Annotated in this window: 71 protein-coding genes; 24 read left to right on the forward strand and 47 right to left on the reverse strand. The window is 55.3% G+C overall.

Annotated features, from left to right (window positions below):
* Both DTF_RS0115930 and DTF_RS0115935 read right to left on the reverse strand, forming a co-directional pair.
* A partial coding sequence (locus DTF_RS0115930; RefSeq protein WP_027716126.1) for a TRAP transporter small permease occupies window positions 1–480 on the reverse strand: 480 nt, incomplete at its 3' end.
* 45 nt (window positions 481–525) lie between these two features.
* The gene (locus DTF_RS0115935; protein ID WP_051361395.1) at window positions 526–1,356 is read right to left on the reverse strand and encodes an IclR family transcriptional regulator; all 831 of its coding nucleotides are present in this window, start codon (window positions 1,354–1,356) and stop codon (window positions 526–528) included.
* A 608-nt stretch (window positions 1,357–1,964) separates the two neighbouring features.
* On the opposite strand from DTF_RS0115935, the gene pcaF reads away from it, so the two are divergent.
* From pcaF to DTF_RS23965, 17 genes are all read left to right on the forward strand, one after another.
* The gene (gene pcaF, locus DTF_RS0115940) at window positions 1,965–3,170 is read left to right on the forward strand and encodes a 3-oxoadipyl-CoA thiolase (protein ID WP_027716128.1); all 1,206 of its coding nucleotides are present in this window, start codon (window positions 1,965–1,967) and stop codon (window positions 3,168–3,170) included.
* Between the two features lie 388 nt (window positions 3,171–3,558).
* Complete coding sequence (locus DTF_RS0115945) at window positions 3,559–4,401, forward strand: radical SAM protein (RefSeq protein ID WP_369798624.1); 843 nt, start codon at window positions 3,559–3,561, stop codon at window positions 4,399–4,401.
* A gap of 210 nt (window positions 4,402–4,611) precedes the next feature.
* On the forward strand, window positions 4,612–5,094 hold the full coding sequence (locus DTF_RS0115950; protein ID WP_027716130.1) for a pyridoxamine 5'-phosphate oxidase family protein: 483 nt from the start codon (window positions 4,612–4,614) through the stop codon (window positions 5,092–5,094).
* 964 nt (window positions 5,095–6,058) lie between these two features.
* The gene (locus DTF_RS0115955; protein ID WP_027716131.1) at window positions 6,059–7,294 is read left to right on the forward strand and encodes a CaiB/BaiF CoA-transferase family protein; all 1,236 of its coding nucleotides are present in this window, start codon (window positions 6,059–6,061) and stop codon (window positions 7,292–7,294) included.
* A complete protein-coding gene (locus DTF_RS0115960; protein WP_027716132.1) occupies window positions 7,278–8,507 on the forward strand; it encodes a CaiB/BaiF CoA-transferase family protein in 1,230 nt (409 codons plus the stop codon). The genes DTF_RS0115955 and DTF_RS0115960 overlap by 17 nt, the downstream gene beginning before the upstream one ends.
* A 52-nt stretch (window positions 8,508–8,559) precedes the next feature.
* Window positions 8,560–9,792, forward strand: a complete 1,233-nt coding sequence (locus DTF_RS0115965; RefSeq protein ID WP_027716133.1) for an acyl-CoA dehydrogenase family protein — start codon at window positions 8,560–8,562, stop codon at window positions 9,790–9,792.
* A gap of 53 nt (window positions 9,793–9,845) precedes the next feature.
* Window positions 9,846–10,616 (forward strand): enoyl-CoA hydratase-related protein, encoded by a 771-nt coding sequence (locus DTF_RS0115970; RefSeq protein ID WP_027716134.1) that lies wholly within the window; start codon window positions 9,846–9,848, stop codon window positions 10,614–10,616.
* A 100-nt stretch (window positions 10,617–10,716) separates the two neighbouring features.
* A complete protein-coding gene (locus DTF_RS0115975; protein ID WP_027716135.1) occupies window positions 10,717–11,472 on the forward strand; it encodes an electron transfer flavoprotein subunit beta/FixA family protein in 756 nt (251 codons plus the stop codon).
* Window positions 11,469–12,356: an electron transfer flavoprotein subunit alpha/FixB family protein gene (locus DTF_RS0115980; protein ID WP_027716136.1), complete on the forward strand. Its 888-nt coding sequence runs from the start codon at window positions 11,469–11,471 to the stop codon at window positions 12,354–12,356. Before DTF_RS0115975 ends, DTF_RS0115980 begins: the two co-directional genes overlap by 4 nt.
* 1 nt (window position 12,357) lies before the next feature.
* Window positions 12,358–14,319, forward strand: coding sequence for a (Fe-S)-binding protein (locus DTF_RS0115985; RefSeq protein ID WP_027716137.1), 1,962 nt, complete (start codon window positions 12,358–12,360; stop codon window positions 14,317–14,319).
* A gap of 53 nt (window positions 14,320–14,372) precedes the next feature.
* On the forward strand, window positions 14,373–14,816 hold the full coding sequence (locus DTF_RS0115990) for a Zn-ribbon domain-containing OB-fold protein (protein ID WP_027716138.1): 444 nt from the start codon (window positions 14,373–14,375) through the stop codon (window positions 14,814–14,816).
* A 57-nt stretch (window positions 14,817–14,873) separates the two neighbouring features.
* Window positions 14,874–16,046, forward strand: coding sequence for a thiolase family protein (locus tag DTF_RS0115995; protein ID WP_027716139.1), 1,173 nt, complete (start codon window positions 14,874–14,876; stop codon window positions 16,044–16,046).
* Window positions 16,047–16,114: 68 nt separating this feature from the next.
* Window positions 16,115–16,861: an SDR family NAD(P)-dependent oxidoreductase gene (locus DTF_RS0116000; RefSeq protein WP_027716140.1), complete on the forward strand. Its 747-nt coding sequence runs from the start codon at window positions 16,115–16,117 to the stop codon at window positions 16,859–16,861.
* 48 nt (window positions 16,862–16,909) lie between these two features.
* The gene (locus tag DTF_RS0116005) at window positions 16,910–17,659 is read left to right on the forward strand and encodes an SDR family NAD(P)-dependent oxidoreductase (RefSeq protein ID WP_027716141.1); all 750 of its coding nucleotides are present in this window, start codon (window positions 16,910–16,912) and stop codon (window positions 17,657–17,659) included.
* Window positions 17,660–17,735: 76 nt separating this feature from the next.
* Complete coding sequence (elbB, locus tag DTF_RS0116010; protein WP_027716142.1) at window positions 17,736–18,401, forward strand: isoprenoid biosynthesis glyoxalase ElbB; 666 nt, start codon at window positions 17,736–17,738, stop codon at window positions 18,399–18,401.
* Window positions 18,402–18,511: 110 nt separating this feature from the next.
* On the forward strand, window positions 18,512–19,258 hold the full coding sequence (locus tag DTF_RS0116015) for an IclR family transcriptional regulator (protein ID WP_027716143.1): 747 nt from the start codon (window positions 18,512–18,514) through the stop codon (window positions 19,256–19,258).
* Window positions 19,259–19,696: 438 nt separating this feature from the next.
* Complete coding sequence (locus tag DTF_RS23965; RefSeq protein WP_081703026.1) at window positions 19,697–22,021, forward strand: PAS domain S-box protein; 2,325 nt, start codon at window positions 19,697–19,699, stop codon at window positions 22,019–22,021.
* A 47-nt stretch (window positions 22,022–22,068) separates the two neighbouring features.
* Here DTF_RS23965 and DTF_RS23970 read toward each other — a convergent pair whose 3' ends face one another.
* The 14 genes from DTF_RS23970 to DTF_RS27855 form a co-directional block, all read right to left on the reverse strand.
* Complete coding sequence (locus DTF_RS23970; protein ID WP_035057687.1) at window positions 22,069–23,553, reverse strand: FAD-dependent oxidoreductase; 1,485 nt, start codon at window positions 23,551–23,553, stop codon at window positions 22,069–22,071.
* A 36-nt stretch (window positions 23,554–23,589) separates the two neighbouring features.
* A complete protein-coding gene (locus DTF_RS23975) occupies window positions 23,590–24,189 on the reverse strand; it encodes a DUF4125 family protein (protein ID WP_081703027.1) in 600 nt (199 codons plus the stop codon).
* 294 nt (window positions 24,190–24,483) lie between these two features.
* Window positions 24,484–25,797 carry a DUF1329 domain-containing protein gene (locus tag DTF_RS0116035; protein WP_027716144.1) on the reverse strand — a complete coding sequence of 438 codons (1,314 nt, stop codon included), beginning with the start codon at window positions 25,795–25,797 and terminating at the stop codon, window positions 24,484–24,486.
* Window positions 25,798–25,822: 25 nt separating this feature from the next.
* Window positions 25,823–27,532 (reverse strand): DUF1302 family protein, encoded by a 1,710-nt coding sequence (locus DTF_RS0116040; RefSeq protein ID WP_226989383.1) that lies wholly within the window; start codon window positions 27,530–27,532, stop codon window positions 25,823–25,825.
* Window positions 27,508–29,976: an RND family transporter gene (locus DTF_RS23980; RefSeq protein ID WP_081703028.1), complete on the reverse strand. Its 2,469-nt coding sequence runs from the start codon at window positions 29,974–29,976 to the stop codon at window positions 27,508–27,510. Before DTF_RS23980 ends, DTF_RS0116040 begins: the two co-directional genes overlap by 25 nt.
* A 15-nt stretch (window positions 29,977–29,991) precedes the next feature.
* A complete protein-coding gene (locus tag DTF_RS23985) occupies window positions 29,992–30,993 on the reverse strand; it encodes a YCF48-related protein (RefSeq protein WP_051361381.1) in 1,002 nt (333 codons plus the stop codon).
* A gap of 69 nt (window positions 30,994–31,062) precedes the next feature.
* A complete protein-coding gene (locus DTF_RS0116055) occupies window positions 31,063–32,760 on the reverse strand; it encodes a vWA domain-containing protein (RefSeq protein ID WP_051361382.1) in 1,698 nt (565 codons plus the stop codon).
* A gap of 9 nt (window positions 32,761–32,769) precedes the next feature.
* On the reverse strand, window positions 32,770–33,645 hold the full coding sequence (locus DTF_RS0116060) for an AAA family ATPase (RefSeq protein ID WP_027716147.1): 876 nt from the start codon (window positions 33,643–33,645) through the stop codon (window positions 32,770–32,772).
* Window positions 33,646–33,758: 113 nt separating this feature from the next.
* Window positions 33,759–34,820 (reverse strand): NAD(P)/FAD-dependent oxidoreductase, encoded by a 1,062-nt coding sequence (locus tag DTF_RS0116065; protein WP_027716148.1) that lies wholly within the window; start codon window positions 34,818–34,820, stop codon window positions 33,759–33,761.
* A 90-nt stretch (window positions 34,821–34,910) separates the two neighbouring features.
* Window positions 34,911–35,171, reverse strand: coding sequence for a benzylsuccinate synthase beta subunit family protein (locus DTF_RS27845; RefSeq protein WP_162148658.1), 261 nt, complete (start codon window positions 35,169–35,171; stop codon window positions 34,911–34,913).
* 31 nt (window positions 35,172–35,202) lie between these two features.
* Window positions 35,203–37,794 carry a pyruvate formate lyase family protein gene (locus tag DTF_RS0116070; RefSeq protein WP_027716149.1) on the reverse strand — a complete coding sequence of 864 codons (2,592 nt, stop codon included), beginning with the start codon at window positions 37,792–37,794 and terminating at the stop codon, window positions 35,203–35,205.
* A gap of 3 nt (window positions 37,795–37,797) precedes the next feature.
* Window positions 37,798–37,977 (reverse strand): benzylsuccinate synthase gamma subunit family protein, encoded by a 180-nt coding sequence (locus DTF_RS27850; protein WP_369798625.1) that lies wholly within the window; start codon window positions 37,975–37,977, stop codon window positions 37,798–37,800.
* Window positions 37,978–38,031: 54 nt separating this feature from the next.
* Window positions 38,032–38,730, reverse strand: coding sequence for a glycyl-radical enzyme activating protein (locus DTF_RS23990; protein WP_051361383.1), 699 nt, complete (start codon window positions 38,728–38,730; stop codon window positions 38,032–38,034).
* Window positions 38,703–39,023 carry a 4Fe-4S binding protein gene (locus tag DTF_RS27855; RefSeq protein ID WP_226989384.1) on the reverse strand — a complete coding sequence of 107 codons (321 nt, stop codon included), beginning with the start codon at window positions 39,021–39,023 and terminating at the stop codon, window positions 38,703–38,705. Before DTF_RS27855 ends, DTF_RS23990 begins: the two co-directional genes overlap by 28 nt.
* A 1,030-nt stretch (window positions 39,024–40,053) precedes the next feature.
* Here DTF_RS27855 and DTF_RS0116080 point away from each other — a divergent pair.
* Window positions 40,054–41,754, forward strand: a complete 1,701-nt coding sequence (locus DTF_RS0116080) for a sigma-54-dependent Fis family transcriptional regulator (RefSeq protein WP_051361384.1) — start codon at window positions 40,054–40,056, stop codon at window positions 41,752–41,754.
* Window positions 41,755–41,884: 130 nt separating this feature from the next.
* Here the strand turns inward: DTF_RS0116080 and DTF_RS23995 are convergent, their stop codons facing one another.
* The 7 genes from DTF_RS23995 to DTF_RS0116115 form a co-directional block, all read right to left on the reverse strand.
* The gene (locus DTF_RS23995; protein ID WP_081703031.1) at window positions 41,885–44,017 is read right to left on the reverse strand and encodes an acetate--CoA ligase family protein; all 2,133 of its coding nucleotides are present in this window, start codon (window positions 44,015–44,017) and stop codon (window positions 41,885–41,887) included.
* The gene (locus tag DTF_RS0116090) at window positions 44,007–46,532 is read right to left on the reverse strand and encodes a 2-oxoacid:acceptor oxidoreductase family protein (RefSeq protein ID WP_027716151.1); all 2,526 of its coding nucleotides are present in this window, start codon (window positions 46,530–46,532) and stop codon (window positions 44,007–44,009) included. Before DTF_RS0116090 ends, DTF_RS23995 begins: the two co-directional genes overlap by 11 nt.
* A gap of 96 nt (window positions 46,533–46,628) precedes the next feature.
* Window positions 46,629–47,813, reverse strand: coding sequence for a pyridoxal phosphate-dependent aminotransferase (locus tag DTF_RS0116095; protein ID WP_027716152.1), 1,185 nt, complete (start codon window positions 47,811–47,813; stop codon window positions 46,629–46,631).
* A gap of 60 nt (window positions 47,814–47,873) precedes the next feature.
* A complete protein-coding gene (locus DTF_RS0116100) occupies window positions 47,874–49,178 on the reverse strand; it encodes a TRAP transporter large permease (RefSeq protein ID WP_027716153.1) in 1,305 nt (434 codons plus the stop codon).
* Window positions 49,166–49,654 (reverse strand): TRAP transporter small permease, encoded by a 489-nt coding sequence (locus DTF_RS0116105; RefSeq protein ID WP_027716154.1) that lies wholly within the window; start codon window positions 49,652–49,654, stop codon window positions 49,166–49,168. Before DTF_RS0116105 ends, DTF_RS0116100 begins: the two co-directional genes overlap by 13 nt.
* 73 nt (window positions 49,655–49,727) lie before the next feature.
* A complete protein-coding gene (locus DTF_RS0116110; protein ID WP_027716155.1) occupies window positions 49,728–50,753 on the reverse strand; it encodes a TRAP transporter substrate-binding protein in 1,026 nt (341 codons plus the stop codon).
* A gap of 95 nt (window positions 50,754–50,848) precedes the next feature.
* Window positions 50,849–52,261: a tryptophanase gene (locus DTF_RS0116115; RefSeq protein ID WP_027716156.1), complete on the reverse strand. Its 1,413-nt coding sequence runs from the start codon at window positions 52,259–52,261 to the stop codon at window positions 50,849–50,851.
* 304 nt (window positions 52,262–52,565) lie between these two features.
* Here DTF_RS0116115 and DTF_RS0116120 point away from each other — a divergent pair, with 304 nt between their 5' ends.
* On the forward strand, window positions 52,566–53,492 hold the full coding sequence (locus DTF_RS0116120; RefSeq protein ID WP_027716157.1) for a hypothetical protein: 927 nt from the start codon (window positions 52,566–52,568) through the stop codon (window positions 53,490–53,492).
* Window positions 53,493–53,675: 183 nt separating this feature from the next.
* Here the strand turns inward: DTF_RS0116120 and DTF_RS0116125 are convergent, their stop codons facing one another.
* The 10 genes from DTF_RS0116125 to DTF_RS0116170 all read right to left on the reverse strand — a co-directional run bounded on the left by DTF_RS0116125 (window position 53,676) and on the right by DTF_RS0116170 (window position 67,359).
* Entirely contained in the window at window positions 53,676–54,554 is an 879-nt protein-coding gene (locus DTF_RS0116125) for a thiamine pyrophosphate-dependent enzyme (RefSeq protein WP_027716158.1), read from the reverse strand.
* A 7-nt stretch (window positions 54,555–54,561) separates the two neighbouring features.
* Window positions 54,562–55,719 carry a hypothetical protein gene (porA, locus tag DTF_RS0116130; protein WP_027716159.1) on the reverse strand — a complete coding sequence of 386 codons (1,158 nt, stop codon included), beginning with the start codon at window positions 55,717–55,719 and terminating at the stop codon, window positions 54,562–54,564.
* Window positions 55,716–57,395: an NAD(P)-binding protein gene (locus DTF_RS0116135; RefSeq protein WP_051361385.1), complete on the reverse strand. Its 1,680-nt coding sequence runs from the start codon at window positions 57,393–57,395 to the stop codon at window positions 55,716–55,718. Before DTF_RS0116135 ends, porA begins: the two co-directional genes overlap by 4 nt.
* The gene (locus DTF_RS24000; protein ID WP_051361386.1) at window positions 57,396–57,941 is read right to left on the reverse strand and encodes a 2-oxoacid:acceptor oxidoreductase family protein; all 546 of its coding nucleotides are present in this window, start codon (window positions 57,939–57,941) and stop codon (window positions 57,396–57,398) included.
* Window positions 57,942–58,041: 100 nt separating this feature from the next.
* Window positions 58,042–58,923, reverse strand: a complete 882-nt coding sequence (gene nrfD, locus DTF_RS0116145) for an NrfD/PsrC family molybdoenzyme membrane anchor subunit (protein WP_027716161.1) — start codon at window positions 58,921–58,923, stop codon at window positions 58,042–58,044.
* 10 nt (window positions 58,924–58,933) lie between these two features.
* Window positions 58,934–59,542, reverse strand: a complete 609-nt coding sequence (locus tag DTF_RS0116150) for a 4Fe-4S dicluster domain-containing protein (protein WP_027716162.1) — start codon at window positions 59,540–59,542, stop codon at window positions 58,934–58,936.
* Window positions 59,543–59,720: 178 nt separating this feature from the next.
* Window positions 59,721–62,237, reverse strand: a complete 2,517-nt coding sequence (locus tag DTF_RS24005; protein WP_051361387.1) for a molybdopterin-dependent oxidoreductase — start codon at window positions 62,235–62,237, stop codon at window positions 59,721–59,723.
* A gap of 84 nt (window positions 62,238–62,321) precedes the next feature.
* Window positions 62,322–63,188, reverse strand: coding sequence for a formate dehydrogenase accessory sulfurtransferase FdhD (gene fdhD, locus DTF_RS24010; protein ID WP_081703034.1), 867 nt, complete (start codon window positions 63,186–63,188; stop codon window positions 62,322–62,324).
* 401 nt (window positions 63,189–63,589) lie between these two features.
* Window positions 63,590–65,095, reverse strand: a complete 1,506-nt coding sequence (locus DTF_RS24015) for a sigma-54 dependent transcriptional regulator (protein WP_051361388.1) — start codon at window positions 65,093–65,095, stop codon at window positions 63,590–63,592.
* A complete protein-coding gene (locus DTF_RS0116170; protein WP_051361389.1) occupies window positions 65,092–67,359 on the reverse strand; it encodes a response regulator in 2,268 nt (755 codons plus the stop codon). The genes DTF_RS24015 and DTF_RS0116170 overlap by 4 nt, the downstream gene beginning before the upstream one ends.
* Window positions 67,360–67,733: 374 nt before the next feature.
* Here DTF_RS0116170 and DTF_RS0116175 point away from each other — a divergent pair, with 374 nt between their 5' ends.
* Window positions 67,734–68,057, forward strand: a complete 324-nt coding sequence (locus DTF_RS0116175; protein WP_027716164.1) for a hypothetical protein — start codon at window positions 67,734–67,736, stop codon at window positions 68,055–68,057.
* Window positions 68,058–68,101: 44 nt separating this feature from the next.
* Here the strand turns inward: DTF_RS0116175 and DTF_RS0116180 are convergent, their stop codons facing one another.
* From DTF_RS0116180 to DTF_RS24030, 14 genes are all read right to left on the reverse strand, one after another.
* Window positions 68,102–68,425 (reverse strand): AzlD domain-containing protein, encoded by a 324-nt coding sequence (locus tag DTF_RS0116180; protein ID WP_027716165.1) that lies wholly within the window; start codon window positions 68,423–68,425, stop codon window positions 68,102–68,104.
* The gene (locus DTF_RS0116185; protein WP_027716166.1) at window positions 68,422–69,123 is read right to left on the reverse strand and encodes an AzlC family ABC transporter permease; all 702 of its coding nucleotides are present in this window, start codon (window positions 69,121–69,123) and stop codon (window positions 68,422–68,424) included. The genes DTF_RS0116180 and DTF_RS0116185 overlap by 4 nt, the downstream gene beginning before the upstream one ends.
* Before the next feature lie 201 nt (window positions 69,124–69,324).
* Window positions 69,325–69,774 carry a VOC family protein gene (locus DTF_RS0116190; protein ID WP_027716167.1) on the reverse strand — a complete coding sequence of 150 codons (450 nt, stop codon included), beginning with the start codon at window positions 69,772–69,774 and terminating at the stop codon, window positions 69,325–69,327.
* A gap of 60 nt (window positions 69,775–69,834) precedes the next feature.
* Window positions 69,835–70,404, reverse strand: a complete 570-nt coding sequence (locus DTF_RS0116195) for a 4Fe-4S binding protein (RefSeq protein WP_226989385.1) — start codon at window positions 70,402–70,404, stop codon at window positions 69,835–69,837.
* A 9-nt stretch (window positions 70,405–70,413) separates the two neighbouring features.
* Window positions 70,414–72,354: an aldehyde ferredoxin oxidoreductase N-terminal domain-containing protein gene (locus DTF_RS0116200; RefSeq protein WP_027716169.1), complete on the reverse strand. Its 1,941-nt coding sequence runs from the start codon at window positions 72,352–72,354 to the stop codon at window positions 70,414–70,416.
* 215 nt (window positions 72,355–72,569) lie between these two features.
* Window positions 72,570–73,355, reverse strand: coding sequence for a cyclase family protein (locus DTF_RS0116205; RefSeq protein ID WP_027716170.1), 786 nt, complete (start codon window positions 73,353–73,355; stop codon window positions 72,570–72,572).
* 363 nt (window positions 73,356–73,718) lie between these two features.
* Window positions 73,719–74,150 carry a thioesterase family protein gene (locus DTF_RS24020; RefSeq protein WP_051361390.1) on the reverse strand — a complete coding sequence of 144 codons (432 nt, stop codon included), beginning with the start codon at window positions 74,148–74,150 and terminating at the stop codon, window positions 73,719–73,721.
* 90 nt (window positions 74,151–74,240) lie between these two features.
* Window positions 74,241–76,592 carry a xanthine dehydrogenase family protein molybdopterin-binding subunit gene (locus DTF_RS0116215; RefSeq protein ID WP_051361391.1) on the reverse strand — a complete coding sequence of 784 codons (2,352 nt, stop codon included), beginning with the start codon at window positions 76,590–76,592 and terminating at the stop codon, window positions 74,241–74,243.
* Complete coding sequence (locus DTF_RS0116220; protein WP_027716172.1) at window positions 76,592–77,098, reverse strand: (2Fe-2S)-binding protein; 507 nt, start codon at window positions 77,096–77,098, stop codon at window positions 76,592–76,594. Before DTF_RS0116220 ends, DTF_RS0116215 begins: the two co-directional genes overlap by 1 nt.
* Window positions 77,099–77,129: 31 nt before the next feature.
* The gene (locus tag DTF_RS0116225; protein ID WP_035057697.1) at window positions 77,130–78,005 is read right to left on the reverse strand and encodes a xanthine dehydrogenase family protein subunit M; all 876 of its coding nucleotides are present in this window, start codon (window positions 78,003–78,005) and stop codon (window positions 77,130–77,132) included.
* Window positions 78,006–78,292: 287 nt separating this feature from the next.
* Window positions 78,293–79,600, reverse strand: coding sequence for a DUF1329 domain-containing protein (locus tag DTF_RS0116230; RefSeq protein ID WP_027716174.1), 1,308 nt, complete (start codon window positions 79,598–79,600; stop codon window positions 78,293–78,295).
* Between the two features lie 66 nt (window positions 79,601–79,666).
* Window positions 79,667–81,562, reverse strand: a complete 1,896-nt coding sequence (locus DTF_RS0116235; protein WP_051361392.1) for a DUF1302 family protein — start codon at window positions 81,560–81,562, stop codon at window positions 79,667–79,669.
* Window positions 81,563–81,655: 93 nt separating this feature from the next.
* Entirely contained in the window at window positions 81,656–84,127 is a 2,472-nt protein-coding gene (locus DTF_RS24025) for an RND family transporter (RefSeq protein WP_051361393.1), read from the reverse strand.
* Between the two features lie 30 nt (window positions 84,128–84,157).
* Window positions 84,158–85,069 carry a YCF48-related protein gene (locus DTF_RS24030; RefSeq protein WP_226989388.1) on the reverse strand — a complete coding sequence of 304 codons (912 nt, stop codon included), beginning with the start codon at window positions 85,067–85,069 and terminating at the stop codon, window positions 84,158–84,160.
* Window positions 85,070–85,714: 645 nt separating this feature from the next.
* Here DTF_RS24030 and DTF_RS0116255 point away from each other — a divergent pair.
* From DTF_RS0116255 to DTF_RS24035, 4 genes are all read left to right on the forward strand, one after another.
* Entirely contained in the window at window positions 85,715–86,500 is a 786-nt protein-coding gene (locus DTF_RS0116255; protein ID WP_155890848.1) for an IclR family transcriptional regulator, read from the forward strand.
* A gap of 57 nt (window positions 86,501–86,557) precedes the next feature.
* Entirely contained in the window at window positions 86,558–87,085 is a 528-nt protein-coding gene (locus tag DTF_RS0116260) for a (2Fe-2S)-binding protein (protein ID WP_027716177.1), read from the forward strand.
* A complete protein-coding gene (locus DTF_RS0116265) occupies window positions 87,082–89,373 on the forward strand; it encodes a xanthine dehydrogenase family protein molybdopterin-binding subunit (RefSeq protein WP_027716178.1) in 2,292 nt (763 codons plus the stop codon). The genes DTF_RS0116260 and DTF_RS0116265 overlap by 4 nt, the downstream gene beginning before the upstream one ends.
* The coding region (locus DTF_RS24035; protein WP_193352711.1) for a xanthine dehydrogenase family protein subunit M at window positions 89,370–89,979 on the forward strand (610 nt) is incomplete at its 3' end. The genes DTF_RS0116265 and DTF_RS24035, both read left to right, overlap by 4 nt.

Consider the following 89,979-nt stretch of genomic DNA (forward strand, 5'->3'; position numbering starts at 1 on the left):
CTCCCGCCATTCCGCAACCATGACGAGAATCGTTCGAAAGATGCTCATGCCCCCCAGAAGCGGCAGGACGGCATAGAGGTACCACTCCGGAATCTCGAGTATCGTCGTTGTGGCATACGGATCCCGGAATTTCCATAAGGTCATCTCCCCTCCCAGCCACATCAGCAGGCCGCCAAAGAATATCATCGCCAGATGACCGAAAACCGACAGGGGTTTCCTGGAGAACCGCAAGAGCTGGGGGACCGCGTCGATGCGGATCATCGAGCGCTGGCGGATAGCGGCGCTGGCGCCGATATAGGTAGTGAAGTAGATGACGGCTCTGACCACCTCATCCGACCAGGGAAGACTCTGGGAGGTCATCTTGCGCATGATGATATTGACGAAGGCGACGACCAGGGCGACGGTGACGGCGAGGAAAAGGGACCAATCCTCGACGAATTCGATGCCTTTGTCGATTGTCTTGACGGTTTTCTTCAGCATGAAACCTCCTGGGAACTCAGCCGTTCCTTAAATGAAAAGAGATCCTCAAAGACGGGCCGCTTCAGTTTCAAGGGTGCGAACCATGTTGACGAGGCGTGGCCCGATATCGTCTTCAAGCATGTGCCGGCGAAGGAAAAAAGAGGGGGCCGCACAGTTGAAGGACAGGAGTCGGGAGCCGGCGATGGGCAACATCGGCACTCCGACGGCATTGACATCTTTGCGCCAATCACCGATTGAGAAGCAGAATCCCCGATCGTGATAGTCCTTGAGCGCCTGCTCGATTCCCGCCTTGTATCTGGGCCATTCCGACGGATCCTGCTTGCGGAGACGGTCCATCAGGCATTCCCGGTCTTTTTCGGGAAGTCCGCATAACAAAGCCCTCCCCATGGAAGTCGTGGCAATGGCAATATGCGTTCCCACTTCCATATGCAGGGAGATAGTGGCTTCGGTGCTGTGGCATCCTTTCAGGTAGACGATGCCCAGGCGGTCGCGAGCGCCAACGCCCACAGCCGTATGTGAATAGTCGGCCAGGTCCTGCATCAGGGGACGGGCTATTTTCAGGATGTCCATGTTGGAAAGGAGCGAATATCCCAGCGACAGCACAGCTGTGCCCAATTGATATTTCCCGAGTTTTTCCGAGTAGTGAAGATATCCCAGGCGGGTCAGTGTATGGGTCAGGCGGGATACCGTCGGTTTGGGAAGGCTTGTCCGCCTGGCGATCTCCTGGTTGCCCAGGAGCCGGTCCCCGGGTTCAAAGCAGCGCAATACTTCCAGCCCCCGGGCCAGGGCGGTAATAAATTGACGATCCTTTGCACTTTCTTCGGGTTCAACGCCGAGATACAGATCACTTGCGGGCTGTCCGGTTTTGGAAGGCATCTGGTTATAAACCCTTTTGGGATTCATCGAGCTTTGCGGGCACGCTTGTTACCTGACGAAGATGGTGCCAGGGGCCAAATGAATTGTGGGAAAGCGTCAAAAAAGTACTAAAATGCGATAGCTGGATTTGGAAGGAGTCGGCAGCTTCCATGATTTGATTAACATCTAACCAGAAGGAGATAAGAGTGTCAAGGAAATATAACGCCGTTATTAAAAAATTATTCCGCAGTGCGAAAACGAAAACGCTTCCGTTGGGAGATTCGTGGGCGCCTTAAGTTAAAATAAATCAGGTATAAATGCGTCCATCTACGTAAGTGTCCGAAATGGATAGAATAAAATAGATGAGACTGGTTTCGAGGTTTAATGCGATGATAATTAGAACAAGGTTTTTTTTGACCGGCTTCGGTGGGTTATGCGAAACCATATTTCGCACAGCAAAATATCTCCTGGTTGGTGCAGTTGGTATTAACATTGTTTGAAGGCATCCTGTTCCGGCCCGCCAGGGCAATATCTGCTTGACAGATTACGGGTAAAATGGTACCAGATTACTAAAACTATAAACACAATCTGGGAATCCACATTTTAAATAACCATTGGGAGAACTGACCATGCGCGAAGTTTTTATCTGTGATGCCGTTCGCACTCCGATCGGAAGCTATGGCGGGATTTTATCCGGTGTTCGGACCGATGATCTGGCCGCCCATCCCATAAAGGCTCTGATGAGGCGCAACCCTTCCGTGGACTGGGGACGGGTTGATGAAGTGATGTACGGTTGCGCCAATCAGGCCGGAGAGGACAACCGCAATGTCGCAAGAATGGCAGGTTTGCTGGCAGGGCTGCCTGTAGAGGTGCCCGCGGGGACCTTCAATCGTCTGTGTGGCTCGGGCATGGATGCGGTTGGCTGCGCCGCCCGAACCATCAAGGTCGGAGAGGCGGAGCTGATCATCGCCGGTGGCGTGGAAAGCATGTCCCGCGCCCCTTACGTGATGAGCAAGAGTGCCACGCCTTTCGCCCGCAATGTCGAGTTTTTCGATACCACGATCGGATGGCGTTTTGTTAACCGACTCCTCAAGGACCAGTACGGGATCGATTCGATGCCCGAGACAGCTGAGAACGTGGCGGAGCAGTTCGGTGTCGCGCGGGAAGATCAGGATGCGTTTGCTCTGCGCAGCCAGCAACGGACAGCCCGGGCAGTTGCCGCCGGCGTTTTCAAGGAGGAAATCACGCCGGTGGTGATTCCTCAGCGCAAGCAGGACGACCTCGTGCTGGACGCCGACGAACATCCACGGCCGGATACCACCCTTGAAAAGCTGGCCAACCTGAAGGCGCTGTTTCGGGCCAACGGTACAGTGACGGCAGGCAATGCCTCGGGAGTCAACGACGGTGCATGCGCCTTGTTGCTTGCATCGGAGCAGGCGGCCGGTCAGTACGGTTTAGAGCCAAAGGCTCGAATCGTCGCCATGTCCACCGCCGGAGTGGAGCCCCGCATCATGGGGATGGGCCCGGTGCCGGCCACCCGCAAGGTCCTGGATATAGCCGGATTGAGCCTGAAGCAGATGGACGTCATCGAGTTGAATGAAGCCTTTGCCGCCCAGGGTCTCGCCGTGATGCGGGAGCTGGGCCTGGCCGACGATGCGCCGCAGGTGAATCCCAACGGCGGGGCCATCGCCCTGGGGCATCCGCTGGGGATGAGCGGGGCGCGCCTGGTGGCCACTGCGACGTACCAGCTGCGGCGGACCGGGGGCCGCTACGCCCTCTGCACGATGTGCATCGGGGTGGGGCAGGGGATTGCCCTGATCATCGAGCGCGTCTGACCCGGCTCGCGGAAGCAGGCCGGAATCTCGGCCCGAGTGAGCGCCGAGGAAGGGAAACCGGATGGCAGAGGCAGAAACGATGAGACCGTATCAGGGATTCGAACAGGGACCGATCAGGCCGCCGAGTGAGGCCTACAGCCTGCTTCTTCGCATCACGCGGAATTGCCCGTGGAACCGGTGTACGTTCTGCTCTGTTTACAAAAAGAGAACGTTCTCTCTTCGCCCGGTAGAGGAGATCATTCGGGATATCGACGCCGTTCACCGGTTTGTAAACGAATTGCAGGCGCCGGGCAGATCCACCGGATCATGGGGAAAACATTTCGTTGCGGATCTTCACTCCAAAGACCAGCAGGCCTTTTTTGCGGCGAAGAGCTGGCTTGAAAGCGGGATGGAATCTATTTTTCTCCAGGATGCCGACAGCCTGGCGATGAAGCCGGAAGATCTGATCACCGTACTCAGGCATGTGAAGGCGCGCTTTCCCATGGCCGCGCGAATCACCTCGTATGCCCGCTCGGCAACCATCGCCCGCATCAGCGACGAAAATCTGAAGGAAATGGCCGACGCCGGACTCAACAGGATTCATATCGGCCTGGAGACCGCTTCCGACAAAATCCTGAAAATGATCCGGAAGGGGGTCACCAAAGAGATCCAGATCAAGGCGGGCGTAAAAGCCAGGAATGCCGGCATGGAAGTCTCCGAATACGTCCTGACCGGCATCGGAGGGAGCGAGTTCTGGCACGACCATGCGGTCGAAACGGCGGACGCCTTGAACCGGATCAATCCCGACTTCATCCGGTTCCGGACCTTGCGCATCTCGGACAGCCTCAAGCTTTTTGAAAACGCGGACGACACGAGTTGGAAAAGGGCTCCCGGTCTGGTTCAGGCCAAAGAAATCCGTTTGTTGATCGAAAAGCTCTCCGGTATCTCCAGCCGGATCAAAAGCGACCATATGTTCAACCTTTTTCAGGAAATCGACGGGACCTTGCCGCAGGACAAGGAAAGGCTGCTGTCCGTTCCGCAGAAGTTTATCGATATGGACCCGGAACACCGGATGCTCTTCCAGATCGGAAAGATGTACCGATATTTCTGGCAGTTGAGTGATATGCAGATCCCCGGGCGTCTTGCGCAGGTCGAAGAGATCTGCCGTCGTCTCGAAGTCACCCCTGAAAACGTCGATGAGAAAATCAACGGGATGATTCAGGAAGGGATGAGGACGGGGGTGTCTTTGTAAAGCCCTGACCGGGAGAATCCATCCTGTGGTGCGCGGAGGGTTTCGAGCGCAGTCCACCCCGGATTGTTAACCTGTTGAAAAAAGAGCGTCGCGACTTCCATCAGATGGGAGCGCGGCGCTTTTGCTTTCGTAGCGCAGTTGATCATGTACCTTGCCAAAAGTTGATCATGTACCTTGCCAAAAGCTTTTTGGAGAAGTACTCTGCGATTCATGACAGCAAATCGGCACGCCACGGTTTTGAACTATCTTCGGGACCATCAGGTTGCGACCCTGGGCACCTGTACCGATCAGGCTCCCCGGGCAGCTGCGGTCTTCTATGTCAACGATGGTTTTACCCTATTTTTTCTCTCATCGCCAACTACACAACACTGTCTGAATCTGGCGAAAAACTCTCGGGTGGCCGTGACCATCCAGGAGGACTACGCCGACTGGCTGGAGATCAAGGGCGTCCAGATCGAAGGGGTCGCCCACGAGATCTCGGGGGAAGAGGAGGAGAAGGCCCGCCGCTTGTATGGAAAGAAGTTCCCCGTGGTCGGGAAACTGGCCCAGGCGCCTGCGGCCATCGTCAAGGCTCTGGCCAGGGTGCGCTGGTACAAGATCGTTCCTCACAGTCTCTTTTTCATTGATAACTCGGTCGGCTTGGGTCATCGCGATGAGATCGACTTGTCGCCTGCGGAAAAAAGCTCACCCTAATCGCTTGACGAAACTTCCAGAGTCCGGCAGAGCAGAGGGGCAGTGGGCTCGCTTTTTGTCAAAGTACGCGGCGGCCTTTTTGGGGATGGCGCGCTCCTGTTTGAGCTGAGCCAGATCTCGCTTGACCCGAAACTCCTCCGACTAGCCGACATCGGAACCTCTCACATTTTTTATTATCTGATAAAAGATCAAGGTCCTTTGCCTCATTTTTAGAAAATAATGAAATCGGCTGGAAAATCGACCTTAACCCTTTCTTGCATGTACTTTCTCTTCGCGAATAATCCCAAAAGATCAACATGTTCTGCTCCCTAGCCATCTGTTTTATCTGCTTCCTGCCATAATCACGCCTACTGTATCCCTCATACAGAAAATAACATTATTTGAAAATTATGTATGCTGGCCTGTCCCTTGTAAGAACCTTGATTTACATCTTTTTTTGTGCTGATCAAGGTCTTGGCATTGGGGATATAATTCCAATGATTAAAAAGTAATAACACCGTTTGGCATATGGCGTGCTTTTGTGTGAGCTCAAATGCATTTGCCTCGGTAGCAATACATATTTACGTTCTAAGTCCGCAAGGAGAAACGACAGCCGTTTTATTTAAAGCAAATCGATGGGCGAAAGGTTGGCCATTTCCGGCACCCTGGATCGCCCATGCACTAAAGGTAAAAACAAGGTGCTTTCCCCGGGAGTGCGTAATGACAATGACATCTGCTTGTGCCTGGTGCAGAACCAATTTCGATGGAACTGGAGTTGCGGAAACCCATGGCGTCTGCGTTGGTTGTGCAAAGAAGCTGCTTCTGAATGCGGCGAAGGATTCGCCCGACATATTGTCATCCATCCTTCAGATTTGGCCTGAGATTCTTGCACCGGCGACTCCGACCACAACTTGAGTGAAGTGCATAACCAGATAATCTTTTATTGCTAGATTCAGATATGGATTAAATATAGAGGAGAAACGTAATGGAACAAGATAAGTCTTTATCTAACTTAAAAATATTGGATTTTACTGGAGAAGTAGGGCCTTATGCATCAAAGCTTTACGCCAATCTAGGCGCTGAAGTTATACATATTGAACCAATTAACGGAGATACGTTGAGACATGTTGGTCCATTTTATAAAAATAAGCCTGGAAGCAATAGTAGTCTGCAATATATTTATTACAATTCAGGCAAAAGAGGAATGGTTTTAGATCTCAAAAAAGAAAAAGGGAAAGAAGTTTTTATCGAAATGTGCAAAAGCGCAAATATATTATTTGAAAGCTTCATTCCTGGTTATTTAGAAGATTTAGGCCTCTCTTTTGACTATTTAAGCTCAGTAAATCCCGGATTGGTACAAACCTCCATTACACCTTTTGGTCACTTAGGGCCATATCGCAATTATCCTGGATCCGATTTGACCTGTTCAGCACTTGGAGGTTTTTTGTACCTGGCAGGAATTGAGAACGACAAGCCGGTAAGGGCCTGTGACAATCAGGCCTATAGGATGGCCGAAGTCTATGCAGCCGTTGGGAGCGCAGTTGCAACTCTTTTCGCCCAACGAACGGGCATAGGTCAGTTTGTTGATGTGTCCTGTATGGAGGCTGTCGGCATGGCCCTCGAGACCGCGGCTCAATGCTGGGACCTTGAGGGGACGTTAAGAAGGGGCAGGGGCAAGGAAGCGGGTACGGCGACGATTCATCCCTGCAAAGACGGGTATGTCGCTCTCGTAGCAATCATGGGCAGGAACAAGGTCATGTGGGATCCGTTCGTCCAATGGATGAAGGACGAGGGCGTGGAAGAATGGGAGCTTTTTGGCAACGACAACTGGATTCAGCCGGGCTATCGGGAATCGAAAGAAGCGTATGAGCTGTTTTGCCGCATCTTCGAACGCTTCAGCATGAAGCACACCAAGCAGTATCTCTACGATGCAGGGCAGGCTCACCGGGTCGCCATCAGTCCCGTCAGCGACGGCAAAGATCTTCTTGAGAACCCACAGCTCAATTATCACGAATTCTGGAAGCGTCTGTATCACGATCCTATCCAGGCGGAAGTGGTCTGTCCCGGACCTCCATATGTCTTTGGCAACCTGGAATGGCGGTTGGGCGCGGCCCCCTCATTTGGTCAGCACACCGCCGAGGTGTTGGGCGAATGCGGATTCAGTAAAGCCGAGATCGATGCGCTTGATAAAGAGGGAGTGGTTTATGTTGCAAAATCTTAGGAAGGCCCTCGAGGGAATAGTCGTTTGTGACTTCTCCTGGGTGGGAGCGGGGCCGATCGCGACGAATGTTCTCGGTCAGTGCGGCGCGGAGGTTATCAAGATCGAGAGTAAAAGCCGGCCGGATCTTCTGCGGACGGGCGGTCCCTTCAAGGATGGGATCGGCGAGGGGCTGGAGCGCAGCGGCTATTTCGCAAACCGCAATCCCAACAAAAAAGGGATTGCTCTCGACATGAGCCATCCCAAGGCCCGTGCTGTCGCGGTGCGTCTGATACGCAAGAGTGACATCGTCATCAACAATTTCCGTGTGGGCCAGATGGAGAAATGGAAACTGGGGTGGGAAGACGTCAGGGAAATTAATCCACGGATCATTTACGTCACCATGAGCCTGCAGGGAGAGACCGGACCACAGAAGAGCTATATGGGCTTCGGAGTCAATCTGAACGCGCTGTGCGGGCTGACCGACCGGGCCTGTTTTCCTGGCGAGAGGCCATTCGGTACCGGTACGAACTACACGGACCATGTGATGGCGCCCAGTCACACGCTGTTCGGCATCATGGCCGCGCTGCTCGATCGTGAGCGGACGGGGAAGGGGCAGACGGTGGCCATTTCCCAGCTGAAATCCGCCATCAGCATGGCACCCACCAGTGCAATGGCCTATGCGGCAAACGGCGATACCCTGGGACCCGCTGGATTCAGCGATCCGGATGCGGCGCCGCACGGGATATACACGACTCTGGGATACAGGAGATGGATTGCCATCGCGGTCTTTATTGAAACAGAGTGGGTCGCGTTGAAAAAGGTGATGGGATATCCCGAATGGGCCGAGAAGCCAAGATTTGCTTCTCTCAAGGGCCGAAAGGAGAATGAGGTTGAGCTCAACAGCCGTATCGAAGAATGGACACAAGGGCTCTATGCCGAGCACCTCATGAAAGAGCTGATTCAAAATGGCGTGAAGGCGGGGGTTGTCAATGATGCCAGGGGAGCCATCGAGGATGAGCATCTGAGGCAGCGGGGCTTCTGGTCTTACCTCGACCATCCGGTTATGGGCAGCACACTGTACAACCGGGCGCCGATCCGCTTTTCAAAAACCCCGCTACGCATGGAAGCTGCTGCTCCTTTGTTGGGCCAGCATACCCTGGAGGTGCTCACGGGGATGCTCGATTATACGGAAGCGGAAGTGAACACGCTTATTGAAGAAAATGTGCTGGTGTGAAGGCCCATCAGTATTGGAGCCATCTCAATAAATAACTCCCAGGAGAAAGAAAATGGATTTCAGTATCCCTGAAGAATACATGATGCTCAAAGATGCGATGAAAGAATTCGTCAAGAGAGAATTGATGCCCCTTGAGAAACCCTTGCTGGAACGCGAACTCTCTCTCTGGACAAAGCCGGGCCACCTGATCCCGGAAGAGGATCATAAGCGGCTGATGCAGAAGACCAAGGACCTGGGGTTCTGGGGCCTGGAGGTGGATGAGCAGTTCGGTGGCCAGGGGCTGGGGATGCTCGCCAAAACCCTGGTGGTGGAGGAGATCTCCAAGAGCCTGGTCGGCTTCTCCAATCACGGCTTCACCCTTCCCCCCGATGCCCCCAACCTCTACTACCTGCACGAGTGCTGCGGCCCCCGGCAGCGGGAGAAGTACTTCATACCTTACTGCAACGGCGAGATCGACTCCGCCATGGCCTGCACGGAGCCGGGGGCCGGATCGGACGTCAGCGGCCTCAAGACCCGGGCCGTGAAGAAGGGGAGCAAGTGGGTCATTAATGGTACCAAGACCTTCATCAGCAAGTGCGACTACGACAAGGTCTTCTTCATCGTCATCGCGGTCACCGACCCCGCGGCCACCACCAAGGACCGGTTCACGGCATTTCTCATCGACCGGGAGCATCCGGGGGTGCGGGTGGGGAAGGAGATCCCGGTCATCGGGCCAATGCCGACCTGGGACCTGATCCTGGAGGATGTGGAGGTGGACGACGACGCTATCCTCGGTGAGGTCGGCAAGGCCTTCATTCCACTGCAGAACCGCTTCGGGGTGCGCCGGATCGAGCTGGCATCGAGCTGCACCGGCATGGCGGAGCGGCTGATCCAGATGATGATCGATCAGGCCAACAACCGCTTCACCTTCGGCCAGCCGCTGGCCGATCGGGGGACCATCCAGAACTGGATCGCCGATTCGACCATGGAGCTGGAATCGGTTCGCTGGATGCTCTACTACGCTGCCTGGAAATCGGACCAGGGGCACAAGGACCTGCGCATCGAGGGGGCCAGCGTCAAGGTCGCTGCTACGGAGATGCTGAGCCGGGTAGCCGATCGGGCGATCCAGATCCATGGCGGCCTCGGCGTCTCCCATGAGCTGGGGATCGAATACGTGGCGCGGCATGTGCGGATCTGGCGCATAGTGGAAGGCCCTTCCGAGATCCATCGGTGGCTCATCGCCCGGCAGCTCTTGAAGGAGAAAAAACCATATAACCCGTTCATTGTCGCCCAAGAGGAAGAGTAGGGCGGTCAGGGGACGTTGGATTCATGCCTACGAACGATTGCGAGGAGGATACGATGGGAGTCGATTTTGTTCAGGAAGGCAATGTTGCCTACATCACATTGAACCGCCCGGAGGCGATGAACTCGCTGGACCCGGAGGCCACGGTGCGCCTTGCGGAGATCTGGGCCGAGGTGAAGGCCAACCCGGATATCCGCGTCTCGGTTCTGACGGGCGCCGGTGAAAAGGCTTTCTGCACAGGGACGGACATGAAAAAGACCCCGGTCCCCGACGAGTGCATGGCCGCCCTTTACTACAAGGAGGGGCAGCCGATCGTTCCGCACATGCAGATGTGGAAGCCGATCATCGCCTGCGTCAACGGCTACGCCGTGGGCGGCGGCCTCGAGATGGCCCTCGCCTGTGATCTGATGATCTGCAGCACAACTGCAAAGTTTGGACTGACCGAGACCAAGGTCGCCAGCCTTGCCGGACTCAACGGCACCCAGTGCCTCCCCCGGGCGATACCCAAGGCCGTGGCCATGAAGATGCTGCTGACAGGGGAACTCATCGACGCCCAGGAGGCGCACCGCATCGGCCTGGTCAGCGATGTGGTGGAGCCGGATAAGCTCATGGCTCTGGCCAGAAGTTATGCCGAGAAAATCGCCGGCAACGCTCCGTTGAGCGTCATGGCAGCCAAGCAGGCCGTTGTCATGGGGATGGACATGCCTTTGCGTCACGCCATCGACTTTTCCTATCTGCTGTGGGGCGCTCTGCGGGATACGGAGGATCGAAAAGAGGGTTTCAAGGCGTTTGCCGAGAAAAGGCCCCCCCAGTATGAAGGCAGGTAAAAACCTTCATTCCCTCTGGAAGGACCGGTCCGCACCGGTCCACCGGAAGGGGAGAGTGTTTTTGACACGAAGCCAAACTATCGTCTGAAGGAGCAAGCATATGCATATAGTCGTCTTGGCAAAGGTGGTGCCTGATTATGAGGTTCCGTCGGCAGACTTCGAGCTGGTCGGGAATCGAGCACATCCCCGGTATGCCAGAATGATCGGACTTTACGATGAAAATGCCGTCGAACTGGGCGTTCAGCTGAAGGAGAAACATGCTGCCGGGTTAACGATAGTCTCGTATGGCCTCCATGAAGATGTCCAGTTCCTCAGGAAAGCCATCGCCATGGGCGCTGACAAGATTGTCCTTGTGGAGGGGACCTCGGATGACCCCTATGTCATTGCCGCAAACTTGAAAGAGGCCATCGACAAACAGGGCGAGGTCGATCTCGTTCTGGCGGGCCGCCAGTCCTCCGATATGGACCGGGGTGTCGTTCCAGGCCTCTTGGCTGGAATGCTCGATTACCCATTTGTACCACAGGCCTGTAGCGTTGAGAGTGTCGCCGACGGCTGGAAGGTCGCCCAGATCACGGAAACCGGAAAGCGTCTGATGAAGCTGAGCGGCAAAGGCGTCCTCTCGATCACCAGCGTCCCGGAAAACGTCCCCAGGATTCCGGCGGTCAAGGCCATTTTCGCCGCTAAGAAAAAGCCGGTGGAGAAGCTGCCGGAGATCGGAGCCAGACCAATGGGAGTATCCGAGATATCGGTAAGCATTCCCAAGATCGAATCGGTTTGCGAGCTTATCCCGGCCGAGGACATGGACGAAGCCGCCCGTACGTTGTTCAGAAGGCTCAAGGAGGAACGGTATCTATGAAAACACTGATCGTTGAAACGGCAAATCCCAAGATTCTGGGGGAACTGGTCAGCGTAAGCAGGATATTTGGCGAGACACCGGATATTGTCGTTCTGGGGCTCGGGGATCTTCCCGGCAGCTACGGAGAGGCGTACCGGATCTCCGATACCCTGGGGGCGAATGCGGGGGCGGCCCTCTCAGAGCTCATAAGGCAGAAGGGCTACGAATTGATTCTGCTGAGCGCCACGGCCGTCGGGTCGGGGATTGCTGGCCCGCTGGCCGTACGGCTTGGGGCCCCCATTCTCTCTGAAGTGACCGGCGTCACTGATGATCTGACCATCGAAAGGGCTCTCTATGGCTCCAAGGCCGTCGCCCGCTACAAGATGGAGTCGGGGCCGCTGGTTCTGACCATCAAGCGCAAATATTTCGAAGCAACAGTGCTGGAAGGGAAGGCAGAGACTGTAGATCTCCCCGTCGGTCCCCAGAAGCTTGAATTGCTGGAGGAGATCGAAGAGGAACACAGAGGAATTCCCCTTGAAGATGCCGAGGTCATCGTAACCGGTGGCAGAGGCATCGGCGGCGGGGATAATTTCGCCACACTCAACGACATGGCGGCACTGTTGAACGGGGCCGTCGGGGCGACCCGTGGCGCGGTCGATGAAGGATGGATGCCGCCTGGGGCGCAGATTGGCCAGACCGGAAAGATCGTGGCGCCCAGCGTCTACTTCGCCGTCGGCGCCTCCGGCGCAAGCCAGCATCTGGCGGGCATCTCCAACGCCAAGTGTGTCGTTGCTATCAACAAGGACAACGAGGCGAACATCTTCAAGCGAGCTCGGTTTGGCATCGTGGGCGACTACAAAAAGGCGGTACCCGCTCTGATCAATATCCTTAAGGAGAGCGTCTGAGATGGAACGGGTCCCCTATTGGAACATCAGCTTCGGCCTGCTGATCGATCTCCTTTCCATACCGGCGATGGCAATTTTTGTATACGGGCTCTACCGCCATTGGAAGCGCATAAAGCAAGGGAGGTCGAGAATCAGGCTGGGTATTCCGGTTAGCGCTTTGAAAATCGGGCCGCTCTACGTCCGGTCCTTCCTGGCCAACGGCATAGTGGGCACCCGCATCTACAAGAAGCTGTTTACGGGGATTGCTCACGGGTGCCTTCTCTGGGGAATGATCATCCTCACCATAGGAACCACCCTGGTCTTCCTGAATGTGCTGTTCGGCCTCCCCGTTTTCAAGGGGGACTTCAACCGCTGGTTCATGGGCGCAACCCTCGATGCTGCCGGGGTGGCGGCGTTGGTCGGAGTGCTGTTTCTGTTGATGAGAAGGGTTTTCCCACCTGAGAGACTGACCATTTTCAAATCCAACTCCGCCTTTATCACGATAGAGGTTGTAATAGCCGTCATAATTGTCACCGGGTTCCTGGTCGAGGGAGTGCGGATCGCCCAAACCGGCCCAGACCCCGGCTCATTTGTTGGGAACGCACTGGCTCTGCTGCTGGTCAACGTCGCACTCCCGGAAATTCATCGATACCTGTGGTGGATTCATGGCCTGATCGCCATCTCCTTAATCGCCTATATTCCCTATTCCCCCCTTGTGCATCTGGTCCTCGCCCCCATTAATGCCGGCCTTGATACGCCGGTGCCTGGACCCAAGATGGGGGTCATTGATTTCGAAGCCTTTGAAGGAGAGGGCGAGGAGGTTCCGAGTTTGGGGCTGAGCAGGCTGGCCGATTTCCAGTGGAAAAACCTGCTCGATGCTTCCACTTGTCTGCAATGCGGCAGGTGTCACGAGGTCTGTCCCGCCGCGCAGACGGGAAAAAGCCTCTCCCCCAAGGGCGTCATGGTCACTCTGTCCGAGTATCTGGAGCAGGGAAAGATGGAAGACGATTCGGTGCTAGAAGCTATATCAACCGATGCCATCTACAGCTGTACCACCTGCGCTGCCTGTATGGAGGCCTGTCCCGTCTCTGTGAACCAGCCCAACGCCATTCTCGGCATGCGTCAACACCTGCTCATGGAACGCTCGGAAATACCCGACATCATGGGGCAGGCGCACCGGAGCCTGGAGGCCAGGCATCACCCTTTCATCGGAACCGGCTTCGGGCCCAACGACTGGCGCAAAGGGCTGGAGGTTCCCATCTTCGAAAAGGGCAAAACCGAATATCTCCTCTGGATCGGGTGTTCGGTGGCCTACGAGGAGCGGACGCAGAAGATCACCCGAGCGATGGTCCATATCCTGAAAACCGCGGGGGTCTCCTTTGGCATTCTTGAAGAGAACCGCTGCACGGGCGACCCCGCCAAGCAGATGGGGAATGAATTCCTCTTTACCGAAATCGCCGGACAGAACATCGAGGAATTCAATGAACTGGGGGTTTCCTCTGTCATCACCATGTGCCCCCATTGTTTCAACAGCTTTACCCGGCACTATCCCCTGCTTGGGGCAAAATTCGCCGTCATTCCCCATGCCGTCTTCATCCGCGACCTGATCGATAAGGGCGCCATACGATTGTCCAAAGGGACAGAGACCATCTGCTACCATGACCCGTGTTACCTGGGCAGGCATAACAAAGTGCTCTCCGAACCCCGGCAGATCGTCGACGCGGTGGGACAACTTGTCGAAATGCCGAGAAGCGGAAACGAGAGTTTCTGTTGCGGCGGCGGCGGTGGCAATTACTGGACCGAGGAGGAAGGGACGCGGATTAACCAGACAAGAGCCCTGGAGGCATTGGATACAGAAGCAGACACGATCGCGACGGCTTGCCCCTTCTGCATGCTGATGCTGACGGATGGCCTGAAAAAGCATACCGAAGAACAGAAAGTCAAAGACATCGCGGAGTTGGTGAGCAGTCGGATGGAAGTGTGAACAGAATCATTTCCATAGACAAATGAACGCTAGGAGCATACAGGAGGAGAGTCATGGGTCAGGAAGAGGTTCAGAAAAAAAAGACCAAGGAGAAGGAGCCGGACATTACTTTTTTTCATCCCGATCTGCTGGAAGTGCCCCAAGACGGGAGCTTGCCCTACCTGAAGGGGCAAAAATGCAAAAAATGTGGCCAGATCGATTTCAAAACAACCATGTGTATCAACTGCTGGAGCGAGGAGTTCGAAACGATCCCCCTCTCCCGCAGGGGAAAGGTCTACAGCTTTTCCGACATCTATATCGGACAACCGGGGCTGGCAACTCCCTATATTTTCGCTTATGTGGATCTTCCCGAAAATCTGCGGATCTTTGTCCAGCTCGAAGGGGATGTCAATACCTACAAATGCGACGAAGAAGTGGAGTTGACGCTGGGCCCCATCCGGATGAACAACGATAATCTCCCGATTATCAGCTATAAGTTCAAAAAAATTTCGGCATGAGGTTCTAATTTCACGGAGTAATCCGTTGTTACATAACGGCTTAAAGGAGATAGCAACATGAAGCTACAGCGTGAAGTATATATTGCAGGTGTCGGTGAAACGAGGTTCGGCAAGCATACCGACAATTTTGATGCCTTGGGGCGAGAGGCGGCTCTCCAGGCCATGCGGGCCTCGAGCATCGACCGCCCTGACATGATCCAGAGCGCCTATGTGGGGAACGGCTTCAACGACATGGTAACCGGCCAGACGGTATTCCGGGGCCTTGGCATGTGCGGTCCCAAACTGCCTATCATCAACGTGCAGAGTGCCTGTTCTGCCGGTGCTATGGCTGTCTACTGCGCCATCAAGGATGTCGCCACGGGGCTAACCGATCTTTCCATCGGGGTCGGGTGCGAAAACCACACCCTGCACCGGCAGGCCGGCACCGCCTTCAGTGCCGCCCGTTCCGACATCGAGACCATGCACGGGGCGGTCATGACCGGCAAATACGCCATGCGAGCAACACGTTACATGCATGAAACAGGCGCCACCATTGAAGACCTGGCCATGATCACGGTCAAAAACCGCAGGCATGCCACCCACAACCCCCATGCCTGGTTCAAGGGGGAGATCTCTGTCGAGGAGGTGGTCAACTCGCGAATGGTAGCCTATCCCATGACGCTCCAGCAGTGCTGCGGCATCGCCGACGGCGGCGCTGCCGTCGTGGTCGGCTCCAAAGAGATGATGAAGAAGCTCGGCATCGACAAACCGGTAAAAGTTGCCGGTGCCGTTGTCGAGTCCGGTCCCTATCATAACTTTCCGCGGGATATCACCGGCGACGACATCACCGAGACCTGTTCCGAGGCACTCTACGAAGAGTCGGGTATTGGGCCGGAAGATGTCGATATCCTTGAGCTTCATGACGCTTTCACCATCGCCGAACTGCTCTATTACGAATGCATGGGCCTCTGCAAAAAAGGAGAGGGGCTGAAGTTCCTGCGCGACGGCCAATCGACCTATGGCGGCCAATGCGTGGTCAGCCCCCGTGGCGGGATGCTCTCCTACGGCCATCCGATCGGCGCCTCGGGGGCGGCTCAAATCGCGCAGAACGTCAAGCAGTTGCGCGGAGAGTGCGGCGGGCATCAGGTCGGTCCGACACCCAAGGTCGCCATGTCTCATGTGACCGGAGGCGGACTCTCCGGCACGGAGCATGCGGCCTGCACCATGCACATGCTGGTCAAGGGCTGGTAAGCGGGTGATCGTCGTTGAGCAAAACCTACTGTTTGATGTCGAGTCAGAAATCACAGGGAGATAGTCACATGAGAAACAAGACCGCGTTGATAGCTGGAGCTGCCAACGAGATAGGGCTGGCAATATGTAGCAGGCTGGCAAAAAACGGGGCAAAGTTGCTGCTGGTTGATTCGGGTGCGACCAAACTGGCGGCCATTGCCAAGAAACTTGCGGCAGATGGGGCAGAGGTGGAAACGATTGCGGTTGACCTGGCAAATCCGGCCGCTGTCGCTGAAGCCGCTGTCAAAATTGCCAAGGCCTATAAGACGATTGACATTCTTGTCAACAATATCGATCACAAGGACGGCACCCCCATATCGCAGTCGTCATTGGAATCATGGGCCCGCTCCATCAACACCAACGTGACTCCGTTGGTTGCTCTCTGCCTCGGGATCATACCGGAAATGAGGGCCAACAATTACGGCCGTATCGTCAATGTCGGCAGTCTGGAATATCTCGGTTTTTCCAATATTTCGAATTACAGCGCATCCAAGTCGGCCATATTCGGTTTGACCCGCTCTTTTGCCCTAGAGTTGGCACAGGAGGGGATTACGGTCAATCAGGTCATTAAGGGAGACGTTCAAACGGCCGATGATGGGATGGCTGCCGATGCCGAGGAACAAGCTGCGGAGCGTTTGCCGGTGAAGCGCCTTGGAAAGCCCGATGATATTGCCTATGCGGTGGCCTATTTTGCTTCCGAGTCAACCGGATATGTTACAGGCCAGAATCTGATAGTCTGCGGTGGGAAAAGTATCTATTCGTCCATGTCGGCTTAAGTCGGAATTAGTGCATCGGATACACGATATATCTTTGGAGGTATAGGAATGGAAACCTTACAGGGCAAGACTGCATTGATAACCGGATCGGCTAGCGGGATGGGCAAAAAAACCGCGATGCGGATGGCAGAACGGGGGGCCAAGGTCGTTATCAACGATATTGTTCCCGAAAAGGTGGAGCAAACGGTCGCAGAGTTCAAGGCCAGGGGATTTGAAGTCATGGGACGGGTTGCCGACATCTGCAATGCGTCGGCTGTGAGCGAAATGGTGCAGGCGGCTGTCGACACGTTCGGCTCTCTGGACATCCTGGTCAATAACGCGGGGATGGAAAAGGCCGGTGCGCTCAGGAATCTCAGTGAAAAAGACTGGGATGTGACAGTGAATGTCAATCTGAAGGGGGCGTTTCTCTGCTCACAGGCCGTTCACGGCCACATGGTTGGGAAAGGCTGGGGGCGCATCATCAATATCGCCTCCAGAGCATGGCTGGGTGGCCCCGGTCAAGCCCCTTATGCGTCTGCCAAAGCGGGTCTAGTCGGTCTGACCAGAACCCTTGCGCTGGAACTAGGCAGAAAGGGAGTCACCGTCAACTGCATTGCCCCCGGCCTGATACACACACCGATGTGGGACGAGTTGCCTGAAAAGAACAGGACGGCGTTTCTCGAAAAACAGCCTATGGGAAAAATAGGCGAAGATGATGATATCGCCAACACCATCCTTTTCTTTGCAAACGAAGAAGCCTCATTTATCACGGGGCAGGTTTTTTATGTTTGTGGAGGAAGAAGCCTGTTTGCCGGTTGATTTTTCCCAGTCATATCTCGGATGAGAGGCGAAGTAACGCGTTTGGAAAGCAGTGGCTATGATAGGAGTCTCTTCTATGAAAAAACAAATCGGTGTAGTTCTCTCCGGTTGTGGCGTATATGACGGAAGCGAGATTCATGAATCGGTCCTCACTTTGCTGACCATCGATCAGCTTGGCGCCGAGGCGATCTGTATGGCTCCGGACGTCGAACTTGAGGAAATCGACCATTTAACCGGCCGCCTGACGGGCATCAAGCGAAATGTTTTAGTCGAATCGGCACGCATCGCCCGAGGCCGGATCAGGGACATTGCCAGCGTCAAGGTCTCCGATCTGGATGCCATAATTTTCCCTGGCGGCTTTGGTGCGGCAAAGAACCTCTCCAATTTTGCGACCAATGGAGTTGACGCAATCATTGACCCGGAAGTATCTCGTCTTTTGCGGGGGATGGCTGCTGAGAAAAAACCGATAGGAGCTATTTGCATTGCTCCTGTCCTCATTGCTGCTACTCTCGGCAGAGATTATTCACCCTGTCTTACTATAGGGACCGACACCGATGTCGCCTCGGCAATTCTCTCAACCGGGAGCAGGCATTCATCCTGCGCGGTTACGGGATCTGTTGTTGATCAAGAGAACAAGATCATCACAACACCCGCCTATATGCTGGCTGAGCGGATTTCAGAGATATCGGAAGGAATTACGAAGACGGTTAGGGCACTGCTGGAACTTACTGAGGCAAAATAGGCAAAAATGGATCTCAATACCACCCTTTCCCTTGCTTGGTTCCAGGATGTGCGTTCGCCATTCTGCGTCTCTGCCTCTCTACGGCAAGGCATACCTAATGATTTTATCAAATGGATAAAATAGAACGTCAGATTAAATCTGTCGAATATGCTCTTAATGTACTGGAAGTTCTGGGGGAAGTTGATGGTAACTTTCGTCTCGCCCGCTTGAGCGAAAAACTTAATATGAACAAATCCTTGGTTTACAGAATTCTTACGACATTCGAACGAAGGGGTTATGTTGAGAAGGTCAAATCATCTAAAGAGTATCGCTTGGGTTTAGGAGCGTATGAGGTAGGTCAAAAATTCCTTTCCCGCATGGAATTGCTGCACCTTTCCAAACCCGTCATGGAGGGGTTGGTCAGGGAATGTGATGAAACCGTTTACCTTGCGCTGCCCACTGGCCTAGAGATTCTTTTCTTAGAAAAGATCGATACCTCCAATCCCGTCAGCACCATTCCCTTGGTTGGGAAACGTTATTTTCTTTTCAAGTGCGCCGCCGGAAAGATCACTCTTTCCTTTGATGCCGTTTTAAGGCGAAGGTTCACCGAGGAGGAATCCTCTTTTTCAGTAGAAAACATGGATGATCTCCGAGAACAGGGATTCTGTCATGATTATGACATTTTAGGGGAAGGTGTGGCCAGCCTGGCCGTACCTCTTTTGAACGAGGCTAAAAAGGTAGTGGCATCCCTTTGCTTAGTAGGGCCTCAATACCGCTTCACTGACGAGAAGATACATAATGAGTTCCTTCCTGCGCTCAAAGCCGCCGGGCAGATCCTTTCCTGCAGGCTTGGTTATCTTGGATATTACTTGTCTTAGGTGATCTCTTGAACTTTTCGTAGCGTGATCCAATAGCATATCGAAATCCTATCGTAATTTTTCGAGAATTTTGGCCTCTTTCCGAATCCTTGCGAGTAGCAACCGTCGCCGCTCATCGACGTACAAGCCTCTGTCCAGCCTGAGACGTTGCATTGTGGATCTCGCCTGATTTAGGTGAGGCCTCCGCAACCTCCAAATTGCAAAGAGCTGTGAGCTGCTCTGAAAACTCACATCCCCAACTCCAAGACAGGCCCCCGTAGCATTATGTACATTAAAAATAGCCAAGACTGGCTATGGTAATGCTGCGAGCGTAAGAGTGGTTTTTCAACAGACCTCTTTGTTATACTTTTATGGAGGGTGATTATCCTGGCCCCAAAGTGACCAAACGTGATCGTTACAGCTGCGAACGTGAACTGCTCGTAAGCGAGGGGTTATGATATGCGAGCAAAACTCCTTGAAGATTACCTGAGAAAACGACGAGGAAGTGAACGCAAAGAAGATAAGGTACGAGAAAGTTATGCGCTCTTGCGTGTCATGTTCGAACAGTCCTCTTCACTGATGGGGCTGTTGAAGCCGAATGGAATTGTGCTGGATGTCAACCCGACGGCTTTGAGTTTTATTGGGTGCAAAAAATCCGACGTGATCGGCAAGCTTTTTTGGGAAACACCCTGGTGGACCCACGCAGCTGAACAGCAGGAGCGGCTCCGCGAAGCCATCGGGACTGCGGCCCGGGGAGAGTTTATCCGTTTTGAAACTAACCATCCGACGGTGGATGGCGACCTGATTTTCGTTGATTTCTCGCTTAAACCGGTAAGGGACGATCACGGGAACGTAGTCCTTTTGCTGCCGGAAGGGCGCGACATTACCGAGCGCAAAAAGGCGGAAGAGTCCCTCCGTGAAAATTATGCGCTCTTGCGCGTCATGTTCGACCAGTCATCTTTATTGATGGGGCTGTTGAAGCCGGATGGAGTTATGCTGGATGTCAACCCGATGGCTTTGAGTTTCATTGGGGGCAAAAAATCCGACGTGGTCGGTAAGCTTTTTTGGGAAACACCCTGGTGGACCCACGCAGCTGAACAGCAGGAGCGGCTCCGCGAAGCCATCAAGGATGCGGCCCGGGGAGAATTTATCCGTTTTGAAACTAACCATCCGACGGTGGATGGCAAGCTGATTTATCTCGATTTCTCGCTTAAACCGGTGAAAGACGGAAACGGAAAGGTGGTTCTTCTGCTGCCGGAAGGGCGCGACATCACCGAGCGCAAGAAGGCGGACGAGTCCCTGCGGGAAGCCGCGGTCAAATACCGGATCGTTGCGGACAATACCTATAACTGGGAGTTCTGGCTAAGCCCGCAAGGAAAGTTTCTTTACAATTCTCCCTCCTGCCAGCGTATCAGCGGACATCAGGCCGAGGAGTTCGATGCCGACCCTGCTTTGATCTGGGACATCGTCCACCCGGACGACCGACAGCTTCTGAACAACCACAGGCATGATATTGCTCATACAAAGGCGCTGGGAGAGCTCGAATTTCGCATCATTCGTGCTGACGGAGAGCTGCGCTGGATTCACCACGTCTGCCAGCCTGTTTTCGATGACAGCGAGAATTACCTCGGTGTCCGTGGAAGTTTCTCCGACATCACTTCACGCAAGCGAGCCGAAGAGAAGAACTTGCGGCTGGCGGCCATCGTGGAAACATCCGATGACGCGATCATCAGCAAGTCGGTGGATGGTATCATCACAAGTTGGAACAAAGGTGCGGAAAAAATTTTCAACTATACGGAGAGCGAGGTGCTCGGCAAGTCGATCACGATGTTGATCCCGGCCGAATATGTAGAAGAAGTACTCCAAATGCATGAAAGGATCCTGCGCGGAGAACACGTCGAACATTTTGAAACCGTGCGCCGAAGAAAGGATGGGGAGTTGATCAATATGTCGGTCACCTATTCTCCTATCAAAGATGCGCATGGCAGAGTAGTTGCCATCTCAGCCATCGGCCGCGACATCACCGAACAGAAAAGAGCCGCCCGTATTCTTCTGGATAATGCGCGGATCAACCGGGAATTGGAGATTGCCAAGGAGATTCAGCAGTCGTTTCTGCCTGTGTGCCCGTCGGAGCTCCAGGGAATGCTCATGACATGTCGCTGCGTGCCGGCGGCCCATGTGGGGGGTGACTACTATGATTTTTTCCCTCTGGACGAAAGCATCGTCGATGCCGTAATTGCCGACGTCACCGGCCATAGTGTCGGCTCGTCGCTGTTAATGACAATGGCCCGCAGCGTGCTCAAAGCCAGGGTCGGTCTCGAGCGTTCGCCTGGAGAGCTTCTTGCAGAGGTAAATAATCTACTTCACGATGACCTGACCAGGGCGGAACTTCAGATAAGCATGTTCTATGCGCGGCTGGATACCCAAAATCATTCACTTGTCTACGCCAATGCCGGGCACAACCGACCCTTGCTGTTTCGCTGCAACGAAGACATTTTCATGGAACTAGACGCCGACGGGCTGCTTATGGGAGTTAAAACGGATGTTCATTTTGAGGAAATTACCACCTCGGTGGATGCCGGCGACATTCTCGTCCTCTGTACCGACGGCATCATCGAGGCGGAGGACAGTACAGGCAAGTCGTTCGGTGTCGGACGGTTGAGCAGGTTTGTTGCCGAGTATTGTGAACGGCATCCACGAGAGATTATGGCAGCGATCTTTCAGGAATTGACCGCCTTCACCCTCGCCGATGATGTGGCGATGATCATCTTTAAAATTGTCTAGAAACCCAGAAGGCAGCGCTGGCAAGATTATGTGCCTGATCTGGACTCTCAGATAGCTTTTGTTTTGTCGTTGTCGTGTGAGAATTTTTCACGTGCCGCATTGGTGCCAGCGATTCTGCCGAATGCGAGACATTCTGCAATGTTTCCACCGCCTTGGTAAATTAGACCCCACATGGATCCTAATTCGCCGGCACTGTAAAGCCCTGGAATAGGTGCATCAAAGACATCGACAACCTGTGCCTTCTCATTGCGTCTGGGCCCACCTTGTGTGTTCAGCAGGCAGGGATAGACTTCCATGGCATAGAATGGCTGGTTTTCGATCGTTGCGGAGTGACGGTTATCTGGAGTCTCGCGGCCATAAAGAGTGTCTTTCCCCTGACGAGTGTCTTCATTCCAACGCTCAATGGTCTCAACCAAGGTCGTTTCATTAATATTCAGTCTTTGAGCTAATCTGGGCAGGGTCTCAGCCTGCTGAATCCATCCCTTTTTGATCTCTTCGCTGTTGTCCGTACTCCAGGCATATTGTATGCCGGCAGAGCCTAAGCCAGCTTTTCGGGAAATGGGACCCCTTCTCCGGGTGACCTCATCGAATATCAGGTAGAAGGGGATTCTCGGGTATTCCAGACTGTGAGTGTCGAAAAAGTCGACTGCCAGCAATCCGGCATGCCTTTCTACCGCTCTTTCGTTGATAAAGCGTTTGCCTGATTTGTCGACGAAAATCTGCCCCGCATTTCCAATATCCATCAGCAGGGCCGATTCAAACTCGGGCACTTTCATCCCGAAGGCGCATGATACGCCATTCATGTGCCATAGCTTGGCCCCAACCTTCTGCGCCATTCGCAGACCGTCACCGCGGTTCCCCGGGTGCCCCAACGAATAGACCGGATCACCTTTGATATTGTTCTTGATGGTTTGTGAATCGAACTCATAGCCTCCGGTTGCCAGGACGACCCCTTTTTGTGCCCGAATCGCGATTTCCTTCCCCTGCGCCAGTGCAATAACACCGATGACGGCGCCATCCCTATTGGTAACAAGTCTTTTAGCAGGGGTTTGCGTCAGAATCTGGATGGCTCTTTGCTCTTGTACGGCATGAGAGAGCATCTGCCACAGGTTCTGGGCAAAGGCGGTTGCTCCCTTGTTTAAGCCCTTGATAACATATCTTTTTATCGAACTGGCGCCCTTGATATCTGGATAGCTTGCGCCGCCATAGACCTGAAGCTCAAGACCCTTGTACAGGCTTTTCAGCCAATCGACCGTTTTCGCTGACTCTTCAGCAAAAATCCTTAAAAGCTCATCGTCTTTATCGGAATGTGAAAACTCATAGAGAGTTTTAAGATAGCTGAAGGCGTCAGATAAATTCTCGGGGTACATGAACCCACCAAAGGAGACCAGCGTATTACCTCCACCTTTGTCAGTGCTTTCAAGGATCAGTACGCTTGCTCCTGCGTCATGGGCTGCAATTGCGGCTGTTGCACCAGCTCCGCCATAGCCGATGACCACGACCTCAGCAGTCTTATCCCACGTGGTTGCCATGATAAATCCATTGTCTAACAGTATTATCGTAACTAACTATATGTTTTTTAGTTGCTTTTCTCTTAAGTAACTTTCTGCTTGTTCGAGATTTTTTAACCCAATTTTTTGGGTGAGGTTTAACAATAGTTCGGATGTTAAGTTCTTTTTATTTAGATAGGCGCTCATGGCGTGTTTAAAATAAAGTTCCACTGTGCGCTCACCATATGTTTCCAGTTCACTTCGTAAAAATATCCAAAGCTTGCCTCCATCGACGGCAGCATTCACATAGGGACAACAAAGTTTAGATAAAATAGGATACTTGACTTGTAGTTCGCGGTGCCAATAAACACTTATTGCTACAATATCGATTATGAGAGGATTTTGAGTAATATATGGAATACAATTGTCTATACGATCATATTTTTCAGTTATTAAATTTCGACCATTGTTTTTGGCACTTTTAATGTGACTCAGATAGTTCTCCAACATTTCATATGTCCATACTTTTAAAATGCAACTCCTTATTGTCCTAAATTTGAAAGGATCACTATGGCAAGCCCAAACATTTCGCGTCGTTAATGAAATCGACATCTCCCATTCTATATCCAGTATATAATTTATAATCGATTCTTTACCCATGAGTTTGATTATATCCATTTTTAACGTACAAATGTTTGAGATTTAACTTGGCATAAATATCATGAGAATAAAGATAAGACCTAATTCACAGGAAGAGAGAGACATGATTGGTGTTTTTTTATCTCTGATCGCAGTCCGTAGAACTGCAAAGCGACCACTGCGGCGAATACTCCCGCAGAGGTGTCTATAAGAGGTACTGGCCTACACGAAATGGCCAGTACCTCTCCTATGACTTTGTACACCATCCAAAATTAAAAAGAATGTATGTGATTTTTAATCTCAATCATTGTTTTGTCATAAGGGCTGAGACTTTTAACGACCAGCTGAACGCAGTTGCTGGACCGAGAACAATTCGGGCGTTGTTTCGGGGGCATTTGTAATGGTTTTGAACTCTGCCGTGGTGCAGTGATCGGCCTGAACATCGATCATAGAGAAATAATTATACATAGCGACACCGGTTCCCTTGTTTTGCGGCGCATCATAATCCGCATGTGTGTAGCCGATAATAAAGTTTTTCCAGAATTTCCCGGAGCGGTCATAAATAAAATTGAGAGGCATACCAAATGTTTGGGTATCAACATAGTGGATCCGTTTGCTGACCGGATGAGCTTTATCCACCGGCGAAGATTCTAATATATACATTTTCCGTAGCTGCCAAGTCACATCTGGGAAACAACCGCCTTTGCCCGTTACAGCGATCATCTTATAGCCATCAGGATCGTTTTTATAGATCTCTTGGTCCAGGGGCATCTCATTGTGGTTATAATATGGTACTAGGACATTTTTTGTTCCTTTGTAAGTCCAATTCATATCGCTGATACGGCCATTATATCCTTCGAAGTCTTCAAGAGTAATATCAGAGCCTAGAAAGGCATCTGTATATTGCCCGCTGGACATGCGGCGAACCCGACGTTGGTAACCGAGGTAGAGGTAGGAATTATCTAACTTTGTATCATCTTGATAACGCTGAATGAGAATCTGCGTGTTTTTTATATCAAAGGGTTCCTCTGCCATTATATAGGTGCTACGGAAAAGCTTGTCGGGGTTAGGGGTGTATTCGGGAAAGGGGGCGACCCTGGTGCGATTGCTGAGTTTCATAAAGTGAAAGTTAAACCTCAGGTTTCGCTCAACCTGACCGGTTTTCATGTTGCGGTACTGCCAGAACCAGGGATTGATCCACCAAGAATCCCCTTGGGAGTACGATTTTCTGAAATTCCAGATCAACTTTTCACCGGCCCTGGGATCATCGGTGGTGAGCTCGTTCACAAAGGGGAGTCCAGAATCAGCATTATAGATAACGCCAACCTTGTCGCCAAGCTTGGCTCGATTGAGGTTAGCCTTTGTCGCTTCAATAAAGTCCGGATGTACGTCAAAAGAGGTGGTCTCGCCGACCGTGATCACATAGTCGCCGTCTTTAATATAGGTCAGAATTTCCTCCGGGAGCACGTCTTTGGCAACCTGCCAGTTGCTTGCATTGATGACCATCCCTGGTGTGATCCCGGCAGCGGAGGGGACACCGCTCTTGTAAGGATAGAATGTCTTTTCCAAATCCGCCTCGGTCGCTGCCAAAGCCGTAGTTACTGCCAGGGTTAAGTACATCAGGTTCAGAATAATTTGGTTTCTCATGGCACTTTTCCTTTCTTTTGTCTAATTAGAAGGTGTAGCGAAGGGTCAGTTGGATTTCATCTTCTTGGTTGGCAACGCCCATAGGTCCGTTAGTAAAACGAGCCAATGGCTCATAATCGTTGGGCAGCGATTCTCCTGCCAAGGCATCATTTGCACTCCAGTCGAATTTTTTCTTGCCCCCGGATTTGACATTGGCGGTTAAGGTTATCTTCAGATTGTCGGTCATAAGCCATTCGATGCTTGGTGCAACTGCCATCCCGTCACTTCGAATGTCACGCGCCATCAGGAGTTGGGGGCTGATCCGGTCGCTGTACCACCAGCCCTTTAAGAGAAGGGTGGCGGTCCAATTGTCTTTGTAGTCGGGCATATCGTTCTCATGATCCAAGATGTGCTGACCAAATACCTGGGTAGAGATCAGGAAGGCGCGCTTCTTGTTAAGAAAGGGAATCATCTGGTTTTTGTCGAAACCGATTACATAACGGACAATGTCAGTTTCTTTGTGTCCGTCCTTATCGCGGGGAAGTTCTTCGCCATTTGTGTAGACGGCCTCCAGTCGCCAAACCGCATCCATCGACTGGGAGTAGTAGTCGATGGAACCACCGAATAAGTTGACCCTGGGGAAGACAATATCGAAGACCCCATCGGTTGCGGGCAGGCCGCTACCCGGGACTGCCGGATGCTCTCGAAAATGCAGAGACGGCAGTTGCTGACGGTAATGCAGAATATTGGCAGAGAAGGTCGTGTCTTTGTAGACACCTTCAAATTTCAATCCGATTTGAGTGTTTCTTAATTTCCAGCTGGGGATATCAACATCATGAATAATGGGTACTGGTCCTCCAGGATACAGGGGGCCAACTACAGGGTGAGCATCGATATTCAGGTAGGAGCTGAAGAAATTCCCGGCATCCAGGATCGCATACGGTTGGCCGGACTGGCCGAGGACGCTGGGCCGGAACTTGTCGAAATTCCATACCAGGGTGGAATTGAACTCACTGAAAATGCCGGTTTGTCCCATGCGTGATTCAGCCTGCAATATCCACTGTGGGATGCGGATATCCTCCAACTCGTCATAAATGTTATGGCGCGAATAATCGACCGGATTGATGACATCGAGCACTCTGAACAGGTCGGTTTTTCCCCAGACAACCTGTTGTTTGCCAAGGCGAACGGCAAATTTATCGCCGCCAGACAGGTCGTAGGCCGTGTCAAGATAGAGTTCTCTTATGAAGTCAAATTCATCATTGAACTCCGGGAACTTGGCCTCGTCCTCATCCAGGTCCATGTAATCATCAAGATTCCTACACAGAGTTGGATCGTTTTCGCAGGGGAATGGCACGGGAGCAGAGAGAAAGGGTTTCCCGCCCAAAATCGGGTGGCCGGTTGTTGCATCGCCTCGGGGGTGCCAGTTTTGCCCAAGATAGTCTTCCCTTGCAGACGCTCCGAATTCATCATCGTTCAGATCATAAACGCCATCATAAGTGGCACGCAATACACCATTGATGGAAAACTGGGAAAAGAAGTTGCTGTCGATCTCCTTCATAAACTCCAGCTGTGCGGTATTGCGAAATTTTGATAATCCCCGTCCGTCTCTGACATGTGTGGCGTTTTCAAGAAAGCCATCAACCTCGACTTTTTTCGCTCCTACCGGTGTCGTAAGCAGCAGCATGCCGCCAATGCAGGCGATCATACCTAGGAGCACCTTTGTCGCTTTCATTGTCCTTGTTCTGCCGGGCATGTCGTACCTCCTTGTGCTATTTTATGTGACGATAATGCTGCAGAGGGGGAGAAAGAGTGGATTACTCCATCCTCGTCCTCGTAGGCAGCGCAGATAAACTTCGGTCTAAACACCAACACCCACGCAGGGACCAGAATCATTGCAGCAATTGCGTTGAGAATGACCATAACAATAAGCAACAAGGCCGCGTCGGCCTGGAAGCGCAGATCAGACAGGATCACCCACATGACAATCCCAGAAATCAGGGTAAGGACCGTGAAGCTGATTGCCTGGCCTGTGGTGGTAATGGCTCGCTTTACGCTCGAACTAATGGATTTCAAAGTCACCATTTCAGTCCGAATCCGATCCATCATGTAAATTGAATAATCAATTCCGACACCAATACCCACGGCTATTATCGGTACGGTATTAATATTGATCCCCATCCCTGTCATTCCCATATACCCATAGGTTAGGGAGGTGGCGAAGAGCATCGCCATAAACATCATCAGTCCGGCTGCGAGGGAGGAGTAGAAGATGGTGACGAAGGTGAAAATCAGCAAAAACGCCAAGGGAAGCACTTTGAGGTTGGTTTCGTATGCCGCTTCGTTCATGGCCGCTGTTACTCCAATGGTGCCTCCCGCCAAGCGTATTGTCAGCCCTTCGACCTTGCCCTCGTTTTCGGCTATCCACTGCTTAGCGGTATGAATCGCACGCCGGATCGTCTCGCCCCGGTGATCCTTGTAATAGAAAACGAGATTGGCCATTCGTTCGTTGGGATCGACAAACTCATTCAGGGCACCTGGGATGGGGTTGGACATCATATAGGTGAACATCAAACCGCCAACGTACGACGAATCCTTGGGGATCTGATCCCACCGTGGATCATTGTTGTGCAACAGTCGGTTGACCTGCTTTACAAGCCCCTGAATGCCTTTGACGCCGCCTACCTCGGGGTCCAGCAGCATGTGCTTTTGCAGGTCTCCCAGGGCATGTAATACCTCGGGTCGCTTGATACCTCCCTTGCTGTCGGTCTCAGCGACCAGGTACAGTTCCTCGGACCCCGGGAATCGATCATTAATCTCCGTGGAAGAGATGTTGTAGTCATGATCCTGATACAGGATTGGAGAACCCGGTTCAGATTCGCCAATAACGACCCTCGATGAGGCAAACCACCCTCCGCACAGCAAGACACCTGCGCCAATCAATGCCACTACTGCCGCTTTTTTAGAGCTGATGATGCTGGCGCAAAAGGTACCAATCCCACGAAAGAAGGTCTGCTTGATCAAGGTATCTTTCGGTTTGGGTAATATTGACAACAGCAAGGGTACCGACAACAGAACGGTGACGATGAGGGACAGTGCCCAAAGGGAGGCGTAGTGGGCCAGCTTGGTATTAAGGGGGATGGAACCTATGGCGATCAACAGCAGACCAATGGCATCTGAAACAACACCTAGGGTTCCAGGGCGGAACAGGTTCTCAAATGTCTTCCGGGAAGCTTTGTGGGGGTCCGGGTCTATGGCGAGTTCTTGGTAGTAGCGTTCTACCAGTTGGATACCGTGAGACATGGCCCGCGCACTGATCAGGAAGGGGATGACCAGGCCAAGCGGGTCCAGGTTGTAGCCGAAGAGGGAAATGATGCCGAGTCCCCAGATGCAGGAAACAATCACCCCCGCCAGCGGAACCAGCACCCCGTAAACATTCCGAAAATAGAATATTAACAGGAGAACCATGATCAGCGCGGTAAACAAAAAGATCTGAATGACCTGGTCCAGGTATTGATATGCCCAGCCCACCAATATCGGCTGGCCGGTTGCAAAAATGCGGATTCCTGGGGCCGTTTCCTTTGTACGTAGCTCCTGAACCTGCTTAAATGTCTCAGCGTAATCGAGCTTCCCTTCATTCAATTGGCCCTTGATCAAGGCCATGTGCAGATCTGGCGATATCAGGGGGCCATAAACACGGGGGTCGGCCGATACCTCCTGTCGAATGGTTGCAAGTCTTTCTGCCGACAGGTCTGTTTGGGCAGGGTCGTAGTAGGGTTCGGAGTTGACGTTGCCGTCATTGGTCAACCAGACCTTGCGGGTGTTGCGATGGGTGAGACTGGTCACAAGGTTGTGATTTATTCCTGGCAGCCTATCCACCGCTTGGGTAATACGGTGAATCCTGGCCAAGGTTTCGTTGCTGAAAATATCGCCATCCTCAACCTCAACGCCTACAATTATCACGTTGGCACCGCCAAAGGACTCTTTGATTTCGTTGTGCAACTGGATGTAGCTGTGAGTTTGCGGCAGTAGGTCGGCAAAATCCGAATAGATCTTCACAGCCGGGATCTGCGCAGCGAAGAAGACCGTCACAAGCAGGATCAGCCCGAGGACGATTTTGGGATGATAGAATACCTGCTTGTCTAATTGGTTTAGCAGATGAGTAATTTTATGAGCTTTTCCGGATGTTTTGTCTGGCATTGCTAGGGCTCCTGATTATTGTTCCTGTTTGGTATTTGTGGTTATTATTGTTCCCCTACCACCGGCAACCAGCAGTAGATCATCGGCGAGGACCTCTCCATCACGGAGATAACCGTTCGCGTGGAGGTGTGACGTATCAAGAGCCACCCAGCGCTGATCACTCAGTTCGAGGACTGTGCCATGCTCCCCGAAGACGAAAAGTCGGCCACCCTCGGCATGAAACCCGTAAAGGGGAAAGTCGGTGGGCGTCTCTTGACGCCTCCAGGTTGCACCGCCATCGGTGGTGTGTAGAATCGTCCCATACAGTCCGGCAGCCCAGCCATGTTGGAGATCGGCAAAGTAGCTGTCCTGAGGATAGAAATCGGCAGGAAGCATACCGAAGCGTTGCCAGCTTTGACCGCCATCCTCGGTTTTGGCAGTCAAACCGAACTCGCCGAGAACAAATCCGTTTTGCGCATCGAGGAACTTAATTTTGGTCAGCATCGCATCCTGGTCGAGGCTGTTTTCTTTCCAGCTCTTACCCTGGTTTGTGCTGTGTAAAAGGGTGGTGAAGCTGCCCACAACCCAGTAATCACCGTTGGGAGCGCAGGTCAGGGAGAGCATGTCTTCTCGGGTAGGCAGATCTGACTTGGTCCAGTCCTGGCCGTTGTCGATGCTGATCCACACTTGCTGCTCCACGCTCAGCGCGATCAGCGAGTTGTCGGGACAGCTGTCAATGTCGATAAGATTGGGTTTCCCCATCAGCCCAGTACGAGTCCACTGCAGTGGTTCCTTAATGCCATTGGGCTTAGGGCTGGTAATAATTACCCCCGTGTCGCCGACAACTGTAACGACAGCCTCATTGGTTGCGACAGCCTGAAAATTATCAGTACGACGTACCGACTTTGTTCTCTCCTGATGGACGCCGTCAAGATCCAACTTTGCCTCGCAGCCCATAAGCAACAACGGGAATGCTAAAAGTAACAATACTGTTTTGATTTTCCGTGGATGTGACTCCAGCTGGTTTCTAAATGTCATTTCTTAGGTCTCCCTTTACAATTATCAGTGTGCTAATAATTTAAATATACTAATTGGTATTTATGTATTTTAGTTGAATAACTTTTTAAATACTAACGGAAGTTGATTTAAATTCTCAACGAATTGTACATATTTGCCATATTCTTTTCGAAGCATATCTTTATTCATTGGGTCACATTTTAAACCAAGAGTCAAAAGACGAATTTTACTCTCTTCGCAGTGTCGTATAGCATCACTTACACCGCATCCCCAATTTGATGCACCGTCGGTAAGGTGAATGATAATGGGCCTCCGTTTGCTGTCTCTTAAGAAGAGAGTTGTGGCAATAATTGCCTCACCGGAAGCTGTCCTCCCGTGGGGTGTAACGGAAAAGAATTTTCCCTGCATGTAGATTTCCGTAATGCGGCAAGTATCCTTTCTTTCGTTGTAAGCAAAAATTCTGGCATTAGAGTTATAACTGAGAATTGCCAAAAAAAGTGTCTGATAGATTGTTTCAATTTTTGCCCACTTATCAGGTTCAGCCATGGACCCGGTGCAATCAACGAGAAGTATGATGTCATTCTTGAGTTCGAAAAAAAATTTTTTCATGGTGAAAATTGAACCGTTGGTTGCAACTCTGAACAACCTTGAACGATCGATCTTCCCTGATTTGAGTCCTCTATTGTAATTGAAGTTACGTTGAGCAAGCGATCTGAAGAAGGTTTTGAGTTGATAGAGGAGTGCGTTGTCAACGGTGTTTCTTGCCGGCATAACGAAGTCGTTCCCTTCGACGCGGGCCATGTCGCCAAAATTAGCAACGACCCCTTTCACCTGCTCAGTGAAATCTACACGTTTCTTCTGAAGGTTTCTTTCTATCTCATCCGCGTAGCTGAGGAGTATCGATCTGACGGCTTCCTGAGCTCTGCCCTCCCTCTCATCATTTTCCCTGATGGCTCCAGAGACAAGAAACGGGTCTCTTCGGTCTGCTGGCCAAAACTTCACCTTTTCGAGTAGTTTGTCGAAGATGGCTGCATATAGTTCCAATCTAAAGTCACAGCGATCTTTTACGCTTGATCGTGATGAACACCCCTTCTCAAATCCTTCAACAATGCCATTGAGAATTGCCAATGGCTCTCTGTAAAACTGGGTAGAAGAAATACGCCCCACCATGCCAACGACTGTGGGATCATCATATTCCTTTTTGTACGCGACTTTTTCCCTGTCAGTCGCCATATCCCACCATATATGCATAAGTTCTATGAATGTCGGTGGTGAGATGAATTCGTTCTTGGCTTTTCTTTGCGCCCATTTCCTTGCTCTTTCGGTGTAGGCCCCGTAGATACTCCTATTCGAAATAAGGTCTACGTAGACCTTTTCGGCCATCTCGATGAATCTGGAAAATTTATATTTATAGACTGGGGACAAAGCGTAGTTTGTGCGTGCCATATGGATGACATGATCCGTCCATTCTGTTTTGTGAAAGGCTTCGTGTACAGCTATCCCTACGACAATATCTGCCTTGTCCGCTGGGATGGGGTACGCTCCTAGAACCGGTGAGGGGTCGAGAGCAATATCCTCCGTCTTGTAGGGCATTCCTTCCCAGACGACGGAGCCGATATTTCTGCCGATGTGCGAAACGGCTTTGCGGATGCCGCCCAGTAGCTTGGCCAGCTCCAGTAATTCAACGGACGATTTGTCCCTGCGCCAGTAGGCCGAGTGGCCGACTTCCGCGCTTACGAGGAGGCGCCTTTTGGGGGCTATGTTGCATTTGTATTCGCATCCACGCATGTGATGCCCTCAGATTGCCTTTTGCAGAAAATTGCTGTCGAACAGTACGTATTCGGTAACAACGTTTTCATCGTAGCCCTTGTTGAAATGCAAACCTGCCAGGATGGTTTCGAGTATTTCCTGGTTTGTCTGCAAGCTGACCGTCAAGGACTGCCGTAGCGTGGCGCCGACGGCCATCATGTCGCCCAACATAAGTGCTGTGCGGGTGGACACGTCCATGCCAAGGTCGCCGTGCCCGCGCAGAAAGTTCAGGGCGGCCATGATGTCCGCGGCCTGTTCCGGATTGATCCCCGTTTTCATAATCAGGACTTCTTTTTCGACTTCGTTCGGTAGGTAGTCCATCAGCAAAAAATAGAAACGATCACGGAGTGCAGCATCCAGCACCTCGGTTCCGACAAAATCTTCCCCTTCGTTTAACGTTGCGAAAAAGACAACGCCCTCTGCGACCTTCAGATGACCCAACTCTTCCAACCAGACGTCCCTAGTGTCCGAAAGGAGAGAAAAAAGCATGTTAAGAGCCTTGGGATGCTCCGGACGGTTGATCTCTTCGAGATGAATGACTGTGTTGGGCGTTTGAATGGCTTCAGGAAATAAAAACTGCCTGTATTTCGTCTCTCCTGCTTCCAGGGCGTACTCGCCGAACAGCTGACCCGGTTCGGAAAGAATCCCAACCTGAAAGGTCGACAGGGGGCGCTGGTAGATAGCGGCGAATTGCCTTACCAACGAAGATTTACCACACCCCTGACGGCCGGAGATCAGCACGTTCACCGGCTTTTTTTGCGAAAGCAGGTTGATCTTTTCGAAGATGTCGGCAAGATCTTTGCTCACATAGAAGTATGGATCTTCCGGAGGTATCGATAAATTCTCTTTTCTGTTTGCTGACATAATATTTGTACCTTACTGAAGTAGATGGAAATGATCTCTCTATATTTCCTTCACGGCTGTGAACAACCCTTGCAATACCAGGCTCCCCGATCAAGTAATGACGGGTAAAGTCATCAGGCCAGAAAATGCATTTGAGTCAGACATTTTTCGACATGGCGCAGGATGTCCTGACAGTCTTCGGTATAGAGATCTTTTGCGGACTTGCCGCCGGAGCGTAGTGACCGGGCAATGGCCTTTCCGCACCGGTAGCCACTATCCATGGCCGCGCTGATTCCTTCGCAGTTAAGGTAGATAAAGCCAGCCGCTTCGCCGGTAAGGAGCACATTCTCCTTGCCCATAAAGATCGGCAGGAGTTCACACATGCAACCCTCGTCCCGCCAATGTTCGCCAAAAGTGACGCCGAAGCGGCTCGAAAGCAGTTCTTTGAATTTCTCCATAGAATCCCGAAGGTTGCGCCCATCTACCCCACCCACATGCATAACCAGATATTCATCCTTCTGATGGACACACAGGATGTAATCCCCAATGTCAGGCCTCAAGAAGACGGTCCAACCATCTTTCTTTAGTGAGCCCAGAGACCCCACTTTGTAATAACTCTGAAAGGATGCGAGCCTTTGCCTTTGGGCGGATTCCGGAGTCTGTGCTCTGAGTAAACGCCGCACGGTCGAATCATTGCCATCTGCGCCCACGAGGTACTTGCAGGTGAAGACGGACGATTCGTTCGATCGAGCCGTTTGGACATGAACCTTCACAAAACTCCCGCTGCTGTCAAAGGCTTTGACACGCGTACCGTCACGGTACCCCGCACCCGATTGATCAAGCAGCCATTTATCAAACTTGTTTCGCCAGATGTTCTGATAGGTACGTGAGAACTTTTTGCCATCCTTGTCTATTTCCCAGGTATATGGGATATAGCCTCGTTCATCATCCCATTCGCAGATGTCGTCCGCTTGCACGTATTTGTTGCTGCAATAGACCTCAGGCGGAGCATCGCCCCCCAAATATGTCCTGACGAGTTCCTGGGTCTGTCCGAACAAGACACCGGAACAGGTCTTGTGTCGGGGGAGGAATTCTTTTTCGAGGACAAGGACACTGAACCCTTCATCCTTAAGTGCCTTGGCACAGCAGGAGCCTGCGGGCCCGGAGCCGGCTACGACGACATCATACAGTTGCATTCAATCCTCCTAGCCTCCCTTCCCAGAAGGCGTAATTTCCGGCCCAGTCAAGGAGAAAGTGATTAGGGTTTGGGAAGGGGATTTCCGGGATCACACATGCTCCCGGAAGCTGAGCTTGCCGACCTCGTGGCTACCGCAGGTCATATTGTTCACGTCGGTTACCCATCTTTTCCACACGCCACCCATTGGAGTTCTGTTGACTGTGCATTGTCCCCGAAGCGGATTGGTGGGATCGGCTATTTGCCATTTGCAGCTACGGCAAGGTTTTTTGGTTCCAATTTCCTCATGCATCATTTTGTGATTAGTCGTTGCGCTCACTGTTTCCTCCTTGCCTAGATAACGAGGAGGCATCCTCTTCTGGATGCCTCCTGGTAGGGGATTCCTAATTCAGTTCCGTATTCAGGTCTTCAAGCTCATTTGAACCAAAAGATTGCTCGTTTCTGGCAATAATCGTGTTTTGACCATATGTGGGGATATCCACAAAGCGGGCGCTGAACCCCGAAACCCTGACGATGAGGTCCTGATGTTTCTCGGGTTCCTTTTGTGCCGCCTTCATCTCTGCGGTGCTTACGCAGTTAAACTGGACATGGTCGATGTTGAGTTTCTCCCAGGTATCCATATAGGATTTCCAGATATCAAACCCATGGACGCTTCGCATGATCGGCACGGAAAGCCTCTGATTGAGCAGGTTGGCCTTTTGATTTTTCTGCACCTTGGAAACTGATTTCAGTACTGCAGTCGGCCCTTTCTTGTCCGTGCCCATGTAAGGAGAAATTCCGCCGTCGTCACCGGCATCGCCCCCGAAACGACCATCCGGGGTCGGGCCTGTCCGTGACCCGATTTCCATGTAGAGTCCGACCGCCTGACCTACCGGAAGTACGGGGCCGCCCGAGTAATTGGTGATCTTCGACATCTCGCCGCCAATAATATCTTCGTAAAAATCCTTGATGATGGCATCGGCGTAGTCGTCGTCATTTCCCCATTTGGGCGCATTCAGGAACTCCTGGCGCATGTCTTCAAAGCCGCTCCAATTTGCCCGGAGTGCAGTGACGAGCTGGGCCATCGTGTACTTCTTCTCGTCATAGATCAGTTTCTTGATTGCGACCAGGGAGTTGGCGGCAACGACCGTAGTGATGGGGTTGTGCCAACCGTTCGGTTGCTCGGAAAGCTCCATGGCATCAATGCCCAACTCCATGCAGCCATCGTCGATACTGGAGACAAAAGGCATCTGCAGGAACTTCGACTCGAAATAGCGCATTATGTCCTTGGCGCGGATCACCTTGCTCGTCGCGTAGGCATACTGGGCCCTGAAGGCTTCCCACAACTGTTCGAACGTCTTGAACTCGGTAGGATCACCGGTGTGGGGGCCCAGCTGCATTCCGGAATAGGACCAGTCAAATCCGTCAGCCAGCACGATTTCCATCATCTTGGCCGGGAAGATCGAGCCGCCACCTTCGGACCTGGTTTTGTGGGTCTTGCGCCTGCCGCACACGCCGGGAGACATGCACAGAACCAGGCCCCAGTAATGGGCCTCGGCATCGGTTGCGCCGTTGTTGTTCTTGCTGAACTTGCTGTAATACTTCATCTGCTCCGTACCAATGACGTCATGCTTGATGGATGGGTAGCCCAGACCATCGCGGATGCACTCGAAAACGAGGCGTTTGGTCTTTTCCCGGCCGACCGGATGCCACCTGAACACGATGGACGGTTCCGTGGTCCTGATATTCCTCGCCCCTTCGAGAATCGCGTCGGTCATGTCGCTGCAGGCATCCACATAGCCAAGCTTGGTCCCGCCAATGGTCAGAATGAAAAGATCGTTGGAACCGGGGAAAATTTCGCGGTACGCCCTGGATTTTCCGGCACCATGTTCAGAAATTTTCAAACGTTCCATTTCAACCATTTCGACGGCGTCGGCATAGGTCATAGGTTGAAAAGATTTTTCTTTGACGCTGATATTGTAGTAAGGCTCCAGCAGTTCATCTTCCTTATGGGCGTAGCCGCTGGCATAGCGATCGATGGCATGGCAGATGAGGTACGTATACCATTTCGCCTGAAAGGCATCCTTCAAACCCCTGCAAGGCTCTGCGGGCACACGGTGGCTTATTTCGGCAATCTCCAGCAGCTCTTCCCTCCTTGCTGGATCTGGCTCGAAATTCTCGGCGACGATTTTGGCCAGGCGGGCATGACGCCGAGCCCAGTTGATTACTGCTTCATCTGCAATAATCATTGACTTCCAGACATCGATCTTTCCTATCCAGTCGAGCCCGGTTGTCGCATTCCAAGGGATTTTTTGCATCTCTTTTTGGGCATGCTCGATCTTTCCTTTTGCCATCTCTATCCGCTTCAGCAAACCGTCCTGCACGACTGTCTCGTAAGGTGGGCAGATGCTGTTGTACCCAGTAGCAAAACCTGGAGCTTCCATGGTGCTTACCTGGTACATTTGCAAGAGCTCTTCTTGAGTAAAGTAGCGCTCTCCCTTCGCCTGCATACTGTATCGCTTCCAGTATTCGTTAATTTCAGCCGCCTCTTCTACCGGCTGAGGAGCATAGTCGCTCATGAGGTAGTCCTGGACGGCCATATAAGAAAGTTCAGGGTAGAGAGGGAACATCTCAGGATCTTCTGCGTGATAGCCAATAATGAATTCGTCCTGCTGTAGAACCAAGGTGCTCTTGTTTAAGATATTTTGAAGGCCCAATGCTCTTCTGATTACTTCCGGTTGGCCTGCGCTAGCCTTATGTGCCTCAGTGATAAAACGCATCCTTTCTATGCCTGCCCTAACATCACTGTCTACAAATTCACCGGCAGCGGCATGTTTCCATCTACAACGTGCCTTTAGTCTTTTAGTTCTTTCAGTACTCGGACGGGCAAGGTTCTCATGCAGCGCTTCATCTGCTATCTCGATTTCCTGTGGATTTGTTAACGGAAATTCTATTTTTTTGCCTCGATACTTAATTGATTCTGCGACCGTTGCCATTAGTTACCTCCTCTTTTTGAATTGTTGACATGATTCAGAAGTGTTGACTGTTGGCTTAGATAGATAATATTTGCCTTTACTATCTTCCTTTTCTGTCACACAATCCCCCTTTCCAGGTTGATAATCACCAGCATTCTCTGGAACCTGGAAAAACCACCTGCATTCTTTACATGTACTCATCATTTATCCTCCTTTACGGACTTGGGTGGGTGATCTAGACAAAAATACATGCTGCATTCACAGACATTCATGTCTATCCTCCTTTCTAAATAGGTTGTATTCACAATTCCTCGTTCCAAAAATTCCACCTATCGTAACATGATCCAGGCCAATCTGCTTTAAAGAGTTAAAAAGCGGTTTAACCTGTTGCTCTGATAGGTCTTTAAACTTCTTGTATTCGTACTTGTGGCCTAATTGTCTGTATTTAACAACTCCGTAAGAGTGAAATGGCAAAATATCAACTCCTGAGAGCTTATCTGAAAATTGGCTTAAATATTTAACATATGCCTCCAGCTCCGAGCTTGAATCATTGAAACTTGGTATGATAGGCAGATGTATTAGAACCTTTGCCTGAGATTCGATAAGTCTTTCTATGTTTCTTAGGATTTTTTCCAAGGACCCGCCTATGACTTTTTGATGTTTGTTTGGATCCATTGATTTGATGTCAACAATGAATAGGTCAACAAACTTGATCAGAGGTTCGATCATATCCCAGTCTGCATAAGCAGATGTTTCAAGGGCTATGTGAAGATTTTCCTTTGTTTTAAAAAGACGGGCCAGTTCAAGGGAAAATTTTGGGAAGAGGAGCGGTTCGCCGCCGCTTATTGTGATGCCTCCACCGCTGTGCTCATAAAAAATCTTATCAGCTACAGCTTCCCGAACGATGTCACCAATATCTAATGTTTTGCCTACGATCTCATCGCACCAAAGTGGCAATGTTTAATGCATTTGAGGCAAGAGTTACATTTCAGTCTGTTAAAAGTGAGGGCCCTCTTCTTGTTTAAACCTTGGATCATATGTAGCGAGCCCGAAGGACAGATTTTTACACACTGACCACATGCAATACACTTGTCAGTGTGATAATAAATCTCATGCCTGGGGTTAATAGACTCTGGGTTGTGACACCAAGGGCAATGGAGAGGGCATCCCTTTAAAAATATAGTAGTTCTTATGCCAGGCCCATCATGTAAACAAAATCTTTGGATCTCTGTTATAAGTGGTATTTTCATCGAAATAGACTCTTTAAATATGTTTATTTATACCGTTAACAAAGAGTTGTCCTTATATTTATATCTCTAGTATCAATTGATATGTGTATTTTGCAATAAACGTTCTACGCGTATATAAAGTTTCATATCCTCTGAATACGCTATACGTACTTTCCATCCATTGCTAAATGTAACCTCCGTAGGATACAAATCATCGTTCGAAGAGTATCTCAGCCCTTTAGTCAAATTACCTTTTTTCCCCATCTTCAAACCTCCTTTCGTGTCCGGAGCCACTGTAGCGGAGTGGATGTCCATTTTTTTTGAAACTTCGGAATCTTTCATCTGTACACCCTAGAGGCATCTACCTATATTCCTCCCGGCGGTTTTTCCTATGCTCATGTTCTTAGCAGGTCACGTGCCAAACATCGTTATAAAAAAAATCCCTCAGATTTTTAAGCCATTTTGAGAAGCAAGGCATTTGGAGAAAAATATTGTTAAAACAATAATTTATAAATTGATTTTCTTTCCCTCGAAAGAATCGCTGGTAGTTTTTTCGCTTTCTGGGTTTGTCTTTAAATTTTGGGGGTTGGTACAGAAGTGCAGAAAGAAGGATATTGATGTAAGTTGGCTATTTCATGTGGGTTATCGGGTATTGGTAAGTGCATGTAGCTTGCGACTCATAGGAAAATCGCCACCAGCCCGCCGTTATTTTCATCATATCCTCAATATCTGCCCACCATTTTCTATTCTTTTATCTAATAATGAAATTTGGTCTTCATCTGAGACAAGTCCTTGTGACATAAGGAAACTTTCATGTCGCCAAAGGAAATTTAAGAAATGGTGGTTAGGGAAAAGTGTATTTTTATAGTTAAGCACAGCCAATTAAAAATAGTTGTCTATTTTTTTTCCTGTTTCGACCCTCTTTGATGCTATAGTGAAACAATGTTTTAACGTTTATCGCATAGGCTTGATATTGACGTGACCATCACCTTTCTTGATAAGATCAAGGATTGTCTTAGGCAGCACTGTTTTAACGAAAAGGATGTTTGCGATGAGAAAGAGCGAGAAAGGGATAAAAGAGCCTGCTCCTAACGATACTTTCCGAAGCAATTTGCGTTCAGAGTTAAGCTTTTGTAGTGATACCGGTCAGATATGGCTACACGAGCATCGGATGCTTCTCGTTCATGCCGATGCGAATGCCCTGATGCGACGAGAGTTGATCGACATCCTTGGATTTAACCATGCGCGAGGTGTGCTTATGCGAATGGGCTATACTTCAGGGGTCCGAGACTTTGAACTTGCACACATAAACAAGGAACACACTAATCTTCACGAAGCCTTCATGGCCGGCCCAATCCTTATAACACTGGAAGGACTTGTGAAGACCACCATTACTAAGTTAGAAATAGACTCGAAATTAGGCAGTTTTTACGTTGAGTGCATCTGGGAAAATTCTTGGGAGGCCGAGGCACACCTTCGAGACTATGGGGTCTCTTCGGCACCGGTGTGTTGGAATTTGATTGGGTATGCGAGTGGCTATTGTACTGCTTTCATGGGTAAGCCAATTTTGTGCAAAGAGATCCAATGTTTCAGTACGGGGGCAAATAATTGCTACCTTGTAGGCAAGCCAGTCGAGGAATGGGAGGACGCGAGCGAGTTTGAGCTTTTTTTGAATAAGGAGTCGATTGCTGAACAACTCATGGGTCTCCAAACTGAAGTTGTACAGCTGCGGTCAGCATTAGGTAAACAACAAAAACATACGTCAGATATAGTTGGCAATTCACCGGCCTTCCTTGCTGCCTATGAGCTCGCTGTCCGAGCATCTGCTAGCCAGATTACTGTACTTCTGCAGGGTGAGACAGGTGTTGGTAAGGAAGTTTTCGCCCGCACCCTTCACAGCGGAGGTGATCGTTGCAAGGAACCGTTCATCGCCATTAATTGCGCTGCGATTCCTCATGACCTTGTAGAATCCGAATTATTCGGTGCTGAAAAAGGTGCCTTTACGGGCGCACTTTCCTCAAGGCCCGGAAGATTTGAACGGGCCAATGGAGGAACGCTCTTTCTCGATGAGATAGGTGATCTGCCTCTCTCGGCACAGGCAAAACTTTTGCGTGTATTGCAGGAAGGAGAGGTGGAGCGTCTTGGCAGCACAGAATCACGTAAGGTAAACGTCAGATTTGTGGCAGCAACCAACATCGATCTGAAAAAATTGGTTGAGGAAGGGAAATTTCGGGCTGACCTGTATTACCGGCTCAACGCATTGCAGATCAATATCCCACCATTAAGAGATCGAGGTTTAGATGTTTTACTTCTCGCGAAGAATTTCCTCAAAAAGTCTGCCATGTTGAATGGCAAAAAGGTGCGTGGATTTTCTGATAAGGCCAAGTTGGCACTACTCGCCTATCAATGGCCTGGTAATATCCGAGAACTGCAGAATGTTGTTGACCGCGGAGTCATGCTGGCACCAAACGGCACCCATATTGAGATCAATCACATGTTTCCGTCGTACAATAATGAGGGGCCTGAATTCGGCTTGGATGCCAGCGGGGGGCTCAGTGTCAAGCAGGAGGAGCTGGGTAAGGATTTTTGTGAAGCCATCCTGAGCGGGAATTTTACGCTGGAGCAGGCCAATACGCTGGTGGCAGAGGCTGCTGTGAAAAAGGCAAACGGCAATATTTCCGCTGCTGCTAGGATGCTCGGTTTGACCCGGCCGCAGCTTGCGTATCGGCTTGAGCGTAAATCGGGGAATTGAGCCTCGGGGAGGCGTTAAATCCGCCGCCCCTTCAGAGCGAATACGAAAATCCCGCCCAACCCATGGCCGAGATTTTCGTCTAACGGAGTGGCTCTCCGCCTCCTATGCCAAGTCGCTCGGTGGCCGCGCATCAAGGTTGAGAGAGGTATAAATCGAGGCTGTTGGCTTGCTTGCAATTGACTGGCGGCCACATTCCGATTTTCTCATTTCCCATCCCGATCCGGATGCGCGCATCGACCGCCACCACCCGTTCCCTCGTCCCGAGGAGGGGATTGAGGTCGAGCTCCCGGATCTCGGGGGCGATCTCGCAGAGGGCGGAGAGGCGGGTGATGGTGTCGGCGAACCTCGCCTCGTCGACCCCCTCCTGGCCTCTCGTCCCCTGAATGATCTTGTAGGATTGAAGGGATGCTATCATCTCGGAAGCCTGGTTTCTGCTCACGGGGGAGAGCTCCGCGGCCGTATCCTTCAGGATTTCGATGAAGACACCGCCAAGGCCGCAGAGGATCATGTGGCCGAATTTTTCTTCGTAACTGGCGCCGACGAAAAGTTCCGTGCCGGAAAGCATCGGCTGGATGAGAATGGCCGTGGTATCCTTTATTTTCATCATTCTTTCGAATTCGTTCTCCACCGACTCGACATCATTTACATCGAGAGCAACCCCCCCGACGTCGGATTTGTGAACCGGGCCGACGACCTTCATGACGACCGGCAGACCGAGCTCCATCGCTTTCTCCACGGCTTCTTCTTTGCTCGAAACCACGGCTTCACCGGCTCTGTCTATCCCGGCGGCGTCGAGAAGAGCCTGCACTTTCTCCGGGGGCATGTACCCATCCTCGCATCCGTCGAGGATGGTTCTTACGGCTTTCACATCGATCTCGGGAAGTTCTACTTCGCCTGCAGGTTTCGGAGTTTTTGCAACGGCCGCCAGGGCTCTGGCGAGAAGCACTTCGTCGGAGAAGGAAACGTTCCCCAGCTCATGGAAGTAATCCGCCTCCTTCTTCGCGGTGACGACGGAGGGAAGAACCGTATAGACAGGCTTCCGGGAAGTCCTGGTCTTTTCGGAAATCACATCCAGGGCTTCGGAGATGTCGGTAAGCCCGGTAGATCCGAAGATGACGGCCATGCTGTCGATGTTGTCGAACTTGTCGTTCATGGCGTCGATGATGAGGCCGATATGCTCCGGGGTTCCCGTTGCAAGGAAGTCGATGGGGTTTGCAACGCTCGATCCGGGGAATAAACCGGAAAGAAGCTCCTCCGTATCCGGCCCTTCCAGATGGGGCACCTGCATCCCGCCTTTCTCGAGGGTATCCGTCATCATCACCCCGGGACCTCCTGCATGGGTGACGATCGCCACTCTCCTGCCCGCAGGTTCCGGATGGCAGAAGACCGCTGCGGTGGTCACGAGGTCTTCCTTCCCGTGGCACCGCACGATTCCGGCTTTTCTGAAAAGGGCATCCACCGCGCTGTCGGGGCTTGCAAGGGCGCCGGTGTGAGAGGTCACCGCGCGGCTCCCCGATTCGGAGCTGCCCGATTTGATTGCGGCGATCTTGCACCCCTTCTTGATGAGGGAGGAGGCGTGCCTGAGAAGTTTCGCGGGCTGGCTGACGCTCTCGATATAGATGAGCTTTATCCTTGAGCTGCTATCCGGATCGAAGGTTTCATCCCAGTACTCGATGACCTCCTCGACCCCGATCTGGGCGGAGTTGCCCACGGTGAACATGCTCGAGAAGGAAAGACCCATCAGCATCCCCTTTTCGACGATCCATGCGGCGGTGGCGCCGGAGGCACAGACGAAGTCGCACCCCTTGGGGTCGAGTTTGGGGACAGGGCCGGCAAATATGCCGGCATAGTGCTGGGTCAGGGCGCCGATACAGTTCGGGCCGAGAAGGGAGCCGGCGTTTCTGTTGATGATTTCGAGGATCTCGCCCTGGAGGCTCTCCCCTTCGGGACCGACCTCGGAGAATCCCGCGGAAAGAATGATGAAGGCTTTACAGTTTTTGTGGTTTGCCAGTTCTTCGACGGTCTCCTTCACGTAGGCCGCGGCGACGCAGATGATCGCCATTTCGACATCGGGCAGCTCGGCCGCGGTCTTGAAGCATCTGAACCCCTGGACGTCGGTCTCTTTCGGGTTTACGGCGTAGATCTTCCCTTTATAATTCTTCTCGGTCAGGTTCTTGATGAGCGCACCGCCGACCTTGGACCGGTCGTTTGAGCCCCCAACAATGACGATCGATTTCGGATCGATCAGCTCCCTATTGATCATGGTTGACCCCTCCCATGAAAGCGGTGTGATTTGCCGACTTCACAAAGTCGTTCGGAGAATGCTTCATCAGGGATTTGAGCCAGACCTCCTTCGGTATCCGGTTGAAGGGTTCTATGGTCGAAAGGAGGCCGAGAACGACGACGTTGGCTGTCTTCCCCGTCCTGTCATTCAGATCGTAGGCCACCCGATTCGCATCGATGGTGATTACCTTGTACCCTTCCAGCGCCTTCTCGATATCCTCCAGCTGCGGGTAATCCTCCGGTCTGGTTTTCGGGGGAAGCGCCCTGAAGCGGTTGAACAGGATGGTCCCGTCCGGCTTCAGCAGCTCCAGGAATCCGGGCCTCAGGACCTCGCTCATCTCCATGACCACCAGAACGTCGGCGGAACCGGGCGCAAGGACGGGAGAGTGAACGTTGCCGCAGCTGAAGGTCGAGATGACCGGGCCGCCAAGCTGCGCCATGCCGTGAGTGTCTCCTTTGACGATGTGTTTCTCGGCGTAGGGCGTATCGAGCATCATGTCCGCCAGAATCTTTCCGAAGAACAGGTTTCCTTGTCCGCCGATGCCCCGAATGGCGAGTCTGAGGGATTCGGGCAGGTTCCCGCTGTCCATCTCCACTCTTCCGTAGGCTTTTATCTCCTGAAGAGCGGGACGGGTGTCCGCGGCCTGCATGATCCCAGGCTCGCTCATCGACTCGATGGCGTCGAAGGGGCACAGCTGCATGCAGACCTGCTCGCCCTCGGCGCAATTGGTACAAAGGTTCGTGAAGTGAGGATTTTTTTCCTCGTCAAGTTCGATCCCCGGGCACATGTTGCAAATGCCGCAACTCTTGCAGAGAGCCCCGTTCACCTCCACCCCTCTGACCTTCTCCTTCCCCGCTACTTCGTTGATGCAGGCGCCTTCAAGAACCAGGGTGGAGAACACCCCGGTTTCCGCCAGTTCGAGAGCTTCGACAAGCGCCTTTTCGACGGCGGCGACGTCATAGGAGTCGACCGCGACGACCCTTGCCTGCTCGGCTTCCAGGGCCTTTTTGAGGTCGAATCGGTTGGGTACGCCGGCGAGGTTCGAGGGAGAACTCGGGGCGGGCTGGCCGCCGGTCATGGCGGTGACCCGGTTGTCCAGGACGATCTTCACGCCGGGAGTGTTCCTGAAGACCGCATTCCTTGTCGCGTCGAGACCCGAGTGGCACTCGCAGGAGTCGCCGATCAGGGAGATCGTCTTCGCGGCGTATTCGGGCCGTGAAAGGACGAAGCCCTGTCTCATGGAGTCGGATGCGCCCATGCACAGGCAGGTGTCGATGGCGTTGAGGAAGTAGAGGAGGGTGGAACAGCCGATGTCCCCGAAGCTGGAAAAAATCTTCCCCTTTTTCCTCAACTTGTCGACCGTGAGTCCGAAGGCCCTGTACGGACATCCCGGACAGATCGACGGAGGCCTCATGATCGGTTGTATGTCGAGTTTTCTGCTTTCCGGCCGGCTGAATTTCACGCTCTCCACATGCCGGGTGATGTGATCGATCACGGCCTCGGGAGTCCACTCGGTTATAGTGCTGTACTTGCCCTTGGTCACCACGTCGATCCCCAGGAGCCTGATCTTTTCCTCCAGGAACTTGTCCCCGTCCTCGAAAACCAGGATCCTGCCTTTCGACCTGGAGGCGAAAGCCTTTATTCTCTCTTCCGGAATAGGATACAGGGCGGCCAGGGAGAGGATCGAAGGACTGACTCCCAGAGTGTTGAGGGCTTCCCGGACGATGATGTTGCTTTCTCCGCCGGCGATGATCGACCAGTTCTCCGTCCCTTCGGTCTCGCAGACGAGGTCGGACGACTCCAGCCATTCGACCAACTGGGGGATTCTCTCGGTCGTCGCCTTGTTGTAGTTCATCCGCGCAAGATAGGGCATCCCCATCCAGCTCTTCAGGTCCTGGGGGACCTCCCGCCTTTCAACCTTGCGGCTTTCACCCGTTTTGACGAGGGCCTCCGAATGGCACAGAACCCCATTGGCCAGGATGACGACGGGGGTGTTGAATTTTCTGCTGATGTCGGCCGCAATCCTCGGCATCTCGTACATGTCCTGATGGTTTCTCGGTTCGAGCACCGGAATTCTGGACGAGGCGAACAGATATTTCAGATCGATGACATGCTGAGTGCTGGAAGGGACGTAGTCCGATGCGACCAGAAGCACGATCGCGCCGGAAGGAGCGTTGTAGAAGGCCGAGGTGGTGATCGTGTCTCCGGCCTGAAGGGCGCCGGGGGTCTTCATGGTGATCAGGGTGTCGTCGCCGGCGATGGCTCGGCCGAATCCGACGGCTACCGCGACCGCCTCGTTGACCGACCACCCAACACTGATCCGGTCCTGCACTTTCGCAAGAGCCTTGTCTATGATCTCCGTGCTGGGCGTACCCGGATAGCCGTCCGCGCTGTGGTATCCGGCGTGCATGACGCCCAGAGCGAAAGCCAGATTCCCCTGCAATATGAATTTGCTCCCGGCGGGAGCATCTACCATTTTTGCGAATTGGGACATGTTTCTTCTCTCCTTTTCCTTTATTTGATACAACCCTTTGACCCATGATGTCCGGGACTCGAGTTGTGGGCTATCGGGGTACCTCTAAAAACCTCGTTAAAAGAATTCCCTGGCGAGTTTTTCCCAGGCCGGGAGACTGCGGCGGATGATCCCTTCATCGATGCAGTAGGCGATACGGAAATATCCGGGTGCGCCGAAGCCGGTTCCGGGAACCAGAAGCAGGTTGTATCTCTGAGCCCTGCGGACAAATTCAATATCGTCTTCGATGGGGGATAGGGGAAAGAGGTAGAAAGCGCCCCCGGGTTTGGCCATCCGGAAGCCGAGAGCGGTCAGATGCTCATAAAGCAGATCACGCTTTTCCCGGTACTTTTGAATATCGACACTTTCCCGTTGCAGCTTCGCCACCAGCCTTTGCACCAGGGCTGGAGCATTGCAGAAACCCAGCACCCGGTTGCAGAAGACAGCCCCCTCCATGAACTTTCCGACCTGATTCATCGCCGGGTTGGCGGCCAGGTAGCCGATACGCTCGCCGGGGAGGGCCAGATCTTTCGAGTGGGAAGTGACGACCACCGAATTGGTCACGAAATTGAACACGGAGGGGACCGGTGAATCGTCGTAGCGGATCCTGGCATAGGGTTCGTCCGAAATCAGAAAAATTGTGCGTCCCAGCTCTTTTTCTTTCCGGCGGAGAAGATCCCCCAAGATCCTGAGGTCGGACTCGGGATAAATAGCCCCTGTCGGATTGTTCGGGGAGTTGACGATGATGGCCCGGGTCAGGGGTCCGATGGCCGCATCGATGGCGGCCAGGTCGAGCTGAAAGGTTTCCCGATCGGTCCACACGACCGTGGTTGTTCCACCGTGATTGTCGACATAGGATTTGTATTCGACAAAGAAGGGGGCGAGGATGAGGACCTCTTCCCCAGGATTGAGGATCGTTTTAAGGACGACATTAAGGCCGCCGCCGGCACCGCAGGTCATCACGACGTGCTCCGGGCCGACGGGGACCGCCGAGGTCTCGGAGAGGATTTCGGCGACTGCGCTGCGGGTCTCTTCGTAGCCGGCATTATTCATATACCGGTGCATCCCGGGCTGCGGATGATTGGCGATCTTGAGCAGTTCCTCTCGAAATGCTGCCGGCGGTTCGACGGAGGGGTTGCCTATGGTGAAATCGAAGACATTTTCCGCCCCATGAATCCGGCTGAGATTCGCCCCTTCCTCAAACATCTTGCGAATCCAGGAAGAACCCTCGATGCTCTTTTTGATTTTGTCGGATACGCTCATCAGTAACTCCAGGCCTTAATTCAAATCCGGCGGGGCCGCGCGGCGGGATGAAACCTCATCTCAGCCGAGGAGCGCGGGCAGCCAGGTGGCCATGGCGGGGAAAAAAATCAGGAGGCCGATGCAGGCGACGAAGGCTGCCATAAACCAGCTCACGCCCCGGAAGACCGTCCCTATTTCCACATCGGGCGCCATGGCGGCGACGACATACGTGTTCACTCCCACCGGCGGCGTCACCGCGCCCATGGTGGTGATCACCGTGATGACGACCGCGAACCAGAGCGGGTCGTATCCCAGCCGCAGCGCGACGGGGAAAAAGATCGGGATGGTGATCATCAACAGGCCCAGCGCGTCCATCAAGGCTCCGCCCACCAGGTAAATGGTCAGCATCAGCAGCAGGACCACCACGCTGGGAATGGGGAGCGCGGCGACCCAGTCGGCCGCCTCGAAGGGGAGCCGGGTCACCGTGAGGAACCGCCCGAAGATCACCGCGCCGCCGACGATCATCATGATCATGCAGCTCATCACGACCGAGTCCTTGACTGCGGAGAGGAACTTCTTCCAGGTCAGGTGCCGACCCGCCACGCTGATGACGATGGAGAAAAAAGCGCCCGCCGCGCCCGCTTCAGTCGCGGTGAACCACCCCAGGTAGAGCCCGGCCATGATCAGCGCGAAGAGGATCAGCATCTCGATGGAACCGGGCAGGCTGCGCAGTTTTTCCCGGAAGGTCGTTTTGGGCCCTTTGGGTCCCAGTTCGGGGTTGCGCAGGCACAACAGGTAGACCGTCAGGATAAACAGCGCCATCAGGAGCAGCCCCGGAATCAGGGAGGCGAAGAAGAGTTTGGCGATGGACTCCCCGGTGGAGAGCCCGATGACGATCAACACCACGCTGGGAGGTATGACCACCCCCAGCGTCGAGCCGCAGGCGACCGAGCCGGTGGAAAGGGCGGGGTGGTAGCCGAACTTCTTCATTTCGGGGAGCGCCACTGCGCTCATGGTCGCTGCCGTTGCGGCATTGGATCCGCAGATGGCGGCAAACCCGGCGCAGGCCAGGACGGTGGCCATGCTGATCCCCCCCTTGATCTGGCCGCTCCAGGTGTAGGCGGTCTTGTAGAGACGATTGCTCACCCCCGCGCTGAAGCAGATGTTGCCCATGAAGATGAAGAAGGGGATCACCGCCAATCCATAGGAGGAAAAGACTTCCCAGAGCGACGAGGTCATCGAACTCATGGCCGCCCTGGGGTTGACCACGGCCGCGAAACCGCAGAAGCCGACCAATGCCATGGCGAAGCCTACCGGCATCCTGGTGAAGAAGAGCATGAACATCAGCCCGGCGAGGCCGAGCAGACCGATCGTTATCGGCTCCATTCATGACCTCCCTTTGCCGCCAGAACTGTCACCGCCTGCGTCAGCGCTAGCCCCGCCAGGCCTGCCGCTACCGCATAGACAACGGGGTAGACGGGCAACCCCAGGGTTTCGGAGACTTCGCCGGTCGTATAGAGACTTCGACCGAAGCGGAGCATCTGCCACGCCGCGATCCCGAAGAAGGCCGAGCAGACCAGATCTCCCGTCGCTATGAAGAGGTGCCTCAAGCGGGCGGGGAGGTAGTTGAACAGGATATCTACCGCGATATGGGTTCGCCCCTCCTGGGAATAGCCCAGCGTCAGGGCGACGATCAGCGCTCCGCCAAGCCCCATCAGTTCGAAGGAGCCGGCTATGGGCATTTTAAAGGGGCGGCCGATCATATTGATCACAGCCATGACCATGGTAGCGAGCAGTACGACGCCCGCCACCCACATGAGGGCGCGATTGATCCAGGCCACGACACGAACGACATAATTCAAGAGACATCTCCCTGAAGGAAACGCTGGGAGCCCCGCTCGGCGCGAAGGCTCCCGGCGATCATCATCTTTCCGCCTATTTGCCTAATTCCGCTTCATACTTCGCCTTCATCTGCAGAAGGTCGTCGAAGAACGCCTGGGCGGGGAGGTTCTTTTCGGCCGTCGTCTTCAACCACTCGTCGGTGATGGGCTGCATCGCTGTGTGCCAACTCGCATACTCATCGGCGGACAGCTCGATGTACTCGTGCTTGTGGTTCGCCTTCGACCACTCGATCGACTTTTTGCCGTGGTCGTCCACATAATTGCCGGTCCACATGGAATGCTCCCGAGCCAGGTCTTCAAAGACCTTCTTCACGTCCGCGGGGAGGGCGTTCCACTTGTCCATGTTCATGAGGACGCCGAAGGAGGTCGTCTGGAGGTCGGCGCGGGTCGTGTAGAAGACCTGCTCGGCGAATTTGAAATCCATCAGGATGTCGGTGGAGGAAAGGACACCCTTCACCACGCCTCTTTGCAGGGCCTCGACGGTGGCCGGCATGGGCATGGAGACCGGCACCGCTCCGAGGATATTCAACGGGGCAACGCCAGCGCCGGTGGTGCGCAGTTCATACCCTGCCAGGTCCGATTTTTTGCGAATAGGATCCTTGGACATGATGGCGGCCGGAGGGGCGGTGAAGAGCGCCAGGACCTTGACTCCCTTGAGCGAGGCGGGATCATACTTCTTGTAGAGATCCCACAGAACCGCATTGGCCACCTTGGAATTGGGAAAGCCGATGGGCAGGTCGACCGCGGCGAGGAGCGGGAACCGGCCCGGCTGGTAGGGGAAGGCGACGCAGCCGATGTCGGCCACGCCGTCCACCACGCCGTCCATCATCGCTTTGGCCGTGAGCAGCGTGCCTCCGGGAAAGGTCTTGACGTCCACCTTTCCATTCGTTCGGGCTTCCACTTCATCGGCCCAGCGCTCCATTTGCACGCTTGGGAAGGTCATCGGTGGGGGGAAGTTGGCGTAAGTCAGCTCGATCGGGGAACCAGCCATGGCGCCGGCGGCCAACAGGGTGACGGCAAAAGTTCCCAATAACACGTGCATACCGATTTTTTTGAACATATCATCCTTCTCCTTTGGGCGATCCACTTGCACCGGGCGCCAACGCCTTCGGTCGGTGGTTCGCAGTGATGGGAATGGAACCAGACAGGGACCTGCTACATCATGCCCGCCACCGCCGCAGATTCCGTCTCGATCGGTCTCAGCCGGGCGGTGAAGTGACGCAGGATTTTAGGCTCATAGGTGAATTCAAGGCCTCTTATCTCTTTAGCACGGTCCTGAATAGCGACGAGAGCGGCGACGACGACATCCATGTGGTTCATGGTATAGACACGGCGCGGTATGGTCAGTCGCAGCAGCTCCATGGGAGAGTCCTGCTGCTCACCGGTTTCCGGGTCGCGGCCCAAAAGCAGGGAACCGATCTCCACACCACGGACGCCGCTTTCGATGTACAGCTCATTTGCCAGGGCGTGGGCGGGGAATTGCCCCTTGGGGATATGCGGCAGCATCTTCCCGGCGTCTACAAAAACGGCGTGACCGCCGGTGGGGTACTGGATGGGCACTCCGGCATCGCGCAGCCGGTTGCCCAGATAGCCGACCTGAGAGATACGATAGGCCAGGTAGTCCTCATCGACGCTTTCCTGCAGGCCCCGAGCCAGACACTCCATGTCTCGCCCGGCCAATCCTCCATAGGTGGGGAAGCCTTCCAGGGGCACAACCATGGCCTGGCAGGCCCGGAATAGTTCCTCATCGTCTTTGAATATGAGCAGCCCGCCAATGTTGACGAGCGGGTCCTTCTTGGCGCTGACCGTACTGCCATCGCCGTAAGAGTACATTTCGCGGACGATTTCCCTGACAGACTTGTCGCTGTAGCCTTCTTCTCGCTGCTGAATGAAGTAAGCGTTTTCCGCATAGCGGGCCGAGTCGAAAAAAAGGCGGATGCCGTGCTTTTTGGCGCAGGCATGGACAGCCTTGATGTTTTCAATCGATACGGGCTGCCCGCCTGAAGAGTTGCAGGTAACCGTGATCAGGATGAAGGCGACCGCTTCCGCTCCTACATCGTCGATGAATCGCTCCATTTTTTCAACATCGAAATTGCCCTTGAAGGGGTGGTAGGTGGTGGTGTCATAAGCGGCATCGATAACGAAATTGCGGGCGCGGCCGCCGGGCATCTCAATATGGGCCTTGGTGGTGTCGAAATGCATATTGCCGAGAACGTATTGTCCCGGCTTGATCAACTGGGGGAAGAGAACCTGTTCCGCCCCGCGCCCCTGGTGAGTGGGAATCATGTATCTGTAGCCGAAAATGTCGGCCACCGATTCAGCGAGGTGGTAGAAGTTGTCGCTGCCTGCATAGGACTCATCACCCAACATCAGCCCGGCCCACTGGTTATGGCTCATGGCACCGGTGCCGCTGTCGGTAAGCAGGTCTATGTAGACGTCTCTGGATCTCAGAGAAAAAGGGTTGTATCCGGCTTCGATCAGGGCCTGTTCCCGCCGCTCCCGAGAAATCATACGAATGGGTTCGACCATCTTGATCTTGAACGGTTCGGCCAGATGCGCATTATTCATATCGGAATGCCTCGCTAAAAAAGTGTTTTGTAGAGTCCTCTCAAAGCAAGCAGATGGATATCGCTATCTCCTGTTGCCACCCTGGTTTTCATGTTGCAATGTTTATCAGAAAAGAAAACCCGTGTCAACAAAAATTGTTTTATTTTCAATAACTTAACATCGTTTTGCAAGCCTTTTTAAAACTTTGCAAAAAAAGTTTTGGAGTGGTATTCTTAAAATCCGGTGCTGGTATCGAAGCGCCTTATATATATAACATTGTTTGTTTTTAAGGATTGACAATAGTCGAAAAGCGGGAAGGTGGCCTATGGCGAATATCGGTCTGATGGATATCCAGGATTTTGAGGCGAAGGTTCAGATCTCCCTGATGGTCGTTCCCATGCGGGAGGTGACCACCATTATTCAAGATCAGCTCGGGGGAACCCTGACCTCTGTCACTCTGGAGTCCTGGAAGGCTGGAAAGAGCCGTCCCAGCAAGAGCAAGCTGCATCTTTTTTGCCGTGCGATCGGGTTGAATCCGGCTGACATGTATGCTGATTTCACCGACTATGTGAAAATTTTGTGCCTTGCGCACGGCATCTCCGACCGCGACAGGGATATTTTCCTCAAGCGGATCGAAGAGCGACAGAGCGGAAGCCTCAGGCTTTCGGTATTCTCTCGTTTTTCTCGATCCCATACCCAGCGTCTGTTCGACAAGATCGGCGGCAACTATATTCTTTACAACTACTCGATCAACAATGTGGACAAGGTCAACATGACACTCGTCTGCATCGAGAGCGAGTGCCACCCATTCCTGAGAGTAAAGGTAAAAAACTTTCGGGACAACAGGTTTCTCGGTTACAGCGGTACCATCTTCCCGGTTCGCTCCAACCTGCACTTTATTCTGGAGACCGACCCCAAGACCCACGACGAGGTGGTCATGATCGTAACCAACAACCCCGTGGACATGGGACGAGATGTGGAGTTTCTCTACGGGATAATCCTCTCCGGCTCGGAAGATTTCGTCTCCCACCCCTCTGCCGCCCGCGTTTTCATGGAGAAGATGCCGCAGGACGCATCCACGGAAGATATCCTCTTGAAAATTGCAGGAACAGATCAGGAAGAAATCCCGGCTTACTGCAAAGACTTGATCTGCAACAATACCGACCGGGAGGAAGCAGGCTTTGTGCTTCGTGCCGAACAGCTCAATTGGGCTTTTGTTGAGCAACTCAGGCAGAAGAAACCATCGACTTGATCGATAAGGGATAGTTCCGGGGCTTGTCCGCTTCAGAAAAATGCCGCCACCCCTTTTGGGGGTGACGGCGAAGTCGACAGGAGGAGAGCCGACGATCAGGGCAGGAGAGAGACAGGATTAATCATTCACGTTGGGATCAAGTGCACGTCGTGCAAAAGCGGTCCCGAGCTGTATCAATGTTGCCTAAGCCTCCGAACAAAACTTCACCTCCAGCCTCTCCCAATTGCGATCGACCTCTTTCTGAATGAGATCAACCTCCCCGACGGAAAGGTGGCGGAATCTTTTTTGGCCGGAGACGTAGTCCGCCACGGAAATCCCGCTTGGACCGTGATTCAAGGTATAGTTCTCGCCGTTTTCCACCTCATAGAGGGGGAAAACACCGGACTCCACCGCCAGCCGCGAAGTCCTGGGCCCGGCCTTGTCCGCAATCCCCCACCCGTCGATGCAGGGGGTCAGCACGACGATGAATCTCAATCCTCCCTTGATCTCCTTGGCCCGGGCGACTTTCCTGGCCAGGTCGTCGGGGTAGCCCGTCGTGGCCGTCGCCATATAAGGGATCTTGTGGGCGGCCATGATTTCGGCGACATTTTTCTTCGGGGTCAGCTTTCCGGCGGGGGTCGAGGTCGTATAGGCCAGCGACGGGGTCGCCGAACTTTTCTGGGAGCCGGTATTCATGTAGCCTTCGTTGTCGAGGCAGATGTAAATGATGTCCTCGCCCCGCTCCGCCGCTCCGGACAGGGCCTGAAAGCCGATATCGTAGGTCCCGCCGTCGCCGGCGATGGCCACGACGCTGGTATGGTGATTGCCTTTCGACACCAGGGCCCTTTTGATGCCGGCGGCGGAGGCGGCGCTGGCCTCCAGGGTCGTCTGGTAAACGGGTATGCGCATGGAACTGAGGGGCTGAGGGCCCGAAATGATCGCGATGCAGGAGGGGGGGACCACCGCGATGGTATCGCTCCCCAGGGTATTGAGAATGAATCGAAGGGCCAGGGCCTCGCTGCAGCCGGGGCAGGCGGAATGGCCCGAATTGAAAACCTTCTGTTCCTCGATCTTATAGCTCATCTGGTCATCACCCTTTCCATACGGAATTCGCCGTCGGCTTCTCAGTCATGGCGCTGCAGACCATCTCCTTGATGGCGGCCGGCGAAATGTTCGTCCCTCCCACTCCGGCCAGGTAGCCGTGGATTTGCGGAGCCCCGTCCATCCCGTACAGAGCGGCTTTGAGCTCCTGAAAAAGGATGCCGCCCAGGCCTGGGGAAAAGTTGCGGTCTAGCACCATGACTTTGGGGATCCCGGCGAGTGCCTCCCGCACGTCCTCCAGGGGGAAGGGCCTGAAGAGCTTGATCTTGAGAAGACCGACCGGCAGCCCCTCTTCCCTGAGCTCATCGACGGCATCGCGAGCGGTCCCGGTCATGCTCCCCATGGTGGCGATGACGAATTCGGCGCCTTCGCAGCGGTACCGCTCCATGATGCCGTGGCCCCTGCCGACCAGTCGCTGCAGTTGCCGGTCGGCCAGCTTTGCGGCCTCCAGGGCCCGGTCCATCGCCTCGCTCATATCCCGGCGATGGTTCTGGAACATGATCTGGGAGACGGTGTTGCCCCAGGACTCACCGATCCGGGGATCGAGGCGGTGGGGCGGGTCGAAGGGGGGCAGATACCGGTCGACCTGCTCCTGGGACACGAGCTCGATCGCCTCCATGGCATGGGAGACGTAGAACGCTTCGTGGATGACCATGGCGGGGAGCAGAACTTCTTCGGCCACGCGGAAGGCCTGCAGGGTGGTGTCGTGGGACTCCTGCCCGTTTTCGCAGTAGTACTGGATCCACCCGCAATCCCGCTGCGCCAGGCTGTCGGTCTGATCGGGCCAGAAGCCCCAGGGAGATCCAAGCGTCCGGTTGACATTGGCCATGACAATCGGCGCCCGCGCGCCGGCGGCGTAATGAAGCATCTCGTGCATCAGCAGCAGCCCCTGGGAGGCCGTGGCGGTAAAAACGCGCACCCCGGTCAAGGAGGCGGTGATCGCGGCCGCCATGGCGGAGTGTTCCGACTCCATGGTGATGACCTCGGCCGCCAGCTCGCCGTCGGACTGGAACTCGGTGATTCTCTCCAGAATCGGTGTCTGGGGCGTGATCGGATAGACCGGGATCACGTTGGGCCTGGCCAGCTTGACCGCATAGGAGACGGCATGGTTTCCACTCAGAAGAAGCCTGTTCACGGCGGCGCTCATTTGGTTTCCTCCTTGACGCCCATCGCTCCCCGGGGGCACTCCTCCAGGCAGCACCCGCATCCTTTGCAGTACTGATCAAGGACGCGGTAATGGGTCGGTGAAGACTCATCCTTCACGACGGCCATGTCGGGGCAGAAATAGAAACAGTTATCGCATTCGACGCAATTTCCGCAGCTGAAGCAGCGCTCGGTCTGAGCCTGCGCCTGTTCGGCTTCAAGTCCCAGCCGGATCTCTCTGAAGTCGGCTTTCCGGTCCTTTGGATCGGCCTTGCCCCGCTCGCCTTTGGGCAGTAAAGGGAAGTAGAAGGTATTGATATCCGCGATAGCCACTTCCCGCGGCTCCGGCAACTCCCCATCGGCGGGGTCCGTCACGGCCGTGGCCTGCCGTCCCAGGTATTGGGCGATATGGTTGGCGGCTTTCTTTCCGTCGCCCACCGCGGTCGATACGAAACGCTCGGAACCGGCCGCGTCGCCGGCGGCGAAGATTCCCGGACGGCTGGTCATGAAGTTTCCATCCACCACGACCATGGACCTGTCGATTGCGACCCTGGTCTCCCAGTCTGCCAGCTCCGGGTCCTGACCGACGGCCAGGATCACGGTATCGGCGTCGAACGCGAAGTTCGTACCGCTCACCTCCAGGGGGCGGATCGTCCCGGCCGGAGCCTGCGGATCGAGCTTCACCTTGACGCAGTGCAGCTTCAGGGCAGAGCCGGTGTCCGCAACGCTTTTGGCCATGGCGCCGTCCATGAGAACGGCGCCCTCCTCGAGGACGTCTTCGATTTCTTCCGCGGGGGCGGGCATCGTCTCCCTGGTTTCCAGGGCGAGCACCCTGACCTTGCTCCCCTGTCGCAGCGCCGATCCGGCCACGTCCATGGCCACGCTCCCTCCCCCGATGACCAATACCTTCCGGCCGAGAAGAAGGGGAGAGCCGAGCCGGATGCTCTTCAGATAGGCGAGGGCGTCGATCACACGCCCGTCTCCACCTGGGAACTGGGGGAGGTGTTTCGGCTGGTGGGCCCCGAAGGCGATGAAGACGGCCGCGTAACGCGTCTCCAGTTCCTCCAGATCCGCGGCGGTGATCCTGCGCCCGGTGACGACCTCGATCCCCAGATCGACGATCCTGCCGGCCTCGGCGGCCAGCACCTTTTTTGGGAGGCGGTATTCGGGGACGCCGTAACGCAGCACGCCCCCCAACTCGGGATTGGCATCGTAGAGGGTGACCTGGAAGCCCTTGCGCCGCAGCTGGTAGGCGCAGGAGAGGCCGGCGGGACCGCCGCCGATGACGGCCACCTTCCGGTCGAGCTCGGCCGGAGGTGCCGGAAGCTCCCACCCCTCTTCGATGGCGAGATCCCCCACATACTGCTCCAGGGCGTTGACGGAAACCGCCCCGTCATGCTCCTTGCGGTTGCAGCCGCCCTCGCAGGGATGATGGCAGGTCCTGCCGATGGAGGCCGGAATCGGGTTGTGCTCCACCAGCGTCCGCCAAGCCTCCTGGACGTTTCCGTTGCGAAGCTGCTGCACCCAGACCGGAATCTGTCCTCCCACGGGGCAGGCGCCGTGGCAGGGCGCCGGTCTTTTCTGGTGCACGGCGATGGCGTTGCGCCAGGTCCCGGTCCGCAGGATGTCGGTCCATCCCGTGGTCCAGATCGAAGGAACCTTCTTCTCTTCTCTGCCCATTCAACAACCCCCTTCGTTGGCGAGGCGGTAGCCCTCCAGGCAGGCCGCCACATTCTCTTCGGCCTTCACGGGGCTCGTCTCGCCGACCACCTTTTTGAGCAATTCGACATTGCCATAGCCCATCAACCCCAACGCCGCCCCCACCAGGGTTGTATTGACGATCCGGCCCAGCTGGTTTTTCCTGGCAATGTGTTTTGCATCGATCGTCATGACCCTGAAGCTGCCCAGGTGACGGAAGGTCTCCGCGGGAAGGGCTGAATTGATCAGCACCAGCGTTTGCTCCCCGGCTCCTTTCAGCAACGTCCCCCCATCCAGAAGGCTGGGGTCGAAACAGACGATGACGTCGGGATTCTCAATGTCGCAGCGCAGCCGGATCGGCTTTTTGTCCACCCGCAGCAGGGAACTGACGGGGGTCCCCCTGCGGGCGCCGCCATAGGTGGCGTAGGACAGGACGTGCCTGCCTTCCTGGAAATACATCTCCGACAGGATCTTTCCCGCCATCTGGGCGCCCTGGCCCCCTCGCCCCTGGATAATGATCTGTAACACGCTTTACCCCTTTCACTTTCAGCTTCGCCTCGCCCTGCCGAACCGGACAGCCTCACCCGATCCGGCCGGGAAAAAACCGCTCGGCCAAGGGACCTGGAAATCAGATCTTCAGGTGCCCGAGCACCGGTTTGAAAACTCCGACCTTCAGCAGCAGGAAAAAGATGAAATAATGCCCGACCAGGTCGGCAACGGTGATCAGGGCCACCACCCCAGGCCCGGCATGAGCTCCGCCGATGACGGTCATCAGTAGGGTAAAGACCAGCCCGATCCCTATGGCCAGGGTGAAGAACGGAACGGCATAGGGCCCCTTGACGAGCAGGTCGAAAGACTCCCGGCCCGCCGCTCCGGTGTTGATGCTGGCACTGAGATAGAGGACGACGAGAATCAGGTTGACGACCAGCAGAATCATCTCGACGTTCGCGAGCAGGTCCCCCGCAATCGACAGGTTTATCAGGCCGAAATGGGCGAGGAAGAGGGTCATGGTCGTTCCCCCCAAGAGCGCGTAGAACATGCACATGACCGGCATCAGTGCCGTATTCCAGATGGGAATGGCCGGCGAGGAGGTCAGGAGGAACCCGTCGTAAATAGCCACGATGAAGGCGAAGACACCGGCGATGATCGCCAGGGGCATGAACAGCGGACTGCCTTCGGGCAGAGGCAGGGCGGAAAAGCCGAAGATCAGCATGAAAGTCATCGCCCAGAACCCCCGGGAGACCCAGGAACTTGCGGGACGGCGCATGCCGCGCCAGAAGCGCAGCGGTTTGCCGAGGTACAGCATGTGGGCCCCGCCCTTGCCGCAGAGGACGATCAATAAGCCGATCAGCATGCCGATCCGCGACTCGTTAAAAACGGAAATCATAAAGAGGCCGGCGCCGACTTTTCCGAAGAAGAAAGCGCTGGCGATCAGGCCCGCCCACTCAGTCTGCCGACGGAACCCAGCGACGAACTGGTTACCCACTACAAGGGGGATATTTCTGGCCATGGCCATTCTCCTAACTCAGATAGTAGACAGAAGGATCGGTATTGTCTTCGCACAGGGCCTGTCTGCCGCCCCGGCTGCGAATCAGGCGGCTGACCTGGCTTTCGGGGTCGTCGAGATCCCCGAAGATCCGCGCGTCCGCCGGACAGGTCTGCACGCAGGAGGGCTTCAGCCCCTCGTCGACCCGGTGTGAGCAGAACGTGCATTTCTGCACGATCCCGTCCTGGTGCTCTTTGTATTTCACCTCCTCATAGGGGGTTTTTTGGTTGCCGAAATACCCTCCCTTGAGGTTTCCTTTTTTGACGAAAATCCGGTTGTTGTACGGACAGGCGACATAGCAGGCGCGACAGCCGAAACACTTGTCCTGATCTACCAATACCAGGCCGTCTTCCCGCTTCGAGGTCGCACCCGTGGGGCAGACCCTCTGGCAGGGGGCGCTCTGGCAGTGGTTGCAGAGCACGGGGACAAATTGTTTCCGGACATTGGGATACTCCCCGGAAACCTGGTCCAGAACCTTGGTGTACAGGATGCCCTGCGGGGTCCCGTTTTCCGCCTTGCAGGCGACGGTACAGGCCTGGCATCCCACACACCGCTTGAGATCGATCACCATTCCATAATGCATTGCGGCCTCTCTCCTATGAAGAAATGAGGGCGTCGCAAAAATTCACCAACTGCTGCGTTGCTGCAATTGCCCTCGCTGCTTCGACGTAAGTAAGTACGCCTCCTTGCTCGACAATCGCGCGCCTTGCATTTGGCGCTTTTTGCTTAGCCATCTGCTGTTTTGCTTTCTTGCGAAAGCATCAAGAAATGATGCTGAGTTTGACTTTTGTCGACGTCTCCAGATGTCCGCTCATGCTGTCGGTCCATTTGACGTCGGCCGGCAGCAGCTTGTTGAAATGCGTGGAGACTTTTTGCTTGCCGACAGGGTGCTGCGACCAGCGACTTATGGTGTTCGAGATAGCGACACACTCGGGATGAACCTCCTCGCACACGGTGGCGCGCCCGGAGATCTCTCCGAAGGGGGACTCGAGCTTCAGAATGTCTCCGGTTTTGATCCCCTTCTTTCGGGCCGTCTTGGAGTTGATCATCACTCCGAGATGAAGGGGCTGACAGCCGATGACCTCTTCGATCCAGGGGATGGTCGTGCTTTCCGAAAAATTCGACTGGCACTCCTTGAAGGCGAAAGCGTACAGGTCGTACTCGGCAGGCATGTTATGCAGGGGGTGATGCTCCCGCCAGACCGGCACCGGCAGATAGCCCGAGGTATCCCACGGGACTTCGGCCTCTTTCATCTTCTGCGCCATGTCGTCTCCGACTTCCTTGATGAAGTTGAAGTACAGGGGGATTCTCTGCCCCTTCCGGGCGTAGGGGAGATACATTTCCTCCGGCGTCTGTTTGCGGGTGGTGTGGCCGTTCTCCTGGAACCAGTCAAGACCCTTGTCCTGACCGTAGCGGCTCTTGGCCATGCGGTCCATCAGTTCCAGGTTGGAGTACCTGGTATTCGGGTCGAGCTGATTTTCCGGGGTGAGGAAGAGAGTGAAGTTCAACAGCCCGTTCCAGTCGGCCAGGAACCCTATGCGATCGGCCAGTTCGGTAAAGATGTCGGTGGCGTCGCGGCCGTCGTAGAGCGGCTCGATAACCGGCCGGCGGTAGACGTGTCCCGTGACCATCGGCGGCTCGATGCACACCAGCAGGTGGGATTCGAGGTAGGAGAGGTCCGGCAGGACGATATCGGCCCAGTCCGTCGATTCGTTGAGGATGATATCGATGGCGACGATAAATTTGAGCTTCTTGAAAACTTCCATGACCTTCGTGGTCGCCGAGAGGTTCCACAGGGGGTTCGAATGTTCGATGATCAGCGCCTCGGGCTGAAAGTCGAAGCCGTATTTCTCCGGATCGAGGACATTCGCCGCCGTCAGATGGCCGGGATCGATGCCGATGGGATACCACTCCATGAGTTGATAGCTGTACGGTTTGGGGGCGAACTCATAGGGCGGGTGAAGGATGTGCGGCTGCGGCTTGAGCATTCCGTCCTTCCCCTCTTCGATGATGAGCAGCCGGTGATCCAGACCGACCCCGATATGCCCGCCGGGAACGTCGATATTGCCGATCACCAGGTTGATCAGCTTCATGGCCGCCGAATCGAGCCCCCCATCATAGTGGCCGATGGCCCCGCGATAGAAATTGAGCGCGGCCGGCCGGTAGGGATATTCCTTGCCTTCAATCTTGATGGTGCTGCCGATGCAGGCGGCCTCGCCGAATTCCTTGGCGATGCGGCGGATCGTCTCGGCCGAAATCGAGCAGATCTCCGACATCCGTTCGGGGGTGTGATCCTTCAGGGTGTCCTTGACCACCTGGAAGGACGGACGGTACTCCACCCCGTCGATCGTGTAGACGCCTTCGAGAGCGGCATCCTCAAGCTTGAGATCCGCGGCATCGAACTCTTTGGCCGTTTTTGAGGCCGCATCCCAGACCAGCGGCTTCTGCGTCTCGGCCCTTCTGAAAAGGTTGCCGTCCGGAGCCACCAGGTAGATCCCGTTGGTGTGCTTGCGCATGAATTCGGCGTCGTAGAGGTTCAACTCGTGCAGCAGCACATAGACCATCCCCAGGACGAAGGCCCGGTCCGTCCCCGGACGGATCGGCAGCCACTCGTCGGCCTTGGCCGCCCCGGCCGACATGCGGGGCTCGACCACCACCAGCTTCATTCCGCGGTCGACGCGCGCCTCGGCCATCCTTTTGATGGAGGCCGCTACGTGGAGGTGGGAGGAAAAACCGTCCCCGGCGCCGATCTGGATCCAGTATTTGCAGTGATCGTAATCGTTGACGGCCGCGAAGGAGCCATCGAGAATGCCGTTCAGGGGGTGGTAGGCCGCACCGCAGTACTGACCGACGGTGGAGAAGTAGTGGGGGGTCCCGAAGACCGCTCCCCATCCCCAGAGATGGATGCGATGGAAATCGTTGATCGCGGGAAGAAGCTTGCGGGGGTCGTCCTGGCGGATCGCCTTGAATTTTTCAGCCACCGTACTGAGCGCCTCCTCCCAGGAGATCGCGACCCATTTGGGATCCACTCCCGGCCCTTTTTCCGGGTTGGTGCGCTTCAGGGGGGTTTTGACCCTGTTGGGATCGTAAAGCCGCATGATCCCTGCCTGCCCCTTGGGACACAGCTTCCCGCGATTGCTGGGGTTGTCGGGGTCGCCTTCGATCTTCACGACGACGCCGTCCACAACGTGAGCCCTGATCGCGCAGCTGTGAATGCACATCTTGCACGCGCTCTTAGCCCAGTAATCCTTCTGTGCCACCAGTTCACTCTGTTTCAATGGTCGTCCTCCTCTTCTGTGCAGAAGCTATTTGTGATCCGTTATCTACATCTCGACAGCCTGGAGCGGACTATGGTTTTCCTGTCATCTTCGCTCCCCCCTCGCACGCAACCCCCTGGAAGCCCGCAAGGCCCCCCTGCCGGTATTTACGACGGACAACATGGACGACAGCTCGATCCTCTCCGGGCAGGTGTAAATGTTCAGCTTATCCCCCCGGGCGAAACCGATGACCGTGATGTTCAGATCTTCGGCCAGGCCCAGTGCGAGATCGGTCGGCGCCGAGCGGGCCACGAGAATGGGGATGTTCATCTTGGCCACCTTCAGCAGGATCTCCGATGAAACCCTTCCGCTGAAAAAGAGAACATGTCCGGACAGGTCCAGATCCAGCAGGTAGGCCCGGCCAAGGAGCTTGTCGAGCACGTTGTGCCGCCCGATATCATGACAGACGTAGCGGACCTCCCCCGCATACCCTATCCCGCCGTTGTGAAGCCCTCCCGTCTCCTTGAAGAGGGAGGAGTTCTCCTCCAGGTAGTTGGCGTAGTAAACGGCTTCTTCGAGAGCGATTCGTGATTTCGACTCCTGGACCCTGACCAGCTCGGCGTCGTTCTCAAAGTTGAAGGATGCCCGGCTCTTGCCGCAGCAGGCAGACATGACCCGGCGGTTCATGGCGCTTTTCTGGGCCGGACGCGGCCTGCCTTCAACCCGGATAATGTTTTCCGCGCAGTGATGCCCGATCGTGTACAGGTCGCTCCGCTCCCGAACAAAGCCTTCGGAGATCAGAAAACCGATCGTCAATTCCTTGATCTGGCTCGGAGAGCACAGGACGGTGACGATCTCTTCTTTGTTGAAGTAAATCGTTATCGGCACTTCTCGAACAACCGAATCCTCAACCTGCCACCTTTGCCTCCCCCTGACCTTGATGACGGGCAGCTTTATGGTCTCGTCGATCATTTCACTTATCCCTTCCTGGCAAAACGGTGTTATTAAGGACCGGCAGGCCGGCAATTCGCTCTTGTCGGTAAAAAATAGTTTGATATTAAGTACTTAGTTGTTTTTGCCGCTCATTCTTGCTTCGATATACGAATATGGCAATAATGATGCCAGGCCCAGCAAGGTCGGGTAAGTATGGAAAAACAAACGATGTTTGTTCAATGCTCGGGTGGGAGACCTCGGCGTAACGGGTATAAGAAAACTTTTGGGCAGGGGGTGGAAAGAGAAAGGAAACCTGAAAAGGCAGGGGGATGGATGCGTATAAGCAAGCTTGGGGTTATAACAAAACCTTGCTCCCTTCAAGGGGCTTGAAAAAAAATCCCCGCACGAAGGCGGGGATATGGTCTGCGATCCGGTGTTTTTTACTCGGTCATTTTCTTCAATCTGCTGCTGAGGGCAGGCTGGGTGATGCCGAGCAGCCTCGCCGCCATGGACTGGTTGCCCCGGGTCCGCGCTATGGCTTCTCTGACCAGAAGGTCGGCGGCCTCCCTCAGGGTCGGCAGACGCTCATGAAAGGTCAACAGGGGCCTTTCCTGGAAGGCGTCCTCGCTTACCGGATCCTTTCTGAAGATTCCCATGCTTTTTTTGAAAGATTCCATGGAAAGCGTGCGGCCCCTGTGCATACTCACGGCATTGAACACCATGGCCCGCAATTCACGGACGTTTCCGGGAAAAGGATAATTGGAAAGTAAAAGCGGGAGTTCCGATGGCGGGGTCGGCTTCTTCTTGTCCATCTCCCGGGCCGCCTCCGTCAGGAGATGGTCGAGGAGAATCGGAATATCCTCTTTCCTCTCTCGAAGGGGAGGAATTTCTATGCGATGGGTACAAAGCCTGAAATACAGATCCTTTCGAAACGCCCCGGTTTTCTGTTTCTGATCGAGATCGACGTTTGTCGCAACGACGATCCGGGCGTTGACCTTCTGAGGGGTATCACTGCCCAGGGGCATGAATTCCTTTTCCTGGATCAGGCGTAGCAGCTTGATTTGCGATACCGGGCTCAAATCACCGATTTCATCCAGAAAAAGGGTGCCGCTCGCCGCCTTCTCGATCATGCCGGCGCGAACATGGTCCGCTCCGGTGAAGGCCCCCTTCACATGCCCGAAAAGGGTGTCGGCAAAAACATTGTCGTCGAGACCGGCGATGTTGACGGGGACCCAGGGCTGTTGCGGCTGGCAGACATCATGGATGGCCCGGGCGATCAGCTCTTTGCCGACACCGCTTTCCCCAGTGATCAGGACCGGTTCGGAGCTGCAGGCAAGGGCTTCGATATATTGAAAGACGGAACGCATCTTTTCACTTTGGGAGACAATGCTTTTAAATGCCTCCGGGTGCCGCAGTTTTTTTTCCAGGATACCTTCCAGGTGGGCCTGAAATCTGGAGAGCTCCACCTCGGCTTTCTGGCGCTCGGCGATTTCCCGTTCAAGCCGGGCATTTTGTTCTTCGAGTTTGGTCTGCACCCTTCGAAGGGCCAGGTGGGTCCTGACCCTGGCCAGAACTTCCGCTGCCTGAAAAGGTTTGGAGATAAAATCGACCCCGCCGGCATCAAAGGCCTTGACCTTGTCGACAGTCTCCTCCAGGGCGCTGATGAAGATGACCGGCACGTCCCGGGTCCGTTCGTCTTCCTTCAGCAAGCGGCAGACTTCATAGCCGTCCATTCCCGGCATCATGATATCCAGGAGTACCAGATCCGGCGTGATGGTCCGAGCCGACATCAAGGCCAGACCGCCGCTTTTAGCCGGTCTCACATCGAAGCCGTCTTCGGTGAGAATCTCCGACAGGAGCTCAAGGTTTGGCGGAGTATCATCAACCACCAGAATATTCACCTTGGCCACGGACCTCTTGTTCTGGAGTCTTTTTTCTCTGCTCATGAATTTTTCACCAAGTTCAACAATATTTCGAATTGGTAATCACTCTCCAGTCGCCCCATGGCTTCACCCAGGTGCTCATCGAAGGTGCGGATGCGAGCGATGGCCTCGCGTATGGCCTGGACGTTCAGGGCGGTCAGGGCTTCTCTCAGCGACTCCCGATACTCCCGGGGGAGTTTGGCCAGGTCCCCTGGAACCAGTTCGGCGGGGACCGGTGCCGGGGCTGGGGGCATTCCGTCATCCGCGTAGCGGTACTCGATTCCCAGGAGTCTGCCGATGGCCTCGAAAAGGTCGCACTCCCTGTACGGCTTGCGGATGAACTCCTCAGCTCCGGTGGCCAGGATTTCCTCCTGGTCCTCGTCCAGGGCGCTTGCGCTGATCACGATGACCGGGGTTTTTTTTCCCCAACCCGTCTCCTTCAGGCGCCGCGTCGCCTCGTACCCGTCCATCACCGGCATCCTCATGTCCATCAACACCAGGTCGGGCCTCTCGGCCTCGCACAGGGCAAGCGCCTCCTGTCCGTTCGCCGCCTCCCGCGTCGCGAAGCCCACAAGGTTGAGCAGTTCCGCCACGAACCGCCGGCTTTCCTCCTTGTCGTCCACCACCAGAACGGTCCGGGGCCGGGCGTTCGGGGCAAGCGCGACCACCCGCCGGCATTCCCCGATCTTTTGAACCAGGTCCTCGCGGCTTTCCTCGACCCGGCAGGAGAAGGTGAATACGCTCCCCCTGGACGGCTCGCTGCGGGCGGTGAGGTCGCCCCCCATCAGGCGGGCGTACTCCCGGCTGATCTTCAGTCCCAACCCGGTGCCTCCCTTGCCGTGCCCGCTCAGGGTCTGCTCGAAGGGCTGGAAGAGCTTCTTCATCTCCTTGGCCGCGATGCCCGCGCCGGTATCCTCCACCTCGAAGAAGAGGGTGGCGGACGTGCCGCGGCGCACCGACACCTTCAGGGCGATGGAGCCTTCGCCGGTGAACTTGATGGCGTTGCCGAGCAGATTGATCAGAACCTGGCGCAGCTTCCCTTCGTCGCCGGTCAGGTAGCGCGGCATCCCCTCCGGCATCTCTACGCTGAAGCGCAGCCTCTTCTGCTCTGCCCGCATCCGGAACATCGCCTCGATGTCCTCCAGCAGACCGTAGAGATCAAAGGCAGCCAGGTTCAGGGTGAGGCGACCCGCCTCGATCTTGGAGAGCTCGAGCACTTCGTTGATGAGGGCCAGCAGGTGCTCGCCGCTTCGATTGATGGTGTCGAGGTGTTTTTTCGCCCGGGCGGAGAGGGAGGAATCCCGCTTCATCAGCTGGGAAAACCCGAGGATGACGTTCAGCGGGGTGCGCAGCTCGTGAGACATGCTGGCGAGGAAGACGCTTTTGGCGCGGTTGGCGGCTTCGGCCGCCTCCTTGGCCTGCTGCAGCGCCAGCTCCCCATGCTTGCGTTTGGTGATGTCGCTGGAGATGCCGCAGACGGCGTAGGTTTCCCCTTCCACGTTGCGCAGGGGGAATTTGACGGAGATGAAGGAGAGGGGGCCGTACTCGTGCCCGACCTGTTCCTCCACCTGGATGGCCCTCCCCGATTCGAGCACCGCCCGGTCGTTGCGGGTCAGCGTCTCGGCCACCTTTTTGGAGAAGACGTCCTTGTTGGTCTTTCCGATGAAGTGCTCCCGCCGCAGATGGAAGAGATCTTCGAATTTGCGGTTGATGAGGGTATAGCGGCCCTGCGTGTCCTTGACGTATATGACGGCCGGCGCATTGTCCAGAATCGCCTGCAGGCGCGCCTCGCTCTCATGGAGCGCCTGATCCGAATTCTTGCGTTCGAGGATTTCCTGTTCGAGCTGCGCCTTCTGCTTTTCAAGCCGGATCTGAGTTTTCCGAAGGGCCAGGTGTGTTCTGACCCGTGCCAGAACCTCTTCCGCCTGAAAGGGCTTGGAAATGAAATCGACCCCTCCGACAGCAAACCCTTTGACCCTTTCGGAGCTCGCTTCCAGGGTGCTGATGAAGATGACCGGCACATTCCGGGTCCGATCATCTTCTTTCAACAGACGGCAGACCTCATAGCCGTCCATTCCCGGCATCATGATGTCCAGCAGGATCAGGTCGGGCGTATTTCTTCGCACCGACTCCAGAGCCAGAATGCCGCTCTTGACCGGATGTGCCTTGAACCCCTCCCGGGTGAGGATCTCCGAGAGCAGCTCCAGGCTCAGGTCACTGTCGTCGACCACCAGAACATTCCCGTGGTCTTCGGAATTCGACTCAGTAAAAAACTTTGAGTTGCACATTACCGAATCTTTCACTTTCCCCGGGGGGAGGAAGTGGCATCAATGGAATTTCGCAGAACGGAATGAAACAAAACAATGTTTTACATCATAATATTATTTATAGGACTTGCCAAGACTTCTTTTGCCTGAAGGTGGTCAACAGACGTCCGGTCTCCCCCGGCACGGTCACCAAAACAGCGGTCGGCTATCGGCGAGAAAAGCGGGAAGCGCATTTCGGGTTTCTAACCGATGACGAGTTGTCAAGCATGGAAAATGCTATCCCTTCTTCGGTATAATGACGAGAGGACGAGAGAGATCTCTCAATAGTGCCCGGCAGCCATGTGTTGAAATTCATGGTTGGCATTTGGGAAGGTGGACTTACGGGGGAGACTAACATGGCGGTTCAAATACTTGATGGGCGCTCACTTGTGGCTCTTGCGCTTGGCTTCTCGATTGCTGTCGCGTCACTGGCGCCGACAACGGTTGCGGGCAAAGACAGTAACGACCGAGATCGGGTCCGTTTCTATGGTTGGGTGGAATCCATGCCCGAAGGCTTGCACGGCACCTGGATCATCGGCGGACAACAGGTGACGACCAATCCACGAACCCAGTTCGACCAGGTTGACGGCCCCCTGATGGTTGGCGGCTGTGCCAAGGTCGATATCCGCGGTGGCGTGGTGCACGAGATTGACAGCGAACCTGCCGTTGACTGTCGCTGAGCAACGATGGCGGAGGCGTTCCCGACAGTTTCGGTGACCAGATGTCAGATCATCATCCCTCCCACCCAGTACAGCACCATCCCCACCAGAACGGTCCCTCCCAGGCTGCGGGTTTTCACCGCGAACAACAGGGTCGGAACGGCGACCAGCAGCTCGAGCTTGCCGAGGGCGACGTTGCGCGCCGCGGCATCGGCGAACAGGAGTGGAGCCACCAGGGCGCTGAGGATGGCGACAGGGATCAGGCCGAGCCACTCGATGAGCCATTGCGGCATCCGCCTGTGGGCCAGGTAGAGCAGGGGGAGGGCGCGGGGCAGGTAGGTGACCGCTCCCATCCCGGCGAAGAGGAAGAGGTAGTCGACGAAGCTCATCGGTGTTTCTCCCTTCGCCGCTTCAGAAGGTATCCCGCCGTCGCGGCGCTCATGGAAGCGCCGACGATGTAGGAATTCCCTGGGATCATCACGTACCAGGCGACGGAAAGCGCCGCCGCGAGCAGGCCGGTGAGGAGATGGATGCGCCCCTTCAGCTGGAAGGCCAGCAGGCCGAGGAACATGCCGGTCAGGGCGTAGTCGATCCCCATCGCCCCCTGGGGTACGAACTGTCCGACCAGGGTGCCGAAAACGGTGGCCAGGATCCAGGCGGAATTGGCCAGGTGATTGACCACAAGGGCCCGCCAGCGGTCCCAGTCGCCCTCGCGGAAGCGGGTCATGTTGGCGGCAAAGCTCTCGTCGGTGATGCCGTAGGAAAAGACGGCCAAAAACCTCCGGCTCACCCCCTGCAGGTGGACGGCCAGCGCCGAGCTCATCAGCACGTGCCGCAGGTTGATGAAGAAGGTGGTCAGGATGATGGCCGGGGCCGAGGCGCCGGCGGAGAGCATGGCGACGCAGATGAACTGGGCGCTGCCGGCAAAGACCAGGATCGACATCATGGCCACGGCCCACCAGGGAATCCCCGCTTTCTGGGCCAGCACCCCGAGGGCGAGACCGAGGGGAAAGTAACCGAGGCAGATCGGCCAGGCCGTCGCCGCCCCCTGACGAAAGAGGTTTCTGGTGTCCTGGTTTACGTTCATGTGATCGATACCACGGGCAGAGCCTGCGAGGCTCCGGAGAGACGTTATTTCTTTGGAGATGCCGGAGTCTTGATTGGCGGGACTATAGCAGAAACGAAGGACTCATCCCAGCAAAAGGTGTCCCGCCGGGAAGGTGCCCAGCGACAAAAAAGGCCGCCCCGGTACGGAGGCGGCCTTTTTCAGCGGGGGCGGATGCTGGACCTATTCCAGCTCCTTCCACTTGTAATCGATGAGTTCGAGGAGCACGCCGTTCATTTTCTTGGGATGAATGAAGGCGAACTCGCAGTCGCGGAAGGGGCGGGACTTCCCAGTGGGGTCATCGGCCAGGGGTTCGGGATTGGGGATGAAGGGGTAGTCCTTTTTCTCGAGTTCCCGGATGGCGTCGCGGGTATTCTCCACGTTGAAGCTGATCAGCATGACCCCCTCGCCGTTCTTCTCGATCCACTTGGCCACCGGTCCGTCGGCCGTGGTCGATGCCATGAGCTCAAAGCCCACGCCGCCGAGCCAGTAGCGGGCGACGCGGATCTTCTCCGGCTCGTCCACGTACGGATCGTCCGGCTCCGACTTGCCGAGGACCGGTTCCCATATCTTCCTGGCGGCGTCGAGGTCTTTCACGGCGATGCAGATGTGATCTATTTTTTTCGATTCCATTGTTCCTCCATTTAAGGGGTCATACGGTCTTCGCGGCATGACCGGCCAGTATGTTTCAATTCAGCGTTTCACGGTTCTGGAAATCTGCGCAATCCTTTCCATGACCTTGTCCAACCCATGGTTGTCCATCAACGATTCCAGCCCTATCTCGATCTCGCTCCTCTTTACTTCCTCGGGGACTTCCTCTTCCCATTCCGTGTAGGTCAAAGCATCGACCCGGCAGACCTGAACACACATGGGTTCCGGCAGCGGCGGATCGGATTCGCACATGTCGCAGGTCAGCGGGAGCCCCGAATCGGGCTCCTTGAATAGATCCCGGGACGGACAGGAAGCCCTGCAGAAGCTGCAATCTCTGTATCCCTTTCCGTCGACCGTATAGGTGTTTCTGCCGGTGCATTCAGCCGGAGTATACTCGCCGGCCCGGATCGGAACATACACATCTTTCCGGTCATCGACGACGACCCGGATCCGGGACCGCGCCGGATTGGTGCTGCTGAATCGCGGAACGGCGTGAAATCCGGAGCATGCCATCTCACATGCGCGGCAGCCGATGCATTTGTCGAGGTCGACGTTGATTCTTTTGCCGGTTCTCTTTTTTAACCCATCCCTCACGCTTACCACCCCTTTCACTGATTTCTTCTAGATCGCAGTCCTTTCAAAAGGAGCAGCCTCATCCTCCGTCAGAATTCCCCGCTGGATGAAGTCCTCGCTCACGAAATCCAGGCCCAGCCCGTCCAGGGTCTCCCTGGTCGGAATGCCGTCGTTATTCCATCCCTTGAACTTGTAATATTCGTCCAGCAGCTTCTTTTCCGTTTCGGGTTCACGATTTTTCCAGTGGTCCTCGGGGGGCTTCTCATCGGCTCTCCTTAGTCCCCTTCTGATATTGAGGGCCCTGACAAGATTCCGATTTCTCTTCGCTGTCTCCCAGAGCCTGTCCGAATCAAGGTCGATCCCCGACGCATGTGAGATGAAGCCGGGCAGATTATAAATGTGATAGGGCGGCCTTCCGCCGAACTGCCCCCTGAACGACGACAGAAAGGCGCAGGTGCCGATGGCATCGTCGATGTAATGCATGGTCTCATTCCAGTCGCAGATGTGAACAGCGGCTTCGATCGATGGATTTTGACGGGGCTCCCATTCCATGAACCATTTTTTGAACCTCTCGGGAGCCGCGTCCCACTGCTTTACGAACTCCTCCCTCTCTTTCCTGTCGGCAATGGGCGCCTGTGGGAAGGATCCTTCAATCTGGGTGATATTGATCTTCTCGCCGGTGGCATACATCAGAAAATAAGGATAATTAACATGCCCCAGCTTGATGGGCACCTGTTCGAACTTCTTGATGGTGTTATGATCGTATTCTTCCGCACCGTTTCCGATCTGCCGGGCCGCCCAATAAACGCCGTTGGCCAGAACATCGCCGATCCCTTCCCGCCGGACGATCTTTTCGACGAGGTAGAAAAATCTGGACTCGTTGTCGGCAGGGAAGTCCGGCAGGTCCTTGTCCGTTAGAATACCGGCCTCGTAAAGTTCGATGGCGAAGGCCATGACCTGCGGCGTCGAGTAGGCGTCGAGTCCATGCTCCTGGGTCACGCCGATGATGTCATAGTCGAAATCGAGGTCTCCAAAGGCTGCCATCGCATATGTCAGCTTGCTGTAGCATTTCTGGAAATACGGAGGCCGCCCAGGATAGACGATCGCCTGATGGCAATCCTTCGGACAGTTGTGGCAGGCCGTCCAGCGAACCCGCAACTTCTCTTCAAGCGCCATCCACTCTTCTTCCATCTCTTTGGTAAAGAAATTCCTTCTCCGAGCCCGAGCATTCCCCCAGGCAAAATTGTCGACGTGAAAGGCGTCGCCTTCCCCGTGAGCCATGGTGTCCCCGCAATCCTTGTTGTCATGCATCTCCCGATACATGGGTATGCTGATCTCGGAAAGCTCAGCCGGCCTGGCAACATGGACGTCCCTGGTCCCCCGAACGACGATCGCCTTTATTCTTTTATCCCCCATGATCACGCCGACCCCTCGCGAGGCGCTGGAGTTGGCGTGTTCGATGCTCGCCATATAAACCCTGTTTTCACCCGCCAGGCCGATGGAGGCTACCTGGGCGTCAGGCTCATTCAATTCCTCCTTAAGGAGAGTCGCCGTTTCCTGAGCACCTTTTCCCCGCAGGTGGCCGGCATCACGAATCTCCACCTTGTCGTTCTTGATCCACAGATAGACCAGGTCGGGGGCCTTGCCGCGGAAGATTATTTTGTCGTAACCGGCATACTTCAGTTCCGGACCGAAAAATCCCCCGAACAGGGAGTGCGAGTAGAGACCCGTCTGGGGAGAGAAGGTATCGACCGACGTGCGGTTGGCGCCGGGAACGGGAGTGGAATGCAGGAGGCCGGTGCTGAATATGAGCAGGTTGTCGGGAGAAAAAGGGTCGACCTCGGGCGGAACCCTGTCCCAGAGGATCTTCGCGGCGGTCCCCTGTCCCCCAAGGTAAAGTTCGGTCATTTCCGGGTCGGTAGCGACCTTTTCGATGTTTCCCCGGGAAAGATCGATCTCCAAGTCAAAGCCTGTCTCCGCGTACCGCATTTCTCTTAACTCCTTCTATTTGACCGGCGCATATGGGTATTGGCGTACCTCTTTACCACTATGGCCGCCATAAAATCAAAAGCTTGAAGGCATTTGAACAGGGATGAAGGGGATAAAAGGGATGTAATCCCAATTCCTTAAGATGAATCATCCCCTTCATCCCTTTTATCCCCGTGAATAGTTTTGACTTGTCACGGACAATCTAAAAACTTGCCTCAGGCCGAGGTGATGGCAAACACGCGCACCGGGCTGCCGGACCCGCCGACGATCTTCATGGGCGCGGTAATCAGAATCGCCCCTGTGGGCGGCAGCTGATCGAGGTTGCACAGGCTGGCAAGGCCGTATTTGCCCGCGCCATGGATCAGATGATGGCAGGGAAACATGGGGTCGAAGAGATGGGACTGACCGGCGTCCGTCCCCACGGTCTCTGTCCCGAATCCGGCCACATCGCGTTCGATCAGGAAACGAATGCATTCCACGCTCGGTCCCGGGCAGTGGGCTCCGTCCTCCTTCAGGTTGAGAAAGGCGTCCGCGTCGGTGCGCTTGGACCAATCGGTTCGCATCAGCACCCAGGAGCCTGCGGGGATGCGGCCGTGCGCCTGCTCCCACTTCTCCAGAAATTCGGGAGTCAGCAAAAAGTCCTCGTCGTCGGCCGACTCCTTGCTGGTGTCGATGACGCAGACCGGCGCGATATGATTTTGTACGGGAATGCTGTCCAGGGTGTTGTGCGGTTGGTCTTTACCCGTGACCCAGTGGCTCGGGGTATCGAAATGCGTCCCGGTATGCTCGCCGAGCGTGATGGTATTCCAGTGCCAGCCCGGCCCCTTGTCATCATACCTGGAAATGACCTCCCTGGTAAAACCTGGCGATTGGGCGAACTCGGGCGGCAGGGCGATCACAGGCGTCTCCTCGCCCAGCGGTTGCGTCAGGTCCACCATTTTGATGCTTCCATGCGTCAGACCATTCAACACATGCTCCAACACCTGCGAAGGATTCGACATGTACATAGCGTATACTCCTGTCTTGTTAGGGTTGTTGATCGAAAAATTCGCATTTCCAGGGCCGCCGCAAACCGCCAAGGAACTTCGGTCGCATATCAGGCCGGGAGCTTACATTCTAGATAAGGCATCCGCACACTATGGGGCATATCCTTTGCCACTATGATGCCAATCCTTCCTGCTTCTCTTAACTGACTGAAAGTTATAGATTTTAGTCCTTTTTGGAGAAGTGAAACCGAGGTTGAACGGATATAAGAAAACTTTGCGGGATTATTAAGCCGGATGGAAAGGAGACGGAATAACCGGGGAGAGACAGGTATAATCTAGTCTTGGGCTCATAAGAAAAGCTTGCCCCCTTCGTCGTTCCTATTCGCCTTGAGCCTGGTACGTCTCGAACTTCCTGCGCAGGTCATCGGGAACCGGAGTGGGTTTTCCGTCCTCCAGGTTGATAAGGACGAGAACCGACTGGGCGCGCAGACGCTGTTCCTCAGCCACCGAGCCGATGAATTCGATCGTTATCGACGTCGATCCTATCTTCTTCAGCCGTACCGATATGTCGATCACTTCGCCGAGCAGACATGGCTTCATGAAGCTGCACTCGGTATGGGCGGTCGGCAGCCCCAGCCCCCGGTTCAGAATGAGCCCTGCGTAGTCGACCTTCAGTTCGATGTTGAACCAGTCTTCAACCGCCGCCTGAAACTTCTCGAAAAACCGCGAAAAAAAGACGAACCCCCCCGGGTCGGTATGAGTAAAACGAGCCCGGCTGCTGTGCGTATAGTAGGGTTTTTTGTCTGGCATTGTTGTTCCTGAGATCAAGGAAGGATATCCGGCGCCTGACGGCAAGGGGGTGAGGCTGTCCTGCCGGACAGCCTCACCGGATAGAAGGGGTTACGCTACTTTTTGTTTCCGAAGGGCCTGGAGAATCTTTTCCGGCGTGATCGGAGCTTCGGTGAACATGATTCCAAGGGCGTGAGAGATGGCATTGGCTGTAGCGCCCACGGGGTTCACCGGCCCGGCTTCGCCGACGCTCTTGAGACCGAAGGGAGCCACGGGGTCGGGCTGTTCCACCAGGATGGTCTTGATCTTCGGCATATCCATGGGTCCGAGCATTTTGTAGTCGGTGAAGCTGTTGTTGCGGCACAAGCCCTTCGCGTCATAATGGATATTCTCGGTGAGGGTCATGCCGAGTGCCTGCTGGGCTCCGCCCTCGAGCTGCCCTTCAACCGCCTTGGGATTGATGGCCCGCCCGATGTCGTGCGCCAGAACAAGCTCCAGCACCTTGACCTCACCGGTTTCGGTGTCCACCTCCACTTCGGCGAAGCAGGCGCCGAAGGGAGGGGAGTTGTGGCTGGGAAAGTGGCTGGCATATCCCTGGATCTGTCCGGGAACGCCGTTGGCTTCACCGGTCTGCGGATTGACGAAGTGATAGACTCCGGTGTGGCAGATTTCCCGGACGCTCATCGTCTTTTCGGGGTCGGCTCTGGAGATGACCCGGCGGTCCCTGATCTCCAGATCCTCCGCCGGCACGTCCAGGCGCTGCGCCGCGCGTTCGATGAGCTGCCGATTGACGTCCTCGCAGGCCTTGAGTACGGCGCCGCCGCCGACATAGGTGGTGCGGCTGGCGTGGGAGCCGATGTCGAAGCCGGCCGCGTCCATGTTGACGAGCAGGTGGATCTCCTCCATCGGCATGCCGAGGGTCTCGGCAGCCATCTGCTTGAGCACCGTGTGGGCTCCCTGGCCCAGGTCGGAGCAGGAGAGGGTGATGACGGCGGAGGCGTCTTCGTTCATCTTGACGGTGCAGGTGGTGTGCTCCAGGAGCATCGGCATGGCGCCGCTGGTATGGTTCATCACGCCGACGCCGATCCCCCGTCGCTTGCTGCCGGTCTGGTTGGCGTAGCGGGCGCGTTTTTCCTTCCAGCCGATGGCCTCCGCTCCCCTGTCGAGACACTCGTCCAGGGCGCAGGAGGAGTAGGGTACGCCGATGCACCAGCCGTCGTCGCCGGCCTGCTTGTGCCACTTCTTGCGCCACTCCACGGGATCGAATCCGAGCTTTTCGCAGGCCCGGTCGATCATCTGCTCCAGGACGAAGTTGGTCTGGGGATTGCCGTACCCGCGAAAGGCGCCGCTGGGGGCCTGGTTGGTGTAGAAGGTGTCGCCCTTGTAGCGGATGGCGTTGAACTTGTACATGCCGGTGAGCCAGGATCCGGTGGTAAACGCCGTCCCGGAGCCGTGGGTATAATAGCCGCCCCTGTCCGAGGTGAAATGCGCGTCGGCGGCGACGGGAGTGCCATCCTTCCTGAAGCCCATTCTGATCCGGTACTTGCCCGGATGCCGGCTTTCCGAGGCGACCCAGTCTTCCTCGCGGGCCGACTGGACTTTGACGGGCCGGCCGGGAACAGCCATGGCCATGGCGCAGGTCTCGGGCTCGAAGACCATCCCCAGCCGGGCGCCGAAGCCGCCGCCGATGGTGGTGGAGACCAGGTTGATCCGCGACATCGGCAGTTCGAACAGGCGGGCCAGTTTGTTGTGAACACATTTGGGCATCTGGGTCGAGGTCCAGCAGTTCAGCCGCCCCGACTGATCATAATGGGCCACATAGGCGTGGGGTTCCATCTGGGCCTGTTTGACCTTGGGCAGCGTGAAGGTCTCCTCGAGAACCAGATCGGCCTTTTCCATCTCGGCGTTGACATCCCCCCAGCCGTAAGCGTTGTCCGGAAAGAGCGCCTCGGGAAGCTGGAAGGCCATGTTGCCGGGCTTGCGCTCATCGAACTGGTACGCTTCCGGCACGGCGGATTCCTCGGCCCGCAGATAGACCGGCAGGGGCTCGTAAAGGACTTTGACCTTCCGGGCCGCGATCTCGGCAATCTCTTCGGTCTCGGCGATGATGCCGCAGATGGCGTCCCCCTGGTGGCGGACGTGGTCGGTGAAAATCCGCTGGTCCTCGATATCCCCCAGAAGCTGACCCAGGTCCTCTGGAACCATCAGATCCAGAACGCCGGTGTTGTATAAATTCCGGGTGACATCTCCGGGGCCCAGGACCTTGACCACCCCGGGCACTTTCTGTGCTTCCGAGAGGTCGAGGCGGGACACCCTGGCATGGGCATGTTCCCAGCAGCGCACGATTTTGCCGTAGAGCATGCCGGGGAGATGGAGGTCGGCGGCATAGACGGCCTGCCCGGTGACCTTCTGCCGGGCATCGACCTTGGGAACGCTCTTGCCGATATAGTTCAGTTTGCTCATCAGCTCATACCTCCAGCTTTTCGGAGTTGAGAATTGTCGATCATCCGGCTGGCACGCTGCACGGCCCGGACTATTTTTTCATATCCGGTGCAGCGGCAGATGTTGCCTTCCAGTCCACGGCGGATCTCTTCCTCAGAGGGCGTCGGATTATTTGCCAGGATGCTTGCGGTTTTCATCACCATCCCCGGCGTGCAATAGCCGCACTGAATGGCTCCCTCGTCGATGAAGGCCTGCTGGATGGGATGAAGTTCCCCGTCGCGGGTGAGGCCGCCCACCGTGGTAATGTGCCGGCCTTCGACCTCGACGGCCAGGGTGAGGCAGGAGCAGATACTCTCCTTGCCGTCGACGAGTACCGTACAGCCGCCGCATTCGCCGGTTCCGCAGCCGTATTTCGTCTCCGTCAGCATGAGATCGTCACGCAGGGCCTGCAGCAGAGTCCGGTTGGCGGGTACTTCCAGCCGGTGCTCTTTGCCGTTGACGTTGAGCTTTATGAATCGGGTTTTCATGCCATCCTCCCGTGCTTTGTTCGTGAAACGATTAGTTCCGGCCTTCCGCCGCCCGCTCGATCACTCTGCGGAGAATGACTCCGGCAACCTGCCGTCGATATTCAGCGGTCGAGCGCTGATCGTCGATGGGAGCGATCTCCCTGCGGGCGGATTCCGCGACTTGAAGGAGGATCTCTTCATTCAGGGTTGCGCCCGCGAGCACGGTTTCCGTCTGCTTGAGGCGCAGGAGAGTGGGGCCGACGCATCCCATGGCGATGCGGGCCTGCCGGCACACGCCCCGATCCATTTCGAGGCGGACGGCGACGTTGATCTTCGCCAGGTCCTCATGCACCCGGGTCAGGCGATGGAAAGCCGAGCGGGTCCCCGGGCCGGGCGCCGGAATCCGGAGCTCGACAGCCAGTTCATCGCTGCGGCGGGCGGTTTCGCCGTATCCCACCCAGAAATCATCGATATCGACCGACCGACGGCCCTCGGGCCCTTCCAGGACGACCTGGCCGCCCAGGGCGAGTATGGCGCAGGAGCAGTCACCGGCGGGGGAGCCGCGCATGATGTTGCCGACGACCGTGGCCATGTTGCGGATCTGCGGCGTGGCAAAAGTGAGCGCCGCCTCGTGGAGCGCCGGGTATTTCTCAGCGATCATGGAGCTGGCCAGGAGGCTGGATATCTTGGATCTGGCGCCGATGCGCAGCCCTTCTCCGGGGTTGAATTCGAGGCGATCGAGTTCCGGCAGGGAAGAGAGGCTGAGCAGTGCAGCGGGATTGATCTTGCGGATATAGTTCCAGATCAGCAGGTCCGTCCCCCCAGCCAGAATCGACACTTTGCCCTGGTATTGTTTCAGTATGCCGATGGCTTCCGGGATGCTTTGTGGTGTGAGATACTCAAACTGAGGCAATACTCGACTGCTCATAATGATCCCCTTCCGGACAATAAACCATTGTTTTGCATGTAGTGGACCGTCTCCGGTGTGCCGTCTACGTTGATCCCCTTGCCATCCGGTGCTATCCCGCTTTCAGAAAGATGCTCCGTGCGGTCAAGGTTACGCACCCTCCCAGCATAACACATTGTAAAACAATGTTATCAAGCCCTCTCTGATCGGGTCAATGTAAAAGGCAAACTGGTAAGCAATGGCTTGAGATTGTTTTTTTTCAGGACAATATCCTCGCCCCGATGGCGAGGATATTGTCCATTCCGAGCCTATTGCCCTCTCTTCCGAAGGTATTGCGGGGTGAACTGGTTGGGAGAAACATCGTCGGGGTTGTTATGAGCGTGGAACTGACCGGTCGTGCAGTGCATGGCCTGCGTATCGATCATCGTGAAGCTGTCCCACTGGGCGACGTTGCTCCCTTTGTTGATCTCCAGGTGGTGATCAGGGTGTGATTCCCCGATCAGCCAGGTTTTCCAGAGTTTGCCGGCCCGGTCGTAAGAGATGGTGCGGCTGAAAAAGCCGGTCTGGGCATCCATGTACATGATGCGCTTGCTGATCGGGTGGTTGGGATCTACCGGAACAGCTTCGATCACGTAAACCTTCCTCACCTGCCAGTTCACCTTGGGGAAACAGCCGCCTTGTCCGCCGAAATCCACATAACGGTAGCCATCGGGCTCCTTGAACTCGTCGGAAAGCTCCGGAAGCTCGTTGTGATTGTAGTAGGGAAGGAGAAGCTTCTCCGTTCCTTTGTAGGTCCATTTCTGGTCGGCGACGCGGTTGTTGTATCCCTCGAAGTCCTCGATCATGAGGTCGGAGCCGAGAAAGGCATCCGTCGTCTGGCCGGAGGAGAGCCGCCTTACTCGGCGCTGGAAGCCGAGATAGAGCCATGCGTTGTCGCGCTTCAGGTCGTCCTCGTGGCGCTGAATGAGCAGCTGCGTGTTCTCGACGTCGAAAGGTTCCTCGACCCGGAGGTACAATCCCCTGAAAATGTCGGAAGGATTGGGCTCTACGTTGGGGATCGGCTCCTGCGTCGTCCGATGCTTGAAGTTGAGGGAATGAACTTCGAATTTGATCTGTCGTTCAATTTTCCCGCTGTTCATGTCCCGGTATTTCCAGTAGAAGGGATAGATCGTCCCTCCGTCGCCGGCAATCAGGGCGTACTTGTTGTTGAAAGCGAGTTTCGTACCGGCCTGGGGGTCATTGGCGTCCGGCTCTTGCACGAAGGGCCTGCCGGCCAGGTAATCGACGAGATTCCCCTCAACCAGTTTTGTTTTGTTCAGGTTTTTCTTGGTCGCCTCGACGTACGGCGCGGGCAGGTCGAAGGAAGTGGTCTCCATGACGGGTATCTCATACCAGCCCTTCTGGATGAATTGATACATGGCGGGGTCAAGATATTCCTTCACCTTCTCCACGTTGTCCTTGTTGATCACCATGCCCGGCTTGATTTTGGTCGTGTCGTAACTGAAGTTCTTGTACGGCGACAGGGAGTTCTCCACGTCGGCATCCGAAGCTGCCTGGGCCGTACCGGCCATCGCGATGAGACCCGTCGCGAGCAGCGCAAAAAATCTTTTCATCATTTGTTGTCCTCCTCTGTTACGAATTTATCGTATCGAACCATAAAGTTTTAAATTTCCTCGCGGATCCTAAAAGGCATAACGGATGTTGAGCGAGACCTCGTCTTCATTTTTCGCCATGCCGAAGGGTCCCGACCGGAACCGTCCGGTGGGCTCATAGCCGCGGGCGCCGATCGTCTGTGCAACCGTCGGGTCCGAATGGAAAGGCGTCGCGGTAAAAGGCGGGAACTGGTTGCCGGCTCTCAGGTCGTTGAAGTTGCGGGCTCCGTGCCCGATCTTGGTGTTCCAGCGGGCCGTGATGCTCAGGTTGTCATTGATCAGGTAGCTTATGCTCGGTTCGATCGCCGCCGATCGGGCCTTGGTGTCCCAGGCTGTCAGAACCTGCGGACTCAGCCGGTCGTTCTTCCACCAGCCCTTGAGCAGCATGGTGACGATGTAGTTGTCTTCCCAGTCGGGGATGCCGATTTCGCCGAGGGGGCCTTTTTCGAGTTCGTGGTCGAGAAGATGCTGTCCGAAAACCTGGGTCGAAATGAGAAACGCCTTGTTCGGGTTCAGCGCGCGGATGAAGGTGTTGCGGTCCCAGCCAAAGACCCACCGGACGACATCCGAATCCGAAAAAAGTTCGGGACGGGCGGTGTTGATGAATTCTTCCCCCGTGGTGTAGGCGACCTCCACGCGGAAGACCGACTTGATGAAGTCCGCGTAATAGTCCAGGGAGCCGCCGAAGAGGTTGATCCTCGCAAATTCGATGTCGAAGGCCGGAAGGAATGGCCGGGGCGCCAGGTCCTCACCCGGCGTAAAGGGGTTGTTGGCGGGGACGAGACCGCGCAGGGTCGGCAGATGTGAGCGGTAGTTCAGATAGTTCAGCGAGAAGCCGAGGTCCTTGAACACGCCTTCGATCTTGCCCCCGAACTGGGTGTTGGAAAGCGACCAGGAGGGCATGTCCACATCCCGGATGCCGATCGTATGCTCCGGGAAATCGACGGCTGTGTTCAGGAAGGCGAAGTTGCTCACCGTGCCGCCATTGTCCCAGAGGTTTTTCATCCCCCGGAAGAAAGAGCCCGCGTCGAGGATCTGGTTCGGCGTTCCTCCCTGACCGAGATTGTGCGGTCTGAACTTATCGAAGTTCCAGACGAACGAGTAGTTCAGGTCGTCGAAGATCTTGCCGGGTCCCGAGCGGTATTCCGTTTCCAGCATCCACATCGGGATGCGTATGTCTTCCAGTTCGTCGTAGATGTTGTTGCGCGAATAGTCGACGGGGTTGATGACATCAAGAACCCTGAACAGGTCCGTGCGCCCCCAGACGATCTGTTGCCGGCCGAGTTTGAATCCCAGCTCCTTGTATCCGTCGCCCAGAGGCACGGTGGCCGTGAGGTAAAACTCACGGAGCCAGTCGTGTCGGTCGTTGAACTCGGGAAAACGCAGCTCGTCGCTGTCCGCGTCCATGTAGTCGTCGAGACAGCCCCGCGAATCCTCGTCACAGGGCCGAACCGGAACACCGAAGGTGAGGCCGCCTTTGGGGTCGTGCAGGTGTTCGCCAAGGACTTCCAGCCCCTCGTTCGGATTTCGCGCCGTATCGAAGTCATCAGCCAGAACGAGACCCCCGCCATGAGGCACCTGAGCGGCCGGGATGACGACGCCGGGTCCGAACGGCGGCGGAGGGGTCGGGCCGCCGGCCTGCTCAAGCGTGATCGGTCCTCCGGCCTCGTCGCCCCATTCGTCGTCATTCAGATCGTACACGCCGTCGTAGGTGGCGCGCAGCGTGGTGTTCAGGGAAACCTCCGAAAAGATGCCCTTGGAACCCAGGTCCTTGCTGTATTCAAGCTGCACGGTGTTTCTGAGTTTTGACAATCCCCGATCATCGGTGTAGCGATGGTGCGTGTCGTTTTCGATGAAACCGCTGACTCCCGCCCTCACGGGAGATGCGGCGGCCAGTGTGATGACCGCCGAGAAACCCACGAACATTGTGAATCCCGGCCTTGTGAACCTCCAATTTCTCAACTTCATGACAATCAACTCCCTTTCTTCATGCGCCAGGCTCCCGAGAGATCCCACTGTTCAATCGGGAGTTCCTGCCTTATTGGCATATGCCACCGACGGATAGGTCGGTTTCAGCTGAGACGGTTCTTGCGGGGTGGTATCCGCCCCATCGACGATCAGTATGTCATCCTTGTCATAGAGGACCTTCACAATGAAGTTGGGTCGGAAGATGAGCACCCAGGAAGGCACCAGGAAGATGGCGGCCATGGCATTGAGGATCAGCATGACGCACAACAGCAGAGCCGCATCGGCTTGAAACCGCAGGTCGGAAATGAATACCCACATGATTATCCCGCCGATGAGGGTTGCGGCGGTGAATCCAACCGCCTTTCCGGTCGTGGCGAAGGTCCGCCGGATGGCCCCGTTCAGGTTCAGTCCCGCGCCGATTTCCTCGCGAATGCGGTCCATGACGTATATGGAGTAGTCGATGCCGATGCCGATGCCGACGGCGATGATCGGGACCGTATTGACGTTGATGCCGATCCCCTTGATCCCCATGTAGGCATAGGTCAGGGTGGTGGCGAAGGCCATCGAGCACATCATCAGCAGTCCGGCATGAAGAGACGAGTAGAACAGGGTGACGAAGAGGAAGATTAATCCGAGCACGAGGGGAATGACCAGCATGTTGGTGCTGTAGGCCGCCTCGTTGATGGCTGCGGTCACCCCGATCTGGCCGCCTGCCAGGCGGAAGCTGAGCCCTTCCACTTTGGAGCCGGTTTCGCCTATCCACTGCTTGATCTGGTGGATGGCACGGCGAATGGTTCCGCCTTTATGGTCCTTGTAGTAGAAAACCATGTTGGCGGTCTGCTGCTCGGTGTCGATGAATTCCTTCTCCGCACCCGGTATCGGACTGGAGGCCATATAGGCGAACAGCAGGCCGCCCACGTAGGAATCGGAATCCGGTATCTGCGACCAGCGGGGATCGTTGCTGTGGAAGATCCGGTTGACCTGCTTCACCAGGCCCGGCACCGCCTTGACGCCTCCGAGCTCAGGGTCGAGCAGCATGTGCCTTTCCAGATCCTCCAGCGCCCGCAGCACTTCCGGGCGTTTAATCCCGCCCGGTTTGTCTGTGCGCGCCAGGACAAAAAGTTCTTCGGAGCCGGGGAATTTTTGATTCACAGCCTTGGAGGAAACGTTGTAATCGTGATCCTGATACAGCAGGGGAGATCCGGACTCCGCCTCGCCGATCTGGACCCAAGAACTGAAATACCCGCCGCAAGTCATCATCAGCACGATCAGACACAAAACCGTAATGGCGCTCCGTCGCGTGCTCACTGAAGCCGCAAAAGAGTCCATCCATCCGGCGAGTCTCGAATCCTTCCTCTTCACTGCCCGAGGCCGTGGCAGTACCGCGAGCATCAGGGGCATGAAGATCAGCACGACGAAAATCACCGAAAATGCCCATAGCGAGGCGTAGTGCGCCATCTTGGTGTTGATCGGCACGGAACCGAGGGCGATCAGCAAAAGACCGATCGCGTCCGAGACGACACCCAGGGACCCTGGACGAAAGAGGCTGTTGAAGGTGTTCCGCGCCGCGATCCGGGTATTATCGACGAGCTCCAGTTGCTCGTAATAGCGTTCGACGATCTGGATACCGTGCGACATCGCCCTGGCGGAAATCAGGAAAGGTATCACCAGGGTGAGAGGATCGAGATTGTAGCCGAGCAGGGAGATGGTGCCCAATCCCCAGATGGTCGCCATCAAAATGCCCAGCAGAGGCAGAACGATTCCGTAAAGACGTCGGAAGTAGAGGATCAGCAGGGAGACCATCATCAGCAGGGTAAAGAAGAAAATCTGCAATATCTGCCCGACATAGGTAAACACCCAGCCGACGAGCATGGGCGCACCTGTGGCGTGAATTTCAATCCCGGACCGCGCCGCCGCTTCTCTAATCGTCTGAACCCCCGCGAAAATCGCCTGATAGTCGAGAGCCCCTTCGTTGAAGGTTGCCTTGATCAGACCGGCCTTGAGGTCGGGGGAAACCAGCAGCCCGTACACTCGCGGATTGGACATGACGTCCTGACGCATTTGCGCCAGTTCGGCCTCGCTCATCTCTTTCTTGAGGGGATCGTAATGCGGGGCCGAGTTGACATCTCCGGTCTGGGTCAGCCAGACCTTGCGAACGGTCCGGTGGGTGACGCTCGACACCAGGTTGTGATTCACGCCGGGCAGTTTGTCGACATCCTCCGTCAACTGGTGAATCACGCCGACGGTTTCGTTGGTGAAAATGTCTCCATTCTCCACTTCGACCGCCAGGATGATATTGTTCGCCCCCCCGAAATCATCCCGGATTTCATTGTGTGTCTTGATGTAGGGATGCTCTTGAGGCAGCAGGTCGGCGAATTCGGAGTACATTTTCACGCCGGGGATCTGGACGGCGAAGAAAACCGTCATCGCCAGGATGATCGACAACCACAGGTAGGGCGCACCGAACAGCACGTCGTCTATCTTGTGAAACAGATGATGGATGGTCTGTTTGATTTTTTTCATTTTTTAATCCATTAATGAAATAGATTGTTTTTAATTTCGGGTAGAGACCAGAAATAAGGCACCGGCGCCGCCGGCGATCAAAAGTTCCTGGCCGTTGACGGGAAGTGCCGTTCGCAGGTAGGATCCGACCGGCTTGTCATGATTCACCCCTTCCCATCGACCATCTTTGCGATGCAGCATCACGCCTCCCTCGCCTACGACAAAGAGTTCCATCCCCTGCCGGGCCAGTCCGTAGAGAGGTGCATCAGTGGGCGTGTCCTCATAAACCCACGATTCGCCGCCGTTTGAAGTTCGAAGGATCTTGCCGTTCAATCCGACGACATAGCCGTTGTCACGATCAAGGAACAGGGCCGCCTGAGGATAAAATTCGTTCGATATGCTCGGTCCGATTTCCCAGCTTTCACCGCCGTTTTCGGTGATGGCAACCGTTCCGAATTCGCCCACGGCTACGCCGAACTGATGGTCCACGAATTGTAAGGCAGTGAACATGGCGTCCTGGTCGAAAGAGGTGGTTTCCCAGGTTTCTCCCTTGTCGGTACTGCTCATAAGTGTGGTAAAGCTTCCCCCTGCCCAGAGCCGGTTCCCGGGGTCGCAGGAGAGGGTCGTCATCGACTCGGGCGTCTCGAGCTCGTTTGCGTTCCAGGTGTTGCCGTCATCGGCGGAGACCCATACCCTGCGCATGGTGTCGAGGGCCGCGAAGGATCCGTCCGGGCAGGAGACGACCTCGATCAGGTTGGGAACTCCGGTCAGATCGTGCCGCGTCCACTGTTTTCCTTCGTCACTGGTCACCAGAACGGCGCCCGCGGAACTCACCACCACCGAGGCCCGATCATTTTTCGCGGCCGATAAGAACTGGTCGAATCGCTTAACCGGTCTTTCGGAAACTTTCTCCACGCCTTTCAGGTCAAGGGGCGCCTCACATCCCGTCATCGTCATCAACATCACGAAGATGCAAAACCCTCTTCTTACTCGTAAATCGTTTCGTAGCATTGAAAATCTCCCAAGGTGCATGTGGAGCTTTGGAACAACTGTTGTGGAATGCTCAGTACACGTAACGTTGTTTTGTTGATATTCCGCGAAGAGGATTAGAGGGTTGTCGGATTTCAGTTCTTGCAACCGGTAAGCACCCAGACTCTTCGCGTATTTATCGCAACTATGATGCCAAGCCTGACGAGACGTTTAAGTACCCAAAATAACATCGTTTTATTTTATTTTGAGGAGGACCGCGCCCGGGATTGGGTATAAAAAAGACTTGGCAGAATGCTGAATTGAAAGAAATGTCCCTTTAAATTCAATGAGATAAGAGGAGTATAAGATTGATTGGATCTATAAGATAATTTTGTCCCCTTCGAGGCTCGGGAGAATCAGACCGTTCACGCTCATCTCCCCCCGACCCTCTGCCCATTTACCTCTCCTTTCATTTATAACCATGTTCCCCCTTGCTTCGCAGTAGATCTCCTGAGCATTCAGACATTCCCGGTAGAAAAATAAAACAGCGTAATTTTTTCTTGACGCCAAGGCTCGGCCTTGATAGTGTTTTTATATGCAGAACAAGTGTTCTGTGTGCAGAACATAATCGGGGGCATCATGGACGATAAAAAGGACAAAAGCACGCAAAGATATCTGGTTCCCGCGGTGAAGCAGGCTTGCCAAATCCTGTTCTGTCTGGCGGGAAACCATGCCGCCCATATGAGCCTGATGGAGATCTGCGCCCAGGTGGGGATCCACAAGAGCAAGGCTTACTCCATCCTCCAGACACTCCATGGGTTCGGCTTGGTGCGCAGAAACGGCGACCGCCAAGGATACTCTTTGGGGCCCGCATTGATCGCGCTTTCCCGCAAGACACTCGACGATCTGGATGCGCCGCAGCTTGCAAAGCCCGTGTTGGAGGAGCTTTCATTGAAGCTCGGCTGCACGGCAACCTTCGGACTCATCGCCGGCAACAAGGTGTTTGTGGTCGCCAAACACGAGGGGGTGTCGGATGTGGGGGTCACCATTCGTACCGGACACCGTTTTCCGTTGTCCTACGGCTCTCACGGCAAGGCGATTGCCGCATTTCTTCCCAAGGCTGAACGTGAGCTCCTGCTTCAGGAACCCACGGTCTACTTCCATGGGCCCGCCAGAAATTTCGACAGGAAACGTCTGCATTTGGAGATGGAAGAGTGCCGCCGCGAAGGGTTTGCCCTGGACCTGGGAGAGATGAAGCCGGGGCTTAACTCGCTGGCCGTGCCGGTGTTCGGTCCCGGGGCGGCGCCCATAGGCTACATCGCCATGGTCGGCCTGTTTTCGGAACAGGAGGCCCGTGACTTCGGGCCGCAGGTGGTTGCTTCCGGGAAGTTCCTGTCGCGTCAACTGGGCGCCCGGATTGATTAATAAGGCTTCCAGCGGAGTCAAGTGGAGTTGAAGAAGCAACAAGGAGGCACGGTGGAAATGGTGACGAAGAGAAGGAAAAAATCCGTAAGCAGGGACGTCCGTTTTTTCGTCAACGGAACACCCGTGGTATTGGAGATCGGCAGCCAGCCCCATCAGCTGGAAACATCGCACACTCTGGCCCATACCCTGAGAGAGACACTGGGCCTGGTCGGCACCAAGGTGACTTGCGACAACGGGGCTTGCGGATCCTGCACCGTTCTTATGGATGGGAAGGCGGTCCTTTCCTGCATGACCCTGACGATCGAGTGCCAGGGGAAGAGTATAACGACCATCGAGGGGCTGCGTGATTTCGAGACCGGTCGTCTCGACCCCCTGCAGCAGTCTTTCATCGATCATACGGCTTTTCAGTGCGGCTTTTGCACGCCGGGGATGATTCTGAGCGCAAAGGCGCTCCTCAACGAAAATCCATCCCCAAGGGAAGAAGAGGTGAAAGAGGCTCTGTCCGGAAACTTCTGTCGCTGCATCAGCCATTACCAGGTGGTCAGGGCCGTCATGGCAGTCGCGGAAGATGGGAGCGAGAAATGACCGAATCCTATCGTTTTATCGGCAAGTCGACGCAGCGCAAGGATGCGGTGGAAGTCGTCACCGGTGCGACCCAGTACCTGAATGATATCAAGTTTCCCAACCTGCTCTACGGCAAGGTGCTCCGCAGTCCCCATCCCCATGCCTTGATCAAAAAAATCGACAAGAGCAGGGCCGAGCAGCTGCCCGGAGTCAAGGCGGTGCTGACCTGGGAGGATGTGCCGGACTGGAAAGGGGGCACGCCCCGCATCGTCCGGATTCTCGACCGAAAGGTGCGCTACGTCGGCGATGCCGTGGCGCTCGTCGCTGCCGTCACCGAGGAGATTGCCAAAGAGGCGGTGGGGTTGATCGCTGTCGAATACGAACCGCTTGCGGCCGTCTTTGACGTAGAAGAGGCGATGCGGCCGGATGCTCCCCAGCTCTACGACGAGTTGCCCGGGAACATCGTCACCCCCGGTTTTCCGGCCTACGGGCCCAAAAGCCTGAGGGAGGTCGTCACGGGAGATGTGGAGCTGGGATTTCGCGAGGCCGACGTCATTTCAGAAGGGACCTTCGGCTATGAAAACATACCCAACCCCATTCCGCCGGAGCCGCCGGGAGCGGTGGCTGTCTGGGAGGAACCGAACCGGGTGACCCTCTGGGTATCCAACCAGTCCTCCTATCTGGACAAGGTCGTTCTCTTCCACATCTTCGGCAAGAAGGTGGAGGTGAGAACTCATGGCGCGGCCTGCGGCGGCAGCTTCGGCACCAAGCTCATGTCCTGGCCGGTCCAGACCTATGCCACCCTCCTGAGCCGGGCCACAGGCCGGCCGGTAAAGCTCATCTTCACCAAGGAGGAGCATATCGCCGCCTTCGTCCTTCGGCCGGGGTCGCGGATGCAGGCCCGGATCGGCATGAAGCGGGACGGGACGGTGACGGCGGTTGCAGGCACGTGGCTGGTCGACACGGGATACTATTCGATGCTGACCCAGGCCCAGGTCGCCGTGGGGTGCGGGGAGGTGCAGCTCATGACCCGCTGCGCCAACTGGGATCTGAGGACCTCCATCGTCTGCACCAATCGCAATGCCTCCGGCGGGGTCAGAGGATTCGGCGGCCAGGAGTTGAAATGCTCCTTCATTCCGCTCCTCTGCCAGGCGATGGAAAAGATCAACCTCGATCCGTTGGAGTTCATCAAGAAGAACTACGTCAAGCCGGGGGACGGCTACTTCTGGCGTGACGGGGCCTGGTACACCTACCGGGGAATCGACTATTCGGATGCCATGGAGCAGGGGGCCCGGCGCTTCGGCTGGCAGGAAAATTGGAAGGGCTGGCTTCAGCCCAGCGCGGTGGACGGCAGCAGGCGAAGGGGAGTCGGGGTCGGCGTCCATGGCAATGCCGACATCGGCGAGGACTCGTCGGAAGCCTATGTGCGTTTGCATCCCGACGGGACGGCCATTCTCTTCTCCTGCATCACCGAGCACGGCACCGGTCAGCGCAGCAACTATGTCAAGATGGTGGCCGAGGTGCTGCAGTTGCCCATGGAGCAGATCTCGGTCACCCCAGCCGATTCGCTGACCAATCCCTTCGAGTTCGGACCGGTCGGCTCCCGCGGTACCTACGCCATCGGCAGCGCCGCCATCAAGGCGGCCGAAGACGCCAGGAAAAAGCTCCTTGAACTTGCCGCGCCCCTTCTTGCGGCGAACCCCGAGGATCTGGAGACCGCGGACGGGGTGATCTTCGTCCGGGAACAGCCGGGGCGGAGCGTCCCGTGGCGTGCCATCGGCCATGAACGGACCGTCCTCGGCTACGGCCGTTTCGATCCCGATTTTACCCTGGCCAACTGCATGACGACATTCGTCGAGGTCGAGGTAGATACGGAAACCGGCAAGGTCGATCTCCTCCGGGTGGTGAACGCCACGGATGTCGGCCAGATCATCGACCCCCCCGGCCTTGAAGGGCAGCTCAACGGTTGCCTCGGATCTTCCGGTATCGACAGCGCTCTCTTCGAGGAAACGGTGCTCGACACCTCCACGGGCCATATCCTCAACGCCAACATGATCGACTACAAGTGGCGCACCTTCTCGGAACTTCCCCCCATCGACAACGTGGTTCTGGAAACCCCCGTTTCCAGTCATCGTTTTAAAGCCATTGGTGTCGGTGAGGTGGCCACATCCCCCGGTCCGATGGCCGTCCTGATGGCCGTTTCAAATGCCGTCGGCGTCTGGCTGCACGAATACCCCGTCACGCCGGAAAAAGTCCTCATGGCCCTGGGCAAGGTTGCGCCAAAAACCCGGACAGGAGGTGGAGCATGAAGCCCTTCATCCATATCAACGCCCTGACCGTCGATCAGGCCGTGGCGGCCCTGGTGGAGTACGACGGAAAGGCTCGGCTCAATGCGGGCGGGACAGACCTTTTTGGTGTGCTGAAGGATGAGTTCCTCCCGGAATATCCTGAGGCGATCATCAATATCAAAACCGTCGCCGGACTCGATTACATCATCGAGGAAAAGGGGGGCATCAGGATTGGGGCGCTGGCAAAACTCTCCGACCTGGCGAGCGACCCCCTACTCAGAGAACGTTACGGCGTTCTCGCCGAGGCGGCCCGTGCCGTGGCCAGCCCACAGCTCCGCAATGTGGCCACTATCGGCGGCAACCTCTGTCAGGATGTGCGCTGTTGCTATTACCGCTACCCACGGCATATCGGCGGCCCCATTCAGTGTGCACGCAAGGGCAGCGGGCCTTGCCTTGCCGTGCGGGGTGACAACCGCTGTCACGCCCTCCTGGAGGGACGGAAATGTTTCGCCGTCTGCCCTTCGGATATGGCTGTCGCCTTGACGGCCCTCGATGCGCGGATGCTCGTGGCCGGTCCGGCCGGTGAACGGCGGATCGCGGTCAGGGAGTTCTACACCCCGCTGGGCA

This window comes from Desulfuromonas sp. TF (assembly GCF_000472285.1).
Classification (GTDB): domain Bacteria; phylum Desulfobacterota; class Desulfuromonadia; order Desulfuromonadales; family ATBO01; genus ATBO01.

Bases quoted from the DNA above. Each gene is read 5' to 3' on its own strand.
- DTF_RS0116260 (WP_027716177.1), top strand. From the start codon at position 86,558: ATGGTGACGAAGAGAAGGAAAAAATCCGTAAGCAGGGACGTCCGTTTT.
- DTF_RS0115955 (WP_027716131.1), top strand. From the start codon at position 6,059: ATGGAACAAGATAAGTCTTTATCTAACTTAAAAATATTGGATTTTACT.
- DTF_RS0115975 (WP_027716135.1), top strand. From the start codon at position 10,717: ATGCATATAGTCGTCTTGGCAAAGGTGGTGCCTGATTATGAGGTTCCG.
- DTF_RS0116180 (WP_027716165.1), bottom strand. From the start codon at position 68,425: ATGAGCTTCGTCGACTACCTCTTCCTCTTCGCCGGGATGGGAGCGGTC.
- DTF_RS27855 (WP_226989384.1), bottom strand. From the start codon at position 39,023: ATGAAAATACCACTTATAACAGAGATCCAAAGATTTTGTTTACATGAT.
- pcaF (WP_027716128.1), top strand. From the start codon at position 1,965: ATGCGCGAAGTTTTTATCTGTGATGCCGTTCGCACTCCGATCGGAAGC.
- DTF_RS27845 (WP_162148658.1), bottom strand. From the start codon at position 35,171: ATGCCTCCTCGTTATCTAGGCAAGGAGGAAACAGTGAGCGCAACGACT.
- DTF_RS0116035 (WP_027716144.1), bottom strand. From the start codon at position 25,797: ATGAGAAACCAAATTATTCTGAACCTGATGTACTTAACCCTGGCAGTA.
- DTF_RS0116125 (WP_027716158.1), bottom strand. From the start codon at position 54,554: ATGAGCTATAAGATCGAGGAACAGAAGGTTTTCAATTCGGGCCATTCC.
- DTF_RS0116095 (WP_027716152.1), bottom strand. From the start codon at position 47,813: ATGAGCGTATCCGACAAAATCAAAAAGAGCATCGAGGGTTCTTCCTGG.
- DTF_RS0115995 (WP_027716139.1), top strand. From the start codon at position 14,874: ATGAAGCTACAGCGTGAAGTATATATTGCAGGTGTCGGTGAAACGAGG.
- DTF_RS0115985 (WP_027716137.1), top strand. From the start codon at position 12,358: ATGGAACGGGTCCCCTATTGGAACATCAGCTTCGGCCTGCTGATCGAT.
- DTF_RS0116150 (WP_027716162.1), bottom strand. From the start codon at position 59,542: ATGCATTATGGAATGGTGATCGATCTCAAGCGGTGTGTGGGATGCCAG.
- DTF_RS0116100 (WP_027716153.1), bottom strand. From the start codon at position 49,178: ATGGAGCCGATAACGATCGGTCTGCTCGGCCTCGCCGGGCTGATGTTC.
- DTF_RS0116000 (WP_027716140.1), top strand. From the start codon at position 16,115: ATGAGAAACAAGACCGCGTTGATAGCTGGAGCTGCCAACGAGATAGGG.
- DTF_RS0116060 (WP_027716147.1), bottom strand. From the start codon at position 33,645: ATGTCAGCAAACAGAAAAGAGAATTTATCGATACCTCCGGAAGATCCA.
- DTF_RS0116225 (WP_035057697.1), bottom strand. From the start codon at position 78,005: ATGAGCAGTCGAGTATTGCCTCAGTTTGAGTATCTCACACCACAAAGC.
- DTF_RS0115935 (WP_051361395.1), bottom strand. From the start codon at position 1,356: ATGCCTTCCAAAACCGGACAGCCCGCAAGTGATCTGTATCTCGGCGTT.
- DTF_RS0115980 (WP_027716136.1), top strand. From the start codon at position 11,469: ATGAAAACACTGATCGTTGAAACGGCAAATCCCAAGATTCTGGGGGAA.
- DTF_RS23985 (WP_051361381.1), bottom strand. From the start codon at position 30,993: ATGACATTTAGAAACCAGCTGGAGTCACATCCACGGAAAATCAAAACA.
- DTF_RS0115960 (WP_027716132.1), top strand. From the start codon at position 7,278: ATGTTGCAAAATCTTAGGAAGGCCCTCGAGGGAATAGTCGTTTGTGAC.
- DTF_RS24025 (WP_051361393.1), bottom strand. From the start codon at position 84,127: ATGAAAAAAATCAAACAGACCATCCATCATCTGTTTCACAAGATAGAC.
- DTF_RS0116230 (WP_027716174.1), bottom strand. From the start codon at position 79,600: ATGATGAAAAGATTTTTTGCGCTGCTCGCGACGGGTCTCATCGCGATG.
- DTF_RS0116190 (WP_027716167.1), bottom strand. From the start codon at position 69,774: ATGGAATCGAAAAAAATAGATCACATCTGCATCGCCGTGAAAGACCTC.
- DTF_RS0116040 (WP_226989383.1), bottom strand. From the start codon at position 27,532: ATGCCCGGCAGAACAAGGACAATGAAAGCGACAAAGGTGCTCCTAGGT.
- elbB (WP_027716142.1), top strand. From the start codon at position 17,736: ATGAAAAAACAAATCGGTGTAGTTCTCTCCGGTTGTGGCGTATATGAC.
- DTF_RS0116115 (WP_027716156.1), bottom strand. From the start codon at position 52,261: ATGAATAATGCGCATCTGGCCGAACCGTTCAAGATCAAGATGGTCGAA.
- DTF_RS0116015 (WP_027716143.1), top strand. From the start codon at position 18,512: ATGGATAAAATAGAACGTCAGATTAAATCTGTCGAATATGCTCTTAAT.
- DTF_RS0116005 (WP_027716141.1), top strand. From the start codon at position 16,910: ATGGAAACCTTACAGGGCAAGACTGCATTGATAACCGGATCGGCTAGC.
- DTF_RS23980 (WP_081703028.1), bottom strand. From the start codon at position 29,976: ATGCCAGACAAAACATCCGGAAAAGCTCATAAAATTACTCATCTGCTA.
- DTF_RS0116205 (WP_027716170.1), bottom strand. From the start codon at position 73,355: ATGTCGAATCCTTCGCAGGTGTTGGAGCATGTGTTGAATGGTCTGACG.
- DTF_RS0115945 (WP_369798624.1), top strand. From the start codon at position 3,559: ATGGAATCTATTTTTCTCCAGGATGCCGACAGCCTGGCGATGAAGCCG.
- DTF_RS23995 (WP_081703031.1), bottom strand. From the start codon at position 44,017: ATGATCAATAGGGAGCTGATCGATCCGAAATCGATCGTCATTGTTGGG.
- DTF_RS0115965 (WP_027716133.1), top strand. From the start codon at position 8,560: ATGGATTTCAGTATCCCTGAAGAATACATGATGCTCAAAGATGCGATG.
- DTF_RS0116055 (WP_051361382.1), bottom strand. From the start codon at position 32,760: ATGCGTGGATGCGAATACAAATGCAACATAGCCCCCAAAAGGCGCCTC.
- DTF_RS0116220 (WP_027716172.1), bottom strand. From the start codon at position 77,098: ATGAAAACCCGATTCATAAAGCTCAACGTCAACGGCAAAGAGCACCGG.
- DTF_RS0115990 (WP_027716138.1), top strand. From the start codon at position 14,373: ATGGGTCAGGAAGAGGTTCAGAAAAAAAAGACCAAGGAGAAGGAGCCG.
- DTF_RS0116090 (WP_027716151.1), bottom strand. From the start codon at position 46,532: ATGTCCCAATTCGCAAAAATGGTAGATGCTCCCGCCGGGAGCAAATTC.
- DTF_RS0116070 (WP_027716149.1), bottom strand. From the start codon at position 37,794: ATGGCAACGGTCGCAGAATCAATTAAGTATCGAGGCAAAAAAATAGAA.
- DTF_RS0116170 (WP_051361389.1), bottom strand. From the start codon at position 67,359: ATGTGCAACTCAAAGTTTTTTACTGAGTCGAATTCCGAAGACCACGGG.
- DTF_RS0116235 (WP_051361392.1), bottom strand. From the start codon at position 81,562: ATGTTCGTGGGTTTCTCGGCGGTCATCACACTGGCCGCCGCATCTCCC.
- DTF_RS0116120 (WP_027716157.1), top strand. From the start codon at position 52,566: ATGGCGAATATCGGTCTGATGGATATCCAGGATTTTGAGGCGAAGGTT.
- DTF_RS23975 (WP_081703027.1), bottom strand. From the start codon at position 24,189: ATGGATATAATCAAACTCATGGGTAAAGAATCGATTATAAATTATATA.
- DTF_RS27850 (WP_369798625.1), bottom strand. From the start codon at position 37,977: ATGATGAGTACATGTAAAGAATGCAGGTGGTTTTTCCAGGTTCCAGAG.
- DTF_RS0116175 (WP_027716164.1), top strand. From the start codon at position 67,734: ATGGCGGTTCAAATACTTGATGGGCGCTCACTTGTGGCTCTTGCGCTT.
- DTF_RS0116135 (WP_051361385.1), bottom strand. From the start codon at position 57,395: ATGGGCAGAGAAGAGAAGAAGGTTCCTTCGATCTGGACCACGGGATGG.
- fdhD (WP_081703034.1), bottom strand. From the start codon at position 63,188: ATGATCGACGAGACCATAAAGCTGCCCGTCATCAAGGTCAGGGGGAGG.
- nrfD (WP_027716161.1), bottom strand. From the start codon at position 58,923: ATGGCCAGAAATATCCCCCTTGTAGTGGGTAACCAGTTCGTCGCTGGG.
- DTF_RS0116110 (WP_027716155.1), bottom strand. From the start codon at position 50,753: ATGTTCAAAAAAATCGGTATGCACGTGTTATTGGGAACTTTTGCCGTC.
- DTF_RS23970 (WP_035057687.1), bottom strand. From the start codon at position 23,553: ATGGCAACCACGTGGGATAAGACTGCTGAGGTCGTGGTCATCGGCTAT.
- DTF_RS24020 (WP_051361390.1), bottom strand. From the start codon at position 74,150: ATGCCAGACAAAAAACCCTACTATACGCACAGCAGCCGGGCTCGTTTT.
- DTF_RS0116265 (WP_027716178.1), top strand. From the start codon at position 87,082: ATGACCGAATCCTATCGTTTTATCGGCAAGTCGACGCAGCGCAAGGAT.
- porA (WP_027716159.1), bottom strand. From the start codon at position 55,719: ATGAGCGCCGCCGTGAACAGGCTTCTTCTGAGTGGAAACCATGCCGTC.
- DTF_RS0116215 (WP_051361391.1), bottom strand. From the start codon at position 76,592: ATGAGCAAACTGAACTATATCGGCAAGAGCGTTCCCAAGGTCGATGCC.
- DTF_RS0116255 (WP_155890848.1), top strand. From the start codon at position 85,715: ATGGACGATAAAAAGGACAAAAGCACGCAAAGATATCTGGTTCCCGCG.
- DTF_RS0116200 (WP_027716169.1), bottom strand. From the start codon at position 72,354: ATGCGGTACGCGGAGACAGGCTTTGACTTGGAGATCGATCTTTCCCGG.
- DTF_RS24030 (WP_226989388.1), bottom strand. From the start codon at position 85,069: ATGTTGATGACGATGACGGGATGTGAGGCGCCCCTTGACCTGAAAGGC.
- DTF_RS0116185 (WP_027716166.1), bottom strand. From the start codon at position 69,123: ATGAACGTAAACCAGGACACCAGAAACCTCTTTCGTCAGGGGGCGGCG.
- DTF_RS24015 (WP_051361388.1), bottom strand. From the start codon at position 65,095: ATGAGCAGAGAAAAAAGACTCCAGAACAAGAGGTCCGTGGCCAAGGTG.
- DTF_RS0116065 (WP_027716148.1), bottom strand. From the start codon at position 34,820: ATGCAACTGTATGATGTCGTCGTAGCCGGCTCCGGGCCCGCAGGCTCC.
- DTF_RS0115950 (WP_027716130.1), top strand. From the start codon at position 4,612: ATGACAGCAAATCGGCACGCCACGGTTTTGAACTATCTTCGGGACCAT.
- DTF_RS23965 (WP_081703026.1), top strand. From the start codon at position 19,697: ATGCGAGCAAAACTCCTTGAAGATTACCTGAGAAAACGACGAGGAAGT.
- DTF_RS0116080 (WP_051361384.1), top strand. From the start codon at position 40,054: ATGAGAAAGAGCGAGAAAGGGATAAAAGAGCCTGCTCCTAACGATACT.
- DTF_RS0115970 (WP_027716134.1), top strand. From the start codon at position 9,846: ATGGGAGTCGATTTTGTTCAGGAAGGCAATGTTGCCTACATCACATTG.